The sequence below is a fragment of the Paracoccus broussonetiae genome (genome assembly GCF_031854425.1).
In the GTDB taxonomy this organism is placed as follows: domain Bacteria; phylum Pseudomonadota; class Alphaproteobacteria; order Rhodobacterales; family Rhodobacteraceae; genus Paracoccus; species Paracoccus broussonetiae.
Genome location: NZ_JAVRQI010000005.1, coordinates 164278 through 273789, shown reverse-complemented (window position 1 = coordinate 273789; position 109512 = coordinate 164278). Strand labels below are relative to the sequence as shown.

119 protein-coding genes, 1 tRNA gene, 1 other RNA gene and 1 pseudogene (2 of these 122 cut by a window edge) are annotated in these 109512 nt (G+C 63.6%); 49 read left to right on the top strand and 73 right to left on the bottom strand.

The genetic code is table 11. The features are described 5' to 3' along the window. Window positions 1-1113 carry the 3' portion of a polyhydroxyalkanoate depolymerase gene (gene phaZ / locus RM190_RS08810; protein WP_311759044.1) on the top strand. The gene continues 231 nt to the left of window position 1, outside the view, so the window shows 1113 of its 1344 coding nt (coding positions 232-1344); the start codon falls outside the window, past its left edge; its stop codon occupies window positions 1111-1113. A 21-nt stretch (window positions 1114-1134) separates the two neighbouring features. Here the strand turns inward: phaZ and RM190_RS08805 are convergent, their stop codons facing one another. The 4 genes from RM190_RS08805 to RM190_RS08790 form a co-directional block, all read right to left on the bottom strand. Beyond that, complete coding sequence (locus RM190_RS08805) at window positions 1135-1875, bottom strand: alpha/beta hydrolase (RefSeq protein WP_311759043.1); 741 nt, start codon at window positions 1873-1875, stop codon at window positions 1135-1137. 178 nt (window positions 1876-2053) lie between these two features. Beyond that, the gene (locus RM190_RS08800) at window positions 2054-3133 is read right to left on the bottom strand and encodes an ABC transporter ATP-binding protein (protein ID WP_311759042.1); all 1080 of its coding nucleotides are present in this window, start codon (window positions 3131-3133) and stop codon (window positions 2054-2056) included. Then, window positions 3130-5379: an ABC transporter permease gene (locus RM190_RS08795; protein WP_311759041.1), complete on the bottom strand. Its 2250-nt coding sequence runs from the start codon at window positions 5377-5379 to the stop codon at window positions 3130-3132. Before RM190_RS08795 ends, RM190_RS08800 begins: the two co-directional genes overlap by 4 nt. After that, window positions 5376-6401, bottom strand: a complete 1026-nt coding sequence (locus RM190_RS08790; protein WP_311759040.1) for an ABC transporter substrate-binding protein — start codon at window positions 6399-6401, stop codon at window positions 5376-5378. The genes RM190_RS08795 and RM190_RS08790 overlap by 4 nt, the downstream gene beginning before the upstream one ends. Before the next feature lie 53 nt (window positions 6402-6454). Here RM190_RS08790 and RM190_RS08785 point away from each other — a divergent pair, with 53 nt between their 5' ends. The 6 genes from RM190_RS08785 (at window position 6455) to RM190_RS08760 (ending at window position 13366) form a co-directional block, all read left to right on the top strand. Beyond that, complete coding sequence (locus tag RM190_RS08785) at window positions 6455-6694, top strand: hypothetical protein (protein ID WP_311759039.1); 240 nt, start codon at window positions 6455-6457, stop codon at window positions 6692-6694. A gap of 160 nt (window positions 6695-6854) precedes the next feature. Further along, window positions 6855-8801 carry a threonine--tRNA ligase gene (thrS, locus tag RM190_RS08780; protein ID WP_311759038.1) on the top strand — a complete coding sequence of 649 codons (1947 nt, stop codon included), beginning with the start codon at window positions 6855-6857 and terminating at the stop codon, window positions 8799-8801. A 230-nt stretch (window positions 8802-9031) separates the two neighbouring features. After that, window positions 9032-9238 (top strand): cold-shock protein, encoded by a 207-nt coding sequence (locus RM190_RS08775; protein WP_011747293.1) that lies wholly within the window; start codon window positions 9032-9034, stop codon window positions 9236-9238. Between the two features lie 157 nt (window positions 9239-9395). Then, a complete protein-coding gene (locus RM190_RS08770; protein WP_311759037.1) occupies window positions 9396-10259 on the top strand; it encodes an AMP-binding protein in 864 nt (287 codons plus the stop codon). 117 nt (window positions 10260-10376) lie between these two features. Continuing rightward, entirely contained in the window at window positions 10377-11015 is a 639-nt protein-coding gene (locus RM190_RS08765) for a DsbA family oxidoreductase (protein ID WP_311759036.1), read from the top strand. An 86-nt stretch (window positions 11016-11101) separates the two neighbouring features. Further along, a complete protein-coding gene (locus RM190_RS08760) occupies window positions 11102-13366 on the top strand; it encodes an adenosylcobalamin-dependent ribonucleoside-diphosphate reductase (protein ID WP_311759035.1) in 2265 nt (754 codons plus the stop codon). 4 nt (window positions 13367-13370) lie between these two features. Here the strand turns inward: RM190_RS08760 and RM190_RS08755 are convergent, their stop codons facing one another. From RM190_RS08755 to bioB, 7 genes are all read right to left on the bottom strand, one after another. Next, window positions 13371-14177 carry an alpha/beta hydrolase gene (locus RM190_RS08755; protein WP_311759034.1) on the bottom strand — a complete coding sequence of 269 codons (807 nt, stop codon included), beginning with the start codon at window positions 14175-14177 and terminating at the stop codon, window positions 13371-13373. Between the two features lie 27 nt (window positions 14178-14204). Next, window positions 14205-15077, bottom strand: coding sequence for an alpha/beta fold hydrolase (locus tag RM190_RS08750; RefSeq protein ID WP_311759033.1), 873 nt, complete (start codon window positions 15075-15077; stop codon window positions 14205-14207). 174 nt (window positions 15078-15251) lie between these two features. After that, a complete protein-coding gene (locus tag RM190_RS08745; protein WP_311759032.1) occupies window positions 15252-16235 on the bottom strand; it encodes a beta-ketoacyl-ACP synthase 3 in 984 nt (327 codons plus the stop codon). Next, on the bottom strand, window positions 16222-17475 hold the full coding sequence (locus RM190_RS08740; RefSeq protein ID WP_311759031.1) for an adenosylmethionine--8-amino-7-oxononanoate transaminase: 1254 nt from the start codon (window positions 17473-17475) through the stop codon (window positions 16222-16224). Before RM190_RS08740 ends, RM190_RS08745 begins: the two co-directional genes overlap by 14 nt. Beyond that, window positions 17472-18095, bottom strand: a complete 624-nt coding sequence (gene bioD, locus RM190_RS08735) for a dethiobiotin synthase (protein ID WP_311759030.1) — start codon at window positions 18093-18095, stop codon at window positions 17472-17474. Before bioD ends, RM190_RS08740 begins: the two co-directional genes overlap by 4 nt. Further along, the gene (locus tag RM190_RS08730; protein WP_311759029.1) at window positions 18092-19228 is read right to left on the bottom strand and encodes an aminotransferase class I/II-fold pyridoxal phosphate-dependent enzyme; all 1137 of its coding nucleotides are present in this window, start codon (window positions 19226-19228) and stop codon (window positions 18092-18094) included. The genes bioD and RM190_RS08730 overlap by 4 nt, the downstream gene beginning before the upstream one ends. Further along, complete coding sequence (gene bioB, locus RM190_RS08725; protein WP_311759028.1) at window positions 19225-20202, bottom strand: biotin synthase BioB; 978 nt, start codon at window positions 20200-20202, stop codon at window positions 19225-19227. Before bioB ends, RM190_RS08730 begins: the two co-directional genes overlap by 4 nt. Before the next feature lie 285 nt (window positions 20203-20487). Here bioB and RM190_RS08720 point away from each other — a divergent pair, with 285 nt between their 5' ends. From RM190_RS08720 to RM190_RS08710, 3 genes are read left to right on the top strand one after another with little or no spacing between them, the layout of a single operon-like run. After that, window positions 20488-20964 (top strand): helix-turn-helix domain-containing protein, encoded by a 477-nt coding sequence (locus RM190_RS08720; protein ID WP_311759027.1) that lies wholly within the window; start codon window positions 20488-20490, stop codon window positions 20962-20964. Beyond that, on the top strand, window positions 20961-21719 hold the full coding sequence (locus RM190_RS08715) for a class I SAM-dependent methyltransferase (RefSeq protein ID WP_311759026.1): 759 nt from the start codon (window positions 20961-20963) through the stop codon (window positions 21717-21719). The genes RM190_RS08720 and RM190_RS08715 overlap by 4 nt, the downstream gene beginning before the upstream one ends. Next, window positions 21716-22138 (top strand): thioesterase family protein, encoded by a 423-nt coding sequence (locus RM190_RS08710; protein ID WP_311759025.1) that lies wholly within the window; start codon window positions 21716-21718, stop codon window positions 22136-22138. Before RM190_RS08715 ends, RM190_RS08710 begins: the two co-directional genes overlap by 4 nt. Before the next feature lie 526 nt (window positions 22139-22664). On the opposite strand, the gene RM190_RS08705 is transcribed toward RM190_RS08710, so the two are convergent. After that, the gene (locus RM190_RS08705) at window positions 22665-23834 is read right to left on the bottom strand and encodes a sulfatase/phosphatase domain-containing protein (protein WP_311759024.1); all 1170 of its coding nucleotides are present in this window, start codon (window positions 23832-23834) and stop codon (window positions 22665-22667) included. Between the two features lie 196 nt (window positions 23835-24030). On the opposite strand from RM190_RS08705, the gene RM190_RS08700 reads away from it, so the two are divergent. Then, window positions 24031-24192, top strand: a complete 162-nt coding sequence (locus RM190_RS08700; RefSeq protein ID WP_155097027.1) for a hypothetical protein — start codon at window positions 24031-24033, stop codon at window positions 24190-24192. 549 nt (window positions 24193-24741) lie between these two features. After that, window positions 24742-25290, top strand: coding sequence for a hypothetical protein (locus RM190_RS08695; protein ID WP_311759023.1), 549 nt, complete (start codon window positions 24742-24744; stop codon window positions 25288-25290). 274 nt (window positions 25291-25564) lie between these two features. Here the strand turns inward: RM190_RS08695 and RM190_RS08690 are convergent, their stop codons facing one another. The 4 genes from RM190_RS08690 to RM190_RS08675 form a co-directional block, all read right to left on the bottom strand. After that, on the bottom strand, window positions 25565-25744 hold the full coding sequence (locus RM190_RS08690; RefSeq protein ID WP_311759022.1) for a hypothetical protein: 180 nt from the start codon (window positions 25742-25744) through the stop codon (window positions 25565-25567). 164 nt (window positions 25745-25908) lie between these two features. Next, the gene (locus tag RM190_RS08685; protein WP_311759021.1) at window positions 25909-26130 is read right to left on the bottom strand and encodes a DUF982 domain-containing protein; all 222 of its coding nucleotides are present in this window, start codon (window positions 26128-26130) and stop codon (window positions 25909-25911) included. Between the two features lie 26 nt (window positions 26131-26156). Then, window positions 26157-26777 carry an SOS response-associated peptidase gene (locus RM190_RS08680; protein WP_311759020.1) on the bottom strand — a complete coding sequence of 207 codons (621 nt, stop codon included), beginning with the start codon at window positions 26775-26777 and terminating at the stop codon, window positions 26157-26159. A gap of 4 nt (window positions 26778-26781) precedes the next feature. Further along, a complete protein-coding gene (locus RM190_RS08675) occupies window positions 26782-27057 on the bottom strand; it encodes a hypothetical protein (protein WP_311759019.1) in 276 nt (91 codons plus the stop codon). A gap of 177 nt (window positions 27058-27234) precedes the next feature. On the opposite strand from RM190_RS08675, the gene RM190_RS08670 reads away from it, so the two are divergent. The 4 genes from RM190_RS08670 (at window position 27235) to RM190_RS08655 (ending at window position 29694) form a co-directional block, all read left to right on the top strand. Further along, window positions 27235-27456, top strand: a complete 222-nt coding sequence (locus RM190_RS08670; protein ID WP_311759018.1) for a sigma factor — start codon at window positions 27235-27237, stop codon at window positions 27454-27456. A 94-nt stretch (window positions 27457-27550) separates the two neighbouring features. Continuing rightward, on the top strand, window positions 27551-28033 hold the full coding sequence (locus RM190_RS08665; protein WP_311759017.1) for a type II toxin-antitoxin system HicB family antitoxin: 483 nt from the start codon (window positions 27551-27553) through the stop codon (window positions 28031-28033). A gap of 48 nt (window positions 28034-28081) precedes the next feature. Further along, window positions 28082-28234 (top strand): hypothetical protein, encoded by a 153-nt coding sequence (locus RM190_RS08660; RefSeq protein WP_311759016.1) that lies wholly within the window; start codon window positions 28082-28084, stop codon window positions 28232-28234. Window positions 28235-28470: 236 nt separating this feature from the next. After that, entirely contained in the window at window positions 28471-29694 is a 1224-nt protein-coding gene (locus tag RM190_RS08655) for a Hint domain-containing protein (RefSeq protein WP_311759015.1), read from the top strand. Between the two features lie 137 nt (window positions 29695-29831). On the opposite strand, the pseudogene RM190_RS08650 reads toward RM190_RS08655, so the two are convergent. From RM190_RS08650 to RM190_RS08640, 3 genes and pseudogenes are all read right to left on the bottom strand, one after another. Then, a pseudogene (locus RM190_RS08650) lies at window positions 29832-30638 on the bottom strand (DNA adenine methylase). Window positions 30639-30793: 155 nt separating this feature from the next. Further along, on the bottom strand, window positions 30794-31261 hold the full coding sequence (locus RM190_RS08645) for a hypothetical protein (protein ID WP_311759014.1): 468 nt from the start codon (window positions 31259-31261) through the stop codon (window positions 30794-30796). Window positions 31262-31303: 42 nt separating this feature from the next. Continuing rightward, on the bottom strand, window positions 31304-32134 hold the full coding sequence (locus tag RM190_RS08640; protein WP_311759013.1) for an N-acetylmuramidase domain-containing protein: 831 nt from the start codon (window positions 32132-32134) through the stop codon (window positions 31304-31306). A gap of 438 nt (window positions 32135-32572) precedes the next feature. Between RM190_RS08640 and RM190_RS08635 the strand changes: the two genes are divergently transcribed. The 3 genes from RM190_RS08635 (at window position 32573) to RM190_RS08625 (ending at window position 33671) form a co-directional block, all read left to right on the top strand. Then, on the top strand, window positions 32573-32779 hold the full coding sequence (locus RM190_RS08635; RefSeq protein ID WP_311759012.1) for a cold-shock protein: 207 nt from the start codon (window positions 32573-32575) through the stop codon (window positions 32777-32779). Between the two features lie 52 nt (window positions 32780-32831). Beyond that, entirely contained in the window at window positions 32832-33035 is a 204-nt protein-coding gene (locus tag RM190_RS08630) for a hypothetical protein (RefSeq protein WP_311759011.1), read from the top strand. Window positions 33036-33479: 444 nt separating this feature from the next. Then, window positions 33480-33671 carry a hypothetical protein gene (locus RM190_RS08625; RefSeq protein WP_311759010.1) on the top strand — a complete coding sequence of 64 codons (192 nt, stop codon included), beginning with the start codon at window positions 33480-33482 and terminating at the stop codon, window positions 33669-33671. Window positions 33672-33833: 162 nt separating this feature from the next. Here RM190_RS08625 and RM190_RS08620 read toward each other — a convergent pair whose 3' ends face one another. The 7 genes from RM190_RS08620 to RM190_RS08590 are packed head-to-tail and all read right to left on the bottom strand — an operon-like array spanning window position 33834 to window position 42439. After that, window positions 33834-34436, bottom strand: coding sequence for a hypothetical protein (locus RM190_RS08620; protein WP_311759009.1), 603 nt, complete (start codon window positions 34434-34436; stop codon window positions 33834-33836). Continuing rightward, a complete protein-coding gene (locus tag RM190_RS08615; protein WP_311759008.1) occupies window positions 34433-34612 on the bottom strand; it encodes a hypothetical protein in 180 nt (59 codons plus the stop codon). The genes RM190_RS08620 and RM190_RS08615 overlap by 4 nt, the downstream gene beginning before the upstream one ends. Continuing rightward, window positions 34609-36816 (bottom strand): sulfatase-like hydrolase/transferase, encoded by a 2208-nt coding sequence (locus RM190_RS08610; protein WP_311759007.1) that lies wholly within the window; start codon window positions 36814-36816, stop codon window positions 34609-34611. Before RM190_RS08610 ends, RM190_RS08615 begins: the two co-directional genes overlap by 4 nt. Next, entirely contained in the window at window positions 36813-37556 is a 744-nt protein-coding gene (locus RM190_RS08605; protein ID WP_311759006.1) for a LamG-like jellyroll fold domain-containing protein, read from the bottom strand. The genes RM190_RS08610 and RM190_RS08605 overlap by 4 nt, the downstream gene beginning before the upstream one ends. Before the next feature lie 8 nt (window positions 37557-37564). Further along, on the bottom strand, window positions 37565-39796 hold the full coding sequence (locus tag RM190_RS08600; RefSeq protein ID WP_311759005.1) for a hypothetical protein: 2232 nt from the start codon (window positions 39794-39796) through the stop codon (window positions 37565-37567). Window positions 39797-39810: 14 nt separating this feature from the next. After that, window positions 39811-42051, bottom strand: a complete 2241-nt coding sequence (locus RM190_RS08595; RefSeq protein WP_311759004.1) for a phage tail protein — start codon at window positions 42049-42051, stop codon at window positions 39811-39813. Next, entirely contained in the window at window positions 42044-42439 is a 396-nt protein-coding gene (locus RM190_RS08590) for a DUF6950 family protein (RefSeq protein WP_311759003.1), read from the bottom strand. The genes RM190_RS08595 and RM190_RS08590 overlap by 8 nt, the downstream gene beginning before the upstream one ends. A 67-nt stretch (window positions 42440-42506) precedes the next feature. Here RM190_RS08590 and RM190_RS08585 point away from each other — a divergent pair, with 67 nt between their 5' ends. Beyond that, window positions 42507-42680 carry a hypothetical protein gene (locus tag RM190_RS08585; RefSeq protein WP_311759002.1) on the top strand — a complete coding sequence of 58 codons (174 nt, stop codon included), beginning with the start codon at window positions 42507-42509 and terminating at the stop codon, window positions 42678-42680. A gap of 5 nt (window positions 42681-42685) precedes the next feature. On the opposite strand, the gene RM190_RS08580 is transcribed toward RM190_RS08585, so the two are convergent. Genes RM190_RS08580 through RM190_RS08570 form a run of 3 tightly spaced genes read right to left on the bottom strand, consistent with a single transcriptional unit; the run spans window position 42686 to window position 46431 of the window. Further along, window positions 42686-43282: a hypothetical protein gene (locus tag RM190_RS08580; protein ID WP_311759001.1), complete on the bottom strand. Its 597-nt coding sequence runs from the start codon at window positions 43280-43282 to the stop codon at window positions 42686-42688. Further along, window positions 43273-44061 carry a hypothetical protein gene (locus RM190_RS08575; RefSeq protein WP_311759000.1) on the bottom strand — a complete coding sequence of 263 codons (789 nt, stop codon included), beginning with the start codon at window positions 44059-44061 and terminating at the stop codon, window positions 43273-43275. The genes RM190_RS08580 and RM190_RS08575 overlap by 10 nt, the downstream gene beginning before the upstream one ends. A 6-nt stretch (window positions 44062-44067) precedes the next feature. Then, the gene (locus tag RM190_RS08570) at window positions 44068-46431 is read right to left on the bottom strand and encodes a phage tail length tape measure family protein (RefSeq protein WP_311758999.1); all 2364 of its coding nucleotides are present in this window, start codon (window positions 46429-46431) and stop codon (window positions 44068-44070) included. Window positions 46432-46490: 59 nt separating this feature from the next. Between RM190_RS08570 and RM190_RS08565 the strand changes: the two genes are divergently transcribed. After that, complete coding sequence (locus tag RM190_RS08565; protein WP_311758998.1) at window positions 46491-46772, top strand: type II toxin-antitoxin system RelE/ParE family toxin; 282 nt, start codon at window positions 46491-46493, stop codon at window positions 46770-46772. An 11-nt stretch (window positions 46773-46783) separates the two neighbouring features. Further along, window positions 46784-47074: a HigA family addiction module antitoxin gene (locus tag RM190_RS08560; protein WP_311758997.1), complete on the top strand. Its 291-nt coding sequence runs from the start codon at window positions 46784-46786 to the stop codon at window positions 47072-47074. A gap of 12 nt (window positions 47075-47086) precedes the next feature. Here RM190_RS08560 and RM190_RS08555 read toward each other — a convergent pair whose 3' ends face one another. The 17 genes from RM190_RS08555 to RM190_RS08475 all read right to left on the bottom strand — a co-directional run bounded on the left by RM190_RS08555 (window position 47087) and on the right by RM190_RS08475 (window position 60912). Further along, the gene (locus RM190_RS08555) at window positions 47087-47281 is read right to left on the bottom strand and encodes a hypothetical protein (RefSeq protein ID WP_311758996.1); all 195 of its coding nucleotides are present in this window, start codon (window positions 47279-47281) and stop codon (window positions 47087-47089) included. 128 nt (window positions 47282-47409) lie between these two features. Then, entirely contained in the window at window positions 47410-47781 is a 372-nt protein-coding gene (locus RM190_RS08550) for a hypothetical protein (RefSeq protein ID WP_311758995.1), read from the bottom strand. A gap of 9 nt (window positions 47782-47790) precedes the next feature. Continuing rightward, entirely contained in the window at window positions 47791-48219 is a 429-nt protein-coding gene (locus RM190_RS08545) for a phage tail tube protein (RefSeq protein WP_311758994.1), read from the bottom strand. A 34-nt stretch (window positions 48220-48253) separates the two neighbouring features. Further along, window positions 48254-48691 carry a hypothetical protein gene (locus RM190_RS08540; protein ID WP_311758993.1) on the bottom strand — a complete coding sequence of 146 codons (438 nt, stop codon included), beginning with the start codon at window positions 48689-48691 and terminating at the stop codon, window positions 48254-48256. 9 nt (window positions 48692-48700) lie between these two features. Beyond that, entirely contained in the window at window positions 48701-49024 is a 324-nt protein-coding gene (locus RM190_RS08535) for a head-tail joining protein (RefSeq protein WP_311758992.1), read from the bottom strand. Then, entirely contained in the window at window positions 49024-49356 is a 333-nt protein-coding gene (locus RM190_RS08530; protein ID WP_311758991.1) for a DUF2190 family protein, read from the bottom strand. Before RM190_RS08530 ends, RM190_RS08535 begins: the two co-directional genes overlap by 1 nt. A gap of 73 nt (window positions 49357-49429) precedes the next feature. Further along, window positions 49430-51565, bottom strand: coding sequence for a Clp protease ClpP (locus RM190_RS08525; RefSeq protein WP_311758990.1), 2136 nt, complete (start codon window positions 51563-51565; stop codon window positions 49430-49432). Beyond that, complete coding sequence (locus tag RM190_RS08520) at window positions 51549-53015, bottom strand: phage portal protein (RefSeq protein ID WP_311758989.1); 1467 nt, start codon at window positions 53013-53015, stop codon at window positions 51549-51551. The genes RM190_RS08525 and RM190_RS08520 overlap by 17 nt, the downstream gene beginning before the upstream one ends. Next, a complete protein-coding gene (locus tag RM190_RS08515; RefSeq protein WP_311758988.1) occupies window positions 53015-53218 on the bottom strand; it encodes a phage head-tail joining protein in 204 nt (67 codons plus the stop codon). The genes RM190_RS08520 and RM190_RS08515 overlap by 1 nt, the downstream gene beginning before the upstream one ends. Window positions 53219-53221: 3 nt before the next feature. Then, window positions 53222-55390, bottom strand: coding sequence for a terminase gpA endonuclease subunit (locus RM190_RS08510; RefSeq protein WP_311758987.1), 2169 nt, complete (start codon window positions 55388-55390; stop codon window positions 53222-53224). A 2-nt stretch (window positions 55391-55392) separates the two neighbouring features. Then, entirely contained in the window at window positions 55393-56058 is a 666-nt protein-coding gene (locus tag RM190_RS08505; RefSeq protein WP_311758986.1) for a terminase small subunit, read from the bottom strand. A 131-nt stretch (window positions 56059-56189) separates the two neighbouring features. Beyond that, window positions 56190-56912 (bottom strand): hypothetical protein, encoded by a 723-nt coding sequence (locus RM190_RS08500; protein WP_311758985.1) that lies wholly within the window; start codon window positions 56910-56912, stop codon window positions 56190-56192. A gap of 723 nt (window positions 56913-57635) precedes the next feature. After that, window positions 57636-58274 (bottom strand): hypothetical protein, encoded by a 639-nt coding sequence (locus RM190_RS08495; RefSeq protein WP_311758984.1) that lies wholly within the window; start codon window positions 58272-58274, stop codon window positions 57636-57638. After that, a complete protein-coding gene (locus tag RM190_RS08490; RefSeq protein WP_311758983.1) occupies window positions 58271-58855 on the bottom strand; it encodes a hypothetical protein in 585 nt (194 codons plus the stop codon). The genes RM190_RS08495 and RM190_RS08490 overlap by 4 nt, the downstream gene beginning before the upstream one ends. 238 nt (window positions 58856-59093) lie before the next feature. Next, on the bottom strand, window positions 59094-59753 hold the full coding sequence (locus RM190_RS08485; RefSeq protein WP_311758982.1) for a DUF1376 domain-containing protein: 660 nt from the start codon (window positions 59751-59753) through the stop codon (window positions 59094-59096). Next, a complete protein-coding gene (locus RM190_RS08480; protein ID WP_311758981.1) occupies window positions 59750-60415 on the bottom strand; it encodes a hypothetical protein in 666 nt (221 codons plus the stop codon). Before RM190_RS08480 ends, RM190_RS08485 begins: the two co-directional genes overlap by 4 nt. Next, complete coding sequence (locus RM190_RS08475) at window positions 60412-60912, bottom strand: hypothetical protein (RefSeq protein WP_311758980.1); 501 nt, start codon at window positions 60910-60912, stop codon at window positions 60412-60414. Before RM190_RS08475 ends, RM190_RS08480 begins: the two co-directional genes overlap by 4 nt. A gap of 237 nt (window positions 60913-61149) precedes the next feature. Between RM190_RS08475 and RM190_RS08470 the strand changes: the two genes are divergently transcribed. Beyond that, entirely contained in the window at window positions 61150-61410 is a 261-nt protein-coding gene (locus RM190_RS08470) for a hypothetical protein (RefSeq protein WP_311758979.1), read from the top strand. A 48-nt stretch (window positions 61411-61458) separates the two neighbouring features. On the opposite strand, the gene RM190_RS08465 is transcribed toward RM190_RS08470, so the two are convergent. Together RM190_RS08465 and RM190_RS08460 are read right to left on the bottom strand one after the other, a co-directional pair. Continuing rightward, on the bottom strand, window positions 61459-61611 hold the full coding sequence (locus tag RM190_RS08465; RefSeq protein WP_311758978.1) for a hypothetical protein: 153 nt from the start codon (window positions 61609-61611) through the stop codon (window positions 61459-61461). Then, window positions 61611-61841 carry a hypothetical protein gene (locus tag RM190_RS08460; RefSeq protein ID WP_311758977.1) on the bottom strand — a complete coding sequence of 77 codons (231 nt, stop codon included), beginning with the start codon at window positions 61839-61841 and terminating at the stop codon, window positions 61611-61613. Before RM190_RS08460 ends, RM190_RS08465 begins: the two co-directional genes overlap by 1 nt. Before the next feature lie 424 nt (window positions 61842-62265). Between RM190_RS08460 and RM190_RS23395 the strand changes: the two genes are divergently transcribed. From RM190_RS23395 to RM190_RS08415, 10 genes are all read left to right on the top strand, one after another. Further along, window positions 62266-62607 carry a helix-turn-helix domain-containing protein gene (locus RM190_RS23395; RefSeq protein WP_390908146.1) on the top strand — a complete coding sequence of 114 codons (342 nt, stop codon included), beginning with the start codon at window positions 62266-62268 and terminating at the stop codon, window positions 62605-62607. A 216-nt stretch (window positions 62608-62823) separates the two neighbouring features. Beyond that, a complete protein-coding gene (locus RM190_RS08455) occupies window positions 62824-63138 on the top strand; it encodes a hypothetical protein (protein WP_311758976.1) in 315 nt (104 codons plus the stop codon). Beyond that, the gene (locus RM190_RS08450) at window positions 63138-63353 is read left to right on the top strand and encodes a hypothetical protein (RefSeq protein WP_311758975.1); all 216 of its coding nucleotides are present in this window, start codon (window positions 63138-63140) and stop codon (window positions 63351-63353) included. The genes RM190_RS08455 and RM190_RS08450 overlap by 1 nt, the downstream gene beginning before the upstream one ends. A gap of 236 nt (window positions 63354-63589) precedes the next feature. Further along, on the top strand, window positions 63590-63811 hold the full coding sequence (locus RM190_RS08445) for a hypothetical protein (RefSeq protein WP_311758974.1): 222 nt from the start codon (window positions 63590-63592) through the stop codon (window positions 63809-63811). Beyond that, on the top strand, window positions 63811-64005 hold the full coding sequence (locus RM190_RS08440; RefSeq protein ID WP_311758973.1) for a hypothetical protein: 195 nt from the start codon (window positions 63811-63813) through the stop codon (window positions 64003-64005). Before RM190_RS08445 ends, RM190_RS08440 begins: the two co-directional genes overlap by 1 nt. Before the next feature lie 146 nt (window positions 64006-64151). Next, on the top strand, window positions 64152-64499 hold the full coding sequence (locus tag RM190_RS08435; RefSeq protein WP_390908175.1) for a DUF2312 domain-containing protein: 348 nt from the start codon (window positions 64152-64154) through the stop codon (window positions 64497-64499). 2 nt (window positions 64500-64501) lie between these two features. Next, the gene (locus RM190_RS08430) at window positions 64502-64681 is read left to right on the top strand and encodes a hypothetical protein (protein ID WP_311758971.1); all 180 of its coding nucleotides are present in this window, start codon (window positions 64502-64504) and stop codon (window positions 64679-64681) included. Window positions 64682-64746: 65 nt separating this feature from the next. Then, window positions 64747-65136, top strand: a complete 390-nt coding sequence (locus RM190_RS08425; protein WP_311758970.1) for a dATP/dGTP pyrophosphohydrolase domain-containing protein — start codon at window positions 64747-64749, stop codon at window positions 65134-65136. Window positions 65137-65677: 541 nt separating this feature from the next. After that, a complete protein-coding gene (locus RM190_RS08420; RefSeq protein ID WP_311758969.1) occupies window positions 65678-66367 on the top strand; it encodes a hypothetical protein in 690 nt (229 codons plus the stop codon). A 187-nt stretch (window positions 66368-66554) separates the two neighbouring features. Further along, window positions 66555-67643 (top strand): tyrosine-type recombinase/integrase, encoded by a 1089-nt coding sequence (locus tag RM190_RS08415; protein ID WP_311758968.1) that lies wholly within the window; start codon window positions 66555-66557, stop codon window positions 67641-67643. Between the two features lie 8 nt (window positions 67644-67651). On the opposite strand, the gene RM190_RS08410 is transcribed toward RM190_RS08415, so the two are convergent. From RM190_RS08410 to RM190_RS08400, 3 genes are all read right to left on the bottom strand, one after another. Beyond that, window positions 67652-68428 carry a hypothetical protein gene (locus RM190_RS08410; protein ID WP_311758967.1) on the bottom strand — a complete coding sequence of 259 codons (777 nt, stop codon included), beginning with the start codon at window positions 68426-68428 and terminating at the stop codon, window positions 67652-67654. A gap of 9 nt (window positions 68429-68437) precedes the next feature. Next, window positions 68438-68911 carry a DUF488 domain-containing protein gene (locus RM190_RS08405; RefSeq protein ID WP_311758966.1) on the bottom strand — a complete coding sequence of 158 codons (474 nt, stop codon included), beginning with the start codon at window positions 68909-68911 and terminating at the stop codon, window positions 68438-68440. A gap of 179 nt (window positions 68912-69090) precedes the next feature. Next, window positions 69091-69174 (bottom strand) — tRNA-Tyr (locus RM190_RS08400). A gap of 163 nt (window positions 69175-69337) precedes the next feature. Between RM190_RS08400 and rlmB the strand changes: the two genes are divergently transcribed. The 3 genes from rlmB (at window position 69338) to RM190_RS08385 (ending at window position 71295) form a co-directional block, all read left to right on the top strand. After that, a complete protein-coding gene (rlmB, locus tag RM190_RS08395; protein WP_311758965.1) occupies window positions 69338-70135 on the top strand; it encodes a 23S rRNA (guanosine(2251)-2'-O)-methyltransferase RlmB in 798 nt (265 codons plus the stop codon). A gap of 107 nt (window positions 70136-70242) precedes the next feature. Next, a complete protein-coding gene (locus RM190_RS08390; protein ID WP_311758964.1) occupies window positions 70243-70656 on the top strand; it encodes a YHS domain-containing (seleno)protein in 414 nt (137 codons plus the stop codon). A gap of 186 nt (window positions 70657-70842) precedes the next feature. After that, window positions 70843-71295: a CoA-binding protein gene (locus RM190_RS08385; RefSeq protein ID WP_311758963.1), complete on the top strand. Its 453-nt coding sequence runs from the start codon at window positions 70843-70845 to the stop codon at window positions 71293-71295. 88 nt (window positions 71296-71383) lie between these two features. Here the strand turns inward: RM190_RS08385 and RM190_RS08380 are convergent, their stop codons facing one another. Then, window positions 71384-72403, bottom strand: a complete 1020-nt coding sequence (locus RM190_RS08380) for a ribose-phosphate pyrophosphokinase (protein ID WP_311758962.1) — start codon at window positions 72401-72403, stop codon at window positions 71384-71386. Between the two features lie 104 nt (window positions 72404-72507). Here RM190_RS08380 and RM190_RS08375 point away from each other — a divergent pair, with 104 nt between their 5' ends. Both RM190_RS08375 and RM190_RS08370 read left to right on the top strand, forming a co-directional pair. Beyond that, complete coding sequence (locus RM190_RS08375; RefSeq protein WP_311758961.1) at window positions 72508-73107, top strand: 2-hydroxychromene-2-carboxylate isomerase; 600 nt, start codon at window positions 72508-72510, stop codon at window positions 73105-73107. A 5-nt stretch (window positions 73108-73112) separates the two neighbouring features. Next, window positions 73113-73874: an alpha/beta fold hydrolase gene (locus tag RM190_RS08370; RefSeq protein WP_311758960.1), complete on the top strand. Its 762-nt coding sequence runs from the start codon at window positions 73113-73115 to the stop codon at window positions 73872-73874. Window positions 73875-73879: 5 nt separating this feature from the next. Here RM190_RS08370 and RM190_RS08365 read toward each other — a convergent pair whose 3' ends face one another. From RM190_RS08365 to RM190_RS08335, 7 genes are all read right to left on the bottom strand, one after another. Beyond that, window positions 73880-74230, bottom strand: coding sequence for an H-type lectin domain-containing protein (locus RM190_RS08365; RefSeq protein WP_311759061.1), 351 nt, complete (start codon window positions 74228-74230; stop codon window positions 73880-73882). Window positions 74231-74326: 96 nt separating this feature from the next. After that, window positions 74327-74773, bottom strand: coding sequence for a F0F1 ATP synthase subunit epsilon (locus tag RM190_RS08360; RefSeq protein WP_311758959.1), 447 nt, complete (start codon window positions 74771-74773; stop codon window positions 74327-74329). A gap of 9 nt (window positions 74774-74782) precedes the next feature. Next, complete coding sequence (gene atpD / locus RM190_RS08355) at window positions 74783-76207, bottom strand: F0F1 ATP synthase subunit beta (protein WP_311758958.1); 1425 nt, start codon at window positions 76205-76207, stop codon at window positions 74783-74785. A gap of 16 nt (window positions 76208-76223) precedes the next feature. Beyond that, window positions 76224-77099: a F0F1 ATP synthase subunit gamma gene (locus RM190_RS08350; protein ID WP_311758957.1), complete on the bottom strand. Its 876-nt coding sequence runs from the start codon at window positions 77097-77099 to the stop codon at window positions 76224-76226. 12 nt (window positions 77100-77111) lie between these two features. Next, a complete protein-coding gene (gene atpA / locus RM190_RS08345; RefSeq protein ID WP_311758956.1) occupies window positions 77112-78647 on the bottom strand; it encodes a F0F1 ATP synthase subunit alpha in 1536 nt (511 codons plus the stop codon). Beyond that, entirely contained in the window at window positions 78647-79204 is a 558-nt protein-coding gene (locus RM190_RS08340) for a F0F1 ATP synthase subunit delta (RefSeq protein WP_311758955.1), read from the bottom strand. Before RM190_RS08340 ends, atpA begins: the two co-directional genes overlap by 1 nt. A gap of 287 nt (window positions 79205-79491) precedes the next feature. After that, window positions 79492-80292, bottom strand: coding sequence for a class I SAM-dependent methyltransferase (locus tag RM190_RS08335; protein WP_311758954.1), 801 nt, complete (start codon window positions 80290-80292; stop codon window positions 79492-79494). 51 nt (window positions 80293-80343) lie between these two features. On the opposite strand from RM190_RS08335, the gene gloB reads away from it, so the two are divergent. Together gloB and clpA are read left to right on the top strand one after the other, a co-directional pair. Then, the gene (gene gloB / locus RM190_RS08330; protein WP_311758953.1) at window positions 80344-81090 is read left to right on the top strand and encodes a hydroxyacylglutathione hydrolase; all 747 of its coding nucleotides are present in this window, start codon (window positions 80344-80346) and stop codon (window positions 81088-81090) included. Window positions 81091-81353: 263 nt separating this feature from the next. Continuing rightward, the gene (gene clpA, locus RM190_RS08325; protein ID WP_311758952.1) at window positions 81354-83675 is read left to right on the top strand and encodes an ATP-dependent Clp protease ATP-binding subunit ClpA; all 2322 of its coding nucleotides are present in this window, start codon (window positions 81354-81356) and stop codon (window positions 83673-83675) included. Between the two features lie 148 nt (window positions 83676-83823). Here the strand turns inward: clpA and mfd are convergent, their stop codons facing one another. Both mfd and RM190_RS08315 read right to left on the bottom strand, forming a co-directional pair. Beyond that, window positions 83824-87279 carry a transcription-repair coupling factor gene (gene mfd / locus RM190_RS08320; RefSeq protein ID WP_311758951.1) on the bottom strand — a complete coding sequence of 1152 codons (3456 nt, stop codon included), beginning with the start codon at window positions 87277-87279 and terminating at the stop codon, window positions 83824-83826. Between the two features lie 44 nt (window positions 87280-87323). Beyond that, window positions 87324-87902 (bottom strand): hypothetical protein, encoded by a 579-nt coding sequence (locus RM190_RS08315; protein ID WP_311758950.1) that lies wholly within the window; start codon window positions 87900-87902, stop codon window positions 87324-87326. A gap of 164 nt (window positions 87903-88066) precedes the next feature. Between RM190_RS08315 and hemB the strand changes: the two genes are divergently transcribed. After that, on the top strand, window positions 88067-89065 hold the full coding sequence (gene hemB / locus RM190_RS08310) for a porphobilinogen synthase (RefSeq protein ID WP_311758949.1): 999 nt from the start codon (window positions 88067-88069) through the stop codon (window positions 89063-89065). 70 nt (window positions 89066-89135) lie between these two features. Next, window positions 89136-89708, top strand: coding sequence for a lipid-binding SYLF domain-containing protein (locus tag RM190_RS08305; protein ID WP_311758948.1), 573 nt, complete (start codon window positions 89136-89138; stop codon window positions 89706-89708). 72 nt (window positions 89709-89780) lie between these two features. Here RM190_RS08305 and RM190_RS08300 read toward each other — a convergent pair whose 3' ends face one another. Next, the gene (locus RM190_RS08300) at window positions 89781-90425 is read right to left on the bottom strand and encodes a lytic transglycosylase domain-containing protein (protein ID WP_311758947.1); all 645 of its coding nucleotides are present in this window, start codon (window positions 90423-90425) and stop codon (window positions 89781-89783) included. 242 nt (window positions 90426-90667) lie between these two features. Here RM190_RS08300 and ssb point away from each other — a divergent pair, with 242 nt between their 5' ends. Then, window positions 90668-91192: a single-stranded DNA-binding protein gene (ssb, locus tag RM190_RS08295; protein ID WP_311758946.1), complete on the top strand. Its 525-nt coding sequence runs from the start codon at window positions 90668-90670 to the stop codon at window positions 91190-91192. Window positions 91193-91344: 152 nt separating this feature from the next. Here the strand turns inward: ssb and rpmG are convergent, their stop codons facing one another. The 8 genes from rpmG to RM190_RS08255 form a co-directional block, all read right to left on the bottom strand. Next, a complete protein-coding gene (rpmG, locus tag RM190_RS08290; protein WP_311758945.1) occupies window positions 91345-91512 on the bottom strand; it encodes a 50S ribosomal protein L33 in 168 nt (55 codons plus the stop codon). Window positions 91513-91727: 215 nt separating this feature from the next. Continuing rightward, window positions 91728-92097, bottom strand: an RNA gene (rnpB, locus tag RM190_RS08285) — RNase P RNA component class A. Between the two features lie 58 nt (window positions 92098-92155). Then, window positions 92156-92932 (bottom strand): SpoIIAA family protein, encoded by a 777-nt coding sequence (locus tag RM190_RS08280; protein ID WP_311758944.1) that lies wholly within the window; start codon window positions 92930-92932, stop codon window positions 92156-92158. A gap of 54 nt (window positions 92933-92986) precedes the next feature. Continuing rightward, on the bottom strand, window positions 92987-95383 hold the full coding sequence (locus RM190_RS08275) for an ATP-dependent helicase (protein ID WP_311758943.1): 2397 nt from the start codon (window positions 95381-95383) through the stop codon (window positions 92987-92989). A 59-nt stretch (window positions 95384-95442) separates the two neighbouring features. After that, window positions 95443-96411, bottom strand: a complete 969-nt coding sequence (folE2, locus tag RM190_RS08270) for a GTP cyclohydrolase FolE2 (protein WP_311758942.1) — start codon at window positions 96409-96411, stop codon at window positions 95443-95445. 96 nt (window positions 96412-96507) lie between these two features. Further along, entirely contained in the window at window positions 96508-97680 is a 1173-nt protein-coding gene (metZ, locus tag RM190_RS08265; RefSeq protein WP_311758941.1) for an O-succinylhomoserine sulfhydrylase, read from the bottom strand. 64 nt (window positions 97681-97744) lie between these two features. Further along, the gene (locus RM190_RS08260; RefSeq protein WP_311758940.1) at window positions 97745-98350 is read right to left on the bottom strand and encodes an inner membrane-spanning protein YciB; all 606 of its coding nucleotides are present in this window, start codon (window positions 98348-98350) and stop codon (window positions 97745-97747) included. A gap of 92 nt (window positions 98351-98442) precedes the next feature. Then, window positions 98443-99564: a DUF1223 domain-containing protein gene (locus tag RM190_RS08255; protein WP_311758939.1), complete on the bottom strand. Its 1122-nt coding sequence runs from the start codon at window positions 99562-99564 to the stop codon at window positions 98443-98445. 254 nt (window positions 99565-99818) lie between these two features. Between RM190_RS08255 and acnA the strand changes: the two genes are divergently transcribed. Further along, complete coding sequence (gene acnA / locus RM190_RS08250; RefSeq protein ID WP_311758938.1) at window positions 99819-102590, top strand: aconitate hydratase AcnA; 2772 nt, start codon at window positions 99819-99821, stop codon at window positions 102588-102590. A 117-nt stretch (window positions 102591-102707) separates the two neighbouring features. Here acnA and RM190_RS08245 read toward each other — a convergent pair whose 3' ends face one another. Together RM190_RS08245 and rpsD are read right to left on the bottom strand one after the other, a co-directional pair. After that, a complete protein-coding gene (locus RM190_RS08245) occupies window positions 102708-103319 on the bottom strand; it encodes a hypothetical protein (protein WP_311758937.1) in 612 nt (203 codons plus the stop codon). Between the two features lie 171 nt (window positions 103320-103490). Next, window positions 103491-104111, bottom strand: coding sequence for a 30S ribosomal protein S4 (gene rpsD / locus RM190_RS08240; protein WP_311758936.1), 621 nt, complete (start codon window positions 104109-104111; stop codon window positions 103491-103493). Window positions 104112-104299: 188 nt separating this feature from the next. Here rpsD and RM190_RS08235 point away from each other — a divergent pair, with 188 nt between their 5' ends. The 5 genes from RM190_RS08235 (at window position 104300) to RM190_RS08215 (ending at window position 108181) form a co-directional block, all read left to right on the top strand. Further along, the gene (locus tag RM190_RS08235; protein ID WP_311758935.1) at window positions 104300-104671 is read left to right on the top strand and encodes a HesB/IscA family protein; all 372 of its coding nucleotides are present in this window, start codon (window positions 104300-104302) and stop codon (window positions 104669-104671) included. A gap of 114 nt (window positions 104672-104785) precedes the next feature. After that, entirely contained in the window at window positions 104786-105529 is a 744-nt protein-coding gene (gene tpiA, locus RM190_RS08230) for a triose-phosphate isomerase (RefSeq protein WP_311758934.1), read from the top strand. Window positions 105530-105660: 131 nt separating this feature from the next. Continuing rightward, complete coding sequence (locus RM190_RS08225) at window positions 105661-106710, top strand: methionine ABC transporter ATP-binding protein (protein WP_311758933.1); 1050 nt, start codon at window positions 105661-105663, stop codon at window positions 106708-106710. Beyond that, window positions 106700-107374, top strand: coding sequence for a methionine ABC transporter permease (locus RM190_RS08220; RefSeq protein ID WP_311758932.1), 675 nt, complete (start codon window positions 106700-106702; stop codon window positions 107372-107374). The genes RM190_RS08225 and RM190_RS08220 overlap by 11 nt, the downstream gene beginning before the upstream one ends. 24 nt (window positions 107375-107398) lie before the next feature. Beyond that, window positions 107399-108181: a MetQ/NlpA family ABC transporter substrate-binding protein gene (locus tag RM190_RS08215; protein ID WP_311758931.1), complete on the top strand. Its 783-nt coding sequence runs from the start codon at window positions 107399-107401 to the stop codon at window positions 108179-108181. An 89-nt stretch (window positions 108182-108270) separates the two neighbouring features. Here RM190_RS08215 and RM190_RS08210 read toward each other — a convergent pair whose 3' ends face one another. Then, on the bottom strand, window positions 108271-109512 hold the 3' portion of the coding sequence (locus RM190_RS08210) for an acetyl-CoA hydrolase/transferase family protein (protein WP_311759060.1). It continues 261 nt past the right edge of the window; the window shows 1242 of its 1503 coding nt (coding positions 262-1503); its start codon lies off the right edge, out of view; the stop codon is at window positions 108271-108273.

Below are 109512 nucleotides of genomic sequence, written 5' to 3'. Positions count from 1 at the left end.
GAGGACGGGCAGGATCACATCGTCTATGTCGAGCCGGTGCTGAAGCGCGATTTCGGCGACCTCGTCCATTTCCGCGTGGCGCGTCGAGACCCGATGCCCCGACGTGTGCTGCTTGTCGCACCGATGTCGGGCCATTACGCGACGCTTCTGCGCTCGACCGTCACCTCGCTCTTGCCCGATTGCGAGGTGTATGTCACCGACTGGCACAATGCCCGCGACATTCCCGTCAGCGCCGGCAAGTTCGATGTCGAGGATTACACCCAATATCTGGTGGATTTCCTGCGCCACCTTGGCCCCGGCACGAACATGATCGCGATCTGCCAGCCCGCGCCGCTGGCCCTGGCCGCGACCGCCCTGCTCGCAGCCGAGGATCCGGCACATCAGCCCCGCTCCCTGATCCTGATCGGCGGTCCCATCGATCCCGACGCCAAGGCGACCGAAGTGACCGATTTCGGCCACCGTATGACGATGGGCGAACTCGACCTCCTGTTGATCCAGCAGGTCGGCTTCAAGTATCGCGGCGCGGGACGCATGGTCTATCCGGGGCTTGCGCAGCTCAGTTCATTCATCGCGATGAATGCCGATACCCACGCCAATGCCTTCATCGACCAGATCTTCGCCGAAGCGCGGGGCGAGGCGTCGGACGGCGACCGCCACAACCGGTTCTATGACGAATACCTGGCCGTCATGGACATGACGGCCGAATTCTATCTCTCGACGGTGCAGCGCATCTTCAAGGAGAATCAGATCGCGCGGAATGAATTCACGGTGGGCGGCCGCAAGGTCGACATCAAGGCGATCCGCGATGTCGCGATCATGACGGTCGAGGGCGCGAATGACGACATCTCGGCCCCCGGCCAATGCGTCGCGGCGCTGGACCTGTGCAGCAGCGTCCCGCCCGAACGCAAGGTCCAGCACCTGGAGCCGAATGCCGGGCATTACGGCATCTTCGCCGGGAAAAGCTGGCGCTTGAACATCCGTCCGCTGGTGCTCGACTTCATCGACGAACATCTCAGCAGCGAGCCCCCGGCACGGCGTCGGCGCGGCGGCAGTCAGCCGGCGGATTGCGGGCGCGTCACCCCGAATGAGGAAGATGGCAAGCTTGCCATCTGACCGCAGGGCAAGGCGCGCGGCCTAGCGGGCGCGCGCCAGCACTTCCTGCACCGAATTGCCGATCAGATCCAGGCATTCAGGTGTCGAGAATCGATGATCGGCGCCCTTGACCAGAAGCAGCCGCATATCCGCGCCCGTGGCATGTGCCAGCAGATCCGTCGCCCAGTGAACCGGAACATCCTCGTCCGCGGTCCCTTGCAGGAATCGGGTGGGGAATGGCAACTCCAGCGGCTCGGCCAGCACCTGGTGGTTGCGTCCGTCCTCGATCAGGCGGCGCGTGATGACATAGGGATCGCCGTATTCACTGGGCCGAAGGATCTGCCCCTCGCGCAGCAGTTCCTCGCGCAGGGCCGGGGTGAATTCGGGCCAGAAGCCGCGTTCGGTGAAATCGGGTGCGGCGGCGATGGTCACCAGGCCCGCCACGCGCTCGGGCAAGGCGCGAGCCAGTAGCAGGCTGATCCAGCCGCCCATGCTCGATCCGACCAGAACCTGCGGCCCGGTGGTCAGGGAAAGGATCGCGCGCGCATCAGCCAGCCAGTCGCCGATGCAGCCATCCTCGAACGCGCCATCCGACGCGCCATGCCCGGAATAGTCGAATCGCAAAAAGGCTTGACCGTGAGTCCTCGCCCATTCCTCCAGCCACAGGGCTTTGGTTCCCTGCATGTCGGATCGAAAACCACCCAGAAACACCACGCCGGGGCCCTGCCCCTCGGCTCGGCAATAGGCCAGGCGGCCATGCGGACCATCCAGAAACTCTGTCATTCACCGTTTCCCAAATACCCTGCGGGGGAGTCGCGCGGCGCGCGACGGGGGCGCAAAGCCCCCCTCTCCCTAGCCACATTGACAACGCCCGGCAATCGCGCGGTCCCTTATGCACCGTCGCATGGACGCTGACTGATCCAGATCGCGGGTCGTTGCATCCTCTCAGGCATTCCAGCGTTCATGATTGCCCGATCAAGGCAATGCCACGCTGCAGATATGCCATGACGACCTCGCTGCCGGGACGCAGCGGGTCGGCCGTATCCCCTCTGTCCACCAGGAAAATCCGCCCAACAGGAGTTTCAACTTCGTATTCCGCATAATCGCCCAGATAGGCTGAACTTTGCACCTTGCCCGGCAGGACCTCGGCATCGGACGCCGTCCGGGCGGCGGAGATGGACAGGGCATTCGGACGCAGAGCCGCCTTTGCGGGACCGATGCGCGCAGGCGGGCCCGGCAGTTCTACCATCAACCCCCCAAGGCTGACGCGGTTCTTTCCGTCCTCGTACCCCAGCACCTCGCACGCGACGACATTCGCCTCGCCGATGAAATCCGCGATGAACTCCGATGCGGGGTGCTGGTAAAGTTCGCGCGGAGCGCCGTCCTGTGCAATCCGGCCCTGATTCATCACGATGATGCGGTCCGAAACCGCCAGTGCCTCGTCCTGATCGTGGGTCACATAGACGGCCGTGAAGCCCAGGCGCTGCTGAAGCTCGCGGATCTCGGTGCGCACACGGCGACGCAGACGCGCGTCGAGGTTGGAGAGCGGCTCGTCCAGAAGCAGGACTTGGGGCTTCAGGACCAGTGCGCGCGCCACGGCCACGCGCTGCTGCTGCCCCCCCGAAAGCTCGGACGGCAGCCGTCCTCCCAGACCCGCCAGACCCACCAGATCGAGTCCCGCTTTTGCGGCCTCTGCCACCTCTGCCCGCGCCATGCCACTGGATTCAAGCCCATAGGCCACGTTCTGCAGCACGCTCATATGCGGAAACAATGCATAGCTTTGAAACACCATTGTCACGTCGCGGCGGTTCGGCGGCAGCCTCGTCACGTCCTGACCGCCGATCAGGATGGTGCCCGATGTCGGTGTCTCCAATCCCGCCAGCATCCTCAGCGTCGTGGTCTTGCCGCAGCCCGATGGCCCCAGCAGTGTGACCAGTTCGCCCGCGTTGATCTTCAGATCCAGACCAGGAACCGCAACGAATGCGCCATAGGCTTTTGTCACGGCGCGGAATTCCACCGATCCCCGTTCGGTTGAGGTCATGTTGCGGTCTTTCTGGTTGTCGCACCGGACCGGCGCAGTCTGCGTTCACCCACCAGGAACTGGAACAGCCCGATGACGGTAAGCATCACAAGGATCAGTGCCGAGGAATAGGCGATCGCCACGCCGTAACGGCCATTCTCGACCAACCCGACGATATAGGCCGTCGCCATGTTGTACTTGGCCGAAACAAGAAAGATCACCGCCGAGATCGAGGTGACAGCCCGCACGAAGCTGTAGACCAGCGCAGCAAGGATGGCCGGGCGCAGCAGTGGCAGGATCACCCGGCGAAGCGTGCGGCCCGACCCCGCGCCAAGCGTCAGCGAGGCTTCATCAAGGCTGGCGTCGATCTGCGCCATGGCCGCCACGCCGCCACGCACCCCAACGGGCATGTTTCGGAACACAAAGCAGACGATCAGGATCAGCGCCGTGCCGGTCATCTGGATCGGCGGCAGGTTGAAGGCCATGATGTAGCTGACGCCGATGACCGTGCCCGGAATGGCAAAGCTCATCATCAGGGCGAATTCGAAAAGGCCCTTGCCGGGGAAGCGTTGCCGCGCGATCAGCCACCCCGTCAACAGCCCGACCGCAGCCGTAAGGGGCGCAGCCATCAGCGCGATCAGCATGGTCGTCCAGAAGCTGTTCCAGGCGACGCCGGTCCAGTGCAGGCCGTTGTTCCAGCTGATCCCGAGTGCCTCGGCATAGTGTTCCAGCGTCAGGGTATGGTCGAGCCCCCAAAGCTTCACGAAGCCGCCGAAAAGGATCATCGCATAGATGACAAGGGTAAACATGCTCCAGACCGCGACGATGATCGTGATGGGCCAGGAGATGCGGGCAGGAAGCCGGGCATGCGTGCCGCCGTCGCCCTTGCCGGTAACGGTGGCAAAGCTGCGGCCCGAAAGCCAAAGCCTTTGCGCCAGAAAGGCCGAAAGCGTGAAAAGCAGCAGCACGGCCGCCAGAACAGCCGCGCGCGACGGATCGTTCTGAGCGCCGACGACCGAGAAGAAGATTTCTGTTGAAAGCACGCCACCAGATCCGCCCAGCACCATCGGATTGCCGAAATCCGCCATGCTTTCGATGAAACCAATCAGGAACGCATTGGCCAGACCCGGCGCCATCAGCGGCAGCGACACTCGGCGAAAGGTGCGCCAGCGATCCGCGTGCAACGTCTGCGAGGCTTCCTCGATCGATGGGCTGACTCCCTCGACCACGCCGACCAGCACGAGGAACGAAACGGGCGTGAAGCTGAGAACCTGCGCCAGCCAGATCCCGGTCAGGCCATAAAGCCACCGCCCCAGTTCGAAACCGGTCATGGTTTGCACGAATTGCGTGATCGTGCCCGATCGGCCCAGCAGCATGATCAGTGCAAGGCCCACCACGAATGGCGGGGTGATGATCGGCAGGATCGACAGAAGCCGCAATGCCTTCTTGAAGGGGACGTTGGTGCGGGTGGCGACCAGCGCGAATGCAAGGCCAAGCGCCGTTGATGCCGTGGCTGTGCAGATGGCAAGGAAAAAGGTCCGCCACGCGACACCGCAATAGCCCCCTGCCAGACAGGACAAGCTCCAGATCTTTGGGTCGACAAGGTTGCGCGCCACTCCTTCCGCGGTGAACGAGCCGTCGAAATCCTGGAAGGCGCCGATGAAGATCGACAGGATCGGGTAAAAGACGAAGACCGCGACCAGAAGGATCAGAAGCGCAATGGCGGTCAGCACAAAGGCATCGCCCTTCAGCGTCCCCTTTTCTGCCAGTCCAAACGAGATCAGGCAGGTAAACGCGACCCCCAGCACGACCGCCCCCGCCCCGAAGGCCTGCTGGCCGGAGACTTCACCGAAGACCCGCTCCAGCAGATCCCAGTTCCATCCCCGTGTGCCGATGGCGAGCCCCTGGACCGTCAGCCAGCCCAACCCGACCCAGCCAAGCCAGATCATTGCCCGCCCCCGCGACGGCCCCGGCGAACGGGAAAAACGCAGGGCACCCGCGATCGCCAGCAGAAGAACGACTGGCCAAAGTTGCCATCGCCCCAGTGCGGCCTGCGCAGCGCCGGGCATCAACTCGGGACGGCTGAAAAGGTCGCCGATCCATTTGAAGCCAAAGAAGCCCGCACGCACCCGGTACCAGGGCAGCACCAGAATTGCGAAGGTCGCTGCGACAAGAAGCCAGTCCAGCCGCCTGTTGTCACGGTTCATCGCGGACCCGATCGCATGTGCAAGAGCGGCCTGATGCCGCTCTTGCGCAGTCATGGTCATTGACCGGCACGGCCGCCGATCTCGGAATCCCAGCGAGTCAGCAGCCGCTTGCGCTCATCGGCTGAACCGAACTTGGCGAAATCGTAGTCGATCAGCTTTATCTTTGACAGGTCGGGCACCTCCTTGGCGGTGGTCGCGGCCTTGTTCGACGGGATCTGGAACGACCCGGCCTCTGGCATCAGGTTCTGCGCCTCGGGCGTCAGCACCCATTCGTAAAAGGCCTTGGCCTCGTCAGGGTTCTGGGCCCCCTCGACCAGGGACATCGAACCGACCTCGAAGCCAGTGCCCTCGCAGGGGGCGATCGTCTTGATCGGGAAGCCTTCGACGGTCTGCGACACCGCGTCGTGCATGAAGACGATGCCCAGCCCCGTCTCGCCGCGCGCAGCCGCCTTCACGGGAGCGGAACCTGATTTCGTATATTGCGAGACATTCTTGTTGAGCGCCTTCAGATAGTCGAAGGCCTTGTCCTCGCCCATGATCTGCACCAGCGTCGCCAGCGCGGTATAGGCCGTGCCGGAGGAGTTCGGATCGGCGATCTGGATTTCGCCCTTCAGGCCGGGATCCAGCAAATCCGCCCAGCAGGCCGGTTCCTTCAAGCCCTTCTTGGCAAAGATGTCGGTGTTGTAGCCCCAGCCGAGCGCGCCGGTATAGACGCCCACGGTGCGATAGCCCGAAACCTCTGCCTGCTTGACCGCCCAGTCCTGCAACTGCGGCAGGCTGGGGGACTTGTATTCCGCGGTCAACTCGTCGGCCGCCGCCTGAAGATGGGGGTCACCGGTCCCGCCCCACCACAGATCGGTCTGCGGGTTGCGCGCCTCGGCCCGCAATTTGGCGTAGGTTTCGCCCGAGGACAGGCGGACCATGTTCACATTGATGTCCGAATGCCCGGCTTCGAAAGCACCGACAAGTTTTTCGCAGATGACCACATCCGCCGAGCAGATCAGGTTGAGTTCTGCCGCCTGAGCGACTGCAGGCGAAAGCGCGGCCGACCCCAGCAGGGCGGCCAGTATCTTGATTTTCATTTCTTTCCTCCCTATCCCTGTGAAGGGCAGCTTGCTCGCAAAGCTGTGCAATGATGTTTGCGACCATTGAAATGCGAGTCAATTACAAAAATCTGCATCAGAATTTTGTCACGACTGCGCAGGGCGCTATATTTGCAAGGCTGTGCATCAAGGGTTTGACGAACATGTCTCCCTTGCCCATGCAGGCGTCCGCGTCATGGAAGATCGTCACCGGCGGCACCATCGGGGCACGGTTCTGCGCGACCCGAGATTGCGGGATCAATGGCCCATGCGGCGATCAAAGCAAATATTGACTATACCATCCCAGCCAGCTGCGATAACAGACGCGTGGAAACAGGGCATATACCGTTGCGCGTCCCAACGTCGGTGACCAAACCGGATTTTTCCCGAGTTTTCAGTACATAACCCGCAACCGGGCGTTCCGTGGGCGCCAAACCGACGAGGAGGACACGCATGTCCCAGATTTCCTTGACCTTCCCCGATGGCAATTCGCGCGACTATCCCTCTGGCATCACCGCCGCCGAGGTCGCGGCCTCGATTGCCCCCAGCCTTGCCAAGAACGCGATTTCGGCCAGTCTCGACGGGGCGCATATCGACCTGCAATGGCCGATCGAGAAATCGGGCAAGATCGCGATCAACACGATGAAGGACAATGCGCCCGCGCTGGAACTGATCCGTCACGACCTTGCCCATATCATGGCGCGCGCCGTGCAGGAGCTGTGGCCGGACGTGAAGGTCACCATTGGCCCGGTCCGCGATCAGGGCTGGTTCTATGATTTCGACCGCGCCGAGCCCTTTACCCCCGACGACCTGGGCCAGATCGAGCAGCGGATGAAGCAGATCATCGCCGCCCGCGACCCGGTCCGCACCGAGGTCTGGGACCGCGCCCGCGCCATCGCGCATTACGAAGCCAAGGGCGAGCCCTTCAAGGTCGAGCTGATCAACCGCATCCCCGAGGGCGAGCCGCTGCGGATGTATTGGCACGGCGACTGGCAGGATCTTTGCCGCGGACCGCACCTGCAGAATACCGGCCAGGTTCCGGCCGATGCCTTCCGCCTGACCCATGTCGCGGGCGCCTATTGGTTGGGCGATGCCTCGCGCCCCATGCTGCAGCGCATCTATGGCGTCGCGTTCAAGAACCGCGACGACCTCAAGGCGCACCTGACCATGCTGGAGGAAGCCGCCAAGCGCGACCACCGCAAGCTGGGCAAGGAAATGGAACTGTTCCATTTCCAGGAGGAAGCGCCCGGCATGGTCTTCTGGCATCCGAACGGCTGGACGATCTATCGCGAGCTTGAGGCCTATATGCGCCGCCGCCTTATCCGCGCGGGCTATAAGGAGATCAAAACGCCGCAGGTCGTCGACCGCATCCTGTGGGAGAAGTCGGGCCACTGGGAAGCCTATCGCGAGAACATGTTCATCGTCGAGGTGGACGAAGAAGGCGCCAAGGAAAAGCGCGTCAACGCGCTGAAGCCGATGAACTGCCCCTGCCACGTCCAGGTCTATAACCAGGGCCTGAAGTCCTATCGCGACCTGCCTCTGCGTCTGGCGGAATTCGGTTCCTGCCACCGCTATGAATCCTCGGGTTCGATGCACGGCCTGATGCGGGTGCGTGGCTTCGTCCAGGATGACGCCCACATCTTCTGCACCGAGAACCAGATCGAGGCGGAATGCGCGGGCTTCATCAGCCTGCTCTCCTCGGTCTACAAGGATCTGGGCTTCGAGAAGTTCGACATCAAGCTGTCGACCCGACCCGATGTCCGCGTCGGCTCGGACGAGATCTGGGACAAGGCCGAGGCCGCCCTTTCGGGCGCCATCGAGCATCTCGGACTGCCCTATGAGGTCAATCCGGGCGACGGCGCCTTCTACGGCCCGAAGCTGGACTTCAAGCTGACCGACGCAATCGGCCGCGAATGGCAGTGCGGCACCTTCCAATGCGACTTCAACCTGCCCCAGCGCCTTGGCGCGGAATATGTGGGCGAGGATGGCCACAAGCACATGCCCGTCATGCTGCACCGCGCCGTATTGGGCAGCTTCGAGCGTTTCATCGGCATCCTGATCGAAAACTATTCGGGTAAAATGCCGCTTTGGCTCGCACCGCGTCAGATTGTCGTTGCCTCTATCGTCTCGGGCGCAGATGATTACGTCCATGAAGTCGTCGAGGCGCTGCGCGCCGCCGGTTTGCGCGCCGAAGCCGATACCCGCAATGAGAAGATCAACTACAAGGTGCGCGAGCATTCGCTCGGCAAAGTACCGGTCATCATGGCGATCGGATTGAAAGAGGTCGAGGAACGCAGCGTTTCTTTGCGCCGCCTCGACAAACAGGGTAGTGAGTCCTTGTCACTTGACGAAGCAGTCGGGTCTCTACGAACCGAAGCGACCCCACCGGATCTGCGCTGACAATCAGCAAGGATCAGCGACAAATTGCCAAGCCGGCCGTGCGTTCTGATTTCTTATCAGAGTGCTCGGCCTTTTATTGCTTGCGTTTTTTTGGGAATCGTTCATCCTCTCGGACGCGTGAGCACGACTTTCTACCGCCTCCCTTCACGGGGCAGCCGGACTTACGGGAAAGGGCTGCACGGCCCCGGCCAGCAATTACGCCCCGGGTGACTTGAAGGAGAGACGGTATTATGGCTACCGGCACCGTGAAATGGTTTAACGCCACCAAAGGCTATGGCTTCATCGCGCCCGACGACGGCGGCAAAGATGTGTTCGTGCACATCTCGGCTGTCGAGCGTGCGGGCCTGACGGGCCTCAACGACAACCAGAAGATCGCTTACGAACTGCAATCCGGCCGCGACGGCCGCAGCTCGGCTTCGGATCTGAAACTGCTCTGAGCAGCAGGTTGGCGAACAGGAAACGGCCCGTCTTGGACGGGCCGTTTCTTTTTGCGAAACCGGGCTCACGATATTCCGGACCTTGTGCAACTGCGTTTGTTTTTCTGATCACCGACAATTGGTTATCAGGCCGCGCATTGCGCGATTGGAAAATTGAATGAACCTTTCCGAAGAAATCCTTCGCGCGGGCGCTGGCCTGCCGGACCGGCTGGCGCTTTCGGCGCTTAGCCTGAGCCGGGCTGATCGCTGGTCGCATGCGCGCCTGCGCCGCGCGGGCCTTGGCGCGGCGACGGGCCTGACCGAAGCGGGATTGCGCCCAGGCGACCGGCTGCTGCTGCCGCTTGCGCAAGGACCGTATCTTGCCGTGGCCTTTCTGGGGGCAATTGCAGCGGGAATCCTGCCAGCCGCGTTGCCGCCCCGACCGGATCCGCGTGACCTTCGGGACGCGATTGCGGCGCTTGAACCGGCGATGATCTTGGCTGATGCCAGCCTGCCGGTGCCAAGGCAGCCCCCTTGCAGACTTGATCCCCGCGCGCTTGCCGGGTTCGAATCCCTGCCCGCTGCCGGGTTCGCCGACCGCGATGCAGAGGCGCCGGCCTATCTGGTGTTTTCCCAAGGCGCGCCGCTGGTCCGCCGCCACGGGTCTGCTGCCAGCCTCCCTCAAATCGCCCAGAACCTGGGCCTGTCCGGGCAGGACCGATTGCTGCACGTGATGGCGGCTGACGAAGCGCTGTCACCGGAGCTCGGCTTGCTCGCACCGCTGGCATCGGGGGCGACAGTTCTGATCCCCGCAGCGGGCCTTGCTTCGGCTCAATTGCCCCTGCTGGCGTCACGCCACGGGGCCAGCATCATCGCCGCCCCCGCCGCGATCCTGTCACAGATGCTGGCCACCGACTGGAAACCCTGGGCCAGCCTGCGGCTTGCTCTTGTCACGGATGAGGAGAGCCCGGCCCCCGCCCTTCGTGCGGCATGGTGTGGGCGAACGGGGGGCGAATTGCGGACGGCGCTGCGGATCGGATAATCGTCAGCCCGCACGCCCGGCCCTTGCGCGCCGCGCCCAACCGCGCGAATACCGGGAAGCCGCAATAGCGGTCCCGTATTACCAGCCTTGCCCAAAGGCCCATCGCAAGGATCGCTGATGACCGCCCAAGTTCGTCTCGACATTTTCGCCGACCCGGTCTGCCCCTGGTGCCTGATCGGCAAGGCCGAACTGGACCACGCGCTGGAAAGCCGCCCGGAACACCCCTTCGCGATCACCTGGCAGCCTTTCCGTCTTGATCCGCAGATGCCGGCCGCCGGCATGGATTATGTCGCCTACATGAAGATGAAATTCGGCGACGAAAAGGGCATCATCCAGGCGATGAAGCCGGTGATGGAAGCGTCCGAGCGGCTGGGCCTGTGGATCAACCCCTCGCTGATCGAACGCGTCCCGAACACGTTGAACGCCCATCGCCTGCTATACTGGGCCGGGCTTGAGGGAGTGCAGACCCCGGTCATGTCCGGCCTGATGCGTGCGCATTGGCGCGAAGGAAAGAACATCTCGAACCCCGACGTGCTCGTGGCCATCGGCGAAAGCGCGGGGATGAACGGCGAGGTGGTGCGCCGCCTTCTGGCCACGACCGAGGATCGCGACCAGGTCGCCGCGCGCGAAATCCACGCCCGCGAACGCGGCATCAGCTCGGTTCCGACCTTCGTCGTCGCCGACAGCCATGTCGTATCCGGCGCGCAGCCCGCCGCGCTGTGGATGCAGGTGATCGACGAGCTGATTGGGCCTTAATGCCGCAGGGGGCCCCCGGCCCTTTCCTGCATCCGATCCGGCGACTATGATCTCCCCTCAGCCGAAACCGTGCCGAGGACATCCCGATGAACCGTTTCGCCCCCCCGATCGCCGAGCAGATCTGGGACATGAAATATCGATTGAAGAACGCCGAGGGCCAGCCCCTTGACCTGACTGTCGAAGATGGCTGGCGCCGTGTCGCCCGCGACCTCGCCCGCGTCGAAAAGGATCCCGCCCAGTGGGAGGATCGATTCTACGCCGCGATGGAGGACTTCCGCTTCCTGCCTGCCGGCCGCATCCTTGCTGGCGCGGGCACCGGCCGCGACGTCACGCTGTTCAACTGTTTCGTCATGGGAACGATCCCCGACAGCATGGGCGGCATCTTCGACATGCTGAAGGAAGCCGCGCTGACCATGCAGCAGGGCGGCGGCATCGGCTATGACTTCTCGACGATCCGCCCGCGCGGGGCCGAGGTCAAGGGCGTGGCCGCCGATGCCTCGGGCCCGCTGAGCTTCATGGACGTCTGGGACGCGATGTGCCGGACGATCATGTCCGCAGGCAGCCGGCGCGGTGCGATGATGGCGACCATGCGCTGCGACCATCCCGACATCGAATCCTTCATCGAGGCCAAGCAGGACAGCGCGCGCCTGCGCATGTTCAACCTGTCCGTCCTGGTGACGGATCCCTTCATGCAGGCGGTGCAGGACGAAGGCGGATGGGACCTGCAATTCGGCGGCAAGGTCTATCACACCGTCAAGGCGCGGGATCTTTGGAACCGGATCATGCGGGCGACCTATGACTTCGCCGAGCCGGGCGTGATCTTCATCGATCGGATCAACCAGCAGAACAACCTGCATTACGCCGAGACGATCTCGGCAACCAACCCATGCGGCGAACAGCCCCTGCCCCCTTACGGCGCCTGCCTTCTGGGGTCCGTCAACCTTGCGCGGCTTGTCGACGCGCCCTTCACCCCCGACGCGCACATCGATGCCAAGGCGCTGGACGAACTGGTCCGCACCGCCATCCGCATGATGGACAACGTCATCGACGCTTCGAAATTCCCTTTGCCGCAGCAGGCGGAAGAGGCGCGTACCAAGCGTCGCCTTGGCCTTGGCGTCACCGGCCTTGCCGATGCGCTGCTGATGGTCGGCCTGCGTTACGGCGCGGGCGAAGCCGCCGACCAGACACGCGCCTGGATGAAGGCCATCGCACGCTCGGCCTATCTGGCCTCGGTGGATCTCGCCAGGGAAAAGGGGGCCTTCCCGCTTTTCGACGCCGACCAGTATCTGAAGTCCGGCTTCATGACGCGGATGGACGATGATGTCCGCGAAGCGGTCGCAAGCCACGGCATCCGCAATGCGCTGCTGACCTCGATCGCGCCCACCGGCACCATCTCGCTTTACGCAGGAAATGTCAGTTCGGGCATCGAGCCGGTCTTTGCCTTCACCTATATGCGCAAGGTCCTGCAAAAGGACGGCAGCCGCACCGAGGAAGAGGTCGTCGACTATGCCGTCCAGATGTGGCGCGATCTGAATGGCGACGCGCCCATGCCCGACTGGTTCGTGAACGCCCAGACGCTGGACCCGCAGGATCACGTTGCCATGCAGGCGGCGGCACAGGAATGGGTAGATTCCTCGATCTCCAAGACCATCAACTGCCCCGAGGATATTTCCTTCGAGGCGTTCAAGGACGTTTACCTTGCCGCCTGGGATCAAGGCTGCAAGGGGTGCACGACCTATCGCCCGAACGCGGTGACAGGCTCGGTCCTGTCGGTCAGCGAATCCACCGAGGCCGCCCCCGAGACGGATAGCGGCGCCGATGTCGTCTATCTGACCGAACCGCTTGACCGCCCGCCCGCGCTTGAGGGCGCGACCTACAAGCTGAAATTCCCCGGCAGCGAGCACGCGATCTATATCACGATCAACGACATCGTGCGGGCCGGGCACCGTCGTCCCTTCGAGGTGTTCATCAACTCGAAGAACATGGAGCATTATGCCTGGACCGTCGCGTTGACGCGGATGATCTCGGCCGTGTTCCGGCGGGGTGGCGATGTCAGCTTCGTGGTCGAGGAGTTGAAGGCCGTCTTCGATCCGCGCGGCGGCGCATGGATCGAGGGCCGCTATGTTCCCTCGATACTGGCGGCAATCGGGGGCGTCATTGAACGCCACCTGATCAGCACGGGCTTCATCGCTGGCGAAGGCATGGGACTGAAATCGGACCCGCAATCCGAAATCGTCGCGGTCGGGGAACGACCGCGCGGTCCCGCCTGCCCGTCCTGCGGACAATACGGCATGCGGATGATCGAAGGCTGCATGACGTGCCCGTCCTGCGGCCATTCGAAATGCGGCTAGCCCGTCAGGCGACCTGCGCGGCGGCCCTGGCGGTCGCCGCGCGGGCATTCGAGACGGCCCAGTTCAGGGCCGCATCCGCGACCTCTTCCCACCCCTCATCCAGGCACGTCCAGTGCGACCGGCCCGAAAAGATGCGCAGGTCCGTGCGCGAGGGCGCGCGCCTTTGCTTCTCGTAGATCGCGCGGGTCATCGAGGCATCGGCGATCAGGTCGAGCTCTCCTCCGATCATCAGCAAGGGCGGACGGACAGGATTGTCCCATCGGATCTTCATCGGCCGGACGACGCCGTTCCAATAGACGCGGCCGGGCGTCGGCACGATATAGCGGTCGTAAAGTGCGTCATGCTGTCCGGCCGGGGCCGTCTGCGCAAAGCGCGTGCGGAAGAAGTCCCGCGTCATCACCTTTGATTTGCGCCAGCTGAGCGGATCGAGAAAGACCGGCAGCGCCGAGCGCAGCGCATGGGGATGGATCGGCACGCCGGGTGTCGGCGCAGGATTGATCGACACCCCGCTGACCCCCAGCCCACGGTCCAGCAAATGCTGGACGATCACGCCGCCCAGCGAATGCCCGATCAGGATCGGAACCTCGGGCTGGTCGGCGATGATACGGGCATAGTGATCGACGATCTCGCGCTGTCCCAGCTGCGCCAGCGCCGGATCGGGCGCGCGCCGCAATTCGGCCGGGGGGCGATCGTCATGGGGCCAGTCCGGGGCAAGGACGCGATGGCCCGCCGCCTCGTAACGACGCTTGACCCCATCCCAGCTTACGGAATTGAGCCATGCGCCGTGGATCAGGATGATCGTTTTCGACATGTGGTGTTCCTGTCTGGCAGTGAATGCCTAGCGCGGCTTGGCGCGGTGGCGGATGAAGCTCGCGATCCATTCCGCCGCGAGTTCGGGAACCTCGTGCTGTGGCCCGTGTCCCATCTGCGGCAGGACCACCAGATGCAGGGACTTCCACGCCCTGCTCAGCGCGAACCAGTTCGGCGCGGGAAAGACGATTTCGTGATCGCCGCTGATGACAAGAATCGGGACTGTGCCTCGCGCCAGAAAATCACGATAGCCGCCCGGGTCTGGAAACGTATCGGGGGCCGCGCGATCCTTCAGAAGCCGAATATAGGTTTCGGGCGGAATTTCCGGGCTGCGATCGCCCCGACGGGCCGCGATGCGCTGGTGCGAGGCCTCGGCCGCAGCGCGGCTGGCGGCCGAGGCCGGTTCGAAGAACAGGATCGTCTCATCCGCAAGATCATTGACCGGTTTCAGCGCGGTCTCAAGAAAGATCGGCTCGGAAGGATGCTCGACCGGACCGGGGGGCGTGGTGCCGATCAGGACCAGATGTGACACGCGGTCGGGCACCATGCAGGTCGCCGCCTGCGCGGCCAGCCCGCCGATGGACCAGCCCGCCAGCGCGAAGGTATCGACGGCCAGCGCATCGGCAAGGTCGATCACGTCCCGCGCCATCGCCTCGGCCCGATAGCTTGCGTCTCCTCCCGATTGGCCAAGGCCGGAATAATCGAAGGTGATCACGCGAAAGCTGCGCGCGGGGTGGTCCAGGAAAGCGGGATCCCAACTGTCCAACACACCGCGAAAGCGCAGGCACAGGATCAGGGGTGGCCCGGACCCGATCTCGCGATAGGCAAGAGTGCGGCCATTGGTTGCAACGAAACGTGTGGGGGTGGCGCGGGCAGAAATCTTGTCGGCAAGAGCAGTCATGAACCCTCCTTCCCGTCAACGATGCGAGAGCAGAGCTGGCCCGGTCCCGCTATATATGTGCAAAAAGATCACGTATCGGCAAAGGTTTGTAAATACAGCACGAATGAGGTTCGGGCCGATTCAGGTTGCGGCCGGGGGCATTTGCCCGAAAGCTGGGCATTCGAGCCCCTCCCCCTAGCCTTGCCAGAGGGTAGCCCCCCAGATCGCACCCGCGCCGAAGGCCTGGATCAACATTGGTCCCGCTGGCAGGCCGCCGGCCTCGGCCACATGCCACGACATGGCAAGCGGAATGGTCGCGGCCGACGAGTTGCCGTGCCACTGCAGCGTGCCAAGCCGCAGGGTGTCGGAAAGCCCGGTGCGGTCTGCCACCTTGTCGAGGATGCGCGCATTGGCCTGGTGTGGCGCCCAGCAGCCCAGTTCCGCGGGAGAGACACCGCCCAGCGCCATCACCTCGCGCGCGGATTGCGCCATCGCCTCGACCGCCATGGAAAACACCGCGCGGCCATCGGGCATCTGCATCCCCAGCCCCTCCGGCGCATCCGGGGCAAAGGGCAGACGGCTGCCGCCGCGCGGGATCCGGATCGCATCGTAATGCGCCCCGTCCGATTGCAGGCGGGTCGCGCGCGGTCCCTGCCCCGGCGCACCCGGCTCCAGAAGCACCGCACCCGCCGCATCCGCGAACAGGATCCGGGTCGAGACATCGGCGGGATCGATCCTGCGCGACAGCAGGTTCGCCGCGATGACCAGCACGGGCTGGCCGCTTAGCCGCACATGTCCCGCGCCAAGGATCAGCGCGTGCACGAAGCCCGCACAGGCCCCGGCCAGATCGACCGCCCCGCATCCCAGCCCAAGGCGATGCGCGACCAGCGGCGCGGTCGGCGGCAGCAGGTGATCGGGGGTCGATGTCGCGAGCAGCAGCAGCCCGACCCTGTCCGGCGCGCATCCCGCCTGCCGCAGCGCCATCGCACCCGCGGGAACGGCCAGATCGCTCAGCGCCTGGTCCGGGGCAGCATAATGGCGTGCCCGGATCCCACTGCGCGCCGCGATCCAGCCCGGGGGTAGATCCATCTCGGCCTCGATCTCGGCGTTCTCGACGCAGCGCGTGGGCAGGTAGTGGCCAAAGCCAGCCATGCGAACGCCGGGATCAGCCGAAGACATCTGCGGCCTCGATCATCGCGTCATGACAGGCGCGCAGTTCCGCCCCGGTGCTGCAATAGGGTGGCAGCAGATAGACCGTGCGCCCCAGCGGCCGGATCAGCAAGTCGCGCTCGGCGAAGAAGCGCATCAGTGCGGGGCCGGTATCGGCCATGTAATCCGCGCCCCCCGCCCCGATCTCGGCGGCAAGGATCGTGCCCATGCACCGGACGGAGGTCAGGCCGGGATACCCCTCCAGCCGTATCGCGCCTTCGGCCTGTTCTGCCGCCACAGCGTCGATCCGCGCCTGCACGGGCTCTTCTCGCCATATCTGAAGGTTGGCACAGGCGGCGGCGCAGGCGATGGGGTTCGCGGTATAGGACGAGGAATGGAAGAATGTCCGGCTTCGGTCCGTCGACCAATGCGACTGGAAGATCTCCTCGCGGCACAGCGTCACCGCCAGCGGCAGATGCCCCCCCGTGATCCCTTTCGAAAGACACAGGATGTCCGGCGCGACGCACGCGTGATCGCATGCGAGGAAGCGGCCGGTCCTGCCCCAGCCGGTCATCACCTCGTCTGCAATCAGCAAGACTCCGTGGCGCGCGCAGATTGCCGCCATCTCGGCAAGGATCGCGGGCTGGTAAAACCGCATTCCGCCCGCCCCCAGCACCAACGGCTCGATCAACAGCGCCGCCGTGGTGGGATCGCGAGCAAAGCGTTCAAGACTGTCCAGAGTCGCCTGCTCCGCGCCCGGCTCGGGGAACGGAATCCGGTCGACCCCGAACAGCAGCGGTTCATAGGGCTGGGTGAAGCTGCCCCTTTCGCCCGCCGACATCGTCCCGACGGTATCGCCGTGATAGCTGCCCTGCATCACCACGACGCGGTGGCGCGGGCTGCCCAGATGCCGGAAATGGCCCAATGCCATCTTCAGCGCCACCTCGACCGAGGTCGAACCGCTGTCGCTGAAAAAGACGCGGCTCAGCCCCGCAGGCACCATCTTCAAAAGCCCATCAGCGAATTCGCGGGCGGGTTCATGGGTGTGACCGGCAAAGATCACCTGATCCAGACGCCCGGCCTGATCCCGGATCGCCTGAACGATGCGTGGATGGCAATGGCCATGGGTCACTACCCACCATGACGAGATCGCGTCAAAGACCTGCCGCCCGTCCCCATCCAGAAGCCAGGCGCCCTCGGCCGAAACCACCGGGCGCATCGCGGGAAACAGCGCGTGCTGCGTGAAGGGATGCCAGATCGGAGAGGTCATGCCCCCTCCACGCGAAAGGCGTCCGCGGGGAACCCGGCATCAAAGGCGTGGGTCAGGCGCTCGGGGCTGACCTGACCCATCCAGTCCAGCCGGCCAAGGCGGCGCACCTGTCCCATCCGTTCGATCGTGGCTTCAACTTCGGGTTCGGGCGCACCAACAAAGGCGATGCCGTGGACCGGAACCCCCGCACGGCGCAGGGCGGCAAGGGACAGAAGGCTGTGGTTGATCGTGCCAAGTGCGGTGCGCGCGCACAGGATAACCGGCAAGCCCCAGGTCGCGAAAAGGTCAAGGAAGGTCCGCTTGGCGTCCAGCGGCACCATCAATCCGCCCGCCCCCTCGATCACCAGGGGACGGATCGGGGGCGGATCAATCGTGCGAATATCGATTGTCACCCCCTCATGTGCGGCGGCGATATGGGGCGAGGCCGGCAGACGCAGCCGCCATGCCTCGGGCAGGACGGGACGGCCCGACAATTCCGCGACGATTTCGCTGTCGGTCTGCTCGTCCAGCCCGGACTGCACGGGTTTCCAGTAATGCCCGCCAAGACGCGCGGTCAGCCCGGCCGAGAACATGGTCTTTCCGATGCCGGTATCGGTCCCGGTTACGACGAAAGCCGTCATCCGATGTCTCCTTTTGCCGCAAGTTGCCCCAGCAGATCGAACAGCAGGTCGATCTGGCCATCCTCGGGGTTCATGGTAATGGACAGCCGCAGCCGCTCGGCCCCCTTGGGGACCGTCGGCGCGCGGATGGCCCTGATGTCGAAGCCCTGCCCCGCCAGCATCTCCGAGGCCGCAAGGCTGCGGGCATCGCCCGGCACGGGTACCGGCTGGATGTGACTGCCGCTGGGGGCAAGGCCGATCTGCCGTGCGCGGACAGCAATGCGATCGACCCGCGCCTGCAATGCCCGCCGCCGTGTCGCGTCCTGCGCAAGATGGGCCAGCACGCCGCGCAGGATCTGGGCCAGCAGCGGCGATGGCGCGGTGGAATAGATAAAGCTGCGGGCGCGATTCACCAGAACCGAGATCAGCGCCGGCGCCGCACAGACAAAGGCGCCCTGCACGGCAAGCGCCTTGCCGCAGCCATGCATCAGGACGATGCGCTCTTGCACCGCCAGACCCGCCGCGATGCCGCGCCCGCCGGGACCTAGGACGCCGGTTGCATGGGCCTCGTCCACGATCAGGAAGGCATCCTCTGCCTCGGCCAGTGCCGCCAGCGCCGCGACGGGAGCAAGGTCGCCGTCCATGGAATAAAGGCTCTCGACCGCGATCCAGACACGGCCCATGCCGCCATCGCGCCGCCAATCGCGCAGCACCTGTCGCAGGCTCTCCAAATCGTTATGCGCAAAGGCCCGGCTTTCGGCACGGCCAAGCCGGATGCCGTCGCGCGAACTGGCGTGCAGCAAGGCGTCGTGGAGAACCAGGTCGCGGGCCTGCGGCAGGGCCGAAAAGATGGCCAGATTGGCCGCGAAGCCGGAACCGAAATAAAGCGCGCCGCCGGTTCCGAAGAAAGCCGCAGCCTCTGCCTCAAGCGCTACCAGGGGATCGTGATTGCCCCGCAGCAGCCGCGCCGCACCAGAGCCGACCGGAATACCGCTTTGCAGAGCCGCGTTTGCCAGTTCCCCCAGCAGGGGCGACATGCGCAGGCCAAGATAGTCGTTCGAGGCGAAATCGATCCCCTGAACGGGGCGCAATTCGCGCAGACGCTGGCGCTGCGCAAGGCTGTCGAGCAGACCCTGATGCGCCGAAAGCGTCATTCCGCGGCTTCCGGCAGATCCTCGGGGCGGATGCCCAGCCGGTCGAAAAGCTGCCGGTCGCGATCCTCGGCCGGGTTCGCGGCGGTCAGAAGCGTATCCCCCATGAAGATCGAATTTGCCCCGGCCATGAAGCAAAGGGCCTGCATCTCGTCGCTCATTGCGGTGCGGCCCGCGGAAAGGCGGACATAGCTTTGGGGCATCAGGATGCGGGCCAATGCGGTCGTGCGCACGAAATCCAGCGGGTCGATCGGCGCTGCCGCCTCAAGCGGCGTTCCGGGCATGGGGATCAGCATGTTGATCGGGACGCTTTCGGGATGAACGGGCAGATTGGCCAGGGCCAACAGCATGTCCACACGGTCGCCCGCCGCCTCGCCAAGACCCAGGATTCCGCCCGAGCAGACCTTGATCCCCGCCTCTCGGACACGCGCAAGGGTCTGGAGACGGTCGGCAAAGCTGCGGGTGCTGACGACCTGCGGGTAGAAGCCTTCCGAGGTGTCGATATTGTGGTTGTAGTAATCCAGCCCTGCCTGCTTCAACTCATGCACCTGGTGATCCGACAGCATCCCCAGCGTCATGCAGGTTTCCATCCCCAGCGCGCGCACGCCCTGGATCATCGCCACAAGCGCCGGCAGGTCGCGATCCTTCGGCTCACGCCAGGCGGCACCCATGCAATAGCGGGTGGCCCCGGCGTCCCGTGCGCGCCGCGCCTCGGTCAGGACGCGCTCGACCTCCATCAGCTTCGAGGCGCTCAGCGTCGCGCCGTTGCGGGCGGACTGGCTGCAATAACCGCAATCCTCGGGGCAGCCGCCGGTCTTGACGGACAGCAGGCGGCTGACCTGCACCCGGTTCGGTTCAAAATTCGCACGATGAACCGTCTGCGCCTGCAGCAGCAGGTCCGTGAACGGCTGACGATAGATCTGCGTCGCTTCATCACGGGTCCAGTCATGGCGTGTCGCGCCAGAGTCTTCGGGCATCCCGACCTCCGATTTCCAGATAATTCCTGTTCTGGAGGATGTTTGCTAACTTCATCATAGATTTTTGCAAGAATTAATTTCTGTATCTCAATCTATTATCTATACTTATGCCGGGATGAAGCGGCTCACCCTCCTATGACGCGCACAGCCTTCGGAACTGATGAATCCGCCGATCTCGCGCGATCGCAGCCGCCAGCCGGCATAACGAATGCTTTCAACAGCCCATTCGCCCCAAGCACGGGTGCCACTCTTGTTTTTGCATTAGTGCTAATGTAAACCCCGCCCATGGAAACCATGCATCCGCCCGGACTGGGTGAGCTTCTTCGATATGTCGGCGAGTTGGTCGATGCTGGCGCCGCGCAGCGATATCGTGAACTTGGCTTGCCCTATCGCCCCCGCTACACGCCGATTCTGCGCGCATTGATGGCGGGATATGCCACGGTGACGGAAATCGTCGCACACAGCCGCCTGACCCAAGGCGCCGTCAGTCAGACCGTCGCACTGATGGTCACAGACGGGCTTCTTGCTCGCGAAGGGGTCGAGGACGGCCGCAAAAGCGCCTTGCGCGTGACCGAACGCGGCAGCGCGATGCTGGGCATCCTTCAGAACCATTGGCAGGACACCTTCGCCGCGATCGAGGCGCTGGAAGCCGAGACGGGCCACCCCCTGCGACTAGCCCTTGAAGACGCAGCTGATGCGCTGGAACGCACCGGCTTTGCGGCGAGACTGCGGCTGGCGGCACAGGAAAGGAAACAAACATGACCAAGACTTCGAACCGGACCAACTGGTTCGACCAGGGCGGGCGCAGCTATGCCCTGTTCCGGCCGGAATATCCGCCGGAGCTGGCGGCCCGGCTGGCGGAGCTTACCCCCGGTCACGGGCGGGCACTGGATGTAGGCTGTGGAACCGGTCAATTGACCGTGCAACTGGCCGAGCATTTCGACGAGGTGATCGGACTGGACCCCAGCGCCGAACAGGTGGAAAACGCCACGAGGCACCCGCGCGTCACCTATCTTCGCTCCGCCGCCGAGGACATCCCGCTGGGTGACCACGGGGCCGACCTGATCGCAGCCGCGCAGGCCGCACATTGGTTCGACCGCCCCGCATTCTATGCCCAAGCGCGCCGCCTTGCCGTCCCGGATGCGATCATCGCCCTGATCAGCTATGGCGTCCTGCATCTTGACGACAACGCCCTGAACGACCGGTTTACAAAGTTCTACCGCGACGAGATCGGCCCGTTCTGGCCAGCAGAGCGCAAGCTGGTCGACGGCGGCTACGCCGATATCGAGTTCCCGTTCGACGAACTGCCTGCCCCCACCCTTGCCATCCAACGAGATTGGGAACTGGGTGAGTTCCTGGGCTATATCTCGACCTGGTCCGCCGTGCGCCGCGCCGTCGATGCGGGACAGGACGGCATCCTGACCGACTTCGTCCGGGATCTTTCCGACCTTTGGGGTGACGACCGGCACGCGCATCGCGTCACCTGGCCCATCAACATGCGGATAGGACGGATATGAGCACCCCCGCCCCTGGCCCGCTTCACCGCGAGACCATGCGAGTTGAGGCGCGCCACACAGTCCCCGCCATTGCGCCCGACTGGCCCGGCTTTGCCGACATGCCCCCGGTCCTCGCCACCGCGATCATGGTGGGCTTCATGGAGCAGACCTGCATCACAGCGCTTCGCCCATACCTGCAGGCAGGGCAGCATACCGTCGGAACCCGCGTGGACATGAGCCATGTCGCCGCAACTCCGGTCGGAATGCGGATCACGGCAGAAGTCGAACTTACCTCGGTTCAAGGACGGACGTTGACGTTCCGGGTATCCTGCCATGACGATGCTGGCCTGATCGGCGAAGGGATCCACAACCGTGCCATCATTGATGTCGAACGGTTCCTGGCCCGCGTCGCAAGCAAGCAGGGTGAAGCAGCAACCTAGCCGGCAAGCATTGAAATCGCGCGATCGCAGCACCCGTCGCGCAGCCATAACGCATTGTTTCCTTGGGATTCATGCGCCGCACGATCTGGGCGTTCATCCACCATCTTCAACATCATGTCATATTGGGAAATGGTGGGCGACCCTGGAACACCCGCACCATAAGAACAGCACAGTATTTGCTGACCGAAGTGTCCCGCAAAATTACACTGCGGGACACCCTCCCCGTAAGCGCGCCGAATCCTCAGGCTGTACGACGGCACAGATTGAGAAGGGCCGATCCCCTCCCGGACCGACACTCTGAAGGTGATGAATCACTCGATGCCCTTCCTCAGTCAGGAAAGCATGCGCTTGACCTGGCCCTCCGCCCTGCTATCGAAATGGTCGAGGCGCGCCGTTCACCTGTAGCTATGCGGACAATGCAGCCATTCGATACACACGCGATCAGCTTGTTCGCTCTGTTTCACGCCGGCGCGCGACGTGACAGCGAACCGGGCGCTCAAACAAATGTCGAGCGCCCGAGGCAATCTTACTTCTTCAGATCCACGACCACTTCTTCAAGCTCGCCCTGGAAGTCGAAGGGCGCCTTGTAGTCCGTGGAGAGGGCGGTGCCGGTATCCATCCCGACGTCCTGGTTCTCGGACAGCGAATACTTGAACGGGGTCGTCTGCTCGATGGCACCCGAGCCGGCTGGCTGGCCGTCGATGGACAGCGTGATGGTGCCGTTCTTGCCCATCTCTTTACCGCCCTCATAGGCGAAGTCCATCTTCACCTCGTGTTCCCCGGCGGGCAGCGCCGCGTCGCTTTCGAACGAATAGACCGCGACGTCGATGTAGTTATGCGCGGCCTTCAGCTTGCCATCCTTGAGATAGAAGGCCCAGCCGCCGGTATTGCCGCCTTGGGTGAAGATCATGCCATTGGCATTCTCCTCGACCTTGACCTTGGCGGTGACGCTGAAGGACTTGTTCTTCAGGTCCGGGGCCGAGGATTCCGGCAGGCCGGCCAGCACACCTTTATAGGTGAAGTTGTCACGCCCGCCTGCAAGGTTCGGCTTGCCGGTGCCTTCGGCGCTGAAGCGCTCTGCCCCGCGCCAGTCAAGCGGCAGCGCCTTGTTCTTGGAGGCCTCGGCCCACCACAGCGCCTTCAACTCTTCCAGCTTCTCGGGGTTTTCGGCCGCGATGTCCTTGGACTGGGTGAAGTCCTCGTCGAGGTTGTAAAGCTCCCATTTGGCCTTCGTCGGGTCGAACTCACCGCGAACCGGGTCCCAAGGCTCGAAAGCCAGCGATGCCGCCCACCAGCCTTTGTCATACATTCCGCGGTTCACGAACATCTCGAAATACTGGCTGGTGCGGACCTCGGGGGCCTTGGCATCATCCAGCACGCTGAGGAAGCTTTTGCCTTGGATCGGGGTCTGGGCCGTGCCGTTCACGCTGCGCGGCTCGGGGACGTTGGCGGCGGCTAGAATGGTCGGCGCGATTTCGATGACATGCAGGAACTGGGTCCGCGTTTCGCCCGTAGCTTTGAGCTTGGCGGGCCATTTCACGATCAACGGGTTGCGCACGCCGCCGAGATGGCTTGCGACCTGCTTGGTCCATTGGAAGGGGGAATCCACCGCCCAAGCCCAACCCGCCGGGAAGTGGTTGAAGTGCAGCTCGGTGCCGATCTCGTCGATGCGGTCGATCATATCCTCAGCCTTCATCAGATAGGCGTTGACACCTTTGGCAAACACAGGAAGGTCTTTTGCGGCTGTCACGAACGACGGGATCTCACTTTCTTCCGGGCGTTAACTAGGCGCTACGCGATTGCGCCGCGCCGCCCGATGTAATTTGGAGCCGAAGGCCCCAGTTTACGTGTATCCCCCGGTATGTTCCGGCAGTGTAATGGAGGACCCGACAATGGGTGCCGACCAAGAACATAAGAAGCCAGTCCAACAGGAAAACCCCCCGCAGCAAACGCAGGAGGCGCCCGACATGCCTCAGCGCGGCGACGGAGAGAAAAGCAATCAAATCGAGCGGCCCGGCGAGCATGAAAAGCAGCAGCGCGACCAGCGCGGCTGACGTCGTCGAGCAAAGGCTGATCGCTCCCAGTTCCTGCGGGCGATCAGACACTACATTTCTTCAAATGACGCAGCGAGGTTCGGGCGACCCGTCCGCACCTATGCGCTGAATGAATCACTCACAGGACAAGGCGGGGAGGTAGCGACCTCGCCGCTTTTTCAGTCTTTCCCCTGAAGGAAACAAAATGAGGCAAGACATAGAACTCATGAACTGTCTCAGTGGGATACGTGAAACCTATGCCTCGCCACCATGGCGTCTGGAGGGCGTTTCCGCACATGCACGGGGAAGCCTTGTTAGACTTGTGCATGTGAATGGCGAGCAGACTGCCATTCCGGTTCTTCTTCAAGCCGACCACGTTCTGCCGATGTTTGCGGCCTGGTCAACTGATTAGCGACGGTTCCGCTCAATCTGGGGCTATCGCAATCATCCAACTCTCGGACTTTTTTGGGAGATCGATACCAACGGTCTGCTCTGGCAGCATCGTCCCAGACACCGCACATCAGCAATGCCGGCTATGTCCTTTCGTCCGGCAACAGGGAGGTACATTTAATGGATTCCGAAAATATCAGCGACATCGTCGAGAAACGCATTCTCCTGCGGGACAAGGCGCGAGTAAGCGAGCGACGAAAAACAGGCGGGGCCGAATATGACATGCTGGTTCGCGCCACGAACGGTATGGACGATCCGGCCACCAACGAGGCATGGGCGACAAGCAATCGGGGCCATGGCGGGCAGCCGCCGCATGGGGACGGGCAGACGGGTGGTATAGGTGCGAATCGTGAGAGTGAGTTCAACGATCGAATGGACGCCCTCGCACTACGTGTGAGCGAATTGGAACTGCAGTCGTTGGAAAACGCAGAAAGCTCCGACCTTGGCGGCAGTGAACGTGGCTTGAAGGATGCCCTTGCGTGGCTCGAGCGCGTGACTCCGGTTGTTCGTCGGCTTTACTGGGCGGTCAAGGAAGCGGCTCCTCAATTCGAAGGACCGGACAGAACGGCGCTCGATCAGGCCGTAGGCGCGCTTGACGCATGGCAATCCGCCCATTCACGGCTGCACGAGACGATTGCCGAAACAAAAGCGCGCGAGTTGGACCCGTAAGCATCTGTCGAGGAATGAGACAGGTGGGAGAGGATCTGAATTAATCAGCCTGCGTGGGGCGGATTGCCCCCAGCGAGTAGACGCGCTAGCCCAGATGCGACTTTGTTTGCGTTGAGAGTTTGGCGCGCCGGTGGCGGCGTCCGAGCTAGGTTGGCTTGGCGGTTAAAGTCTCGCTGCACGGCGTCTGAACGGCGGCTTCTACCTATGCCGCAGGGCAGCATTTGTCACGGTCGACTGACCGGTCAGGGCTCTGAACGACCAGTCTAACTGTGCCTCAGCACGGTTCTCCGAGAAGTTCCAGCGCCGGGAACTGCTCGAAGAACTCGGCCGCAAGGCTGGGATGCATGAGGTAGACCGCCATGACATCCCGGATCCCGGCCATACCCGCACCATGGATTGCGTAACCGTCCTGACCGGCGTGGTGCGACAGCCACGCATGCATGTCGTCCAGCATCTTCCCGAAACCCGAACCCGGGACATAGATGAGAAGGCGCACGGGAAAGGATCGCTCACTGCGCTTGCCTGTGGAACTTGATCGCCTGCTCATGAGGTACTGCCGCCAAATCGCTTATTCAGGAAGAAGGCGATCAGAATAGGCGTCACGGCGACAAACCCGTTTCAAGCCACGCCTCTTACGAACACCCCTGCGGCCTCCAGCGCTTCGATGAAGGCATTTCGCGCATCCTCGGGATCAATTTCCCCCTTGGTCAACCGCAGCACTGCTAAGGCGGCGGTCTGGAATGTCGGTTCTTCTGGTTGGCAATGCCTCATCAGTGCCATCCCCATCCCTAAAGCATCGTTGACAATGCGGAAGTTGCCCACAGTCTCCTCATAGCTCACGGGGCGGATGGTCCGAGGATCACCCATCATACGCCCTCCAGCTGCAGCGCGCCGTCTGGAAGAGGGCGCTGAAGGTGCTTCGCAATCTCCCACGGCGCGTACATCCAGGCTTCCCATTCGCCTGGCGTCCGCAGGATCACCGGCATGGCTTTAGGGTGGATGACCCCAACTTCGACATTGGGCTGGCAGGTCAGGAAGCCGAACAGATCATCAGTCGTTTCGCCGTCTTTGACCTTGCGGATGCTGGTCCAACCGCGGGTCTCAATGCCCGCGAAGAACATCGGGCCGTCGTTCACCGGCGCAAACCAGACTGGCCGCTTGTCAGCGCCGGGCTCGCTGAAGCGGTCGACCGACACCAGGCAGCGGTGCTCTGGCCCCAGCCAGCGCCGCCAGTGCGGGCTGGCGACGTTGCGGATGTTTGTCACCCCGCTGTCCCGGCCGCTCTTGCTGTGGAACTGCGGCGGGCTTGGCATGCCCCAGCGCGCCTTGACGAGATCCCAGCCCTCACCCTCGCCATGCCGGATGATCGGCGCCAGACGATCGGGATAGATATCCCCCGGCTCCAGGTTCACTGCACGATCCGAAAGGCGCGAGAACAGCCGGCGCATCAATTCCTGAGGGGTGCTGCTGTGGTAGAGGTTGCACATGCGGTCAGGTCTTTTCGTTTTGCCAGATCCATTTCGTAATCTGACGAACCGGGCGCCGGACGGTCAAGCCTTCGGCCAGTTCCCCCGCGCTCGGCAGGCTCCATTGGATGTCGAGATATTCCGAGGTCTTACACTGGCCGCACTTGAAGGGAGGAAGGTGGGCCTGATGATACGGCCCGACCACCTTCATCAGGTCCGTCGCCCAGTACCGCGCCGTGCGCTTGCACATCGTGCATCGGACCGTGAGCAACATCCCTTTCTCCGCCTGCTGATAGAGCATGGGGTTACGGAAGGGGTTCGAGGAAAAACGTTTCGGGGGCATGGGCGAGCAGTGAGAACAATACGAGAACACACTAGACCGACGAGGAAAGAGAGTCGATGCCGAGCGATGGGAACCCGGACCACAATTCTGCGTTTTCCGGCCGTCAGCGCGTCGGAGGTATGGGAGGGTTGCCCGATGGACGAGAGTGTATTGGCGTGCGTGCCCGGACTGCTGAAGCACGCGAGGGGGTTTCAGCTTGACGAGGAAAGAGCCGAGGACCTCGTCGCGACAACATTAACCTGGGCAATCGATCATGTGGATCAGTTTGATCCTCGGTTCGGCATTGAGAACTGGCTCGTCTTCATCACTGACATGTTGGCTTGTGAAGTTCTGGGCAAACCAACGCCTGCTCCCTGAATGGCTGCTCCTGTGATTGGTCTGCTATCTCGCCTTTTGGCGCGCATCGCGCACATTTGCAGCATGACAAGCAATGCTGTGGAAAGGTGCAGCCATGAAATATCCGCTCTCTATCGTTAAGGAAGGCGACGGCACGATTACCGTAACCTGTCCCGACTTTGACGAAATCAGGGCGACCGCCGACACCTTCGAGCAGGCTTTGGCGTGTGTGGAACTTGCCGTCGCGGATATCATAGCTGAACGCCTTCAGGCCTTCGCGGATATCCCAGTGCCCACGAAGGCGAATGGGCCATGCGCACTTGTTCCCTTGGCACTGGACATCAAAGTTCAACTTCTTTGGACACTGAAACAAGCTGGGCTGACCCGCGCCGATCTGGCGAGACTGACGGGATGGCCGCGTACCAAGGTCGACCGTCTGTTCTATCCCCACCACCAAGCCAAGCTTGCGCATTTCGAGGATGCCTTTGCGGCTCTGAACAAGACCGTAATATTGCGGCTGGAGTCTGTCCCGCAGTTCCGCCCTCAAGCCACGGAAGAGCTTTTGCCCCCAACCTTGCGCGGGCGGTCGAAATCCTGACCGTTTTGCGGTATCTTGCTGGGACCGTCCAACTCAAAGGAGGGTGTCATGTCGGGCACTGAAAAGGCAATCCGCTCGGGCGAAGAACCGGTTCAAGTTGAGGCTCCACCGGTAGCCGACCTCAGCGACGAAGAGGTCGAGGCGGTGTTCGAAGATCTGGTTGCGCAGATCGACGCAGAGCAACAGACGTCTGAAACCTGAATGGCCCCGAATCGGCGTGAGCGAGGGGGATAAGCGCCCCTCTGATGCGCAATAATCCGCCACACAAATCCCACACACCTTTCTATAGAAGGTGGCATTTTTGGTGGACTCGGCAACTTTTAGTTGCCGATCTGCCCGTTGTTACGACAGACTAACAATGTCGTGAAGCGGATTTTCGCCGAATCGATAGCCCTCGTTTGCGCCGCAATTTGCGTGCCTTTCTGAAAGGACTTCCCATGCCCTACTACACTGAAATCCCCGACGGAGTTATCACCGTCGGCGCCGATCTCGGCATTGCGCTTGTCGATGACACACAACTGCTCAATGCGTTCGGCACCTCTCAGGAGTTCAGCCAGTACGATGTCGATGCCAACGGCGCGACGACCCTCTCCAATGGCGACAACGTGTCTCTTGTAGATGCAGATGGCACATCGCTGACGGGAGCGGGAACCTATGTCGGTTCCGCGACTTTTGCCACTGCCGCTACCACTGTAGGCATCAGCGGACTTGCATCTATCGGCCTCCAAGTGAACGAGTTGGAAGGCTCGATCATGGAAGCCAATGGTACCTACTATTTTATTAGCGATGAGCCAGTAGACGATGGGCATATCAACGTCACCGCGAGCATAACGGTTGCTGGCTTTCCGGTCAGCGTGACGGGTCCGATTTCCGATATCACAGACCTTCTCGCCGACGCTGTTGCAGACCTTCCGTTGGGTGTTGGGACGGTTGCATCTGGACTCATTCGAGGCGCGGAGGGGTTGATCCAGACCACCGCAAACGCTGTGGCCACCACACTGGACAACGACACCACTGATGATCTGGCACTAAGCGACGCAGAGGTTTTCTGTTTCGTAGCGGGGACCATGATCGAAACTCGCAACGGGCAGATCGCGGTGGAGAACCTCAGGGTCGGAGATGAGGTGCTGACGCGTGACCGGGGATTCCAAGAGATCCGCTGGATCGGTTCCGTTAAAATTCCCGCCGCAACTCTCACTCGGCAGCCCAAGCTGCGTCCTATCCGGATCAAAGCCGGTGCAATCGGTGCCGACATGCCGTCATCGGACCTTTTGGTTTCGCCCCAGCACCGGATCTTCGTACGCTCGAAGATTGCGGTGAAGATGTTCGGAGCCTTGGAGGTCCTGGTTCCAGCCAAGCAGCTTCTGCAGCTCGAAGGCGTCGATTATGCCGAAGATCTCGAAACAGTGGAGTACTTCCATTTCCTGTTCGACCAGCACGAGATTGTCATGTCGAATGGTGCCGCTACGGAGAGCCTGTTCACCGGTCCTCAAGCACTGAAAGCCGTTGGGCACGCCGGGCGGGCCGAGCTCCTTGCTCTCTTCCCCCAGCTAGCCGACCCAGAGTTTTCCCCTGAACCAGTCCGCGCCATTGCATCCGGCCGTCAATCACGAAGGCTTGCGATCCGTCACACTGACAAGCATCGGGCACTCGTTTCCTGACGAGCTTTCCGGGCCTCGGGCATCTGTAAGTGACTGGGTGCTGACATGATGGTGTGCGGTGTCTCGGATCGCCCAAGGAGGCTCGCCTGAAACGCAAAAAGGCCCCCGCCTCGAGATGACCGAGGCGGGGGCAATGTTTAGAGGAGCCGGGCGATCTGTTCGCGATTGCTGATCAGCAGCTCCTGCGCGGCTGTTCCACCGGCCGAGCTGACCGTATAGGTCAACCTGACCTCTTCGAACTGGAAGCCATGGAAGGTCTCGCGGATCTCGGCGGTGTCGTTGATGCTCATCACGAACCCGCCACGAATTGCGGCCAGGCGCTCGGACATCTCATGGAAGTCGGCACGGGCGAACATGCCTTTGCCATAGTCCGTCTCTCCCCCGAAATACGGAGGGTCGAGATAGAAGAGCGTCTCCGGGCTGTCGTAGCGTTCGATCAGCTCGCGCCAGTCCAGGCATTCCAGCACGACGCCATCGAGCCGTTCGCGCGCTTCTTCAAGGATGACCTCAAGACGCGCCATCGAGAAGCGCGGTCCCGAGGTCGGCGAGATGCCGAAAACCCCGTTGACCTTGCCGCCGAAGGACAGGCGCTGCAGGTAGAGAAAACGAGCCGCGCGCTCCAGGTCGGTCAGGGTGCGCGGATCCGTTACCCGCAACCGGTCGAACTCCTTGCGGCTGGAGATCTGGAACTTCATCACCTCCATGAATTGCGGCTAATGCCGCTGCAGGATTCGGAAGAGATTAATGATCTCGCCGTTCAGATCATTGGCGACCTCCAGGCGCGGCTTGAAACGCCGGCGCAGGAAGACTCCGCCCATGCCGACGAAAGGCTCGGCATAGGTGCGGTGATCCAGCGCCTCAATCCTCTGGATGATGCGGCCGTGCAACTGCTTTTTGCCGCCGAGCCAAGGGGCGATCGGCGCGGCAGGTTTAACTTGCTCCAAGATATGATTCTCACTTACGCGGCCCCTGCCCTCGCGAGGGGTGCAGGCGACCATAAGTGTGCTTTGGTCGGGGCGGCTCTCACTCCAATGGTTGCCGCTTGGATCGGGCTGTTAGCGCAGGCCGATCCCCTGCCGCACGCGGCAGGACGTTCTATCTAGCGATCGAGCGGCAGGTTGCGGTTGATCGCTTCCCCGATCTTCTTTCCTGCGTCAAATGCCGACTTGCCGTTCTCGACCATCTCGATGATTTGGCCTTCTTTCTTCGGGTCGAGGGTATAGGGGCGCGGTATCGCGCCGCTGAAGGTGCCGCGCTGCTGGGCGAAGATGATCAGATAGAGGGGATAGAGCGTGCGCATGAAGCTCGCGATCTGCTCTCCGGTCCAATCCAGCCCGACCTGCTGCGCGATCGCGGCGACCGCATTGGCAACCGGCTCGCTGCCCTCCCCCGTCAGATGCGTGAAAGCCAGATCCACGGTGGTCAGCGCCGTCGGCACGATCCCCAGCCAGAAGCTACGGGTCTTGGCGATCCAGATCGGCACGATGGTCTTGATCGAATCCATGTTCGAAGTCCTCTTTCGATTTTTGAAGGATGGCCCGCGCCCGCTGTCGCGCCGCGTCGTCATCGACCACGCACGGCAAGACCGGTGACAGGACTGGCGGGAAGATCAGGCGTTGAGCGCGGCCCATGTCTTGGGACCGATAATCCCGTCGGCCACGAGCCCCCGGGATTTCTGGAAAGCGATCACGGCCTTGTAAGTGGCCTGGCCAAAGATCCCGTCGACGCCATTGGGATCGACGCCGAGAAGCAGCAGCCGTTCCTGTGCCGCGCGCACGGCCGCGTTGCGGCTGCCCAGGCCGATCTTCGGATAGACGGGGGCCAGCGTGTCCGGGATCGCCTGCCAGCGCTTGTAGGCGGCCTCCAGGCGGGTGTGATAGCCGTTGGCGGCATAGCCCGCGCCGTTGTAGCCGCGCGCGAAGCCGGACCAATCATGTCGGCGCAAGTCATCGTCCAGCGCCTCGGAGCTGATGAAGCTCACCATCGCCTCGAGGCCCGCAACCTCGCGCTCGCAGAACGCGGCGACCATGTCCCCGGCCGAGGCGTAACCGGCGGCCTTGTGATTGAAGCCCATGATCTGGCCGAGGCCCCAGCTGGCAGATTTCAGCGCTGCGGCAGCATCGATCCTGATGGCTGTGGCCAAGCGAGGATAGCTGTCCGCCGGATAGGCGCCCGCGCGCCATTTCGGATAGGCCAGCCCCTGGGCTTCCGCCACGGTGCGCTTTGACCCCTGCCCCAGCTCGCGATAGAACACATGCGGCTCGAACAGCATCTTTGGCCGGCCCTCCCTGTCGAATCCGCCGGCCGAGGTCTCGACCTCGATCACGGCGCGGATTTCGTCTTCGCCGACGCCGATCACCCGGCCGACACGGGCCACGTCGATATCGGTGAGCGGCCTTGCGGCGCCCTTGAACCCGGCTGGGTACATGCGGTTCTCCAATGAAAAAGGCCCGCTCAAGGGCGGGCCGAGAGGTGGTGGAACTTTGCGATCAGATTCTTAGTTGTGCGCCAGTCGCGGCCGGGGCCTCCCTTATCCGGCCACGATCAGGCCGGGTGCGGGGGTAGGCACCCCACCCGGCCGCTCAAACATTGGTCGTAACAGATCTGAAGACGCGCTACAGTTGCATGGACGCGAGTAGTCAGCGCCGTCGACGTTGCCCCAGTCAGCCATGCCTCGCCGGGAGTTTTTTGACAGTCCGCCGCACAAATCTATCTGCCTTGCACAGCATCCTTTGCTTTTTCGTCTTTTTCCCGATAGCTAGAAGACGCAACGTTTCAATATGCGCACTCTGTTTCCTCGATGGCTTCAGTCTGCTGTGTTCTGACCGAGCCAAGGCTGCCGCGTTTTGCGGGTAGCCCTCATGAAGGGAAGAGCACGATGGCCGCTGGCACCGTGAAATGGTTTAACCCCGCCAAGGGATTTGGCTTCATTGCCCCCGAAAGCGGCGGAAATGATGTATTCCTGCACATCTCCACGGTCGAGCGGGCTGGCCTCCAGAGCCTTGCCGACGGTCAGGCTGTAACTTTCGATCTCGAACGGACCCGGGACGGACGTCAGGCTGCAACTAACCTGGCCTTGGCTTGAGACAGCAAAATCGCGTCGATTTGCCATCCTCGCCAATAACAGCGAGGCACAAATGACCAAAGCCAAGGACCTGTTTAGCAACCCACTCGTGCCGCTCACACCTTGGGAACGTACGAAGACCGAAGCTCTGCAAATCCTCGACGATGCAACAGATCGCCGACAGGAACTGACCGCGTCTCTCAAAGAGGCCCGGTTGGCACGTGAAGCCGAAAACCCAAAGAACCGTGCAGACAACAAGCCGAAAAAGAAACCCTGATTGCTACCGGGGGATGGTGGTGGCGACTAATCGTCGCCACCGTCCGAAAAGGTTAGCCCTCGCGACAGGGCCTCGTAGCTGCAAGCCCGCCAAAGGTGAGGCGCTATCTTTCGGGCGTTAACAGTGCGCTGCGAGATAGTTGCGGAAGGAGGGCTGCATTCCAGGTGCGGAACCCCCACCTTCAGATCATCTGCGTGGCGCGCGAAGCGCGCAAGAACTGAGGCTTGGAACCAAAGTTTATAGCCTATCTGCGCCCGATCGGGCTACCCGTGTCGAGCGTAGTATTTCCGGGGAAGATGCAACAAGGCGGGACAAAGTTTTGCCCGCTGGTATGCAGGCTTCAAACCAGCCGGAAGGCGAGGCGGCGGGGTCAAGATCCCGTCGCCCCTGCCCATCAACGCAGAGGGATATGATTTGCCAAAAAGGGTTGTTCTTACTGATGCAATGAGCGGCATCACCGAATTCTTCGACCATCCACCTTGGCGTCTTGCTCTCATCAGTACCTATCCTCGATGGAGCATCGTCAAGCTGATCCACGACGACGGAACGCAGCTCATCATCCCGACCCGAGCTTCAAGAGCGGCACTCGACTTGAGATTTGACATCTGGCGGATGAACGACTCGGATTACTTATAAGATCTCCGTTTAGGTCAAGAGCCAGCTTGAATCTGGCCGGGCCATGTACAATCCGCAAGTTCGGCGAATCCGGGCTTCAGGCAGAGAAGAAAATACGGCTGAGCGCCACCCCGATAAATCAATCAAAGTGACGGGGCCGCGGCCGTGGCCGCAAAACCTCCATCACGGACCTGGCCGCGGCAGCAGCGAATAGGTGACCACGTCGGTGCGGTCGAAAACGCGCCGACCGTCACAGTCATATTCCAGCGCGACGAAGAGCTCGATCCGGCCGGGTCTCAGGGTATCCGGCGGCACCAGCTTGATGCGCAGCCGGGCAGTTTCCTCACCGATCTGGCGGGACGGCATCACAGCCGAGCCCGGTGTGGTGACGCCACCCGCCTCGGTAAACAGGCTCTGCCCGCCGATCAGGACGCATTTCGCGCCGAGCTCGGTCCGCTCCAGGACCAGGTTCAGGATCACGGCCTCGCCGACATGGACCGGTTCGGTGACATAGCTGAGACCAGGCGTCTGTCGGATAACGCGATTGTCGCCGGTGGCGTCGGTCAAATCCGTGCGCAATGCCGCGACCTCTTGCTGCAGGGCGGCCAGAACGCGCGGACTGTCCCAGATCAGCTGCATCGTCGCCCAGAATGGCGTGAAGATCGCCAGCAGGATGGCCCCGACGACCCAGAATGCGATCCCGGTCAGCCAGATCCAGAGGCGATCGAGAAAGAACTGGCGCGTGGGCACCAGGCGCGGGCCCTTGCTCTCTATGGTCTGGGTCATCGATCGGCGTCTCCTTCCGCGCCCGGACTGTGCAACGGGCATCCCTTGACCAGCCAGTCCGGCCAGCGCTCGTTGTCGACCGCCTCGCCGTCCCGGACCGTGCAGCTGCAGCCATGCTGGATGGCGATCCATTCGCCCGGGGCGACCTCGCGGCCGCTTTCATCGCGAAACGTCATGCGACCGATGCCCCCGTGATGCGGGCCACGACGGTGGCCCGGGTTGCGGCAAGGCAGACGATGCGCTCCAGCGCGGCGGTGACTTCGACCGTCGCGCCGACCTGGGTGACGGTGACGGGCTGGATCCCCGCCCAGTCCGAGAGGTCGATCGTGTCGGTCGAGGTCAGGTCGGTGATGGTCTGCAGCTGGCCGGTGCGCATGATCCGGAAGATGTCGGCATCGCTTCCGCCGGTCAGGCGATGCGAGCCGCCGGTGACGATCAGCAGGTCGTTGCCGGTCCCGCCGAGCAGCGTGTCATTGCCCGCACCCGCGATCAGGGTGTCGTTGCCGGACCCGCCATCGAGCGAGTCATCGCCCGCGCCGCCGTCGAGATAATCGTTGCCGGCATAGCCCATCAGGGTGTCGTTGCCGGCGCCGCCATAAAGCGTGTCATGCGGCTGTTCCCAGTTGGCTCCATCGCTGCCGCCGATCCAGTCATTGCCGCGCCCGCCATAGGCCAGCACCCGGCCGCCCAGAGAGGCGCTTCTGGAATTGGCGACACCGGTCAGGATGTCGTCGCCGTCGCCCAGCTCGACCACGCGGTTCTTTCCGGCGCTGAGGACAATGACGTTGCTGTCGGCATTGCCGAGGATCGACATGCCCTCGGAATTGTCGGTGAGGTTCAGGAAGCCGACGCCGGTCGGCATGGTGATCCGCTGCTGCGCCACCCCGCGCCAGGGCGTGGCGGCCTGGTACATGCGCAGGTAGTTGGGCGTCCGCGCCATCTCCTCGACATCGCCCATCAGGAAGATGCTGTTGGTGATGGCCTTTGCCGGCGGCTCCCAGCCGAGAAAGGAGGTGAAGGGCGTGCCGGGCCGCAGGATCGCGCCATCCGTCACCAGGTCCAGGCCCCATTCGCGGCAGGTCTCATAGAGCATATCCCGATACTGCAGGAAGAGCGGATTGGTCGGGTCCCTCAGCGCGATGTTGTCCTTCAACCACGGGTCGGTCATGACGTTGTAGAACTCGAAGCTCTCGTCCTGGTAGACCGAGACCCGCCACGGCCCGATGGCGCCGGAGGCAGAGCCGTAGTTGAAGCTCGGGACCATCCGCTCGGGCATGGGGTGGCCCTCGCAGAAGGGCTTCAGGGAGACGCCGCGGTAATGCGACGGCAGATCGACGCCGAGGATGTCGCAGACGGTCTTGCCGATATCGATCAGCGACACCGGGTCCCAGACCTCGCGCGCGACCGTCTGGCCGGGCAGCGAGACCATGAAGGGGGCGTTGCAGGATTCCTCCCAAAGCGTGAACTTGTGCCAGCGGTCCTTGTCGCCCAGGTGATAGCCGTGATCCGACCAGCAGGTGATCAGGGTGTCATCGTTGAAGGGGCTGGCTTCCAGCGCATCGAGGACGACGCCCAGCTTCTCGTCGGCCCAGACGACGGCAGCGATGTAATTGCGCACCGAGCGCCGCCAATAGTCGATTTCCTCGGGCGTCCAGGTGCCGGGGCTGGGCGTGCCGATCTGCTGGCCCATGCCGACGAAGTCGCGCGGGAAGGGCAGCAGGTCCCAGGCCAGCGGCCAGTCGGCCGGCATGATGATGTCGCCCAAGTCCAGGCTTTCGTAGATCCGGGTCGGCGCGTACCAGGGGTTATGCGGATGGTGGAAGCCGCATTCCCAATGCCAGGGCCCGTCCGCCGGATCGCGCGAGAGCAGGAATGCCGCGGTGCCGTCCGAGACCATGGCGTCGTAATATCGGTCTTCCTGGTCGTCCCAGCTCTTGCCATACATCCCGCCCCATTCGACACCCTCGCCGGATGGGTTCCAGATCACCGTGAAGGGCGGGCTGTCATAGAGCGCGGCATAGACCGAGGCCGGCTGTGGCACATAGCCGTGGAAGATCTTGCCGATGGTGCCCATCCAGTAGCCGGCGCGGCGCAGGTGATAGGTCCAGAGATGCTCGGGCTTGACCCAGTCGCCCACCGGATCGAGGTTGAAGACCCCGGTCTCATAGGGCGAGAATCCCGACATGATCGAGGCCCGCGACGGATTACAAATCGGGATGGTCGCCGAGGCGCGCCGGAAATTGGTCGAGCGCGCCTCCAGCCGGGCGAGGTTCGGCAAGGCCACCTCGATCCCGAAGGGCGAATGCCCCCATTTCCCCGCCTGGATGAAGTCCTTGTACTGGAACAGGTCATCGAAGGCGATCATCAGGTGATTGGTCATGCCGCGTAGCCCGTGAGGTTGTAGTCGTTCCAGGCCGACATCAGCACCGGCATGGAGCGCACATCGCCGGCCACGATCGCGAGGTCGCTGATATTGCCATTCGCGAATTGCTGGCTGGCACTGCCCTGCCCCACCATCAGCGTCAGGTTGGCATCGGCCTTGGGCGTCAGGCCGGAGACCGCGGTCGCGACATCGAAGGCGCCGCCATTCAGGCTCAGGGCAAAGGTGGCGTTGCTGAGATCGATCACCGCCGCCATGAAACCCCATTCCGAGACCGGTGCCGCGGCACCGAGATCGGTCGAGGTCGCGTTGAGCGCCAGCGACTTGTAGTTGGTCGAACGGCGCGGCATCCCCCAGATCACCGAGGCATCCGAGGCCCAGGTCAGCGACCAGGCTTCACCCGCAATGGTCGAGGTCCAGAAGTTCATCAGCACCGAGATGACATTGCCCGGGTTCGGGATGCTGGCGTTGAACTTGCCGGCATTGGCGGGCGCGGAGGTGAAGGCTGGCACCTGGAAGTTGCCGCGTGGCGTCCAGGTGACGTTGTCGTCATAGGCGTCCAGCGGCACGCTGCCCTTGCGGGCCGGGATGCGCCAGCGATTGTTGGCGGGGTTCCGGAACGCCTTTTTCTGGACCAGGGTCCAGGCGTGCTTCACTGTCGCATCGGCCTTCAGGATCGAGGTGAAATGCCGGACATCGGTGACCGGGCGGTCGATGATCGTGTTCAGATATTGGGTCATGATGATCCTCAGTTGACGGTGACGCGGCCCGATCGGGCAAAACGGTAGAGGGTCTGGCCGGGAACCGCGGCCGAGGGCTGCGACCAGCTGTCGGTGATGCTGCCGCGGTTCGCGGGCTTGCCGTCGCCGGGATCGCCGCTGCGCCCGAAGGCATAGTTGAGCGTGACCGCCCCGGCCGGCGCTGCGGCCAGCGTGATCGTGGCATAGCCGCCCGACACCGTGACGCCGGTGATCGCGGGCGGGCTCGATCCGGTCAGGGTAAAGCCGTGATTGGCCGGATCGCGGATCACCAGAGGCGACAGCGTGGCGAAGCGTGCGGTGATGGTGCTGTCCGACAGCGTGGCTTCCTCCAGCGAGGGACAGAACCATTCCCGCGCCAGTGCCAGCTCGGCGATCGCCAGGGCCTCGATCTCGCGCACCATCAAGAGCGCGGCGGGCGTCAGGCTGGCCGGGGATCCGGCGATCAGCTCGAAAGGATAGAGCGGCGTCGGGACGATGAAGCCGAGCGAGAAGAAGTCCCAGTCGAGCCGCCCTTCCGCGAGGATGACTTCCGAGGTGCCATCGGTGCGGGTGCCGAAGCCCTGGTTGACCATCGGCCGTGGCAAGGCGGCCTGCCGTGTGACCTCGACCGCCTCCAGCCGCAAGCCATTCGCGACCAGCCCGTAATGCTCGCGCGCGGTCGCCTGCAGCGTGCCCGGCGCGCCATCGAGGAGATCGAGCTTGATCCAGCCAACCAACAGGTCCTTGCCCCAGCTGGCTGCGGCATCGACCGCCGCCTGCAGGCGCGCCATCAGCTGCACCCGGCGCGGCGCGCCCGCCAGCACATCCGTCTCGACGGTCGAGCCGATCACCTCGGCGATCGGGAACATCAGCGCGCGCGCCTCAAAGGCATCGCGCTGCCGGGTCAGGATCGCGCTGGCGAGCCCGGAGGCCGAGGTCTGGGTGTCCTGCGGCTCCAGCTCCTCGTCGAAGACATGCCAGCGGTGATCCTCGATCGAGGAGGCTGCGCCAGTATCGCCGCCACCGATGGCGAGGACGGCGATCGCGAGCTTCTGGGTATCGGCAAAGAAGCGGCCGCCGCGCTTTTCCATGCCGAGCGACCGGCCCGGTGCGACGATGGTGGTGAACTTGACGACGCCATCGCTGTCGATCACCGCGCCGAAGGCATCGCCGGAGAAGCCCGGATCGACGAACTCGACCGAGCCGCCGCCGGTGCCGCCGCCGGATTGACCGGCCGGGTAGGAAGACTGGTCGCGCATGTCGATGCCGCGCAGGATCCGGCCCGAGCGATCGAATTCCAACCCGATGATCCAGTCGCCCGGCCAGCCCGAGACGTCGAGCGCCAGGCTGTAATCCGAGCCGTCGCGGACATCATGGCCGAAGACCACGACGCCGCGCGCATCCACCACCTCCTCGCTGATCCAGTCGCCCGGCCAGCCACTGCTGCGCGGGGTGACGATGCCGCCCAGCAGACGCCCGAGCCTGTCATAGGCCAGCGCCACGCCATTGAGGCCCAAGGCCAGAACCTCGCCCTCATCGCCCGGCCAACCGTCATTCAGCACCCGGTCGCGGATCTGGTCACCCTCGCCCGCGCGCAGCAGCTCGGAATAGACCCCGGCGAAGACATCGTCCGCAGTGAAGGTGCCGCGGGTCTGGCCGTTCGACCTGGTCACCAGCGCCTTGCCGTTGCTGCCCTCGGCCAGCACGATACCATCGCCCGGCCAGGACTGTTCGGTCGAGGACAGGACGGAATCGGCCATGTTCTGCGCGACCAGCAGGATCAGGTCGCGCAGGCCGAAGATGTCATCGAGACCGAGGGCGCCGATGATCCGGATCTCGCGCGGCGTGGTGTTCTGGATCAGGCCGAGATAGCGATTGCCGCCGACGACCTCACCGGCGGCAAAGCTGCTGCCGTTTGCCCGCTTCAGGACGAATCCTTCGGTGCCGATGGTGGCAACCGGATCGGGGCCGGTATTGGTGACCGGCCATTGCAAGCGCACCGGGGTGCCGACCGAGGTCGTGACATGCGATTGCGTCGGATCGATCGTGAAGCTCGCCGCCTGGGCCGTCCCGCCTGCGACCAGCACCGGGACGAGGGTATCGCCCCGATTGCTGCTATTCTCGATCATCGTCAGCAGCGCCTGCAGCACGGCGTTCAGCGCTGCCTCGAACGAATCCTCGTTCGCATACTGGTTCGGCGCCGCCCCGGCGATGGGCAGGTTGAAGATCGGTGCAGGCATCTGGGCCCTCTGGTCTAGGGGTTGGTTGTCGCGCTGCCGCCCGGGGAGAAGTCCGAGAGGTTGCCCCATTCATCGCGAGCGCGGGCGTAGTAATAGCGGGTGGTTGCCGCCGCGAGGCCGGTATCGGCATGGCTGACCGAGACCGAGGCACCGGCCTGGCGGGTGGTGAGCAGCGTCGCCACCAGCGGGTTGTCGACATCGCTGCCATAGATGAGGATGGCCCGCGCACGCTGGTCGTCGGCCTGTGTCGCGACGATGTTGATCCGGCTGGAACTGACGGCATTGGCCTCGGGCGCCGGCGGGCGCTGGACGACCACGGCGGGACCGGTCGCGGTGATCGTGTCCGAATAGATCCAGTCCGATGTCCCGAAGGTGCCGACCGTGCGCACCCGGATGCGATAGTTCTGGCCGGTCTCCGGCCAGGGCACCAGCGCGACGAAGACGCCATCCTCGTCCCCGGCGCTGCGGCTCAGCGTGCCGCCGGATTGCCAGGCATTCACCGTGAGCCCGAGCGCTTCCACCGAAGGCCCGCGCCATTCCCATTCATAGCCGCGGGCGGAGGCCGAGGCGGATTCCGTCCAGGCACTGAGCACCCCCGGCACGGTGGTATTGCCCGAGGCGCGCGCTGCCGCCGTGCCGGTGACGATCGAGGGTTTCGGCGGCGGCTGCACCCGGCCGGTCGAGGCGACGAAATCGCCCTGCAGCATGTCCCGTTCCTCGGTCGTCGGATCCCAACTGGTGATCTCGTCCGAGGTCTCGGTCAACACCGCCGGCAGGCGGATGGTGATCGACTCGTCATCGTTGATGCCCGCGGCCGGGGCGATGCTTTCGACCTCGTACTTGCCGTCCCAGGCCCCGAAGGGGCTGCCGAGGTTGACCCGGCAGATCGAGCCGGCGACCAGGTCGAAGCAATCCGGAAACAGCTCCCCGCTCACCTGGCGCTGCATGCGCGAGCGCCAGCCCATGATCTTGCAGATCCGCTGCGCCTGGCGGTGGTCGGTGACGAAGTCGAGATCGAAGGTCAGCCGCTTGGCCACGCCGCCATCCGCGGCCTGTGCGCCGGGGATGACATAGACCGGGGTCTCGGCGCTTTCATAGGCGCGGTCTGGGGCCGGGAAGCGCGCGACCGCCTCGGTGTAGAGATCATCCGAGCTTTTCCAGCGGGTCAGGTTCAGCGGCTGGCCGGTGGTGACTTCGGTGATTGTCTTCGCGCTCAGGCGGAACACCGTCGGGATCAGCGCCAGCCGGCCACCGACGCGCACGAGGCGCGAGGCCCCGGCATCGAGGAGCGGCTGCAGCTGGTCCTCGATCTCGGTGCCATCGGTAAAGGTGAGGATGCCGTCGCAACGATAGCGCTGGATCGTACCCCCGGCCTTGACCCCGACCAGTTCCTCGGCCACGTCGGCCCCCCAGGAAAAGGTGTCGATCCTCAGGAAGGTATCGGGATAGGGCCGCACCGGGTTGCGGCGCAGCGCATCGAGGATGATCAGGCTCTGGTTGCGGCTGAACCTGGTCTCGCCGTCGCGCGGATCATAGACCAAGGACCAGTTGCCATCGACATTCAGCTCGGGCGGCGTGGCTGGCCAGCGTTGCTGACGCGCCTCATCGCCGCCGCAATGCATGATCGCCCAAAGCACGGTGCGCCCGCGCCAGGCATCATTGGCGCTGAAATGCCCGCCGCTGCCCGACACGATATCGGCCGGCGGCGCGGTCTGGCTGCCGGTCCCGATCCAGTAGCGGACATAGGTCTCGCGGCCGGCGATCTCGACCTCGTCCGAGAAGAAGACGTCATTCGTTCCCCAGGCGCCACCACCGGCGGTGAAGTCATGTTCATTGCCGGATTTCTGGACCGCTCGCTTGTCGAGATAGACGGTGATGGGACCCGCGCTCGGGCGGCTGTTCAGCAGGTAGCAGATATAGAGCAGCTTGCCGCGCACCTTCCAGCCGACCGGCGTGCCCGGTGCCCAGGTCTTGCCATAGACGTAGCGATAGGCCGGCAGCGAGGTCGGCCGCGCCAGTTCCCCGCGCACGGCTTCCTGGCGGGGCTTTTGCTGCCTGAGTTTCGCCACGACCATGCTGAGCCCGGCCGAGGCCGCCATCGAGACGATGCCCGCGACCACGCCATAGGCGAAGGACCCGGCTGCCGCCGCGCCGAAGATCGCGCTCGCGACCCAGGCGCCGATGGGGGCTGCGCCGGCGGGATCGGGCAGGGCAAAGCCGAGGAGCGCGGTGGTGATCAACAGCAGTTTACGCATGCCAGCCCTTCTCGGCGGATCGCAGGATCGCGAATCCGGCCATGGATTTCCCGGCCCAGATGCCGGGCGCGATGCAGATCAGAAGCGAGCCCGGCCCGCGCCCCATGTCGCCGAGGGCCAGCCCGCCCACGGCATGGCCGGGAAGCAGCGCCGCGCGCGCGGCCAGATCGTCGGCGAGGGCGCCAAGCCCGCCATGCCGGGCCAGCATCCGCTTAGCGCCAAATGCCCCTCGATAGCCCCGGACCGGCGCCATCGGATCGAAGCCCCAGAGCCCGGCGAAGACCGTGCAGGCGGCGCTGCAACAATCGCATGGCCCCCATTCGAAGGGGCGCGACATCACCCGCTCGACCTCGGCCATGACCTCCGGGGTTGAAACCGCTCTCGACATGACCGCTGATTCTCCGCCAACACTGGATGGATCGCGCTCCCCGTGAAAATAAGAGATGGATCTCAACATGGCGGCGAAGCGCTCTACGGTGAAACCCAGCGAGGCTGCCGAGCATCTCGAGAGAGCGAAACACATCCTTGCAACCATTAAGCAGGATGAGGGAACGCCTGACCGTGAGAAGCTTCGCGAAGTCCTCAAGGAAATCCTCGCCGGCATCCAGGCCATGACTTCGAAGAGCTAGGCCCATTATGGCTCGGGCCAAAGCGTCTTCTGCGCCTCGGCCTGCGCCAGGATCAGGTGGCGGCCGGCGGTGTCGCCGGGATAATTGCGCAGCTGGTCCTCATGGCTATGCGCGATCGCGGCCATGGTCCGATAGGACGGGCCGGTGGTCATGGTGACGCGCAGCCCGTACATGAGCGTCGTCGCGCCATCCTCCAACTCGACCTCTTCCGGCGACATGCCCATGGCGTCGGCGATGCCGGCGGCAATCTCGACCGCCCCGAGCAGGGTGTTGCCGCCCCGTTCGGTCACCGCACCGAGATAGGCGCGACAGACCGCGCCCTTGATCGCGGTATTCGAATAGGTCTCAAGCTCCGGAAAGTCCGAGACCAGCGTCGCGGTGAACTCGGTCGGTACGCCCCCGAAGGTCTCCTCGGGCATTTCCAGGCGTCCGAACTTGCCGACCCCGGTCCAGGTCTGCACGCCCCAGGTGATGTCGCCGAGATTGCTGTGCGCGCGGAGCGGCGCGCCGGGCCAGTCGAGATAGAAGAGAACCACCGGGAAGAAATACGGCCCGCTGATCGCCGAGAGCAGCGCCGCGGGCGTGTTGCGGATCAGGTCCATATGCCGGGGAACTCCTGGAAACCGCCGACCTCGTCGGCAAAGACCTCGCGGAAGGTCCAGGTATAGGTCCAGTCGCCGCTGACCGGCTGCAGGGCCCGCGGCATGCCGCCCTCGACCCGGAACACCGCCTCGTCCTGCCCGGCCAGCGCCACCCGACCGCCCTGGATGCCGGGGCTGATGTCGAGTTTCAGGGTGACGACACCATCCGCATTGGTCCGGGCCGGGCGCAGCAAACGGCAGACCGCATAGATGGACGCGTCCGAGCGGTTATAGACCCGGATAAAATCCCCCGGCCGCCCGACCAGCGTGTTCGCAGGCAGGCTGCCACCCGCCGCCCCGACCGTCAGAAGCGGCCGACCGCCGCTGGTGTCGAGCTGCCCGATCAGCGGGCGGCCGGTGAACCAGTAGAGCGGATCTCCCGCGGCGGTCCGCCAGGCCAGCGGATCGCCAGCCGCCGTCCGCCAGCGCAATTCGTCGCTGGTCCCGATGACACCCCGGCGATCGAGCTCGTCGAGCCACCAGTTGATCGGTGTCGATTGCAGGCGGACGGCATGGATGCCGCCTTCCAGCAGGTCCTTCAGCATCTCGCAATAGCCCGCGCCCATGCGGCCATTGGCCAGCGCCGAGACCTGCAGCACCGCCATGCGGCGGCGCCGTTGCGATGCCTGCATCTGGTCGCGCCCGGTCAGGAGCGAGCGCAGCCGGGCGGTGGGCATCACCGATGTCCACTCGCCCCCGATCGCGCCGACGGGCGGCCAGGGATAGACCTTGATCGGCATGAGCCCCTACCAGTTCTTGGTTTTCTTGTTCATGGCGCTGACGACCTGGACCGAGCGCTGGACGCTTCCGGCCTGCGCCTGGACGATGCGGGCCTGCACACTCGCCATGATCTTGCCGTCATCGCTCAGCGTCAGCTCGGAGGCCTCCATGGCGATGCCGAGTGCCCCACCCTGCCCCCGGGTCAGGTCCTGGACCCGTTCGCGGGGATGCATCATGGCGAGGAAGCCACCCTTGCCATCGAGGCCGCCCGAGCGGGGACCATCCGGGGTGTCGCCCCCGCCGTCGAAGGACATGAGCCCGCCCACGGTCGAGATCAGCGACGAGCCCCAGCTGGTGGCGCCGAGAACCCCAAGCGCGCCCTTGGCGAATTGCACCTTGGCAATCTCGGCCAGCAGGTTCGCGATCGCGTCTTTTGCGGCGTCGGCCCCTTCGAGCACCGAGCCGAAGAGACCGCGGAAGGCATCCTGGCCGCGATCGGTCGCGTCGCGCAGGCTTTCCAGCTTTTCCTCGGCATCGACATAGGCCTCGGCCATGTCGGTAATGCCCTTGCGGACCTCGGGCGTGATCTCGACCCCCGCCTTCTGTGCCGCGGTCAGAAGCTTCTGCTCCTCCTCGATCACCGAGAGCGCATGTTCCCAATCCCCGCCCGCCGCCGTCACTTGCGCAATGGCCTCGGCCTGGCGCTGATAGGCGGCGGTCTCGCCCTGCATATCGGCGACGCTGCGCTGGTATTCGTTCTGCCGTTCCCGCCCGCCCCGACCACCGCGCCGCCCCCGCTTCCCACCGGACCGGCGCGAGCTGCGACGGGCTTCCGTGGTCAGGTCGCGCCATGCGTCCTGCTGCCCGGCATCGATGTCGACCTGGTCGAGATGGCCCTGCAACTCGGCATCCGACATCCCGAAATACTCCGAACCGAAGGTATCGCGACCGTTCAAGATCTCCTGCTTGCGGCCGGCGATCTCGCCGGCGCGGCGGGCATCGAGCGCATTGCCCCCGGCATCGCGCACCGCCCTCGCGGCGTTGATCCTGGCATTCATCACCATGCCGCCGCCAATCGCCGAGATCAGCGAATAGGCGCCCTGCAGCTCGGCATTGACCTGCGCCATGGCATCGGCCCAGGCCAGCGTCTGGCTTTCATTGTCATGGAGCGCAGCCAGGGCATCATAAAGCGCGTCCTTCTGCGCATCGGTGATGTTCAGCCCCTCGATCGCGGCGGCCTGCTTCTCGAACTCGGCGTCCAGCTCGGCCTGGCGCACCTGCAGCGATTCCTTGCCATGTTCGGCAATCAGCTGGTTCATGGCGAGCTGGCTTTCCAGCGTCGCCAGCAATTCCTCGGCCTTGGCCGCGTCCGCGGCGCGAATGGCCGCTCGCTTGGCCTCGCCCTCCAGCAAGGCCTGCTGCAGCGGGACCATCTTCTCGTTGATGGCGTTCAGCGCGCCCTCGTCCGCGCCCGCCTTCTTCAGCGCATTGAGCTGGGCAGTATAATCATCGAGGCGCTGGCGCAGCCCGACCAGGTAGTCGTCGAGGCCGCCTTCCGGGATCGGCTGGGCGACATAGCGGTTGATCTCGCGCATGGCATTGCCGAGCTTCTCGGCCAAAGCGAGGTTTTCCTGGCTGATCCCGCCATAGCCGAAGAGCGTGTCGCTCCAGCTCGACTTGAAGCCGAGGTTGCCGGCCGCCTCGGCGAGGTTCGAGGATTCGATCCGGCCGGCGCCGGAGATGCCGCGCTCGCCGAAGGCATCGAAGCCCATATCGCTATAGGCCTTCGACAGGATGCCGGAGATCGAGGAGCGGGTCTTTTCCGCCTCGATCGTCATGATGCGACGTGCAATCTCGGCACCCTTCTGGGCCTCGTCGCCGTATTTCTTCTCGGCGTCGCCGGTATAGAGCAGCGACAAGCTCAGCGCATCGTTATAGCTCGACATGCTGTCCTTCAGCGCCTCGAAGGCGTCCCTGGTCTTGCCTGCCTCTTCCTGCGCCGGCATCAGCCATTGGATCGCCGCCGCGCCGAAACCAATGACCCCGATGGTGGCGAGCGAGACCGGGTTCAGCATGCCGACGAAGGCCGAACCGAGCGCCCGCAGCGCCCCGACCCCGCCTCCCATCTGGGTCAGCACCTGGCTGATCTGAGTGCCCTGCTGCAGCGCCAGTTGCAGCGGGCTTTGCCCGGCCGCCAGCATGACGCCGATATCGTTGAACTGCGACACCAGGTTGGCATTGGCACCGGCTGCCGAGCGCAGGTCGCGGCTGGCCGTCGCCGCGCTGTCCTTCAGACCCTTGATCTCTGTCTTGACCTTGCCCGCCCCAGCCGCGAAGGCGCCGGTGTCGAGGCTGAGCGTCGCCTTCAGGTTGCCGACATTCGCGGTCATCGCCTTGATCCCTTCTGCGCCTCTTGACGAATGTCTCACGCGGCGATACGTATCACATAATGATACAGAGCACCCAAGGCACCCTGATCGAACAAGTCTTGGCCGGGCGACCCGGCAAGGGATTTCCCGCCAACCTCTTCAAGGTCGCAGTGCGCAAGGTCGCGATGCTGCATGCGGCACGGTTGCTGGACGATCTTCGGGCGCCGCCCGCAAATCGCCTCGAAGTCCTGAAGGGTGACAGGGCCGGTCAGCATTCGATCAGGATTAACGACCAATGGCGCATCTGTTTCACCTGGACCGAGAACGGTCCGAGTGACGTCGAAATCGTGGACTACCACTGAAAGGAGCCGCCATGACCACGCTGCAAGTGCCGGTTCATCCCGGCGAAATCCTGAAACACGAATTCCTGGACGAGATGGGGATCAGCGCCGGCAAACTGGCGCGGCATATCCACGTGCCGCGCACCCGCATCGAGCGCCTGGTCAAGGAAGAAACCGCCATGACCGTGGATACGGCCCAACGCCTGGCCAAGGCCTTCGGCACCTCGGTCGAGTTCTGGATGAACCTTCAGCTGAACTACGACCTCATCACCAACCAGCCGGATCCCGAAGTGGCCGGAATCCAGCCGCTGGCTGCGGCCTGAAATCCAAGCTGCCTATCCGACAGCCGGAGGCAACGCGCCCCATGACGCGGCCAGGGCGCGCAGGGCCACTTCCAGCTGCTCGGCGGTTTGCGGGGTCGAGCGCTCCGCCTCGACCTCAACCGGAAAGAACTCGTCATAGCGGGGCAGCTTGCCGGCCATGGCCGCCCCGACCAGGGCGGCAGTGTTCCAGGCCGTGCGGTTGCGCATGGTCATTTCCAGGCGCAACCGCTCCAGAGCGGCATGGATCTCGATCGCATAGAGGCGCGGCGTCAGCCCCCAGAACCTCTCCCCGGCGTAACCCGCCTTCAGGAAGTTCCGGTAGAGCTGCGCCAGGGTTACGTCTTCGCCCGCCGCCTCCGCGGACGCCTCGCCTTTCCCGGTTTTGCCTTTGGCGCGGGTGTATCGCCCTCGACCGGCATCGCCGCGCCAAGCGCCTGCAGAAGCATGTCCGGGTTGGCGTCGATGATCTCTTCGGCGAGTTCGATCGTCATCCCGGGATCATGGGCCTTGAGCCCGCCATAGAAAAGCGCGCGGATGTCGCGCGCGCTGACCAGGCCGGCATTGACGCCCCCCTGCGCCAAGAGCCGCAGCAGGGTGAAGCCGTTCTTGCCGGTCTCCGCCTCATAGGTGCAAATCGCGGCGAAGTTGATGGTCATGGCATGGACCTGGCCCTTGTGGGTCAGGCGCACCTCTCCGTTCAGGTTCATGGCCCCTCCTTACGGCGCCGGCGTGACGGTCGCGAGCACCGGCTTGCCGGATGGCTTGATCGTGACCTGCGCGGTCAGCTTGCCCTCGGGCGAGACCTCGCCCGGCGTGTAATTGGTGACGATGCCGGTGAACTGCATCGCCAGCGTCCCGGACGGGAAGATGACCTGGAAATCGCCCTTGCCCGCATCGAAGGCGGTCAGCAGCGGGTCCGAGATCGCCGGGATCCAGTTGATGGTGAAGGTGCAGTCCGAGGCGGTCTTCAGCCCGGCGATGAACTCGGCCCAGCCCTCGGGGCTTTGCAGATGCGTGGCATCGACCGTGTTCCGGGTCCAGCCCGGCAGCGTGATGTTGGTGACCTCGGCGGTGTCGGAATAGGTCGAACCATTCTTGATCCCGAACTTGGATCCGAGGCCGATCTGGGCGGCGGTCGCAGGCATGATCTGCCCTCCTGATGATGATCGATGGGGGCCGTCACCCCTCGGGGGTGATCGGCAGGGTTGCGGGCGGCAGCCACTGGGTCACGCGAAAGCTCATCACCAGGGTGCCGACATTGCGCATGCCGTCGGTATTGGTGACGACGGTGGTCTCGTCGAGGAAACAGGCCCGGTCCGGACGCCGCAGCGTCGCGATGACCAGCGCCTCGATCACCTCGCTGTCCTGGTCGAGCACATCCTCGACCTCGTCAGCGCCGGCGCGGCGCAGCGCGACCTGCAGCAGGGTCCGGCGCGCGGTGCTGGTCATGCTGTCCTGTTCGCAGCGATCCTGCGGCGTCAGCACGCCGAAGACCGGCAGCGTGTCGTGATCGATGGCGCCCGACCAGACCCGCAGGACGGTGCAACCCGCGAAATGGGCGTGCGCCTGCAGCGCGTCGCGGACCGCGGTCCGGCATTCGGTGCGGAAATGTGCCATGCCGTTCCCTCAGCTGCCGACGATCTGCAACTCGCAGATCAGGAAGGCATCCGCTGCCGGCGAGCCGTTCGGATGCACGACCATGATCTGGAAGGTCCGACCGTCCGGGACGGTGATGCGGTCGCCGCGCCGGGTTTCCGGCGCCAGATCGCGCCCGACCCGCCAGGTCGGCGCATCGATGCGGACGATCTGGCCGTCCGCACCCTCGACCTCGATCGGGCTTTCGCGAAAGATCGACTGGATCTGGCGCGAGAATCCAGTCGCAGGGACATAGCCCACCGTCCCGCCCAGGATGCCAGAGAGGATGCCGGTCATCCCGTCGAAGATCGACATCAGCGGATGACGCCGTCGAGCAGCACGATCCCGGTCGCCGACGGGCTCGCCGCCACCTCCACTGCGGCGCCGATCAGCTTGTTGCCGCTGGCAGTGGTCGTGACGACCTTGCCGGTATCGTCCCAATAGACCTTGGCGCCGGCCGTCCAGGCCTGGGCCGAGGTTTTCGGCAGCTCGAAGACGCCACGGCGCACGAGAATGACCGCTTCGCCGATCCCGGCGTCGCCCTGGGCAACCCCAAAGATGTCGCCGACCAGCACACCCGCACCGCTGGTGACAGCGGCGGCCATTGCCAAGGTGATGTGCTCACCCGGCTGGATCCAGTTTTTCATGATCTTCTCTCCATGAAAGGGAAACGACGAAGGGCGGCCTAAGCCGCCCTTTCATCAGGAAATTGACCGGAGCTCAGGCGCCGTTGTTCTTGAAGGATCCGCGATACTCGACCGCGGCGGCGCCGAAGATATGGCGCGCGTTCATGGTCACCGCGTCTGGGTTCATGCCCTCGATCGTCTGGACGGTCGGCGCATTGTAGCCTTCGAGATAAGCATGCGCGATCGGCGGGAGGTCGCTGGAGATCAGATACCAGGCGGTGTCCGAGCCACCCGCAGCCGCCCCCAGGTTCGGCACCACGCTGGGCGCGAGGGTCGACTTGTAGGGATTGACGTTGCCGTCCACCGCGGGGGTCACTGCCGTGGCGAATTGCAGCGCCACCAGCTCAAGTGCCGGGGGGACGATCAGCCGGTCGGGCTCGACCTGCATGAAATCGTCCTTGTCCTTCGTGCCGAAAGCGCGCTGTTCCCACATCGCCTTGCGCGCCGCCGCGACCGAGACCGCCGAGATCGCCGCTGCCGCACCGCCGGAAGCCAGGTTGCTGTGGCTGGCGTGAAACAGTGCGGTATTGTCGGATTTCAGCGCGGCGTTCGCGCGGATCAACGCCCAGACCATGGAGTTTTCCATGCTGCGCGCCGCCATGGCGAATTCCATGGGAATGCGCTGGAAGGCACCCATGTCATCGTTCACGACCGCCTCGAAGGTCAGCTTGATCGTGCGCCCGCGGCGTTCGACCTTCAGGCCCTCGGCCTCATCCGCCAGAACCGCCGACTGGTATTCGCCATTCTCGGCCACCGGCTTCAACGAGAAATCACCGCCGAAGCGAACCGAATGCAGCTCGCGGAAGTCGGTCGCGGTCAGCGGCGCGCCCGTCACCAGTTGCCAGGTGGCGGCGCGGCGCTGATAGGCTGCCTGAAGGGTGCGGTTCATCACCTCGGTGGTGACATATGCGAAGTCGCTGACCCCGAAGGCACCGCCCATCATGGTGGTCGACCGCATGCCGCGGCGGATGGTATCGGGGTCATTGAAGCCGCGCGAGGGTCCCGCAAGCTCCATGGCGAGGTGGCGGATGCGCATGCCGCGGAACTGCTGGGCCGGGCCCTCGGCCTGTCCCATCATCGCGCCGATCATGCCCTCCAGCTGGGTTTCTGTATCGTCGCGTGTGATCGTGGCGCGCTGGCCGACGGTGCGCCCGGCAGGTTCGGCAGCGGCCATGGTGGCCATGAAGCGCGAACCCGCGACCTCGGCCGACACGCCCTCATCGACCAGCGCATCGACATCGGCCTGCATCAGGCGGCCCGAGGAGACGAAGGGCGCGGCCATCTCGCGAATGGCACGGGTCCGGGCGCGCTCACCGGCCAGGACGTCGGCGGTGCTCGGCTGCTGCATGGTCGAGGGCGAGGGTGCGGGGGGTGTTACCGCGGGAGCCTGCATGGTGGCCGGGGCATCCGCCTGCGGCGCGTCGGTCGGGGTCTCGTTGGCCATCGCGGCCTCCTTTTGCTGATTGCCGCGCGCAGCGGCGGGGGATTGGTCGGGCCGCGCGGCCCGATCCGTTGCCGGTTTCTGTTTCGCGGCACTGATGCGTTCCATCAGCACGCGGTTGGCACCCATAAAGGCGGCGCGGGCGGCCTCGAGGGTCGCCGATGCAGGGGGTGCCGATGTAGCATCATCCGCCAGACCATCGGCAAAGCCCTCGGCAATGGCCGCATCGGGGCCATACCAGGTCTCGGCCTTCATGATCTTCCGGGCCTCTTCTGGGGTCTTGCCCGAGGCTGCGGCATAGACGGAGGCATAGGTCGAGGCGGTGACCTCGAGTCCTTCCAGATGACGGCGGCCTTCATCCACTGTCCCGAAGATTGCCCCGGACGGATCGTGGATCATGATATGCGAGCCAGCTGACAGGAGCCGCTCAGCCCCTGCCATGAGGATCATCGAAGCCGCCGAGGCCGCCACGCCCTCGACGATGATGCGACAGCCGCCGGCATGGCCGGCGAGCATGGCGCGGATCTGCTCGCCTGCATTCACATGACCGCCCAGCGAATTGATGCGGACAGTAATCCGCCCCGCGCCAAGCTGTGCCAGTGCGCTGCGAACCATCGACGGGCTGAAGAACACGTCCTCGTCCCACATCCAGCTCATCCAGGAATCGTCGATGACGTTCCCGGACAGGATCAACTCATCGTTCGAGATCAGGTCAGCCCCTGTCCGCATCTGGCTTATCCTCTGTGTCCGTGGGTTCGGCGGCGTTCGCTTTCGACTCTTGCTCGGCGGGCGGCTTCAGACCCGCGGCGGCATCGGCCTGCTGATCTGCCAGACGTTCTTCCCGAATTCGGTCCGGATCGCGGCCCAACTCGCGCTGCACGCCCTGCCGGCTGTTCAGCCCGGCATCGACCTCTTCGATCATTGCGGGGATTTCCTTGGTCGGATCGACGAGGATGCGGCGCGGCGGCGTCCAGTCGATGGTGAAGTCGATGCCGCGATGCCCGACCAGCGCCAATCCCTCACGGAACCAGCGCTCCATCCCGGCACCGAACTGGGCGATCATCAACCCGCGCTGCCACATGCGGACCAACCGATCCATTTCGTTGCGGCCCAGTCGGCCGGATGAAAAGTTCGTGCGGCGAAGATCCCCGGTCAAAGCCTCATAGGTGATCCCCAGTCCCGCGGCGATGGTCCGGAGCCCGGTTTCCATGAACTCGCCATAGCCCTCGACCGTGGGTGGATTGGTCGATACCGGCTCCGCGCCCTCGGGCAGTTCCACGATGGCGCCGGGTTCCAGCGCCTCGAGCCCAGCCCCTGCCTTCGTGCTCCGGGTCGAACCGACTGCCCATTTCAGCATGATTGCCAGCAGCGCCGACATCCGCTGCTTGAGGATCTGCGCCTCCTGGTAATCGGAGAGCTCGCCCAGCGTCATCATGACGGGCGCGAGCCACGGCACCCCACGCAGCTGGCCCGGTCGTTCGAAGCGACGAATATGGATCACATCCGACCAATGCACCCGCGTCGATTCCTGCGGCTTGCTATGACGGATCGCACCCGGATGTTCCGGCAGGAAATGGTAGGCCTCGACCGCACCGGTCGGACCATATTCCACCCCCTCAAAGACGAGGTTATCGCCGTGGCTCTGGATTGCCATGTCGAGGCAATCCGCCTCAAGCAGTTCGACCTGGTAGGGCAGCGCAAGATTGCCCTGAAACCGTGGCGAGCGCATGCGCCGCCGCAGCAGCACCTCGCCATCGGTAAAGACGGTCGACATGCAGATCTGCTGCATCTCGAAGAGATCGTATTCACCCAGGGTATCGATGTCGTTCGACAGCAGGTGCCGCTTCAGAAGCTCTTCGACAGTCGCCTTCGCGTTCGCGCTGGACGACCGGATCGAGGGGGCGATGCCCTCGCCCACGACGTTCGCGACCACGACGTCCCGCGCCCGCGCCGCGTAGGCGCGGTTGCGCATCATGTCGCGGCTGAGCTGTCTGAGCCGAGCGCGCGAGCCGAAGGCTGCGGCATCGGCCGCGGTGGCCGGCGCCTTCCAGCCATAGGTTCGCCGACCGCGCGAGGCCGCGTCGTAGTTCATGACGATGGCGGTCTGCGCACGCGCCGTGGCCCGTCGCAGTCCGGCCGCCGGGCTGAAGAGCCCGACAGCCCGATCGAGAATGTTCATCAGAAGCCTCGCGTGGTCCGGGGATAGCTGACACCGAAGGCAGGACCGCGCGCACCGGCGAGTTCCGCCTCGATCATTGCCAGCGTGGCGCGCATATCGGCGAGCGAGCGGAACTTGACCCGCTCGCCGGCGACCTCGACCTCGGCCGCACCCTTGGCGATCGAGGCCCGCAGGCGATCGGCATCAGCCTGTGTATAAGACATGGCTCAGCGCCTCCTGAGGAAATTGATCTTGCGCGGGATTTCTGGGGTCGGAACATCGCGTGCGCTTTCCGCATCGTTGGGCCGCGCCAGCGGTACCGCGTTCAGATTGGTCAAACCTGCTACGCACCATTCGGGTGGGGCCTCCCAGTTCACCCGGTTCAGCCCCTTGTGCTCTGCCATCGCCAGGCCCTGCACCGAATGGTCGAGGCTCTCGTTGCGCAGCACGCCCTTCTTCAGCTCCCAGCCCTTTTCGCCGCGGATCTCCGCGAGGTGTTCGGCCAGATGCTCCGCGCCCATCCATTGCGGAATATGCTGGGCGCCGACCGGGGTATCGGTTCGCCCGAGCGCCGCGATCACCGAATCCTTCAGCCGGTCCACCGCCATGTTCAGAAGCTTGATGCCCCTGCCCTTGCCCCCGCCCGACGACCGCTCCGGCGCTTCGTGCCAGACCCGATCCCGCTGGTTGAAGCCACCGCGACCGATCGAGAGAAAGAACTTGCCACCCTGCCCTTCGCGGTTCTGCTTGCGCCAGAATTTCTCGGCATTGTCCGACCAGCCCTTCGGACCGTTGAAGTCGATGACCACCGCGAGCGGCTTCAAACCCCGGTCCGTGCCATCCACTGGAAAGACCAGATCGGCCAGCTCCGCGAGCACATCCGCATCCTGGGCATAGCGCCCCGGATCGACAGCGCGGTATTTGCCGTCGTCGCCCTTGGCGTTGGGTGCGTGATCCGGCGGCTGATGGATGGCATATCGGTCGATTGCCACCCGCTGGCCGTCCTCGCCCCAGGCCATGACCATGACTTCGAAGCGGTTGCCCTGCACGTCCACCTGGACGGTAATGAAACGCGCCCAGCTGGGCGCGATGCGCTTGGGCAGAGAAAGCGCATGCTGCTGCAGCATTTCCAGCGTCAGCGCGTCTTCATCATCATCCTTTGGACGCTGATACGGAACGCCGATTTCGGTGTAATGCACCCCGGCGAAGTCCAGATCGTCGCCGGAAATCTCGAAGGCGCGCCGGGCCGTCTCGTAGCGCTCGACCAGCCCGGACCAGGACGAGAATGCGGCGGCTGCGCCATTGAAGGCGTAGCTCGCAAAAGGCGTGTTGCGCACCAGCGGATCGTCGATCCGGACAAGGCGGCGCTGACCTGTCTCTTCGTCAACCTCGCGGCCTTCATGCAGCCAGCCCCCATGATGGGACATGGCGCGCCGGTTCATCTCGGGCTTGTGACGGTGCGACAGGACCGAACCACAATGCGGGCAGACCATGACCGCCATGTCGCCCGCTTCGCCCGGATCGAGATCCCGGTCGTAATCGAGCCGCGCGAAGCTCGGCTCGTAAAGCCCGTCGCAATCCATGCATTGCCAGTACCAGCGCCCCCTCGTCCCCTCGTTGTAGAGGTTGACGATGCCGCCGGTCGTGGCAGGGAGGAGATGCGGTTCCAGCGCGCTCGCCGGTCGCATCATCATCTCGTCCACCGGGAATGCCGGGGTGCTTTCGGCAAAGACGCAACCCCGGCTCAGGAATGTCCGGATCCGCTGCAGCGCCATACCCCAGGGCGAAGCCTCCGGGGCATCCTTTGGGCCCAATCGCTGCGGCATGTGATCATAGTCGGTCAGGAGCACCATGCGCTGCGACCGCGACGAAAGCTGGTTCGGGACCGGATAGCCGATGCCGAGGCGCATTCCCTTGAACCGCTTGCGGCTGAAGGTGCTGTCCTCGCGGGCCTTGCCGAGACGTTCCGCCAGCAGCGGGCTGTTCAGGATGGCCGGATCCAGCTTCTCCTCGACCCAAGCGTCCGCATCGGTCTTGGTCATATGGATCAGCTGTACCGGTCCCGGGGCACAGGTGATCGCATGCGCCGCCACCGACAGGAGCATCTGCGACTTGCCCGACTGCGAGGGACCGACGAAGATCACGCCTTTGAAGCGGCGCGATTGTGAGATGTCCTGCGGTTCGACGGTATAGGGCGCGACATTCCGATCGTAGCCGCCCCAGCGCCCGGCAATGGGAACGCGCAAGGATCGCTCCGCGGCATCTGTCACCGATACCCGGCTGGGCGGGTCGAGAAGCGGCAGGGCGTCCGCGACCAGTTCTTCGGGCGTCAGGAACGGAGGCAGCGGTGGAATGCGACTGACCTGCCCCATCCCGCGATCGAGCATCATCACCATGATCAGAGATCCATTTCCGATTGCCGGCCCGAGATCGCGACGACCGAACCGGCGCGCGAAACCCGCTCCTCGATCAGCCGCTTGGCCTCGCCGCGCACCTGGTCGCAATAGTCCTCAAGCTGGGCCACCTGCGTCGCAGTCAGGCCGAAGTTCATTTCCGCGAAGTCCGGCAGGCTATCCATCGCGGTGCCGAACGCGACCAACATGTCCTCGGTCAAAGCGCGGACGCGGTCGGCGCGCAGCAGATCGCCACGCTGCTCGGCAACCCGGTTGCGATGGTACTCCGCTTCGGAAAGCTTGCGCAGCTCGTCGGCAGAAAGGTGCCCCTCCTCTTCCGCCTGATCCTCGTCGAGGTTGCGAAACGCGAGGGCCGCCTGCGAGGCCAGCTCGTCGGCGCGCAGCTTCGTCGCCCTGGTCCGGTCGTCGCGATCCTGTCGCCAGGCCCAGCAATGCAACAGCCGGAACTCATAGGCGACGCCGTTCTGGCCGCTGGACATGACCGGCATGCCCTTGTTCACCCAATCGGTGACGGCGTTGACCGACACCCGGAACGCAGCGGCGAGCTGGACCCGGTTCAAAGGCGTGCCGTCATCCTCGACGCCATCGGGTAGCGGATAGCGTGCAAGATCGAGCACGCTCCCGTCCGAGAGCGTGAGAAGTTCTGACATGACAATCCCAACATGAACAACAGCAACCGCAACAGCAGTAAGCCGTTGACATTGCTGCCATGAATTTAACGGGGCCCGAATTACCCCCGTGCATGATCCTTGCCGGAAGGACCCGAGGCCGATCGGGCAGGCTATCCTCGCCCGCTGGCCCGGGCAGCGCGCGCCTCGATCTGGCGACGAAGATGATCGGGCAGCCTCAGCCGGAACACTTCGTCGGCACCGTCATAGAAGCCGAGCCGCTGTTCGTAATGCGGTGCGGTCCGGGTGAAGCGCAGCACCTGGTAAATGACGCCGTCTGGATCCCGCTTCCATATCCCGGCAGGCAGGCGGCTGTCCCGGCTCGGGACGAAGAAGCCCGCCCGCTTCCGGTTCCGCTTGCGCGACGCCTTGGTCGTGTTAGCCGTGCTGTCCCGCTGCGCCTGCACCGCCGACAAGGCTTGCGTCCGTTCCCCTCTTGCCCAGTTGCCATAGGCATCGAGCTGGGCAAAGGGCGCGGGTGCGACCCCGGCAATGATGCCGTCATAGGCCAGCCGGACGTCGAGCAGCTGCTCCAGCCCGGTGCGCGGACGCAGGCCGCCGCTTTCCTGCACCTTCAAATAATCGCGCCTGGCTTGGCGCGGCATCTCGAACACCGCGGCCTCAAGCCGTTCGGTATGGGCCTTTCGCATTCCGAAGGCGTTCCGGGTGAAACTGGTCGGACGATCGAAGACCGTGTCGACCCGCCCCCGGATATGGCCCAGCACATCCGCAGCAGTCAGGTCGAGCGCATCCTTGGCCGCCCATTTGACCTTGTGGGCCGAGAGCTGGGACAGGCTGTCCTGCAGGTCGCGGTCATCCAGCGCGAGGGTGAACATCATAAATGCCTTTGGAACATTCGCGGAGACACCAAGGTTTTGACGCATTCAAGCCAGATGGAGGAAAACCATGGACCGGCCCAAAGAGGACGAACAACGCGTACCCGGCCAGCCGCCGCGGGACGAAGGTACTTACCCTGCGGGAATGGAGGAAGAGCGTTCGGACCCCGATGAAACGACAAACCGCCCAATCGATCGACGGGACAACGCTCGAATTGACGACCCGACCACATCTCGGCCACGACCCGACATCGACAACAATGCCCCCGATGAAGAAACCAACGACCCCACGCAGTAGCCGCGCCCCGTATCTCAGCAAGATACTCCGAAAAAGATCAAGGCTCGCTTGTAACACTGCCATTCGCGCCGGGGTCGCCACCATTTCCTCGGGCGTCGTCTGGAGCCTGGACGCTTAGCGGATCGGCTTCCTCCACTTCATCATGCCATATCAGACGGCCGAAAAAGAAGACCACAACAATCGCCGCCAGGATTGACACCACGGCGACCCCTGCGCGAGCAAGCCGCCGCGGGCTGGGCCTTTTGTCATCAGAGTGTTTCATGATTGGCTCCAATCCATTCTGGCTTGGAACCCGGTGCCCCTGCGCATGTTCCAGTCCATTTGGACAGGGAGAGCGCCGGAATAGAATTGGAAAACGCCCGCAAGGGTTTCCCCTCCGGGCGCACGTGTGGTGACGGCAGAATGTCAAGGAAGCCAGGGGGAAGTCAACAGCTATTCCACGGCGCAAGTTCAGGAAGCCCATCCACAATCCGGATGGATGTGAATCGGACCCAGGACAGATCATAAAGCAGGTAGGTCAGCGCCCCGTGCCAAGCGAGGTATTCGCGCCTGCGTTGGCCGAGCACTGTCGCCGAACCGGTGAGGCTCACCGGGCAGATTTCTGGCCGATAGGTCTTCATCCGGCTCCGGCTATCGCGAAACGTCACTTCCTTCAATTTTCGTGTCGCCCACCACCACTCCCCCGCGTCGGTCATCTCCCATCCGCAAGGCACGATGCGACGCCGCTCATCCACTCGCCAGTCCGGCGCGCTGCGCGACCTCGCCCATTCGGCGATCTTCGACGCCATTTGCCGGCCACCATATTCAATGGGAAGCCGCGCGACCAATGCAGCAACGATCTGGGCGTCATCATGTGGCTCGCTGGAGCCGCCGCCATCGATGCGGCATCCGAGTTCATGTTGACGCTGCAGGATCCAGATCGCATCAACACCCCCCCGATCGAACTCATGCGCGCCGGTTTCATCGAAATCGATCCGCGCATGTTCAACGGCAAAGGCCCATTCCAGAGCTTGCTGGATGGTCATCTCGCGCAGCCTTGAGGGCACCGGCCAGATCGCGGTCATTGTACTGTCCCTTCCTGCCCAGCCTGGATCGCAGCGATTTCCGCCATGGCACGTTGCCAGTTCCGCAGCCACGCTGCCTCGGCGTCCGTGGCCATGCCGGCCGCCATGTTTTCTTCGATGATCAACCGGCGGCGATCGTTCTTGACCGCCTCCTCGCGCAGCTGCTTTTCCTTCCAGCCGCCCTCGACGAACGGTGGCGGCCCGTAGCGCACAACTTCCTGATACATCTCAAAGGCCCAACCCTGCGCCAGCGCCCGGCGGCCCAGTGCGGATTTCATCATGCTGCGCGGATAGGGCGAGGTTTCCGGCGGCGGCGGGCAAGCTGTGATGGCGACGTTGCGCACATGAGCTTCGCTGGGCCATTCGCCATTCGTGGCCAATGCCGCGATGTGATCGCGCAACCCGTATAGCTGCTCATCACTCAGATAGCCGAGCCAGCCGCGTAGCCGCGTCAGCATCGCGTCATGTCCTTCCGGGCTAAGGCGCCTGCCCTTGCCGTCCTTCCCGCGCTTCAGCCCCGCCAGAGGTTCCAGCAGCAAGGCATCAACCCGAGCTTCCGCTTCCGCCTTTGTCCCTGTCATCGCCATATCCCCGTTTTCTCAGCTTGCCGACTTATCCACAGGCGCGACCCTTGCCGCCCGTAAGGAATTTCATGTCCTTGTCGTTGTCGGTGTGATGTTCTGTCCTGTAGGGCAATTACAGTTCAGGGCCTGAAATCATGCTGAAATCCGACTGAAATTAACTGTAATCATTACAGTAAATAACGGTCACATTTCAGCGTATTACAGTTACTTACAGTTCATCACGCCGACCACTGCCTCAGATACCTTCGCCGTTCATCGCAACGACCTTCGGCGTTCCGAGAACCGTTTCCATCGCCACCCTCACATTCTCGGAGGTGACATAGAGATCGCTGTCCCTGATCCAGCTCGCGATCTGCTCGACCGCATAATCGTTGCCCGCGATACGCCCGTGCTTGGCCTCGCGGAGCTTGGAGCGAACGCGGGATTTCATCGTCGCCCAGGCCGCGACTTCGCGCCCACGTTCCCGCCCGCGTTTGCGCCTAAACTGCTCCTCCGCGATTTCCGCGATCAGGGGATGCGCCAGGCGTGGCCCCTCGCCGGGCGGCGCGTCGTCGATATGCACCGCGCGCCAGCCGTAAAGCGCCCCATCCCGGGCCTCGCGCCAGCCGTCGACGTCAGCTCCGAACCTCGCCAGCTGAGCCAGCTCGATATCATCATCCGGCAAGGTTCCAGCCGGGTTCTGCTTCAGGCTTGCGGACCAGAGCAGCAGCGCGGTGCCAATATCCTGGCGCCTGCCCTCGTAAATGGCCGAGGCTACGAAGCGCGAGGACAGCAGCCGCTCGACATAAAGCGGCATCCAGTCGAAGCTCTGCAGCCGGTCCCCGTAACGCAATGGATAGGCCCAGAAATCGCCAAGGACGGCATCTCGGGCGGGCGCGGTATCGTAAACGCTCAAAGCAAGCCTCCGGTCGCGGCAGGAATGACATCTGCCGGGTAATCGCTCTTGCGCTCCAGCCGCTTGCGGCAGGGCGGAATCCAGTGAAAGCGGGTGTGGTCAGCCTGCGCGCCGCGGCGCCAGACGAGCCAGCTATAGGCGGTGGCCGTGCTGCCCTTTTCGGACAACCTGCCCCGATGCATAACCACGCGCTCGGTGAACTGCAGGATGTCGCTGGGTGGGAAGGCGCGGAACAGGTCGCGGTAACGTCCGGCACCTTCGAGGAAAGCCGATCGGACAATGGCGGCGACACCGTCCCGCGATGTTGCCAGGGCGCGTTGGATGAACTGTTCCGCAAGGCGGAAAGGCGGGTTCATGAATGTCCAATGCACCGCCGAAGGCAGCGGCCCGAACAGGTAATCGCGCAGCGGGAAGCCGGCGCCATAGTCATGGATATCGGCCGCATCGACTTCTCCGAAAAACTCTCGCAGCGGCGCGACCATGTGGCCGCGATTGGCGCATGGCTCTCGCACGATCATAGAGCTGAGGGGCGTCAGGACCGTCTGCGCTGCCAGCCATTCACAGAGCGCCCGCGTCGCCCAAGGCGGTGTCGGGAAGTCATCAAGACTGTCATGCGGCTCGGATCGCTGTTGCATGACGGCGGCGCTACGGTTCTGGCTCATGCAAAGGCTTTCCCGGCGCGCGCATCCGCTTCCATCAGCTTTGCCAGTAGGTATTCGGAGTATTTCGGTGTGACGCCCTTGCGCAGCGAGCGATAAAGATGCGTCCGCCCTACGCCCAGATATCGGATAGCTGCCTCGATCGAAGCGAACTGGCGGCCATGGATCATGCAGGGCCGGACATTGTTCAGCACGATCCGCTTGGGCGCGCTGTGGCCTAACCCGGCGCGGTCGCCGGTTCCGAAGGTGCGCAACTGGTGACTTATCGTGGCCGGCGCGACCCCAAGATCCGCCGCCGCCATCGAGATGGAGGGATAGAGCTTGCCCCGGACGGTGACAGGCACGCAGACCGTCGCGTCGGGACGGTGCTGGACTTTGCCAGCCCGGTGCCGCTTGCGCCATTCGCGTTGCCGCGCGACTTCTGCCGCCCGGCAACCATCGCAGCGGCATTTGTATCGCTGGTAGCCGTTGGCGGTGCCGTGCGGGATGTCGGGGCTCATGCCCCGCCCCCGATGACCTGACCGAAGCCCAAGACCGCTGATGCAACCAACCGATGTAGCGAAGTCTTGCTCACCGACGCGTCGGCCCGGACGCGCGTTAGAAAAATGATTGCGGGAGAAAAATGATGTGGGCAGCGTTCCAGAAGAGACCCCTGAAAGGCCGCACACATGCCACCCGAGCTTGAGACCCAGCTACTTACTCGTCTGCAATCCCATGAACTCCTACTTGCGGCAGTCATGCGGACGATGCTGAAAGGGTGGCCGGAAGAAGACGTCAGTGATGCCATTTCGCAAATCCTTGACGAATTCTTGAAACTGGAACTTCCCCCAAGCGCCCACACCGATGCGGGCACCATTCAAGCCATCTTTGCGCGCCATGCCCTTGCCGAGGGCATGCTTCGCCAGACACTGTGGCACCTGAAGCCCACCAATTGGGACGAGGAAGCACCTGACGGCGCCCAATCACAGGACTGGGTATATGCTGGAGTGAGGCATTAAGAGCGTCATGCCCAATCCTCGTGAACGAACGCGCGGCTGGCTTCTCGATCACTGCTTCCGCGCCCCCTTGATCTTGTTGAAAAACTTTTCCGACTGCAATTTGAACCAATCGGCCTCGGCGGCTGACTGTTCTGCCAGCCGCATGGCCCGGCGATGACGGGCCGCGTAAAAGCGCTGCGCGATGCGCCACCAGACCCGCATTACTGCACCTCCGGATCGATGACCTGGAACACAGCCTCGGCGCCGACAAGGGCGATCACCTTCAGCACATAGCGGAAATGGGGGGCGTTCTCACGCCGCAGCCAGTTGCGCACCGTGCGTGGCGTCACCGGGCGGCTGTCCGAGGTCAGGACATCCGCTGCCAATTCCGCCAGTTCGTTTTCGGACCGCGCCTCGGGAAAGGCCCGCCATAGCAGACCGGCAAACCACATGCGCTCCGCCTCCTCGCCACCGCATTTTCGGAAAGACATTTCAGACTGCCCTGTGCTGTTGTTTCCTCGTGCAGAAGGACGATCACCAGAACGGAGAGAGGACGCGGGATGATGAAGGGTCATGCCGCGTCCTCGGGAGTTTCGGAGCGACGAAGCCGCTCTCGCTCAATCGCAGTGCGAACCTTGGTCACCGTCTCCGGCCAAACCCTTTTTCCATCGCGCAGTCGTTCATGAAATCTGCCGCCTTGCCCAGACAACCTACCGAGCGTGCTCACAGAAATCCCGAGCTCCGCAGCGGCGGATTCCATTTCGAAAAGGAGGGAATGCGTGTCGGTCATGAAACCATGGATAGTGTGATATTTCACACCTATCAAGGTGAAACTTCACATTCGCATGTGATACGTCACACAGCTATTCAAGGCTCATGGATGTGAACCAAACCTTCCGATTTCGACTAGAAGCCGAAATGAAGGCGCAAGGCCTCAATCCGGCTAGCCTCTCTGTTCGTGCGGAGATGAACCGGCGGGCGGTTCAGGACTTGCTAGAGGGGCGCGCCCAAAGCCCAAAGCTTTCCACGGCTTACGCATTGGCAAAGGCCCTTTCTGTGAGCTTGGACGTATTGACGGGAGACGCGCCGCAAAAGGCTATTGCTCCAAAGCTGCTCGAGCTTCTGTCGCAATACGATCTAGCCGAGCAAGAGCGACTTGCAGAGGCAATCTTGCGCCTTCCTCGGGTGCCGGGGCCAGGGCAATCAGCGCCAACATAAGTTGGAACTCGCTTGCGCCCCTCACCTTGCCCAGATCCCCCATCACCCCTCCGACTCACAGGAACATTACTAGAACACTAGGCAAGCTTTCGCCGACCCATCAACCCGAAGAAGAGCGCCAGCCATACGATCAAAGTACTATCCGCGCCCAGACGACACCGCACTGTTCTGATATCTATCTGAAATAAAATATAAAAATGAGATGGAAGGCCAAGCATGCTGAGGACGATCTTATTCATCACCGGGTTCGGCATGACGCTCGGGGCCTTCGCGAGCTTCCATCGCATCGAAGATCCGTTCTCGGGCGACGGCCCCGCGAAAGCCTTCACCTCCCTGTTCTGGTTCATCCTTGGGACGGCCATCGCCGTTTGGGCCGCCCGCCACGTTCTGACCACAATCGCGCGGATTGGGGCGTCCTGGTTCCAAGTCGAAGATGGCAACGACTTCGTGACGCTTTGGCTGAAATGCAAGAAGGCCGAACTGCGCGCCCGCACAAGCGAGGCCTTGGAAAAAGCCAAAGAGCCGAAGTGATGGACGAAGGCGGCGAGGATCCAGAACAGATCGAAATCGCCGCGCGTGTGGTGATCGGTTTGCTGCGGCTCCAAACGGTGCAGAAGGGGGTAATTCCTCTCACTGAACTCCCCCATTACCTCAGAATGGCAGCCGCCGAGCGGGAAAAGCACGGCGACTTCGGCGCGGCCAGAATGCTGAGCGACTGGGCGGATATACTGGGAGATTGGGCTTAAGTATAAGCGCTTACTCACCATTCATCTCTAGAGTGCTCACTTTTTTTGGGGGATGATCATGCGTCGCAGTGAGGCACAGGCAGTTTCGCGCTACCGCCCACCCGCCGGCAGGATAGCAGGGGCGAATCGCGGGGTCATTCTCAATGTGTGATATTTCACATCATTAACCTTGACCGTGTGATACTTCACACGTATCAAGTACCCATCGGCATCCCGCCGAATGGGAGATCGCACGGATGGATGACCACTATCCCCACATCAGGACCTTCCAGTCCCAGGTGAAGCGGCCCGAGGACAGGATGAGCGGCGTGGCGTCGGTGATTTGTGTCATCGCGGGCACGTTCCTCGCCATTGGCCTGTTCATCGGCTGGCTGGTCTTTGCCCCGCAGGCCATGGCCGCGCCCGCTTGCGGTTCCGTTGAAGCCTGCATGGTGCAGGCGGAAGGCGGAGGCCTGTGATGGCGGGCACGCGTTTCCACGAAACCAAGGGCGGCGTGATCGTAGACAAATTCACCGGTTCGACCGTGGCAACTGTCGCGATTGCCGAGCTGGATACCGCCACTGCTCTGCGGATCACGAACCTTGTCATCGACGCGCTGCACCGCGAGTTCGGTCCCGCGCACCTGGTGAACGTGGTGCCAGACCGGGGCTGACTGATTTCCGCAGGACACAAGTCCTGCCACCGAGATGGGTGCCGTAAGCCTGCACCCCGACTGGCTGGCCGCTGCCGCTCCTCCCTCCACCATCGACAGCGGCCAGCCTTTTTCCAACAGTGCCCTGATGAGGAGCTGAAATGAACATGCCCGTGGATCAGGCCGCTATCGGCGCGGCGATGAAAGATGCCGACAAGAAGCGCCGGAAGGCACCGCCGATGAAGGAAACGCAAAAGGATCGCGCTGTGTCTGATCAGGCATATGGCGTTGCAGCGAGTGAGCTGCGCCAGTTCATCGAGCAGTTCGAGCAGCTTGAGGTCGAGAAGGCTGAGGTGGTCACGCAGCAGAAGGAGTTGATGGCCGAGGCTAAGGCCCGCGGCTACGTTACCAAGATCATGCGCAAGATCATCGCACTGCGAAAGCGCGACAAAGACGACATCGCCGAGGAAGAGGCCATCCTCGAAATGTACAAAGCCGCGATGGGGATGGCCTGACGATGGCCGAGATGCAAACCCAGACCGAACGGATCTATGTCGAGGTCCAGGGCAGCTTCGACACCAGAGAACAAGCCGCCCGGCTTCTTGACGGGGTCGCTGAGCGCCTACGGGCCGGGGATTGGCAAGCATCCAACCCGGTCGGCGCTGATCCCTACGTCACGATCACCAGCACGGATTGACCCTTCCGGTGCCCGGCGCCGTGCGCGCCGGCATCCAGAGAGGTCACCACGCGAAAGCCACAGCCATGAACCGCCTTAGCACCCCACCCGCTGCCGATCTCGCCCAGCTGCGCGCTGAGCACGCCGCATGGTCGCAGGCCCAATTCGGCGACGTCTCCGCAGTCGGTCCCGCCAAGCACCTGTCGAAGGAGGCTCTGGAGGTGGCCGCAGCACCGTGCGACCCAATCGAGCATGCCGATTGCTGGATGCTGCTGTGGGACATGCAGCGTCGTGCTGGTATCAGCGACGAGCAGCTGGCCCAAGCCATCCGCGAGAAGCTGGCGGTCAACAAGGCCAGGGCGTGGGGCAAGACGCGCGAGGGCGAGGCGATCGAACATGCGCACACTACCTCGCCCGCCGTAGGGATACCGCTGTTTGAAGGCCATGCGCCGGCAGAGGCAGCACGTCATGGATAATAGGAAAGTTCTATCGTCCCGGCACAGCTTCCCACATTTCGACGTCGATTTCCTCCGATCTTCCGCCCCGTGTTGGTGGATGATTGACAGCAAACACAGAGCGAACCGTAGCCACCATTGCTTTCATCCCCTGATTGGCGATGTCGGTGATGGTCTCAGTTGGGTAGACGAATCCATCGGCCTTGCGCGTGACGATGTAACGGTAGGTCGTAACCACCCTGCAAATCCAATCCGGTTGATTCTTCGTTTGACTATCGCGCGTAGCTCTATGGCTTGTCTAATGACTTATGGTTCGGCCCCGCGCGCGCTGGAGGCTCACCATGGCTGACCAGCCTTGTCTCTTTCCGCACGCCACACCAGCACAGACTCCTTACCGCCTTGGATGGCTCAGGGCACCTTGTGACCTGGTCTTCTGGGAATGGACGGAAGGGCCGCCCTGCCTTCATCCGTTCCGGTGGACCTGCTGGCGCGGCATCAAGCGGGCGAACCCATCCAAGATTAATATCGGGAAGATCACGCGGATCTCAAAGGAGCAGGACAAATGACCTCGCTCCGCGTCCTCATCGCCTGCGAAACCTCGGGCGTTATGCGACGGGCCTTCGCCGCGCGCGGCCACGATGTGTGGTCCTGCGACCTTCTGGCGGCCGAGGATGGCAGCAACCGTCATATCCGCGGTGACGTGCGGGATCTGCTGAATGACGGATGGGATCTGCTCGCGGTCATGCATCCGCCCTGCACCCGGCTTTGCCGGTCCGGTCGCCGCTGGATGTCCGGTCCGGGCAAGTGGACACCGCCAAAGCAGCTGCCCAAGGGCCGCAGCTGGGACAGCATGAAGGCAGAGTTCGAGGAAGGGGTCGCGCTGTTCACCGCCTGCTGGCGCGCGCCGATCAAGCGAGTCGCAATCGAGAACCCGGAAATGAATGACCTGGCGCGCGATCGCATGCCCGAGGATCTGCCCGCTCCCCAGATGGTCCAACCGTTCTGGTTCGGCGAACCGGCCTACAAGAACACCGGTTTCTATCTGCGCGGCCTGCCTCAGCTGACACCAACGGACATGCTGGCGGAGCCAGAGCGGGGCAGCGACGATTGGAAGGCGTGGAATGCCGTCCACCGCGCACCGCCCGGACCGGATCGCTGGAAGATACGCAGCAGAACATTCGAGGGGGTCGCGGACGCCGCTGCCGACCAATGGGGCGGACACGCCATGGAAGCGATCAGGAGGGCAGCGTAATGGGGGCACCCGCAGCGAGTCAGGCCGCAATTCAACGCGCCTTGGAAGCCGCGAAATCCTGCGGTCTGAATGTGACAGGCTTTTCCGTTTCCAAGGACGGCACCGTCCAGGTGACAACTATGACAGCGCCGGTGGACAGCGAACCCGGCAAGGTGCAACCTCTTCGGCCTAAACAGTGGGCCAAGAGGTGAGCGATTTGCGAGTTGATTTTCCGGGCCTGCTGATTGAGCGGCATCGTAACGGAACCATGCGTTACCGTGTGCGGGTCGAGGGCAACAAGGCGCGCAGGATCGCGATCCCCGTAACCCCCGAGGATCCCGGGTTTGCCAACTACTACTACGCCGCCCGAGCTGGCGAACAGTGGCAACCACCACGCGAGCGCAATGCCGAACGATCACTGGACTGGCTCTGCCAGCGGTACCTGGATTTTCTCAGCAAGATGGTCGAGGCCGGTCAGATGTCGCCGGCCACACTGAAGCAGCGACGCAGCGTCCTGGGTCGGTTCTGCGACCATACGGACGACGACGGAGATCGATACGGTGCATCGGACATGGATGCCCCCACCAGCGCGCTGGTCGCCATCAGAGATGCTTGGGCCGCCCACCCGGGCGCGGCCGACAATCTCATCAAGTCAGTACGCGCTGTTTACAGATGGGCAATGGAGCGCGGCGAGATCGCGCACAATCCGGCCGCCGGGATCTCGGTGATTAACACTGCCCCCAAGGGCGGAGCGGTGCCATGGACACCGAACGACCTCAAGAAGTTCAAGAAGGCCCACCCCGCAGGAACCACCGCCCATCTATGGCTCACTCTCCAGGCTTTCACCGCTTGCCGTATCGGGGATGCAATCTGGATCGGGCGCGACCAGGAAGTCGCCCGAGCTGGTCAGACCTGGCTGGAGTGGCAACCGCGGAAGAAGGGATCGGCATTCGTGTCCATTCCAATGCTGCAGCCGTTTTACGATGCAACGCGCGCTGCAAAGGTCGTGGGACCTTCCTACCTTTTGAGCGAGAAGGGCAAGCCATTCTCCAGCAGCGAGGCCCTGCGGGTCCGAGTTCAGAGATGGTGTGATGCGGCCGGATTGCCTGGCCGATCATCCCATGGCGTCAGGAAGGCCGTGGCCGAGATGATGGCTGAAGCTGGATGCAGCCAGCATCAGATCATGGCGGTGATGGCACACACCCAAGCGAAGACATCAGAGGTCTATACGAAGGGCGCTGAGAGGCGAATCCTTGCGGCTGATGGCGTGCGTGCGCTGGCTTCTCTGGATTGGTAACACCGACCTCAAAGTAGGAACGGTTGCGTGCCTACTGGTACCTGCAAAACCCCGGACAGCAACCACTTCTTGAACATTTTCACTCGATGCGTACCCATCGCAAACACCAAGCCGCTCGCCGGCATTTCTTCGCCCCACTGCGCACGCATCTTTCGAAGCGCCTCCTCCTCCCCATAGAGTTCGCGCCACTTGAAAAAGGTCCGCTCAGTCTCCCAGTCGATGCAAGAGTGAGTCCGGCGCTTCCCCCCGTGGTCGAAGGTGTATTTGAAGGATACGGGGGGCGAAGTCGCGGGGATCATAGACTTTGCAAACATGTCGCCCTGGTTGATGAGTTGCGACCTTCGCCGGTTCGATTTGTCCAACTCCGCCGACGTCATTCTCGGAGTATGAAATCTCACGTTGTCTGGCCTTATCAGCGCGAGAGATCGACCATTATTTAACTCATCCTCAAGAGAGGAAATCAAAGACCTCTCAACCAGTCCAAACCGCTCCCGCTGCTTCACGTTCCCGACTACGGCGAGTGTCAACGGATCAATTCTCTTGCTCTCGACCCGATCATCGTCCTGTGGGCGGCGCCAACGAACTCGGACAATATCCCAACGGTAAAATTGCCTGCTCTTATCGAGGTCGCGGAAGGCAACTGGATATAGTCGATGCCACCTGCCATTAAGATCGACACCCGCTACGCACACGGTTTCACCGTGCTTCCGCCCCATCTCGGGAGCAGCTTTAATCAGCACTACGACGTCGATTTCCTGTTCGTGGGAAGTAACCGAGCGCGCCATGTTTAAAGGTCAGACCGATACTTTCAGATGCTCGATTTTACCATTGGTAAGCGCCGCCAGTTGCTCTGCGACAATTGTTCTATGGCAGCACGTGTGATCGCGCTCGAAGCATGTGAGGCAAATGCGAAGCCCCCCGATATCTTCGGCCAAGCTTGCCAGCGCCTCCTGCGCTTGTTCAGATTTCATGTGCCCGGAGAAGATCTCGACAAATCGATCATGCTCCCCGGCGCGAGCTGCATCCCTTCCCGGCTTAGGATCGCCGAGTGCCTGGACATGGATGTAGCGGATACCCGCGGCCTCGACCGCCTCGGCAAGCGCACGCTTTGAGAAGCCCTTCTTTCTCGAGATGGGCCTCTCCCTAACGTCAACGAGCACTTGGACCGAGGCATCTTTCAGGCATTCGACATAAGCATGCACATCTGTCTTTTCGTATCCTACAGTATGGATGGTCGTGCCGAGATCATTGCGCCAGTGATGATTCATCTGCTCAGGCCTCTCATTTTTTCAAAGCTTCTATTGTGGGACCAGTTCTTGCAAGCAATTGCTGGCGCCCGGCAAATTATTGCGGGACACCTATCTTGCAACTGATTGATTTCTATAAGGCCCTGTGCGCCCCTTGCGGGACACATCCACCATTGAAATCATTGTATAATTTTTGGAAATGGTGGGCGACCCTGGAATCGAACCAGGCATGGGTCTCCCCGGCGGAGTTACAGTCCGCTGCCGCACCTTGCAGCACGTCGCCCGCCGAACGCCTCGGCGTGGGGGGTGATTACCCATAGGGGGCGGGGGCGTCAAGCGCTGAAACGGGGAAAAATCATCCTGCCGGCAAGAACTGTGCAGGACCCAGCGAAAGGTTGCATTTGTCGGCGATTTCTGCGCTACCACTAACGCAAGCAAGGAAGCGTCATGGCCGAGAAACCGCAGAAAACGAAGAAGCCCACCTGGGTAATCGACAAGGAACGTGCGCGCCGTGCCGCTGCCGCCGAAACCGTCTGGCTGTTCGGCCTGCACGCGGTCCGCGACGCGCTGGCCAACCCCGCCCGTGAAAAGCTGCGCCTTGTCGTGACCCAGAACGCGCTGGACCGGCTGGGACCCCTGCCCGATGGGATCGAACCAGAGATCGCGGATGCGCGCAGCTTCGACAAGACCGTGCCCCTTCCCCCAGAAAGCGTCCATCAGGGGGCCGCGCTTGAGGTGAAGCCCCTGAAATGGGGCAACCTGGCAGATCTGGCGCTTTCAGGTCCGGGCAGGCCGCTGCTGGTTGCGCTGGACCGCGTGACCGATCCGCATAACGTCGGCGCGATCCTGCGCTCGGCCGAAGTGTTTGGCGCGCGCGCGGTCATCGCGCCATCGCGCCACAGCGCGCCTGAAACCGGCGCATTGGCCAAGACCGCCTCGGGCGCGCTGGAGCGACAGCCCTATCTGCGGGTGGGGAACCTTGCAGACGCACTGATCGAATTGAAAGAGATGGGCTATCTGGTCCTTGGGCTTGACGGCACCGGAGAAGAGAGCCTGCCCGACGCGCTGGCCACCCTGTCCGGCCGCGCCCTCTGCCTGGTCCTTGGGGCCGAGGGGCCCGGCCTGCGCGAACGCACGCGTGAGACCTGCGACAAGATCCTGCGCATTCCCTTTGCTGCGGATTTCGGATCGCTCAACGTCTCGAACGCGGCGGCAGTCGGGCTGTACGCGGCCTCACGCATCTGAGGCTAGGAATCACAACGCGGATAGCTGTGCCCCACGCAGGTTGAGATTCGGGCGGGGATTTGTCAGATCAATAGCATATCCCCATTCGCATTGCCCTCCTCACTGCCATGATTCGAACTATCGCCCTGCTTCTGTCCCTGACCTTCGCGAGCCATGCCGCGCAGGCGCAGGATTGGGCATTGGACGGCATGGATCCCGTTTCCTATAGCCGTGAGGGCGCGGCGATCCCGGGACGCTCGGACATCGTGACCATGTGGCGCGGCAAGTCCTGGCATTTTGCGACCGAGGACAACCGCACCGCATTCGAGGCCAATCCCCGTGCATTCGCGCCGGGATTGGGCGGGCTTTGCGTCGTGGCTTTGTCCGAGGGTCGGTCCGAGCCGGGTAACCCGCGCTATTTCGCCGTGATCGGCCAGCGGACCTATCTTTTGCGGTCTGAAGCGGCGCGAAGGCGCCTTCTGGCCGATCCGCAGCACGTGCTGATGCAGGCCAAGGCGGTCTGGGCGCGCCTTCATCCGTAAATTTTTCACAAAATGGTGAAGCCTGTGGAACTTTCGGGCCACAGTGCGCATTTATTTGGGGAACATGGGCACGGAACGCTCATGTTCAGATCACTGTCCCTCGTTCCGCGACTTGCGCCCGGCCAGATACACTGGACCGGGCGCTTTTTCCATGCCACTTTAGTTTGAGATCTGGGGGAGGATCACATGCAGTATGCCATACTTCGCGACATCGGCGTTTCGCCGATGGACGATGACATTGCACGAATCGCCCGCGAAACACGTTGTATCGCCATGGTCGGTCTGTCGCCGAACGAGTTGCGCCCCGCTTGGGGCGTGGCACGGTTTCTGAAGTCCCAAGGGTACCGAGTGATTCCCGTAAATCCGTTTCATGCAGGCACCGAGATCCTGGATGAGCCCGTCTTTGGCAGCCTTGCGCAGATTCCCGCCGATATTCGCGTCGATATGGTGGATATTTTCCGGCGGGCCGAGGCCATCCCCTCGATCGTCGATGAGGCGCTTGCCCATCTGCGTGATGTGCGGACGATCTGGATGCAACTTGGCATCTTTCACGAGCCCGCCGCGCAGCGCGCGCGCGCCCGCGGCCTGACTGTGATCGAGGATCGCTGTCCGAAAATCGAGTTCCCGCGCTTCCTGTAACGGGATCTTCCTGCAACGGAAAAGCCCCGGCTGCCATCTGGCCGCCGGGGCTTTCGGACGTGGATGGGCCACGCCGCGACACCGTCTGTCAGAAGCCGGTATAAAGACCTTCGTAGATCGGACCGAGCGTATCGACCTCGAAGAGCGAACTGACCGAAGTGCCGTTCCAGATGTTCAGGATGGCCTGCGCGAACATCGGTGCGGTCGGCACGATGCGGATGTTGCTGGCCGAACGGACCTTGTCGCCCGGCTCGATCGAGTCGGTAATGACCAGCGATTTCATCACGGATTTCTGCACACGCTCGACCGCGGGGCCGGACAGCACGCCGTGCGTGATATAGGCATGAACCTCGACCGCGCCATGCTCGGTCAGGACTTGCGCCGCCTTGCACAGCGTCCCGGCCGTGTCGCAAATGTCGTCGACGATGATGCAGGTCTTGCCCGTCACGTCACCGATCACGGTCATCTCGGCAATTTCGCCCGGCTTTTCACGACGCTTGTCAACGATGGCCAGGGGCGCGCCGATCCGCTGCGCCAGTTCGCGCGCACGCGCGACGCCGCCGACGTCGGGGGAAATCACCATCAGGTCCGACAGGCGGTCCTTGAAATGGTGCTTGATGTCCAGCGCAAAGACAGGAGCGGCGTAAAGGTTGTCCACCGGGATATCGAAAAAGCCCTGGATCTGTGCGGCGTGCAGGTCCAGCGTCAGGACCCGGTCGACGCCCGCCTCGGTCAGCAGGTTCGCGACCAGCTTGGCGCTGATCGGCGTGCGCGCCTTGGCGCGGCGGTCCTGCCGGGCATAGCCGAAATAGGGGATCACCGCCGTGATGCGCGACGCCGACGAACGCTTCAGCGCATCCGTCATGATCAGCAGTTCCATCAGGTTGTCGTTCGCGGGATTCGAAGTCGACTGGATGATGAACATGTCCTCGCCACGGACGTTCTCATAGACCTCGACGAAGATTTCCTGGTCGTTGAAACGTTCGACGCGCGCCTCGATCGGAGCGACGTTCATGCCGCGATGCATCGACATGCGCCGGGCAATGGCATTGGCCAGCGGCCGGTTGGCATTGCCCGCAATAAGCTTGGGTTCGGTCATGGCCGGCATGGCTTGCTCCGTCTATCAGAATTGGCTGGATTATTGCTGGATTCGTGCGATTGCACACCGCTTATCACCGGGTTAGCTTGCCCGCAAACCCCGGAGGCCCGCTTATGGCGCATATCGACTATTACTTTGGGACACAAAGCCCCTGGACCTATCTTGCCGGTGCCCGGCTTGAGGAAATCGCCGCACGGCACGGGGCCGAGATCACGTACAAACCCGTCGACCTGCTTCAGCTTTTCGACCGGACCGGCGGCGTTCGTCCGGCGAACCGCCATCCTTCGCGGCTGGAGTATCGCGATCAGGAATTGCGGCGCTGGTCCGACCTGTTGGGACTGCCCCTGAACATGCGACCCGCCTTCTGGCCGGTAAATGCCGCTCCTTCGGCCTATGCCGTGATCGCGGCACAAAAGGCTGGCGGAGGGGATCTGGCCGGGCTGGTGCAAAGCTTTGTCCGCGCCGTCTGGGCCGAACAGCTGGACATCGCCGATGATGAGGTCATCCGCGCCAAACTGTCTGGCGCGGGCTTTGATCCGGGTCTCGTCAACAGCGGGCTTTTCATCGGCGCACAGGTCTATGAGCGCAATCTTGAGGAAGCAGTCGAAGCCGGTGTCTTCGGCGCTCCCTTCTATATCGTGCGCGAAAGCAATGAACGTTTCTGGGGACAGGACAGGCTCGACTTCCTGGACCGGCACCTCGCCGCGCTGTGATCGACATGAGCCCAAGAACATGGCCGGGCAACCAGGATCGCCCGGCGCTGGCGCTGCATTGCATGATGGGCAATGCCAGCTATTGGCGCCCCATCGCCGCGCAGCTTCAGGATCTGGTGCAGATAACTGCGCCCGACATGCCCGGCCACGGCGCCAGTCCCGACTGGGATGGCGGCCCACCAGACTTTCACACCACCGTCACCCGGCAGGCAGCGGCGCTGATCACGCGTCCGCTGGACCTGATCGGGCACAGCATCGGCGCGACGGTCGCCCTGCGTATCGCGGTCGCAGCACCCGAGGCCGTGCGCAGCCTGACACTGATCGAACCGGTTCTTTTCGCAGCCTCGCCCGATCCCGACGATACCGAGGAATTGCAGGAAATCAGCGAGATGGCGCAAAATGGTGCGCCCGAGGATGCGGCGCGGCGGTTTCTTACGATATGGGGTGGTCTCGATTGGGACATGCAGACCACGGCTGCTCGCAAGCGATTGGCGCGGCAGATGGCAATGGTCGTTTCCGGCAATGACACCCTGCTGCATGACAGCGCCAATATACTGCGGCCAGACGGGCTGGAATCAATCGACGCACCGGTGATGCTGATCATGGGGCAGGATTCGCCGAACTCGATTCCCTCGATCGCCCAGGCCTTGGCATCGCGTCTTCAGGATGTCGGCCGGGCCGTGGTTCAGGACGCCTCGCACATGCTGCCGATCACGCATCCGACCCAGACGGCCGAGTTGATCCGGCTGAACCTTGAGCGCGCCTGAAAGACCTAGTCGTCCTCAAAATCGTCATTGTGGCGCAACGGCCCGATCGCCATCCAGCTGGCCCGGACACGGGCAACGCGGGTGTCGCCCCAGGTGCGAAACTCGATCTGGAAACCGTCGCGGCTGACCTCGGCCGCGCGCAGGTCGGCGCGCTGGTTCGCATTGGCGCCGATGTCCCACATTACCATCGACACCTGCACGCTCGGCGGTTCGACAAAGGGTTCGCTAAAGCGAACCTCGCGGCGTTCCAGTCGCGGCCCCTCGCCCGTCCACATCGCGCTGCCGTCTTCGAATGCCGAGAACATGTCCACGACACCGCTGGCCACACCGACCGCGAAGTGATCGAATCGCCGCAAAACCGTTACCTCCGGTGCATATTTCAACGCTGCCTTCAAAACTAGTAAAGCCCCGGAACCTCCGGGGCTTACTGTTGTCTGGCATCGCAGCGCCGCTTAGTGCAGGAAGTTCGACTTTTCCGGGTCCAGACCGATATGGGTGCCAAGGGCCTCCATGTCCGCAAGCAGCTTGACGGCTGCTGCGACGATCTCTTCTCCCGTGCTCGAACGCTCCTTCGCGACCTTCACCTGACGCTGGGCCTGAGCCATCATCTCGTTGAAGATCTCTTGCGTCATTTCGGCGCGCGGATGGCCACGCTCGGCCAGAAGGGTGACGGATTCGTTGTTGATCTCGGCGAAGCCGCCGGTCACCGCGAATTCCGTCTCCGACCCGTCAGCCTTGACCACGGTCACAAGACCGGGCCGCAGGTTGACGATGGCCGGCGCATGGCCGGGCATCGCCGTCAGGTCGCCATCGGCGCCGGGCAGGCGCACCTCGCGCACGGGAACGGAAAGCAGGTTCCGTTCCGGCGAGACGAGGTCGAACTGCATCGTGTCGGCCATGTTGCCCCCTTACGCCGCGTCAGCGGCGAGACGCTGAGCCTTGGCTTTCACTTCCTCGATGCCACCGACCATGTAGAAGGCGGCTTCCGGCAGGTGATCGTACTCGCCATTGACCACAGCCTTGAACGACTTGATCGTGTCTTCCAGCGGAACCTGGACGCCGTCCGAGCCGGTGAAGACTTTCGCAACGTCGAAGGGCTGGGACAGGAAGCGCTGGATCTTCCGGGCGCGGGTCACCGTCAGTTTGTCTTCTTCCGACAGTTCGTCCATGCCAAGGATGGCGATGATGTCCTGCAGCGACTTGTACTTCTGCAGGATACCCTGAACCGAACGCGCGACGTTGTAGTGATCTTCACCGACAACCGCCGGATCAAGGATCCGCGAGTTCGAGTCGAGCGGATCGACGGCCGGGTAGATCCCCAGTTCCGAGATCGCGCGCGACAGAACGGTCGTGGCGTCAAGGTGGGCGAAGGTCGTGGCCGGAGCCGGGTCGGTCAAGTCATCGGCCGGGACGTAGACGGCCTGGATCGAGGTGATCGAGCCCTTCTTGGTCGAGGTGATGCGTTCCTGCATCGCGCCCATGTCGGTGGCCAGCGTCGGCTGGTAGCCCACGGCGGACGGGATACGGCCCAGCAGCGCCGACACTTCCGAACCAGCTTGGGTGAAGCGGAAGATGTTGTCGACGAAGAACAGAACGTCGGTGCCCGAGGCATCGCGGAACTGTTCGGCCAGCGTCAGACCGGTCAGCGCGACGCGCATACGGGCTCCCGGCGGCTCGTTCATCTGGCCGTAGACCAGCGCCACTTTCGATTCCGGCAGATTGTCCGGAACGATAACGCCCGATTCGACCATCTCGTGATACAGGTCGTTGCCTTCACGGGTCCGTTCGCCAACGCCCGCGAACACCGAGTAGCCCGAGTGCACTTTCGCGATGTTGTTGATCAGTTCCATGATCAGAACGGTCTTGCCCACGCCTGCGCCGCCGAACAGGCCGATCTTGCCGCCCTTGGAATAGGGTGCCAGCAGGTCGATGACCTTGATGCCGGTGACCAGGATTTCCGAAGCCGTCGCCTGCGAGGCGAAGTCCGGAGCCGGCTGGTGGATCGCACGCTTGTCGGTGACGGTCAGCGGCGCACCTTCGTCGACGGGCTCGCCCACGACGTTCAGGATGCGGCCCAGCGTCACGTCGCCCACCGGAACCATGATCGGCTCGCCCAGGTCGGTGACCGGCAGACCACGGACCAGACCTTCGGTCGCGTCCATGGCGATGGTGCGGACGGTGTTTTCGCCCAGATGCTGCGCGACTTCCAGAACCAGGCGCTTGCCGTTGTTCTCGGTCTCAAGAGCGTTCAGAATCGCGGGAAGTTGGCCGTCGAACTGTACGTCCACGACGGCGCCGATCACCTGCGTGATTTTTCCTTTGGCCTCTGCCATGCTATACCCCTACGTGTCAGAGCGCCTCGGCGCCCGAGATGATTTCAATCAGTTCCTTGGTGATCGCAGCCTGACGCGAGCGGTTATACTCGGTGGTCAGGCGGTCGATCATGTCGCCCGCGTTGCGCGTAGCGTTGTCCATGGCGCTCATCCGCGCGCCCTGTTCGGACGCCGCATTCTCCAGCAGCGCCGCGAAGACCTGCGTTGCCACCGAACGGGGCAACAGGTCGGTCAGGATCGCGTTTTCGTCCGGCTCATAGTCGTAGAGCGCCGAGGCACCGGCCTCGGCCGTCTCGTCGAGAACGGCGGGGATGATCTGCCGGGCAGTCGGAATCTGGCTGATGACGGATTCGAACCGGTTGTAGAACAGCGTGGCCACGTCGAACTGGCCCGCGTCGAAGCGTTCCAGGATCTCGTCGGTGATGCCGCGCGCATTGTCATAGCCAATGCGTTTGACTTCGCTCAGATCGACGTGATGGACGAACAGGTCGCCGAAATCACGTTTCAGCTGCTCGCGGCCCTTCTTGCCCACGGTCAGGATGGTCACCTCTTTGCCCTGCGAGCGAAGCTCGGCAAGGTGCTGACGGGCAAGCTTGACGATGGACGAGTTGAACCCGCCCGCAAGCCCGCGCTCCGAGGTCATCACCACCAGCAGGTGACGGCGATCGTCGCCGCTTCCCGCCAGCAGGCGCGGCGCCGCGTCCGAGCCGGCCGCCGAAGCGGTCAACCCGGCCATGACAGCAGCCATCCGATCAGCATAGGGCCGCGCGGCTTCCGCAGCTTCCTGCGCACGGCGCAGTTTCGCGGCGGCGACCATTTGCATCGCCTTGGTGATCTTGCGCGTGTTCTTAACGCTGCCGATCCGGTTCTTTAGATCCTTGAGGCTGGGCATCTATCCCTCCCCTCAGGCGTAGGTCTTGGCGTAACCGTCCAGCGCTGCCTTGATCGATGCTTCCAGCTCGCCCGCGATCTTGCGGTCGTTCCGGGTCATGTCATCAAGCAGATCGGCTTTCTGGTTGCGCAGATACTGGATCAGGCCCTGCTCCCACTTGGTCACGTCCTTGACCGGAATGGCATCGATATAGCCTTTGGTACCGGCATAGATGACGATCACGATCTCGGCGTTGGTCAGCGGCGAGTATTGCGGCTGCTTCATCAGCTCGGTCAGGCGCGCACCGCGGTTCAGCAGCTTCTGCGTGGCGGCATCCAGGTCCGAGCCGAACTGCGCGAAGGCAGCCATTTCGCGATACTGGGCCAGTTCCAGCTTGACCGGGCCGGCAACGGATTTCATCGCCTTGGTCTGGGCGGCCGAGCCGACGCGCGACACCGACAGACCGGTGTTAACGGCCGGGCGGATGCCCTGGAAGAACAGTTCCGTTTCCAGGAAGATCTGGCCGTCGGTGATCGAGATCACGTTGGTTGGGATATAGGCCGACACGTCGCCTGCCTGGGTTTCGATGATCGGCAGGGCCGTCAGCGAACCGGCGCCGTTGTCTTCGTTCAGCTTGGCCGAACGCTCCAGCAGGCGCGAGTGCAGATAGAAGACGTCGCCCGGATAGGCTTCGCGTCCCGGCGGACGGCGCAGCAGCAGCGACATCTGGCGATAGGCAACGGCCTGCTTGGACAGGTCATCATAGATGATCAGGGCGTCCATGCCGTCGTCGCGGAAATATTCGCCCATGGCGGTCGCCGAATAGGGCGCCAGGTACTGCATCGGAGCCGGGTCCGAAGCGGTCGCGGCGACGACGGTCGTATAGGCCATCGCACCGGTTTCTTCCAGTTTCTTCACCAGCTGCGCGACGGTCGAACGCTTCTGACCCACGGCGACGTAGATGCAGTGCAGCGTCTTCATGCCATCGGCTTCGCGGCCGTTGTAGTTCTGCTGGTTCAGGATCGTGTCGAGCGCGATCGCGGTCTTGCCGGTCTGGCGGTCGCCGATGATCAGCTCGCGCTGGCCGCGGCCGACGGGGATCATGGCGTCAACCGATTTCAGGCCGGTCGCCATCGGTTCGTGAACCGATTTGCGCGGCATGATGCCGGGGGCCTTCACGTCGGCAATGCGGCGCTCGACGTTTTCCAGCGGGCCCTTGCCGTCGATCGGGTTGCCGAGCGCGTCGACGACGCGTCCCAGCATACCCTTGCCGGCGGGAACTTCCACGATGGCGCCGGTACGTTTGACGGTGTCGCCTTCCTTGATCGAACGGTCGTCGCCGAAGATCACGATGCCGACGTTGTCGGTTTCAAGGTTCAGCACCATGCCGCGGATGCCGCCCGGGAATTCGACCATCTCGCCAGCCTGGACCTTGTCCAGGCCATAGACGCGGGCGATACCGTCACCGACGGACAGCACCTGCCCGACCTCGGCCACCTCGGCGTCCTGACCGAAATTCTTGATCTGATCCTTGAGGATGGCCGAGATTTCGGCTGCCTGGATTCCCATTATCCGACCTCTTTCATAGCATTCTGGAGGGAGGCGAGCTTCGAGCGGATCGAGCTGTCGATCATCTGCGAGCCCAGTTTGACGATCATGCCGCCGATGAGGCTCTCATCGACGCGCGTGTTCAGCTTGACTTTCTTGCCCGATTTGCTGGCGAGGGTCTCGGCCAGGCGGGTCTTCTGGTCCTTGGTCAGCTCCTGCGCGCTGACGACATCGGCGGTGACTTCGCCCTTGGCTTCGGCGATCAGGCCGCGCAGCTTGGCGATGAATTGGGGCAACGTGAACAACCGGCGGTTCCGGGCCAGCAGGCGCAGCGTGTTCGCCAGCTCGACCGACAGCCCCATGCGTTCGGCCAATGCGGAAATCGCGGCCTCCTGCGCGTTGCGGTCGTAAAGCGGCGAGACGGTCAGGTCACGAAGATCCGCGCTTTCACCATAGGCGGCAGCCAGGTCGTCGACTTGCGTGGACAGGGCATCAAGACCCGAATCCTTCACCAGTTCGAAAAGGGCCTGTGCATAACGCCCGGCGATATCAGCGGAAATCGAAGCGGAATTGGCCACGGTCATCCTTCCGGTTTGCGCAAGCTCCGCTGGCGGGCCGGTCAGTGGAACCGGTCTGTCACGGAGCGCAGGTCAAGAGGAACTCCAAGCCGTGCCCGACCGAACGTTCCCGAAAATCTGCCGCGTCCTTAGCAGGTGATTTCTTGTGCCGCAACCGCATTGCACACGGAAAAGCGAGCGTTTCCGCCCTTAGTTCGATGACGCCGCGTGGTATGGAAGAACGGTGGCGCTAACGCCACGCGACGATCCGCCGACACTTACCATTCCGAGAGGAAGTTTGCCGAAATTCAACCGTCGCGGGAAAGCTGTCCCTTGCCTTCGCGGACGTGTTTTCCGCGCCCGGTGGCGGGCTTCGGACGGGCGATGCCTTCCAGCACATCCAGCGGGCTTGGAACGCTGACGCGTCTCGTCTTGCCGATGGGGGCCTGCACCTGCTTGCTGAACTCGGCCAGGGTCACGCCCGCCACCAGCATCTGGCTGATGCGCAGTCCGGTTCGCTCCCACATCTGTGCGCTGCGCAGCCAGAAGCGCCGGTCCGAGGGCGGGATGTAAAGCGCGGCCCCCGTCGCCTCGGTGACGAATCCCGCGCTGCGCGCCAGCGCTTCCAGCTGTCCGGCGGTGTAGCTTCTTCCGAAGCCGAACGGCGTCGCATCCGAACGCGCCCACAGCCCGGCCCGATTGGTGGCCATGACCAGCATTCTGCCGCCGGGACCGAGGACGCGCGACGCCTCGGCCAGCAGCGCCTGCGGGTTGTCGCCGGATTCCAGCGCATGAAGCAGCACCAGGCGATCGACGCTGCCCGTATCCAGCGGCCACGCGGTCTCTTCGCACAGGACCGAGCAGTTCGGCAGGCCGGGCGGCCAGGCCATCACCCCTTGCGGCCCCGGCATCAGGCTGATGACCCGACGCGCGCGGCCCCGATAGGGTCGCAGCAGTGGCGCGGCAAAGCCGTATCCTGCCACGGTCATGCCCGCGGATTGGTCGGGCGGCCAGGATTGCGTCAGCCGGTCGCGCAGCACCTTTTGCACCACGCGCCCCAGCGCCCGGCTGTAGTAGAACTTTCGCAGCTCGATCACGTCCTGATGCATTGCGCCTCTCGTTCCGTCGGGCCAGACTGCTGCAAAGTAAAGGAATTGCCAATGCCGCTGGAACTGGTTCCCGTCCGCTGCCTGACCGACAACTATGCCTGGCTTCTTCATGGAAACGGGCAGACCGCACTGATCGACGCGCCCGAGGCCACGCCGATCCTGGCCGAATTGCAAGCGCGCGGCTGGACGCTTAACCTGATCGCGCTGACCCATCATCATGCAGATCACATCCAGGCCGTCCCCGAGATCGTGGCAGCGACCGGGGCAAAGGTCATGGGAAATCCCGCGGATGCCGCCCGTCTGCCCCGCCTGGACCTGCAGGCCGCGGTCGGCGCCAGCGTCGAGATCTGCGGCGAAGCCGCCGAAGTGATCGATGTTTCCGGCCATACGATCGGCCATGTCGCCTTTCACCTGCCCCAGTCCGGCATGGCCTTCACGGCAGACAGCCTGATGGCACTGGGCTGCGGCCGCCTGTTTGAGGGATCGGCCGAAATGATGTGGGAAAGCCTGTCTCGGCTGAACGCCCTGCCCGGCCAGACGCTCATCTGTTCGGGGCATGACTATTGCCGCGGTAACGGCGCGTTCGCGCTTTCCGTCGATTCCGGGAATGATGCATTGCGGCAACGCCTGGACGACACAACTGCGGGTCGCCGCCCCTGCGCACCTGCGACGCTGGATGACGAACGCGCGACCAATCCCTTTCTGCGCCCGCGCGAATTGCGGGACGGGCTGGGCATGACAGGCGCATCGGATGCCGATGTTTTTGCAAGACTTCGCACGATGAAGGACACGTTCTGACCCGGTCCTTGCGGCATACCAGAAGCATTGCAGCAGGTGCGGCGCCCCATGTTGCCCCTGTCCACCCCGGTTGCGGATGCTTGAAAAGCCAGCACCCGAACATCACATCCTATTCAACCGCCGGAGTTTCGGCATGAGCGGATGCAGATACCGCTTGAATTGCGCGAAATTCCACCAAATTCTAACCTTATGGTGACAGTCTGGTCAGGTGGACCGCCAGATTTGGTGGCCCAAACCGCCAGCAGACTGACAGGAGCTGAACCGTGCCGTCCTTTTCGAACACGCTGGAACAGGCCATTCATTCCGCGCTGGCATTGGCCAATGAGCATCGGCATGAACTGGCGACACTCGAACATCTTTTGCTGGCGCTGACCGACGAACCCGATGCCGTGAAGGTCATGCGGGCATGCAACGTCGACCTGGACGAATTGCGGCGGATGCTGGTGGAATTCATCGAAGATGATCTTTCGACCCTCATCACCGATGTCGAAGGGTCGGAGGCCGTCCCGACCGCCGCATTCCAGCGGGTGATCCAGCGCGCCGCGATCCATGTCCAGTCCTCGGGCCGGACCGAGGTGACGGGCGCCAATGTGCTGGTCGCGATCTTTGCCGAACGCGAATCCAATGCCGCATTCTTTCTCCAAGAACTGGACATGACCCGTTACGACGCGGTCAACTTCATCGCGCATGGCGTGGCGAAGAATCCGTCATTCTCGGAAAGCCGTCCCGTTCAGGGGGCCGATCAGCCGGGCGAGCAGGCCCAGGCGGAGCAAGCGCCGGCCAAGGACGAATCCGCGCTGGCGAAATACTGCGTCAACCTGAACAAGAAAGCCTCGCGCGGGGATGTTGACCCGCTGATCGGCCGCGCGGACGAGGTGGAGCGCTGCATCCAGGTTCTGTGCCGCAGGCGCAAGAACAACCCGCTTCTGGTGGGCGATCCCGGCGTGGGCAAGACCGCCATCGCCGAGGGGTTGGCGCTGAAGATCACGCGGGGCGAGACCCCCGACGTGCTGGCCGGTTCGACCATCTTCTCGCTCGACATGGGCGCGCTTCTGGCCGGAACCCGCTATCGCGGCGACTTTGAGGAACGGCTGAAAGCCGTTGTGAAAGAGCTTGAAGATCACCCCGACGCCATTCTTTTCATTGACGAGATCCACACCGTCATCGGCGCCGGCGCGACCTCTGGCGGGGCGATGGACGCCTCGAACCTGCTGAAACCGGCGCTGTCGGGCGGCAAGCTGCGCTGCATGGGTTCGACCACCTACAAAGAATTCCGTCAGCATTTCGACAAGGATCGCGCGCTGTCCCGCCGCTTCCAGAAGATCGACGTGAACGAGCCGAACGTGCCCGACACGATCAAGATCCTGATGGGACTGAAACCCAGCTTCGAAAAGCATCACGACCTGCGCTATACCAACGACGCGATCAAGACCGCGGTTGAGCTTTCGGCGCGCTACATCCATGACCGCAAGCTGCCCGACAAGGCGATCGACGTGATCGACGAAGCAGGCGCGGCGCAGCATCTGATCTCGGAGAGCAAGCGCCGCAAGACCATCGGCCCGAAAGAGATCGAGGCGGTGGTCGCCAAGATCGCGCGCATTCCTCCGAAGAACGTGTCCAAGGACGATGCGGCGGTGCTGCGGGACATGGAGGCCACCCTGAAGCGCCTGGTCTTCGGGCAGGATGCCGCGATCGAGGCGCTGTCCTCGTCGATCAAGCTGGCGCGGGCGGGACTGCGCGAGCCTGAAAAGCCGATCGGGAACTACCTCTTCGCGGGTCCCACCGGCGTCGGCAAGACCGAGGTGGCCAAGCAGCTCGCCTCGACCCTGGGCGTCGAGTTGCTGCGTTTCGACATGTCGGAATACATGGAGAAACACGCGGTCAGTCGCCTGATCGGCGCGCCTCCGGGTTATGTCGGCTTCGACCAGGGCGGGCTTCTGACCGATGGCGTGGACCAGCATCCGCATTGTGTGCTGCTGCTGGACGAAATCGAAAAGGCGCATCCGGATGTCTTCAACATCCTGCTGCAGGTCATGGACCACGGAAAACTGACCGACCATAACGGTCGCCAGGTCGATTTCCGCAACGTGATCCTGATCATGACTTCGAACGCGGGCGCCGCAGACCAGGCCAGGGCCGCTTTCGGCTTCGGCCGCGAACGCCGCGAGGGTGAGGATACCGCCGCGATCGAGCGGACCTTCACCCCCGAATTCCGCAACCGTCTGGATGCGGTCATCAGCTTCGCGCCCCTTTCGCGCGAAGTGATCGTCCAGGTTGTCGAAAAATTCGTGCTGCAACTGGAAGCCCAACTGATCGACCGTGGCGTCCATATCGAACTGACCTCCGAGGCTGCCCATTGGCTGGCCGAAAAGGGCTATGACGACAAGATGGGCGCGCGTCCGCTGGGCCGCGTGATCCAGGAAACGATCAAGAAGCCGCTGGCCGAGGAACTGCTGTTCGGTCGCCTGACCAAAGGCGGCGTCGTCCGGGTCCGGATCGAGGATGACAAACCCGTCTTCGACATCACCGGTCCCGAGGCGCCCCGGATCAGCAATTCCAAACCCCCGCTGCTGACGGCGGACTGACCGTCAGACCAGAACCAGAAAGGGCGGCGCGAAAGCGCCGCCCTTTTTCTCATTCCGGGATCACCCGCAAAGCTGCCCGCTCCGATCCCTTCACTGTTTCGAAAATACCCCGGGGGTCCGGGGGCAACGCCCCCGGCGCAAGGCGCAGTCAGCCCCGCGCCTTCCCTTCCTTGATCTTCGCCGCCAGATCCTTGGCCACCCCAAAGGCGCCCTTGATGCGGTCCGCGTCGCTCGGCCAGTCGCGCAGAACAACGATCTTGTTGTCGGTGACTTTCGCCTGTCCGCGCTGGTCGTGAATGAACTCGACAAGCCCGGCGGGATTGGGGAAGCGGTCGCCGTGGAACTGGATCGTCACGCCCTTGGGGCCGGCGTCCAGCTTGGAGATATTGGCCCGCTTTGCCATCGCCTTGATGCGGATCACCAAAAGCAGCGTGTTCACCTCGCGCGGCAGCGGGCCGAAGCGGTCGATCAGCTCGGCTGCGAAACCCTCCAGCTCGACCTTGGTGGTCAGCTCGGCCAGTCGACGATACAGCCCCAGCCGAACGTCCAGATCGGGGATATAGCTTTCCGGGATCGTCACCGGCACGCCAAGATTCAGCTGCGGCGCCCATTCGTCCTCGGGCGTGCCCTCGATCTCGCCGGATTTCAGCTTGGCGATCGTCTCTTCCAGCATCTGCTGGTAAAGCTCGAAGCCGACTTCCTTGATATGGCCCGACTGCTCTTCCCCCAGAAGGTTCCCTGCCCCGCGCAGATCCAGATCCTGCGAGGCAAGGTTGAAGCCCGCGCCAAGGCTGTCGATCGAGCCAAGGAATTTCAGCCGCCGCATCGCCTGTGGCGTCAGGGGCACCCGCGGTTTCGTCGTCAGATAGCAATAGGCCCGGATCTTGGACCGCCCCACCCGGCCACGGATCTGGTAAAGCTGGGCAAGGCCGAACATGTCGGCGCGCCAGACCACCATCGTGTTCGCGGTGGGAATATCCAACCCGGATTCCACGATACTCGTTGCCAGAAGCACGTCCGCGCCGCGGTCGTAAAAGCCATTCATCCGCGTGTCGAGATCGCCCGCGGCAAGCTGGCCGTGGGCCACGATATAGCTGACCTCGGGGACATGTTCCTTCAGCCAGTCCTCGACCTCAGGCAAGTCCGTCAGACGCGGGACGACGAAGAAGCTTTGCCCCCCGCGATACTTTTCGCGCAGCAACGCCTCGCGGATGGTCACGCTGTCGAATTCGCTGACATAGGTGCGGATCGCAAGGCGGTCGACGGGGGGTGTCCCGATGATCGACAGGTCGCGCACCCCGGTCAGCGACAATTGCAGCGTTCGCGGAATCGGCGTCGCGGTCAGGGTCAGGACGTGGATGTCGCTGCGCAGTTCCTTCAGCCGTTCTTTGTGGGCCACGCCGAAATGCTGCTCTTCGTCGACGATCAGCAGGCCAAGGTTCTTGAACCGCACCTGCTTGGCCAACACGGCATGGGTGCCGACGACGATGTCGACCGTGCCTTCGGCAAGTCCCTTGCGGGTCTCGGACGCGTCCTTGGTCGAGACAAAGCGCGACAGCGGCCGCACATTGATCGCGGTGCCGCGGAAGCGTTCGGCAAAGGTGCGGAAATGCTGACGCGCCAGCAGGGTCGTCGGCGCAACGACCGCGACCTGATACCCCTGCGAGGCCGCGACGAAGGCCGCGCGCATCGCAACCTCGGTCTTGCCGAATCCAACATCCCCCACGACCAGACGGTCCATCGGCCGACCTGCGGCGAGATCTTCGGCGACATCGACAATGGCGCTGGCCTGATCCTCGGTCTCGGCATAGGGAAAGCGCGCGGCGAAGCTTTCGATCTCGTGATGCTCGGGTTCCAGGACCGGGGCGGGACGCAGCAGCCGTTCCGCCGCGACGCGCATCAGCTTGTCGGCGATCAGCTTGATGCGTTCCTTGAGCCGGGCCTTGCGCGCCTGCCAGGCTCCGCCGCCCAGCTTGTCGAGCAGCCCCTCTTCATGTCCATAGCGGGTCAGAAGCTCGATATTCTCGACCGGTAGATACAAACGGTCGCCGCCGGCATATTCCAGCGCCACGCAATCGTGCGGAATCCCAAGCGCCATCACCGTCTCAAGCCCGGTATAGCGGCCGATGCCATGCTCGACATGGACGACAAGGTCGCCGGGCGACAGCGTCTGGGTGTCACGCAGGAAATTCTCGGCACGCCGTCGCTTCTTCGCACCGCGGATCAGCCGGTCGCCCAGAACATCCTGTTCAGAGATGACCGCCAGCGGCCCGGTCGCCTGCCCGTCGGAAACGAAACCCTCGTCCAGCGGCCAGACCGCCAGACCCAGCGCACCCGGCTGGTCTGGCAGGTCGCGCAAATGTGCGATGGGCTTGGCACCGATGATCCCTTCATCCGCGATCAGCCCGGCCAACCGCTCGCGTGCGCCTTCCGAAAAGCTGGCGATGACGACCCGGCGCTGTGCCTGAAGACTTCGAATATGTTCGGCCAAGGCCTTGAACAGGTTTCCCTTCTCAGCTTGCCGCTCGGGTGCGAAATTGCGGCCCGCACGCCCGCCCGCGTCCAGCACACCCGGTCCGGGCGGCTGCGGCAGGACCGACAACTTCAGCATCCGGTGGCTTGCGAGCCAGCCTTTCCACTCGACCTCGTCGGGGAACATGGCCGAGGGCGGAACCGGGCGATAGACGGCATCCGTCCCGCCTTTGCGCTTCAGCGCCTCGTGTCGGGCGTCAAACTGCTCTCCGATCGTGTGCCAGCGCGCGTCGCGCACCTGCTCAAGATGGTCATCCGAGATGATCGAAGCGCCCGGCAGATAGTCGAACAGGCTTTCCAGCCGCTCGTGGAACCAGGGCAGCCAATGTTCCATCCCGGCCATCTTGCGGCCGGCACTGACCCCTTCGTAAAGCGGGTCATTGGCCCCACCGCCATATTCGGCGCGATAGTTTTGGCGGAAACGGGTGATCGCGGCCTCGTCCAGGATCACCTCGGACATCGGCGCCAGTTCCACCCGGTCAAGCTTTTCGATGGACCGCTGCGTCTCGGCGTCAAAGCGGCGGGCGCTTTCCAGCACATCGCCGAACATGTCCAGCCGGATCGGCCCGGCTTCGCCGGGCGGAAAGATGTCGATGATCCCGCCGCGAACCGCGAAATCCCCCGGCTCGGTCACGGTCGGCGACTGCGAAAAGCCCATCCGCGCCAGATAGGCGCGCAGCCCGCCTTCGTCCATCCGGTCGCCGACAGCCGCTGAAAAGCTGGCCTCGCGCAGCGCCTCGCGCGGGGGGACGCGCTGCATGGCGGCGTTCAGCGTCGTCAGCAGCACGAAAGGCCCCCGGATCGCGCCATGCGCCAGGGCGGTCAGGATCGCCATGCGCGCCGCCATCACATCGGGTGCGGGCGAAACGCGGTCATAGGGTGTGGTGTCCCAGGCCGGAAACTCCAGCACGACGGTATCGGGGGCATAAAAGGCCAGCGCCGACCGCATCGCGGCCATGCGGCGGTCGTCCCGCGCCAGGTGGATGACGCTCTCTCCGCGCGCCAGTTCCCGCAGCAGCAGCGCCGCGTCTAGCCCTTCGGGGGCTCCGGATAGGATCAGGTGATCGGCCATGGCTCGTCAGGTAAAGTGGCTGCAGTCGAAGTCAAGTCGGGTTCCTAGAAACCGAAGGGATGCTGGATCAGCCAGATCGCCCCCCGATAGGCGGTAAGAGCGACGGCGATGATCGACAGGACCGTGATGATGCGGCGATGCGCCCGCATCAACCCGGCAGCTTGCCGCGCTGCGTCGTTGATGGGCAGCGCCCCCGTCTCGGCCGCCGCGACAATCGCGCCAACGCGACGCGCCAGCCGCAGTTCGACCGGGTAAAGCAGGATGAAGGGCAATGTCAGCAGAACCAGCGCCTGCGCCATTTCCAGCCCATAGACGAAGCCCAGCAGGAACAGCGCGCTTTGTCCAAACGCGGCGACGCCCAGCAGGACCGTTCCTTCGGCCTTTGGCAATTGCCAGCGCGGCAGGCCAAGCGAGAGCCAGTCAAGCAGCAGCAGAGCGGCGGGGTCGTCTGCACCCTGTTTCGGGATCCGGCGCGCGGCGGCCACCACCTCGAACGGGACCCCCAGCACGCGGCGCCCCGCCAGCGTCCAGCACAATGTCAGCAGAAGCCAGAACCAGATCGACCCGAAGGATCTGCTGTCGAGGATGGCCAGAATGCCTTGGGTCAAGGTCAACTCGTTCATTGAAGCGTTGCAGGGAACCTAACCGCGGGACATGCGAAGGAAAACCTTGATCTTTCGCGACGGGGCGGCCGGGGTTGCGTCGCTGCAACTGACGGTGCAGTTTCGTGCCAGATCCGCGCCGCGCGGGGCCGCGTCCCCGCCGCCCAGTCAGGAAGAAGGCCATCATGTCCCCCAACCCGATCATCGCTCCGTTTCCGGCCACACGCCTGCGCCGCCTGCGCCGCACCCCTGCCCTGCGCGCCCTGACGACCGAGGTGAACCTGACACCTTCGAACCTGATCTGGCCGATCTTCGTCACCGAACTGGCGGATGGCGCGGGCGAGATCCCCTCGATGCCGGGGGTCGAGCGGTTGACGCTGGACGGGGCGAAGCGCGTGGCTGAAACCGCGATGCGCCTGAACATCCCTGCGGTCTGCATCTTTCCCCATTCAGACCCCGACCTTAAGACCGAAAGCTGCGAGCGCGCCTGGGATCCCGACAATATCGGCAACCGCGCGATCCGCGCGATCAAGGAAGTCGCGCCCGAGCTTGCCGTGATGACCGATATCGCGCTGGATCCCTATAACGCGAATGGCCATGACGGGCTGGTGCGGGACGGCGTGATCCTGAACGACGAGACGGTCGAGGCGCTTGGCCGCATGGCATTGGTGCAGGCCGAATCCGGTGCGGACATCCTTGGCCCCTCGGACATGATGGACGGCCGAATCGGCGCGCTTCGCCAGCTTCTGGAGACGAACGGCCACAAGGACGTGGCGATCCTGTCCTATGCGGCGAAGTATGCCAGCGGCTTCTATGGCCCCTTCCGGGACGCGGTCGGCGCCTCGGGCCGGCTGGTCGGGGACAAGAAGACCTACCAGATCAATCCTGCCAACAAGGAAGAGGCGATGCGTTGCGTCGCCCGCGATCTGGCCGAGGGTGCGGATATGGTCATGGTCAAGCCGGGCATGCCCTATCTGGACATCTGCCGGATGGTGAAGGACCGCTTTGCCGCGCCGACCTATGCCTATCAGGTCAGCGGCGAATACGCGATGATCGAAGGCGCGATCCGCAATGGCTGGCTGGGGCGTGGGGTGGTGATGGAAAGCCTGCTGGCCTTCCGCCGGGCCGGCTGCGACGGGATTCTGACCTATTACGCCCCGCAGGTGGCCGAAGCGCTGGCATGACGGGGCGAAAATCCCTATCATCGCCGGTCAAAGCGCGGAACCAACCGCCGGACAAAGGGATAAGGGAAAGATGAAATTCTCCAATGGGTTGAACAGGCGGCATCTGCTTCTGGCGGGCGCCGCGATGGGGCTGGCGGCCTGCACGAACGCGGTCGGCCAGAACGCCTCGGCCCGGTTGGATGCAAGGGTGGACGCGACCCGCGCCTATCTGCTGCAGAACTATCCCGGCGTCGGCCCGATGATCGAGAACGCCAAGGGCGTTCTTTACATGCCGCTGATGACCGAAGCGGGATTCGGGGTCGGTGGCGCCTATGGTCAGGGCGCGCTTCGCATCAACAACGCGACCGTGGATTACTATTCAGCGACGCAAGCCAGTGTCGGCTTCCAGCTGGGCGCACAGCAATATGCCCATGTCCTGATCTTCCAGACGGATGCGGCGCTGTCCGACTTCCGCCGCGCGCCGGGCTGGGTGGCAGAGGCCGATGCTTACTACGCGCTTCCCACGCGCGGACTGGCACTGGGGACCGACACTATCACGGCCCAGCAGCCGGTGGTCGCGATGATCTTCGGCCAGTCCGGGCTGATGGCCGGCGCGTCGATCGCGGGCACGAAATACAGCCGCGTCATCCCCTCGACCTTCTAAGGCTGAACACCAAGGCAAGGAATCGAAAAGGCCGCGGCACTGCCGCGGCCTTTTCGCAAGACGGAGGCCGGATCAGCCGCCGTGAATGATGCGGACATAGTTCTTGGTCTCGCGATAGGGTGGGACACCCCCGTATTTCGCAACCGCCGCCGGACCCGCGTTATAGGCCGCCAGCGCCAGCTGCCAGCTGCCAAAGGTATTGTACATCATCCGCAGATAACGCGCGCCGCCTTCCAGGTTCTGCAACGGATCGCTGGGATTGACGCCCAGCTTGGCCGCCGTGCCCGGCATCAGCTGTGCAAGACCCTGCGCGCCCTTGTGCGACCGGGCCGAGGGGTTCCAGCCGGATTCCTGCTGCACAAGGCGCAGGAACAGATCCTCGGGCACGCCATGCTTGCGGGCCATCGCCTTGGCGTGGGGCAGATACTGGCTGCGACGATTTCCGCTGTAGGCCGGGATGACGCCCGGAAGATTCAGGTCGACCACGCTTTTGGTCGAGGCGCTGCCAGGCCGCAACCGCGAGGATTGTTGATATTGGCCAGCCAGACGGCTGTCCATCAGGCGGGTCTGGCGTTCGAACTGGGCAATGCGGGACTTGCCGCTTTTCTGCAGACGCAATCCATCGGCCATGGCCGGGGCCGCAAGGCCGCATCCCACGACGACCGCCAGGGCCACACGTGTCAGGTAGCGCAGCCGAGCGCGTTCAGGTGAAACCATCTCTCGTCCCTCATGCCGACATGTTTTTTGCGCAGCAGTATAGCGCAGCGGCCCGGCTTTGCCGCAAGTCCTTTAGTTCTGCCACCACGGCCGAACAGGCTTCGGCGGATTCTCGCCACAGTCTTCACCCCGATCCCCAGCCTGGCAAGCAGATTCCCAAGGGCCAAGCCCCTTGCCGCGACGGGCCCCAAGGCGTTACATCAGCCGACAAAGAAACATGCTAGAAGACAAAGGACGTTCACATGGCAGGCAGCGTGAACAAGGTGATCCTGATTGGCAACCTGGGTCAAGACCCTGAAATCCGCACCTTCCCCAGCGGGGGCAAGGTCGCCAATCTGCGCATCGCCACCTCGGAGACCTGGAAGGACCGCAATACCGGCGAGCGTCGTGAGCGGACCGAATGGCATACCGTCGCGATCTATTCCGAACCGCTGGTCCGCGTGGCCGAGCAGTTCCTGAAGAAAGGCGCCAAGGTCTATATCGAGGGTCAGCTTGAGACCCGCAAATGGCAGGACCAAAGCGGTCAGGACCGTTACTCGACCGAAGTGGCGCTTCGCCCCTTCCGCAGCGAGCTGACCATGCTGGACGGTCGTGGCGGCTCGGGCGGGGGCGGTCGCGACGACAGCTATGGCGGCGGAGGCGGCTATGACGGCGGCTCGTCGTCGGGCGGCTCGTCCGGTGGCGGCTATTCCTCGGGCGGTGGTCGCGGCGGCTCGTCGTCGGGCGGCGGTCAGCGTCCGGATTTCGATGACGAAATCCCGTTCTGAGCCATCCCCGCGGATGCAAACGACATGGGCGCCCTCGGGCGCCCTTTTCCCTGACACGGCAAGGTCGCGCGACAGGCGCCAACCTGAAATGAAAAGAACCGCGCCCCGGTCAGGGCGCGGTTCTTTCGCATGATCATTCGGATCGGCAGATCTTACTTGATCTTGCCTTCCTTGTACTCGACGTGCTTGCGCACAACCGGGTCGTACTTGTTGACCGCCATCTTCTCGGTCATCGTGCGGGCGTTCTTCTTGGTCACGTAGAAGTGCCCCGTCCCGGCCGAGGAGTTCAGGCGGATCTTGATCGTCGTCGGCTTCGCCATTTGTTTCGCTCCTGCTGCGGGGCAAAACGCGTAGTGCAAACCCCGTGGAATCTCTTGGAGCCCGCCTTTTACTCGCAGGACGCCCGAAGTCAACCGGGAATCAGGGATAATCAGGCCGCTTCTGGGGGAAATCCCGCTTTGGGCGGGCAGATGCGCCACGTCGTCGCGTCACCAACCTGATGGGACGCGCGATCCGTGATTCGCTGTGGGCCATGACGCGCGGATGGCCTGTAAGCCGGATTTTGTTCCGGGGTTGCCCCCTTCGATGACCATTCCTCTGGCCCCGCCATTACTGACGGGATCTAGCTGCCAACCCGGACCTGCTGGGGCGAAAGCAGCCCTGTCTTGCGACACGCGGTCCCTATTCGGCATTGCTCCCGGTGGGGCTTGCCTTGCCGGTCCTGTTGCCAGTCCCGCGGTGGGCTCTTACCCCACCGTTTCACCCTTACCCATGCAAGCATGGGCGGTCTGTTCTCTGTGGCGCTTTCCCTAGGGTTACCCCCGCCGGGCGTTACCCGGCACCGTGCCTTCATGGAGTCCGGACTTTCCTCGACGATTGCTCGCCGCGGTCATCCGGCCATCCGCGCAAGGGGCAGATAAGCCGCGCCGCGCGGGCGGTCAAGCGGGCGCGTCGCCATGGGCCTCAGGCATCGGTTCCGGGCTTTCCTGCCGCCGGGGCGCCGTCGCCGCTGATCCAGGCCTTGGCGGCATCTTGCGCCGCAAGCGGAAAGACCGCGACCTCGCCGGGCATCAATGGCGCGAACAGCTTCAGCGAGCGGGTGATCCAGCCGATATCGGTCACCACCGCCACGCGTTCGAAGCTGCGCCAATGGGTGACGCCCAGCCGCGCATCGTCCCACAGCGCGCCCGCGCTGTAGCCCTCGAAATCCGGGCCGATCACCATCAGCAGCCGCAGCTTGCCCAGCTTTGACTTCTCTTGCACCAGCGGGATCAGTTTGTCTTCGTAATCGCCCGACGTGACCTCGCCCGAGGCACGGATCGCGATGACGTTGTCGGGATAGCCATCAAGCAGCTGATACCCTTCTGGCGCGGTTTCGGGCGATCCGGCCCAGGAGATGGCCTGTTCCTGTTCGCGAAGGTCGAACTGGCGCAGCCGCGCGCGTACAAAGACATTGGCGATGCCGGGAACATGGGACAAACCCATCACATCGGTCACGACTGCGACCCGCGGCAGCACGGCGGATTGCTTGCGCACCAGGTCGAAATGGGCGCGCAGCGCGGCCAGCCCCTCCCAATGCGGCAAACCCTTCAGGAACACGACCAGCCCCGGCAAGCGGCCGCGTTCCCGGACATAGGCTTCGATCTCCTGCCCGAGCTTCTCGAAATCGGCAGCGGACAGGCTGCCTTCGGGCCGCGCCAGAACCACGTTGCGGGCAGTATCGACCTCGATATTCAGCATTGCGGAACCTCCTCCTAAAGGCAGGTCACAACGCGCGAACGGGCTTCCCGGTTCTCAGAAAGGCACGTCGTCCAGCCTGCCCCCGGCCTCGGACGCAGGCTGGACATAGCCCGCCTTGATGGTCTTGAAGCCGGTCGGGAATTCGACGGTCAGCGTATCCTCGGCAATCCCCATGATCGTGCCATTGCCGAACTTCTGGTGGAACACGCGATCCCCGACCGCGTATTTCGCCGCAGGCTCGGCATCGATGGTGATCGGGGTGCGATGCACGGGCTGGGCACGTTCAGCCCCGCGCTGCTGCATCCGCTTCCAGCCCGGAGAGTTGTAGACATCAGCATGGGCCGCGCGATCATGCATCGAGGATTGCGCAAAGGGCTGCGCCGCCGCGCCATAGCCACCGCCGTAAAGCCCTGGTGGCGTCAGCACCTCGACATGATCCTCGGGCAGTTCGTCGATGAAGCGGGATGGCATGCTGGATTGCCACTGGCCGTACATGCGGCGGTTCCCGGCAAAGCTGATCGTGACCAGCGCCTCGCCGCGGGTGATCCCGACATAGGCAAGGCGGCGCTCCTCCTCCAGCCCTTTCATGCCGCTTTCGTCCATGCTGCGCTGGCTGGGGAACAGGCCGTCTTCCCAACCCGGCAGGAAGACGATCGGGTATTCCAGCCCCTTGGCAGCGTGAAGCGTCATGATGCTGACCTCCTCGGCCTGTTCGCCCTTGTCATTGTCCATGACCAGCGCCACATGCTCGAGGAAACCTTGAAGGTTTTCAAATTCTTCCAGCGCCTTTATCAACTCTTTCAAGTTTTCCAGGCGGCCGGGCGCGTCGGGCGATTTCTCGTTCTGCCACATCGCGGTATAGCCGGATTCGTCCAGGATCCGCTCGGCCAGTTCGACATGGCTGACGCGATCGTCCAGCGCATCCGCGTGCCAGCGGCCCATGCCTTCCAGAAAGACGCGCAGCGCGGCGGCGCCCTTGCCGGTAAGCGCGCCGGTCGCGACAGCAGAGGCCGCACCCTCCAGCAGCGACAGGCCGCGTGAGCGCGCCTCGCGCTGAATGGTCTCAATACCCACTTTGCCCAGGCCCCGCTTCGGCACGTTCACGATCCGCTCGAATGCCAGATCGTCGGCGGGGGAAACCACCAGCCGGAAATAGGCCATCGCGTCCCGAATTTCCTGCCGTTCATAGAAGCGCGGACCGCCGATGACCCGGTAAGGCAGGCCGATGGCCATGAACCGGTCCTCGAACGCCCGCATCTGGTGCGAGGCACGCACAAGGATCGCGATGTCGTTCAGACTGCGCCGGCCGATTGCGTGGCGGTGCCCGCCCTGAAAGGCCTCGATCTCTTCTCCGATCCAGCGCGCCTCGGCCTCGCCGTCCCAATGGCCGATCAGGCGGACGGGCTCACCCCCGTCAGCATCCGTCCACAGCGTCTTGCCAAGCCGTCCCTTGTTCGCCGCGATCAGACCCGAGGCTGCCGCCAGGATATGCGGGGTCGAGCGATAGTTCTGCTCAAGCCGGATGACCTTGGCGCCGGGGAAATCCGTCTCGAACCGCAGGATGTTGCCGACTTCGGCCCCGCGCCAGCCATAGATCGACTGGTCGTCATCGCCGACGCAGCAGATGTTGCGATGCGCGCGGGCCAACAGCCGCAGCCACATGTACTGCGCGACGTTAGTGTCCTGGTATTCGTCGACAAGGATATAGCGGAACCGGTCCTGCCACTGCTTCAGCACGTCAGGATGCGCCTGAAAGATCGAGACGCAATGCATCAACAGGTCGCCGAAATCGACGGCGTTCAGCTCCAGCAGGCGGCGCTGATAGGCCGCGTACAGCCTGCCGCCCCAGCCGTCAAAGGCCCGCTCATCGCCCCTGGGCAGGTTCACGGGGGTCAGGCAGCGGTTCTTCCAGCCGTCGATGATCCCGGCCAACTGGCGAGCGGGCCAGCGTTTCTCGTCGATATTCTCGGCCGCGATCAGCTGTTTCAGCAACCGGATCTGGTCGTCGGTATCCAGGATGGTGAAGCTGGGCTTCAGGTGCAGCGTCGCGTCGCCCACCAGTTCAGCATGGCGGCGCAGGATCTTGACGCTGATCGAGTGGAAGGTGCCCAGCCAGGGCATGCCTTCGACCATCTCGCCCAGAAGACGGCCGATGCGGTTCTTCATCTCGCGCGCGGCCTTGTTGGTAAAGGTCACCGCCAGGATCTGGCCGGGCCGTGCCTTGCCCAGCGTCAGCAGATGCGCGATGCGGGTCGTCAGGGCGCGGGTCTTGCCCGTCCCTGCCCCGGCCAGCAGCAGGACGGGGCCGTCCAGCGCCTCGACCGCTTCACGCTGCGCGGTGTTCAGGCCGTCCAGATAGGGCGCCGGACGCGCGCCCAAGGCGCGCTGCGACAGGGGCACGGGGGACGAAGCCGCCGCCTGAAAGGCATCTGTGTCGTCGAATTCGCTCATGGTGCAAACATAGCCCCTGCCGTCGCATGGGGAAAGCCCATGTTCACGGGTTGTTCCAATCAGGCGCGCAGACCCGCAAAAATCGCCGGGTCAAGGCTGGCCTGGGCGAAAGTCTCGCCCCGGCTCAGCATGCTGACCGCGTCATGGGAGTGCAGCGATTCCTGATGGCTGGCGACAACGCGGAAATCGCCGATCCGGGGATCGGCCATCAGTCCGCCGGCGAATGCGCGCACCGCATCCTCGACAAAGATCGGGTTCGCCGCATTCAGTTCGGCAAAGGCCTGCTCGTCCTCGCGCTTGACCATGACCTGCGTCTCGGTCGGCACGGCACGGCGACACAGGTCCACCATATCTTCGAACCACATGATGTGCTCGCCCTCAAGCACCGCCGAAATCCGCGCGATCGAGCGTTGGGAATGCGGCGTGGCAAGCTGGCCGCGCATCTGCCGGGCATGTTCGGACAGTTCCAGCGAACAGGGGCAGGTCGAGCTGTAGACATAGTCGAAATGCATGATCCGCAGCCGCGCGCCCGCGCGTTCCGCCAGTTCCAGCGCGATGTCGTAATATTGCCAGCCGCTCAGCCCCGAGCGCAGCGAGTCCACGCGAACGGGGAAGCTGAACCGCATCTGGATGCGGGCGTCCAGGCTGTCCAGGTCCGACTTGTAGTCGTCCAGCGCCGCCTCAAGCACGCCCATCGAGAATTGCGCATCCGCATGGGCATAGAAGGACCGCATGATGCGGCTCATGTTGATGCCCTTGCGGTCGGCCTCAAGACTGACAGTGCCGGTGACCGAGGTCTCCAGCGTGATCTCGCCCCCTTCGCGCGTCATGTAGCGGATCGGCAGGCGGAAATTCGAAATCCCGACATGCTGGATCGGTGCGCGGGCACCGACGATCAGGCTGGCCGGACCGTTCTGCAGGTCGGGCAGGCTGTCCTTGTAATGCGCATCGACACGGAAATCCGAAGGATACTCCCGTGAAAGCGCGGGATAGGCGCGCTCGGTGGCGATCGGGCGGGACTCGGTCATCGGGCATCTCCCTCGGCAATCGGGAACAATCTGGGGGCTGAAGCCGGAAATTCAAAGGGGCGCCGCCCACATCCACTGACGGGGCGGCATCCAATCTCAGGCCAACGCCTGCCGGAAATCCTCGATGAGGTCGCCGGCATCCTCAAGCCCGATGGACAGGCGCAGCAGGCCAGGGGTGATCCCCAGTTGCAGGCGCGTCTCTTCGGACAGGCGCTGGTGGGTCGTCGTGGTCGGATGGGTGACGATGGACTTGGCGTCACCCAGGTTGTTCGAGATCTGAAAGATCCGCATCCGGTTCATGGCCTTGAATGCCGCGTCCTTGCTGCCAAGGTCAACCGCGACCATGGTCCCACCCGCACCCATCTGGCGCATGGCCAGATCGTGCTGGGCATGGCTGGCAAGGCCCGGGTAGATGACGCGGGGCAGCTTCAGATCATCTTCCATCGCGGTCGCGAATTTCATCGCGCTGTCGGTCTGGGCACGGACCCGCAGGTCCATGGTCGTCAGGCCGTTCAGCATGTTCCACGCATTGAAGGGGCTGATCGCGCCGCCGGTATGCTTCAGATAGGGCTCGGCCACCTCGCGCACGAAATGGCGGCTGCCGCAGATGACGCCGCCAAGGCAGCGACCCGACCCATCGATATGCTTGGTCGCGGAATAGACGACCACATCCGCGCCCTGTTCGATTGCGCGCGAGTAGACAGGGGTCGAAAAGACGTTGTCGGCGATGACCAGCGCGCCGACGGCATGGGCCAGTTGGGCAACGGCAGTGACGTCGATCACCTCAAGCGTGGGGTTCGACACCGTCTCGAAGAACACCGCCTTGGTGTCGGGACGGATCGCGGCGCGCCACTGCTCGATATCGGTGCCGTCGACATAGCTGATCTCGACTCCGAAGCGGGCCAGCAGGTCCAGCACATACAGGCACGAACCAAACAGCGCACGGGACGACACGATGTGATCGCCGGGCTTCACGAAGCCCATCAGGGCGCCGTTCACCGCCGCCATGCCGCTGGCGGTCGCGAATGCGTCCTCGGCCCCCTCGATATTGGCGATCCGATCCTCGAACATGCGCGAGGTCGGGTTGCCGTAGCGGGCATAGATGAATTCGTCCGGACCGGAGTTGATGAAGCGGGCCTCGGCCTGCTCGGCGCTGTCGTATGAGAAGCCCTGAGTCATGAACAGAGCCTCGGCCATCTCGCCATACTGGCTGCGACGGATGCCGTGATGGACGGCGCGCGTGCGCGGATGCAAAGGCTTGTCGGACATGGGCGGTCTCCTGTGCGTGGAAGGTCCGGTTACTCCTGCCCGGCCAATGGCGCAAGGGGCAGAGCTATTCGCCGTCCTTCGGCAGGGCGTGGCGTTCGAACAGGCGGGCGTTCAGGACAAAGAAGACGACCATGATCGCAGGCAGGCCGAAGGTCTTGAAGTTCACCCACGCGGTTTCCGACATTCCGCGCCACACGATCTCGTTCGCGACGGCAAGGGCCAGGAACAGCGCTGCCAGTCGCCAGGTCAGGATGCGCCAGCCCTCGTCCTGCATCGGCAGCGCCTCGGACATCACCAGTTGCAGCCAGTTCTTGCGCAGCAGCAGGCTTAGGCCAAGAAGCCCGGCGAACAGCAGATAGATCATCGTCGGCTTCATCTTGAAGAATTTCGGATCGTTCAGCCAGACCGACAGCCCGCCGAAGACGATGACCAGAACCAGGGTTGCGATCTGCATGGGCGAAATCCGCCCGCTGAGGCGCCACAGCACCAGCGTGCTGAGAACCAGCACCGGGATGAAGACCAGCGTGGCAATGATGAAGCCACCATATTCGGTCCCGCCCAGCATGACGGTCTTGTCCCGCATCCGCATGAACAGGACGAAAAAGACGATCAGCGGGCCGATCTCCAGCGCGGGCTTCAGCAGGGGATGGATCTTGCGGGGTTCGGACATTCGGGCCTCAACGGGGTCTGTCTGGATGGGGGCGGCATCACCCGCCCTGTCTTTTGACGCGCGGGGACGCGAGGGACAAGCGCGAAGCGGCCCTAGTCCAGCCGGATCGCAGCCAGGATCGCGCCCGAGGGCCTCGGCTCGCGCCCGCCGCTAAGCTGCTGGGCCAGGATGGCGTGCCGCGTGTCGGCGGGAAAGCTTTCGCCCGACGGGAGGCCCGCCTTGACGTTCAGGCGCAACGGCGCCCGCCCGTCCCAATCGGCGATCCGCTCGACCCCCAGGACGACATTGCGATAAGTCACGGTCAGGCCACGGTTCTCACCCGCCTTGATCTTGACCTCGCGCTTGGGCGCATAGCGCACCAGCATGATCGCGACGGCGCTGGGGATCTGGACGCGCGGGGTCAACTCGATCTGGAAGCCTTCCTGTTCGGGGCGCGACGTCACCGCAATCGGAGCCGGCCGCGCCATCTGGGCATCAAGCAGCGTCATCAACTCGGCCGGGCGGACGGCGATCAGGGTGTCGGTCCCGCCCACGATCAGTTGCGGCGTATAAATTGCACGCTCGCCCCAGGAATGGGCGTAGGCCTGCTGACGGCGGGTGAATTCCGGGCGGGCAAATTCATCCGCCCAGCCCAGATAATCCCAGTAATCGACATGCCAGGACAGTGCCAGGATATCGGTGCGGTCGGCCAGATCGGCCAGCATGTCATCGGCGGGCGGGCAGGACGAGCATCCCTGCGACGTGAAAAGCTCGACCACGACGGGCGGATGATCGATCGGGCCGAACTGGCGGTTGCGCATCTGGGCGGTCCGCCGCTCGGCAAAGGCCGATACCATCGGGCTGTCGTCGAACAGCCCGACATCAGGCCCCGCCAGCAGGTCGGCATCGATTCCCGGCGCGCCCTCGGGCGCCTCGATCAGGCCGATATTGCCTCCGCCGCCTTCGTCATGACCACCAGGATCCATCCCGGCACCCGGTGCCGAAGGGGCCGAGCGGGAAAACCCCTCGCCCATGCCGCCGCCGGTGGCGCTGTCCATGCCGCCATCCGTCGCAGAGGCATCCGCGCCGCCGGAACCCCCATCCTGGGCCAATGCGCCCTGGGCAAACGTCATCGTGACCGCGACCGCGATCGACGCCCACAGGGGGACCAGCCCCCTGCAGCGCAGCCGTCTTTGACCCTGCCGCGCGCAAGTATCCGCCAAGCGTGACGCCATTTCCTGAAAATTTCCCGCCAACATTGCAGCATGACTACCGCCACAGGGCCACCTGTCACAAATCAATGCTTTGTTAGCCGCGTGCGTCAGGCTTGTGATCGTTGCGCCAAACCCACATCTTGCAGCCGCGGCAAAATTACAGCATACAATTGCATACAACGGCGACCTGACCCTCTTGATCCCATCGGGGAAAACGGGCAAATGCCTGCCAGACCGCCATTCAGCCACCTTTTTCAAGGATAGGGAGCCGAGTCATGCCCATCGAAACTGGAACCGACACCGCGCGGACGCGCCGACAGCTTGAGGTCGCGGGCCAAAGCGTCGCCTATTACTCGATCGACGCCGCGACCGAAGCGGGCCTGGGCGATTTCTCGAAGCTGCCTGCCTCGCTGAAAGTCGTGCTGGAAAACCTGCTGCGCTTCGAAGATGGCGGCCGCACGGTCAGCGTGGACGACATCAAGGCATTCGCCGAATGGGCGACCCTTGGTGGCCAGAACCCGCGCGAGATCGCGTATCGCCCCGCACGCGTGCTGATGCAGGACTTCACCGGCGTTCCCGCCGTGGTCGATCTGGCCGCGATGCGCGACGGCATCAAGGCCCTGGGCGGCAACGCACAGAAAATCAACCCGCTGAACCCCGTTGACCTGGTCATCGACCACTCGGTCATGATCGACGAATTCGGCACCCCCCGCGCCTTCCAGAAGAACGTCGAGCTGGAATATGAGCGTAACATGGAGCGTTACACGTTCCTGAAATGGGGCCAGAACGCGTTCAACAACTTCCGCGTGGTTCCGCCGGGCACCGGCATCTGCCACCAGGTGAACCTGGAATACCTGGCCCAGACCGTCTGGACCGACAAGGACCAGAACGGCCAGGAAGTCGCCTATCCCGACACGCTGGTCGGCACCGACAGCCACACGACGATGGTCAACGGCCTTGCGGTCCTTGGCTGGGGCGTCGGCGGGATCGAGGCCGAGGCCGCGATGCTGGGCCAACCGATCTCGATGCTGATCCCCGAAGTCGTGGGCTTCAAGATCACGGGCGCGCTGACGGAAGGCGTGACCGCCACCGACCTCGTGCTGAAGGTCGTCCAGATGCTGCGCAAGCATGGCGTCGTCGGCAAATTCGTCGAATTCTACGGCGAAGGCCTCGACAACATGCCGCTGGCGGATCGCGCCACCATCGCCAACATGGCCCCGGAATATGGCGCAACCTGCGGCTTCTTCCCGATCGACAACGAAACCCTGCGCTATCTGCGCCAGACCGGCCGCGAGGAATCGCGTATCGCCCTGGTTGAGGCCTATGCCAAGTCGAACGGCTTCTGGCGCACGGCGGACTATGCGCCCGTCTATTCCTCGACACTGGAACTGGATCAGGCTTCGGTCGTTCCGGCCATCTCGGGTCCGAAACGCCCGCAGGACCACGTTCCGTTGACCGACTCGGCCTTCGAGTTCCGCAAGTATATCTGCGGCACCCGCAAGCTGCCCGAGCCGACCGCCAATGGCGAGAAGCGCTGGAACGCCGAAGGCGGCGCCCCTGCCCCGTCGGACCTGCCCGGCCATCACGAAGGCTATAACGAGGGCGCAGTCGAAGGTCAGGATTACAAACTGCATGACGGCTCGGTCGTGATCGCCTCGATCACCTCCTGCACCAACACCTCTAACCCCTATGTGCTGATGGCCGCAGGTCTTGTCGCCCGCAAGGCGCGCGCCCTTGGCCTGACCCGCAAGCCTTGGGTCAAGACCTCGCTGGCCCCCGGCTCGCAGGTCGTCGAGGAATACCTGAAGGCCGCAAACCTGCAGGAAGATCTGGACGCGCTCGGCTTCAACCTGGTCGGCTTCGGCTGCACCACCTGCATCGGGAACTCTGGCCCGCTGCAACCGGAAATCTCGAAGTCGATCAACGAGAACGACCTGGTCGCGGTTTCGGTCCTGTCGGGCAACCGCAACTTCGAGGGCCGCATCTCGCCCGACGTCCGCGCGAACTACCTGGCCTCGCCGCCGCTGGTCGTGGCCTATGCCATCGCAGGCGACATGAACATCGACCTGACCACGGAACCGCTGGCCCATACCGCGGACGGCAAACCCGTCTTCCTGAAGGACATCTGGCCGACCTCGAAAGAGGTTTCGGACCTGGTCGACACCATCGTCACGCGCGAGATGTTCCAGTCGAAATACGCCGATGTCTTCAAGGGCGACGAACGCTGGCAGGCCGTCAAGGTCACCGACAGCGAGACCTATGACTGGCCGGCGGCATCGACCTACATCCAGAACCCGCCCTATTTCCAAGGCATGGGTGCGGAAAAAGGCGCGATCCACAACATCCACGGCGCGCGCGTTCTGGCGCTGCTGGGTGACATGATCACGACCGACCACATCTCGCCGGCCGGTTCCTTCAAGCCGACGACCCCGGCAGGCGTCTACCTGACCGAGCGTCAGGTCGCGCCGAAGGACTTCAACAGCTATGGTTCGCGCCGCGGCAACCACGAAGTCATGATGCGTGGCACCTTCGCCAACATCCGCATCAAGAACGAGATGCTGGACGGCGTCGAGGGTGGCTATTCGACCGGCCCCGACGGCAAGCAGACCTCGATCTATGACGCCGCGATGGCCTATAAGGATGCGGGCATTCCGCTGATCGTCGTGGGTGGGATCGAATACGGCGCCGGTTCGTCGCGCGACTGGGCGGCCAAGGGCACCAACCTGCTGGGCGTCAAGGCCGTGATCGCGGAAAGCTTTGAGCGTATCCACCGTTCGAACCTGGTCGGCATGGGCGTCATCCCGTTCGAGTTCACCGGCGGCGACAACCGCAAGACGCTGGGCCTGAAGGGCACCGAAGTCATCTCGATCGACGGCCTCGAAGGCGACTTCAAGCCGCTTTCGCTGGTCCCGGCGACGATCAAATATGCCGACGGCACCGAAAAGGTGATCCAGCTGAAAGCTCGCGTCGATACCGAAGTCGAGATCGAATACCTCGAAAACGGTGGCGTGCTGCATTACGTGCTGCGCAACCTCGCCAAAGCCTGATCTGCCGCATAGCCAAATTCAGGGCCGTCCCTTCGGGGGCGGCCTTTTCGTTTTCGGCATCGTTGCACGGGTATTTGGAAAACGGTGAACCCTGAAGGTTCGGGGCCTGCTTCTCGGCTATTCGTCGGCGCAATACCACATGGTTCCGCCCGCCGCCGCCGTACCCACCACCAGCGAGCCGACCGCGACCGGAGAGGCCGCAACCCCCATCGCCGCGGCGCCCGCCGCCTGCATGGTCCCGACCACCGTACCCGAGGTGGCGGCCAGGATCGCGGCCCCCGGCCTTTGCGTCACGGCATCAAAGCCCGCGACGGCCAGTTCATTCGCATTGCGCATGGTCGCGGACCGCGCACCGTTCACCTTCTCGCAGAAGGTCTTGCGGCAGACCGCATTGCCCTTGCGCACGCCGACCTGCGCGCCGACATAAGTGTCGCCCGCCTTGTCCCACAGCAGGCAATAGCTGCCGTCGTCTTCCATCTCGTTGCGGCGTAGGATCTCGCGAAGGGTGACATAACCCGGGCAGCTGATCCGCCCCCAGCCCGACAGGTTCTTTTCCAGCGAGCCGACATTCTCGCGAAACTGCGCGTCGCGGACATAGTTGACCTCGGTCGCCTCGCCCATGATCGAGGTCTCGCAGGTCCACAGTCGCTCATCCGGCGCTGGCTTCTCTTGTGCTGCCGCCGGCAGCGTCATCATCACCGAAAGCAGAACCGCAAAAGACCGCAGCATCATCATCCCCACTCGTCGAATCCGGCCCGAAAATCCGCAAAGACGGCAAAGGATGCAACCGTGCTGCAGGGGTCTTCCGCGCAATGTGATGCACGAGCCCCCTGCAACGGCACCACAAACGAAAAGGCCGCCCCCGAAGGGACGGCCCTGAAACCCGCAATCCTGAAAGGATCAGTTTTTCGCGTAGAATTCGACGACCAGGTTCGGTTCCATCACGACGGCATAGGGCACGTCGCCAAGGGCCGGGGTGCGGACGAAGTTCGCGGTCATCTTGTTGTGGTCGACTTCCAGATAGTCCGGAACGTCACGCTCGGTCAGGGCGACGGCTTCCAGCACGATGGCCAGTTGGCGCGAACGCTCGCGGATCGAGACGACATCGCCTTCCTTGACGCGGTAGGACGCGATGTTGACGCGCTGGCCGTTCACTTCCACGTGGCCGTGGTTCACGAACTGGCGGGCGGCGAAGATCGTCGGAACGAACTTGGCGCGATAGACGACGGCGTCCAGGCGGCGCTCCAGCAGGCCGATCAGGTTCTCGCCGGTGTCGCCCTTGACGCGCTCGGCTTCCGAATAGATGCGGCGGAATTGCTTCTCGGTCAGGTCGCCGTAGTAGCCTTTCAGCTTCTGCTTGGCGCGCAGCTGGGTACCGAAGTCCGACAGCTTGCCCTTGCGGCGCTGGCCGTGCTGGCCCGGGCCGTATTCGCGCTTGTTCAGCGGCGACTTGGCGCGGCCCCAGATGTTTTCGCCCATGCGGCGGTCGATTTTGTACTTGGCAGCGGTGCGTTTGGTCATCGCTGATCTCCTTCTTTTGCGTTGTCGAAGGGCGTTGTCCTCTGGCCGAGGCCTGACAGGGTTCCCCTTGCGGGGTCCACCAACACCAATGAAGCGGCGCTTATAGCCGCGATGCCGCCAGTGTCAAGCACCCCTTGAGCGGCGGGCCTGTTCGACCTAAATGAAAGGCAGCGAACAAGGAAGATGCGATGTTCTCGATCCCCGGAAAGTCCCCTGTTACCATCACCGAAGCGGCCGAGCGCCAGATTGCCCGGCTGATGACCGCGAAATCCGCAAGCGGGCTGCGCATCGGCCTGAAGAAGGGTGGTTGCGCGGGAATGGAATACACGATGGAACTGGCCGAGACCGCCCAGCCCGGGGATGAAGTCGTGGAACAGGGCGCCGCCCGCGTGCTGATTGCCCCCACCGCGCAGATGTTCCTGTTCGGGACCGAGATTGATTACGAAACCAGCCTGTTGGAATCCGGTTTCAAGTTTCGCAATCCGAACGTGACCGACAGCTGCGGCTGCGGCGAATCCGTCAGCTTCGGCCCGATCGAAGGCACCCGCGCGCAGCTTTGATCGCGCCTTCGGAAATTTCTTGCCACCGTTAGCGCACACATCCCCCGCGCGGCTTGATCGCGCGGTTCGGCTTGCCTAATCCCCTGTCGGAACAGATGAAAATGGGAGAGGGTGATGGCCCCGCGCAAGCTTGCAGCCGGCAATTGGAAGATGAACGGAACCCTGGCCGCCCTGGCCGAGATCGACCGGCTTCTGGCCGACCAGCCGGCACCGGGCTGTGATGTCCTGGTCTGCCCCCCTGCGACGCTGATCCATGCCCTGACCGCCCGGGCATCGGGCAGGATTGATGTCGGTGGACAGGATTGCCACGCAAACGCCTCGGGCGCCCATACGGGCGACATTTCGGCGGCGCAATTGCTGGACGCGGGTGCAAGTCACGTCATCCTTGGCCATTCCGAACGCCGTGCCGATCACGGAGAAACCGACGCACAGGTCCGCGCCAAGGCTGAAGCGGCGCACAAGGCGGGTCTTGTCGCGGTGATCTGCGTCGGCGAGACCGAGGCGCAGCGCGATGCGGGCCAGACGCTCAACCTGATCGCGTCCCAGCTTGCGGGCTCGATCCCCGAAGGCGCGACCGCCGCCAATACGGTCATCGCCTATGAGCCGGTCTGGGCGATCGGAACCGGGCGCACCCCGACCACCGACCAGATCGCCGAGGTTCACGCGCTGATGCGCGACCGCCTGTCCGCGCGCTTTGCAGACGGCGCGGAAATGGCGCTGCTTTACGGCGGCTCGGTCAAGCCCGGTAACGCGGCCGAAATCTTCTCGATCGCGCATGTGAACGGCGCGCTTGTCGGCGGCGCCAGCCTCAAGGCCAGTGACTTCGGCCCCATTGTCGCCGCACTTTCCGCCGCGTAATTTGCAGGAAAAGAACCTCGTTCTCTCCGTCACTGCGCGGGGGGAACGGCATTTCCGTTTTGCGGGGTCCATGCCCCTTGCAAAGACGCCCATCCCGCGCATAGGTCAGCCCTGACACTCAGGACGGACCCATGGCAGAGCCAGCAATCTCATTTCAGGACGTGACGCGCCGCTATCCGCAGAAAGGCGGCGCGGGTGATGTCGTGGCCCTGCAGGATATTTCGCTCGACGTGCCCGCGGGCGCGATCACCGGGATCATCGGCCGCTCGGGCGCGGGCAAGTCCACGCTGCTGCGGATGGTCAACGGGCTGGAGCGCCCCTCATCGGGGCAGGTCATCGTCGCGGGCCATGACGTCGGCGCGGCCTCGGACGGGTCGCTGCGTGCGATCCGGCGCGAGGTCGGCATGATCTTCCAGCACTTCAACCTGCTTTCGTCACGGACGGTGGCAGAGAACATCGCCCTGCCGCTGGAAATCGCGGGAGAGGACCGCCACCGCATCGCCCCCCGCGTCGACGAACTGATCGACCGGGTCGGACTGGGCGCGCAGCGCAATCGCTATCCGGCGGAACTGTCGGGCGGCCAGAAGCAGCGCGTCGGCATCGCCCGCGCTTTGGCAACCGGCCCGCGCGTGCTGCTGTCGGACGAGGCGACCTCGGCCCTTGACCCCGACACCACTCGGCAGGTGCTTGACCTTCTGCGCGACATCAACCGCGATCTTGGCCTGACCATCCTGCTGATCACCCACGAAATGGCCGTGGTGCGTGACATCTGCAGCCATGTCGCCGTGATCGAGGCCGGGCGCATCGTCGAGGCGGGCGAGACCTATGCCGTTTTCTCGCGCCCGACCCACCCGACGACCCGCTCGTTCCTGCAGGGCGTCACGGGGGTCGCGGTGCCGCAATTCGTGGCGGGCCAACTGCGCCCCGCCCCGCAGGCCCCGGACGCCGAGGCGGTGCTGCACATCACCTTCACCGGCCGGCATGCCACCGACCCGATGCTGGCGCGGCTGACGGCCGAGCGCGGCGTCAGCGTGAACATCCTTGCCGGCGCGATCGAGGAAATCGGGGCCCAGCCCTTCGGTAGCCTGATCGTCGGCATCCCGGCAGGCAGGCTGGAGGAATCCCGCCGCTTCCTTGAAGAACACGGGCTGGTGACGGAGGTGCTCGGCTATGTCGGCTAACCTGATCCCGATCCTTTGGGAATCGACCTTGCAGACGCTGTACATGGTCTTCATGTCGACGCTTCTGGGCACGATCATCGGCGCGCCGCTGGGGATCTTCCTCGCCACGTCGCGCCGGGGCGAGCTGCTGTCCGCGCCGGTCGCGAACACCGTTCTCGGCCTGGTGGTGAACGCCGCCCGCTCGACCCCCTTCATCATTTTGGTCGTCGCGATCATCCCCTTCACGCGGCTGGTCGCGGGCACGTCGATCGGGACGACAGCGGCCATCGTGCCCCTGACCATCGCAAGCGCACCCTTCATCGCCCGCCTGATCGAAACTGCCATCCGCGAGGTCGATGCCGGCCTGATCGAGGCCGCGCGCGCCATGGGCGCGACGCCGGGCCAGATCGTGCGCAAGGTTCTGGTCCCCGAAGCGATGCCCGGCATCATCCTGGGCCTCACGCTCGCCGTGGTCAGCCTGATCGGCTATTCCGCCATGGTCGGTGCCGTCGGCGGCGAGGGCCTGGGCGATCTTGGCATTCGCTACGGATACCAGCGCTTCATGCCCGAGGTGATGCTGGCCGTGGTCGTCATCCTGATCCTGCTCGTCCAGCTTGTCCAAAGCTGCGGGGAATGGATCGCCTCCCGCTTCGACAAACGCGCCCCCCGCAACCGGGGCCGGTAACCTTCCAACCCGAAAGGACAATCCATGCGTAAACTTCGCATTGTCGCCCTCGCCTCGTCGCTCGCGCTGATCGCGGGCATGGCCTCGGCCGAAGACATCAAGGTCGGCGTCTCGGTCGGCGAACATGCCGAGATCATGGAGCAGGTCGCCAAGGTGGCCAAGGAGAAGGGCCTGAACATCGACATCGTCGAGTTCACCGACTATGTCGTCCCGAACCAGGCGCTGAACGACGGCGACCTGCAGGCGAACAGCTTCCAGCACCAGCCCTATCTTGACCAGCAGATCAAGGACCGCGGCTTCGACCTGGTCTCGATCGGCAAGACCATCACCACCCCGATGGGCGTCTATTCGCAAAAACTGAAATCGCTGGACGAACTGCCCGAAGGCGGCAAGGTCGCGCTGCCGAACGACCCGACCAATGGCGGCCGCGCGCTGCTGCTTCTGCAGGAAAAGGGCCTGATCAAGCTGGCCGAGGGCACCGGCCTGACCCCGACCCCGCTGGACGTGACCGAGAACGCGAAGAACCTCAAGTTCCTGGAACTCGACGCCGCGCAACTTCCGCGCGCGCTGGCCGATGCAGACATCGCGGTCATCAACACCAACTACGCGCTGGAAGCCGGCCTGAACCCCGAGAAGGACGCGATCGCGATCGAGGCGGCCGAAAGCCCCTATGCGAACATCATCGTCGTGCGCAGCGCTGACAAGGATGCTGACTGGGCCAAGACGCTGGTCGAGTCCTATCACTCGCCCGAGGTCAAGAAATACATCGAGGACAAGTATACCGGCGCGGTCATTCCCGCCTGGTGATCTTCACCGTTTCGAAAATACCCATTTCGGAACCTTGCCACGATCGAGCGCCCCGCCATTGATGCGGGGCGTTTCGTCTTTCCGGCCCCTCACTCGGGCTTCATCGTGCCGGTGCGACGCAACCGGTCATGCCAGCTCAGCGCTTCTTCCAGCAGATGCGGGGTGTGGCCGCCGCGAACCAGGGCGCGGGTGAAATAATCCTCCAGCCCGTCGCGCCAGTCCGGGTCCACGCAATTCGCCATGATGACGCGGGCACGTTCCCGTGGCGCCAGTCCGCGCAGGTCGGCCAGGCCCTGCTCTGTCACCAGGATGTCGACGTCATGCTCGGTATGGTCCACATGGCTGACCATCGGCACGACCGAGGAGATCCGCCCGTTCTTGGCGATGGATTTGGTGACAAAGACCGACAGAAAGGCATTGCGCGCGAAATCCCCCGACCCGCCGATCCCGTTCATCATGTTGCTGCCCATCACATGGGTCGAGTTGACGTTGCCATAGATGTCGAATTCCAGCGCGGTGTTGATGCAGATCAGGCCCAGCCTGCGCACGACCTCGGGGTGGTTCGAAATCTCCTGCGGGCGCAGCACAAGCTTGGGCTTGTAGTCCTGGAACCTCTCCATCACCTGGCGGTATTTCGGGGCCGACAACGTGATCGACGAGCCCGAGGCAAATATCATCTTGCCCGCGTCCATCAGGTCGAAGGTCGAATCCTGAAGCACCTCGGAATACATCGTCAGGTCGTGGAAGGGGCTGTCGATGAAGCCGTGCAGGACGGCGTTCGCAATGGTTCCGATCCCGGCCTGCAGGGGATGCAGATGGCTGGGCAAGCGGGAATGCGCGACCTCGTTCTTCAGAAATTCGGTCAGGTGGCCGGCGATGGCCTGCGTCCCCTCGTCGGGATCGGACACGTTCGCCGCGCTGTCCAGCTTGGTCGATACGACAATCGCCGCGATGCGTTCGGGCGGAACCGGGATGAAGGGAAAGCCCACGCGACTTTCCGGCGTCACGACCGGGATCGGCGTCCGGCTGGGGCGATAGGTCGGGATATAGATGTCATGCAGCCCCTCCAGTTGCTCGGACTGGTTCAGGTTGATCTCGACAATCACCTTTTCGGCCAGAAGCGCGAAACTGGCCGAGTTCCCGACCGAAGTGGTGGGAATGATCCCGCCGCTCTCGGTGATCGCCGCCGCCTCGATGATGGCGATGTCGACGGGCGGCAACTGGCAGGTGCGCAGCTGTTCGACCGTCTCGCTGAGATGCTGATCGATATACATGACCTCGCCCGCATTGATCGCGCGGCGCAGCGAGGGATCGGACATGAAGGGGATGCG

Excerpts from the sequence above, each read along its gene's own strand:
- RM190_RS08805 (WP_311759043.1), bottom strand. The coding sequence starts at position 1,875 with ATGACAGAGTTTCTGGATGGTCCGCATGGCCGCCTGGCCTATTGCCGA.
- RM190_RS08800 (WP_311759042.1), bottom strand. The coding sequence starts at position 3,133 with ATGACCTCAACCGAACGGGGATCGGTGGAATTCCGCGCCGTGACAAAA.
- RM190_RS08795 (WP_311759041.1), bottom strand. The coding sequence starts at position 5,379 with ATGACCATGACTGCGCAAGAGCGGCATCAGGCCGCTCTTGCACATGCG.
- RM190_RS08790 (WP_311759040.1), bottom strand. The coding sequence starts at position 6,401 with ATGAAAATCAAGATACTGGCCGCCCTGCTGGGGTCGGCCGCGCTTTCG.
- RM190_RS08785 (WP_311759039.1), top strand. The coding sequence starts at position 6,455 with ATGTTTGCGACCATTGAAATGCGAGTCAATTACAAAAATCTGCATCAG.
- thrS (WP_311759038.1), top strand. The coding sequence starts at position 6,855 with ATGTCCCAGATTTCCTTGACCTTCCCCGATGGCAATTCGCGCGACTAT.
- RM190_RS08775 (WP_011747293.1), top strand. The coding sequence starts at position 9,032 with ATGGCTACCGGCACCGTGAAATGGTTTAACGCCACCAAAGGCTATGGC.
- RM190_RS08770 (WP_311759037.1), top strand. The coding sequence starts at position 9,396 with ATGAACCTTTCCGAAGAAATCCTTCGCGCGGGCGCTGGCCTGCCGGAC.
- RM190_RS08765 (WP_311759036.1), top strand. The coding sequence starts at position 10,377 with ATGACCGCCCAAGTTCGTCTCGACATTTTCGCCGACCCGGTCTGCCCC.
- RM190_RS08760 (WP_311759035.1), top strand. The coding sequence starts at position 11,102 with ATGAACCGTTTCGCCCCCCCGATCGCCGAGCAGATCTGGGACATGAAA.
- RM190_RS08755 (WP_311759034.1), bottom strand. The coding sequence starts at position 14,177 with ATGTCGAAAACGATCATCCTGATCCACGGCGCATGGCTCAATTCCGTA.
- RM190_RS08750 (WP_311759033.1), bottom strand. The coding sequence starts at position 15,077 with ATGACTGCTCTTGCCGACAAGATTTCTGCCCGCGCCACCCCCACACGT.
- RM190_RS08745 (WP_311759032.1), bottom strand. The coding sequence starts at position 16,235 with ATGTCTTCGGCTGATCCCGGCGTTCGCATGGCTGGCTTTGGCCACTAC.
- RM190_RS08740 (WP_311759031.1), bottom strand. The coding sequence starts at position 17,475 with ATGACCTCTCCGATCTGGCATCCCTTCACGCAGCACGCGCTGTTTCCC.
- bioD (WP_311759030.1), bottom strand. The coding sequence starts at position 18,095 with ATGACGGCTTTCGTCGTAACCGGGACCGATACCGGCATCGGAAAGACC.
- RM190_RS08730 (WP_311759029.1), bottom strand. The coding sequence starts at position 19,228 with ATGACGCTTTCGGCGCATCAGGGTCTGCTCGACAGCCTTGCGCAGCGC.
- bioB (WP_311759028.1), bottom strand. The coding sequence starts at position 20,202 with ATGCCCGAAGACTCTGGCGCGACACGCCATGACTGGACCCGTGATGAA.
- RM190_RS08720 (WP_311759027.1), top strand. The coding sequence starts at position 20,488 with ATGGAAACCATGCATCCGCCCGGACTGGGTGAGCTTCTTCGATATGTC.
- RM190_RS08715 (WP_311759026.1), top strand. The coding sequence starts at position 20,961 with ATGACCAAGACTTCGAACCGGACCAACTGGTTCGACCAGGGCGGGCGC.
- RM190_RS08710 (WP_311759025.1), top strand. The coding sequence starts at position 21,716 with ATGAGCACCCCCGCCCCTGGCCCGCTTCACCGCGAGACCATGCGAGTT.
- RM190_RS08705 (WP_311759024.1), bottom strand. The coding sequence starts at position 23,834 with ATGAAGGCTGAGGATATGATCGACCGCATCGACGAGATCGGCACCGAG.
- RM190_RS08700 (WP_155097027.1), top strand. The coding sequence starts at position 24,031 with ATGGGTGCCGACCAAGAACATAAGAAGCCAGTCCAACAGGAAAACCCC.
- RM190_RS08695 (WP_311759023.1), top strand. The coding sequence starts at position 24,742 with ATGGATTCCGAAAATATCAGCGACATCGTCGAGAAACGCATTCTCCTG.
- RM190_RS08690 (WP_311759022.1), bottom strand. The coding sequence starts at position 25,744 with ATGCTGGACGACATGCATGCGTGGCTGTCGCACCACGCCGGTCAGGAC.
- RM190_RS08680 (WP_311759020.1), bottom strand. The coding sequence starts at position 26,777 with ATGTGCAACCTCTACCACAGCAGCACCCCTCAGGAATTGATGCGCCGG.
- RM190_RS08675 (WP_311759019.1), bottom strand. The coding sequence starts at position 27,057 with ATGCTCTATCAGCAGGCGGAGAAAGGGATGTTGCTCACGGTCCGATGC.
- RM190_RS08670 (WP_311759018.1), top strand. The coding sequence starts at position 27,235 with ATGGACGAGAGTGTATTGGCGTGCGTGCCCGGACTGCTGAAGCACGCG.
- RM190_RS08665 (WP_311759017.1), top strand. The coding sequence starts at position 27,551 with ATGAAATATCCGCTCTCTATCGTTAAGGAAGGCGACGGCACGATTACC.
- RM190_RS08660 (WP_311759016.1), top strand. The coding sequence starts at position 28,082 with ATGTCGGGCACTGAAAAGGCAATCCGCTCGGGCGAAGAACCGGTTCAA.
- RM190_RS08655 (WP_311759015.1), top strand. The coding sequence starts at position 28,471 with ATGCCCTACTACACTGAAATCCCCGACGGAGTTATCACCGTCGGCGCC.
- RM190_RS08645 (WP_311759014.1), bottom strand. The coding sequence starts at position 31,261 with ATGACGACGCGGCGCGACAGCGGGCGCGGGCCATCCTTCAAAAATCGA.
- RM190_RS08635 (WP_311759012.1), top strand. The coding sequence starts at position 32,573 with ATGGCCGCTGGCACCGTGAAATGGTTTAACCCCGCCAAGGGATTTGGC.
- RM190_RS08630 (WP_311759011.1), top strand. The coding sequence starts at position 32,832 with ATGACCAAAGCCAAGGACCTGTTTAGCAACCCACTCGTGCCGCTCACA.
- RM190_RS08625 (WP_311759010.1), top strand. The coding sequence starts at position 33,480 with ATGAGCGGCATCACCGAATTCTTCGACCATCCACCTTGGCGTCTTGCT.
- RM190_RS08620 (WP_311759009.1), bottom strand. The coding sequence starts at position 34,436 with ATGACCCAGACCATAGAGAGCAAGGGCCCGCGCCTGGTGCCCACGCGC.
- RM190_RS08615 (WP_311759008.1), bottom strand. The coding sequence starts at position 34,612 with ATGACGTTTCGCGATGAAAGCGGCCGCGAGGTCGCCCCGGGCGAATGG.
- RM190_RS08610 (WP_311759007.1), bottom strand. The coding sequence starts at position 36,816 with ATGACCAATCACCTGATGATCGCCTTCGATGACCTGTTCCAGTACAAG.
- RM190_RS08605 (WP_311759006.1), bottom strand. The coding sequence starts at position 37,556 with ATGACCCAATATCTGAACACGATCATCGACCGCCCGGTCACCGATGTC.
- RM190_RS08600 (WP_311759005.1), bottom strand. The coding sequence starts at position 39,796 with ATGCCTGCACCGATCTTCAACCTGCCCATCGCCGGGGCGGCGCCGAAC.
- RM190_RS08595 (WP_311759004.1), bottom strand. The coding sequence starts at position 42,051 with ATGCGTAAACTGCTGTTGATCACCACCGCGCTCCTCGGCTTTGCCCTG.
- RM190_RS08590 (WP_311759003.1), bottom strand. The coding sequence starts at position 42,439 with ATGTCGAGAGCGGTTTCAACCCCGGAGGTCATGGCCGAGGTCGAGCGG.
- RM190_RS08585 (WP_311759002.1), top strand. The coding sequence starts at position 42,507 with ATGGCGGCGAAGCGCTCTACGGTGAAACCCAGCGAGGCTGCCGAGCAT.
- RM190_RS08580 (WP_311759001.1), bottom strand. The coding sequence starts at position 43,282 with ATGGACCTGATCCGCAACACGCCCGCGGCGCTGCTCTCGGCGATCAGC.
- RM190_RS08575 (WP_311759000.1), bottom strand. The coding sequence starts at position 44,061 with ATGCCGATCAAGGTCTATCCCTGGCCGCCCGTCGGCGCGATCGGGGGC.
- RM190_RS08570 (WP_311758999.1), bottom strand. The coding sequence starts at position 46,431 with ATGACCGCGAATGTCGGCAACCTGAAGGCGACGCTCAGCCTCGACACC.
- RM190_RS08565 (WP_311758998.1), top strand. The coding sequence starts at position 46,491 with ATGATACAGAGCACCCAAGGCACCCTGATCGAACAAGTCTTGGCCGGG.
- RM190_RS08560 (WP_311758997.1), top strand. The coding sequence starts at position 46,784 with ATGACCACGCTGCAAGTGCCGGTTCATCCCGGCGAAATCCTGAAACAC.
- RM190_RS08555 (WP_311758996.1), bottom strand. The coding sequence starts at position 47,281 with ATGCGCAACCGCACGGCCTGGAACACTGCCGCCCTGGTCGGGGCGGCC.
- RM190_RS08550 (WP_311758995.1), bottom strand. The coding sequence starts at position 47,781 with ATGAACCTGAACGGAGAGGTGCGCCTGACCCACAAGGGCCAGGTCCAT.
- RM190_RS08545 (WP_311758994.1), bottom strand. The coding sequence starts at position 48,219 with ATGCCTGCGACCGCCGCCCAGATCGGCCTCGGATCCAAGTTCGGGATC.
- RM190_RS08540 (WP_311758993.1), bottom strand. The coding sequence starts at position 48,691 with ATGGCACATTTCCGCACCGAATGCCGGACCGCGGTCCGCGACGCGCTG.
- RM190_RS08535 (WP_311758992.1), bottom strand. The coding sequence starts at position 49,024 with ATGTCGATCTTCGACGGGATGACCGGCATCCTCTCTGGCATCCTGGGC.
- RM190_RS08530 (WP_311758991.1), bottom strand. The coding sequence starts at position 49,356 with ATGAAAAACTGGATCCAGCCGGGTGAGCACATCACCTTGGCAATGGCC.
- RM190_RS08525 (WP_311758990.1), bottom strand. The coding sequence starts at position 51,565 with ATGCGGACAGGGGCTGACCTGATCTCGAACGATGAGTTGATCCTGTCC.
- RM190_RS08520 (WP_311758989.1), bottom strand. The coding sequence starts at position 53,015 with ATGAACATTCTCGATCGGGCTGTCGGGCTCTTCAGCCCGGCGGCCGGA.
- RM190_RS08515 (WP_311758988.1), bottom strand. The coding sequence starts at position 53,218 with ATGTCTTATACACAGGCTGATGCCGATCGCCTGCGGGCCTCGATCGCC.
- RM190_RS08510 (WP_311758987.1), bottom strand. The coding sequence starts at position 55,390 with ATGGTGATGATGCTCGATCGCGGGATGGGGCAGGTCAGTCGCATTCCA.
- RM190_RS08505 (WP_311758986.1), bottom strand. The coding sequence starts at position 56,058 with ATGTCAGAACTTCTCACGCTCTCGGACGGGAGCGTGCTCGATCTTGCA.
- RM190_RS08500 (WP_311758985.1), bottom strand. The coding sequence starts at position 56,912 with ATGTTCACCCTCGCGCTGGATGACCGCGACCTGCAGGACAGCCTGTCC.
- RM190_RS08495 (WP_311758984.1), bottom strand. The coding sequence starts at position 58,274 with ATGACCGCGATCTGGCCGGTGCCCTCAAGGCTGCGCGAGATGACCATC.
- RM190_RS08490 (WP_311758983.1), bottom strand. The coding sequence starts at position 58,855 with ATGACAGGGACAAAGGCGGAAGCGGAAGCTCGGGTTGATGCCTTGCTG.
- RM190_RS08480 (WP_311758981.1), bottom strand. The coding sequence starts at position 60,415 with ATGAGCCAGAACCGTAGCGCCGCCGTCATGCAACAGCGATCCGAGCCG.
- RM190_RS08475 (WP_311758980.1), bottom strand. The coding sequence starts at position 60,912 with ATGAGCCCCGACATCCCGCACGGCACCGCCAACGGCTACCAGCGATAC.
- RM190_RS08470 (WP_311758979.1), top strand. The coding sequence starts at position 61,150 with ATGCGGACGATGCTGAAAGGGTGGCCGGAAGAAGACGTCAGTGATGCC.
- RM190_RS08465 (WP_311758978.1), bottom strand. The coding sequence starts at position 61,611 with ATGCGGGTCTGGTGGCGCATCGCGCAGCGCTTTTACGCGGCCCGTCAT.
- RM190_RS08460 (WP_311758977.1), bottom strand. The coding sequence starts at position 61,841 with ATGTGGTTTGCCGGTCTGCTATGGCGGGCCTTTCCCGAGGCGCGGTCC.
- RM190_RS23395 (WP_390908146.1), top strand. The coding sequence starts at position 62,266 with ATGGATGTGAACCAAACCTTCCGATTTCGACTAGAAGCCGAAATGAAG.
- RM190_RS08455 (WP_311758976.1), top strand. The coding sequence starts at position 62,824 with ATGCTGAGGACGATCTTATTCATCACCGGGTTCGGCATGACGCTCGGG.
- RM190_RS08450 (WP_311758975.1), top strand. The coding sequence starts at position 63,138 with ATGGACGAAGGCGGCGAGGATCCAGAACAGATCGAAATCGCCGCGCGT.
- RM190_RS08445 (WP_311758974.1), top strand. The coding sequence starts at position 63,590 with ATGGATGACCACTATCCCCACATCAGGACCTTCCAGTCCCAGGTGAAG.
- RM190_RS08440 (WP_311758973.1), top strand. The coding sequence starts at position 63,811 with ATGGCGGGCACGCGTTTCCACGAAACCAAGGGCGGCGTGATCGTAGAC.
- RM190_RS08435 (WP_390908175.1), top strand. The coding sequence starts at position 64,152 with ATGCCCGTGGATCAGGCCGCTATCGGCGCGGCGATGAAAGATGCCGAC.
- RM190_RS08430 (WP_311758971.1), top strand. The coding sequence starts at position 64,502 with ATGGCCGAGATGCAAACCCAGACCGAACGGATCTATGTCGAGGTCCAG.
- RM190_RS08425 (WP_311758970.1), top strand. The coding sequence starts at position 64,747 with ATGAACCGCCTTAGCACCCCACCCGCTGCCGATCTCGCCCAGCTGCGC.
- RM190_RS08420 (WP_311758969.1), top strand. The coding sequence starts at position 65,678 with ATGACCTCGCTCCGCGTCCTCATCGCCTGCGAAACCTCGGGCGTTATG.
- RM190_RS08410 (WP_311758967.1), bottom strand. The coding sequence starts at position 68,428 with ATGGCGCGCTCGGTTACTTCCCACGAACAGGAAATCGACGTCGTAGTG.
- RM190_RS08405 (WP_311758966.1), bottom strand. The coding sequence starts at position 68,911 with ATGAATCATCACTGGCGCAATGATCTCGGCACGACCATCCATACTGTA.
- rlmB (WP_311758965.1), top strand. The coding sequence starts at position 69,338 with ATGGCCGAGAAACCGCAGAAAACGAAGAAGCCCACCTGGGTAATCGAC.
- RM190_RS08390 (WP_311758964.1), top strand. The coding sequence starts at position 70,243 with ATGATTCGAACTATCGCCCTGCTTCTGTCCCTGACCTTCGCGAGCCAT.
- RM190_RS08385 (WP_311758963.1), top strand. The coding sequence starts at position 70,843 with ATGCAGTATGCCATACTTCGCGACATCGGCGTTTCGCCGATGGACGAT.
- RM190_RS08380 (WP_311758962.1), bottom strand. The coding sequence starts at position 72,403 with ATGCCGGCCATGACCGAACCCAAGCTTATTGCGGGCAATGCCAACCGG.
- RM190_RS08375 (WP_311758961.1), top strand. The coding sequence starts at position 72,508 with ATGGCGCATATCGACTATTACTTTGGGACACAAAGCCCCTGGACCTAT.
- RM190_RS08370 (WP_311758960.1), top strand. The coding sequence starts at position 73,113 with ATGAGCCCAAGAACATGGCCGGGCAACCAGGATCGCCCGGCGCTGGCG.
- RM190_RS08360 (WP_311758959.1), bottom strand. The coding sequence starts at position 74,773 with ATGGCCGACACGATGCAGTTCGACCTCGTCTCGCCGGAACGGAACCTG.
- atpD (WP_311758958.1), bottom strand. The coding sequence starts at position 76,207 with ATGGCAGAGGCCAAAGGAAAAATCACGCAGGTGATCGGCGCCGTCGTG.
- RM190_RS08350 (WP_311758957.1), bottom strand. The coding sequence starts at position 77,099 with ATGCCCAGCCTCAAGGATCTAAAGAACCGGATCGGCAGCGTTAAGAAC.
- atpA (WP_311758956.1), bottom strand. The coding sequence starts at position 78,647 with ATGGGAATCCAGGCAGCCGAAATCTCGGCCATCCTCAAGGATCAGATC.
- RM190_RS08335 (WP_311758954.1), bottom strand. The coding sequence starts at position 80,292 with ATGCATCAGGACGTGATCGAGCTGCGAAAGTTCTACTACAGCCGGGCG.
- gloB (WP_311758953.1), top strand. The coding sequence starts at position 80,344 with ATGCCGCTGGAACTGGTTCCCGTCCGCTGCCTGACCGACAACTATGCC.
- mfd (WP_311758951.1), bottom strand. The coding sequence starts at position 87,279 with ATGGCCGATCACCTGATCCTATCCGGAGCCCCCGAAGGGCTAGACGCG.
- RM190_RS08315 (WP_311758950.1), bottom strand. The coding sequence starts at position 87,902 with ATGAACGAGTTGACCTTGACCCAAGGCATTCTGGCCATCCTCGACAGC.
- hemB (WP_311758949.1), top strand. The coding sequence starts at position 88,067 with ATGTCCCCCAACCCGATCATCGCTCCGTTTCCGGCCACACGCCTGCGC.
- RM190_RS08305 (WP_311758948.1), top strand. The coding sequence starts at position 89,136 with ATGAAATTCTCCAATGGGTTGAACAGGCGGCATCTGCTTCTGGCGGGC.
- RM190_RS08300 (WP_311758947.1), bottom strand. The coding sequence starts at position 90,425 with ATGGTTTCACCTGAACGCGCTCGGCTGCGCTACCTGACACGTGTGGCC.
- ssb (WP_311758946.1), top strand. The coding sequence starts at position 90,668 with ATGGCAGGCAGCGTGAACAAGGTGATCCTGATTGGCAACCTGGGTCAA.
- rpmG (WP_311758945.1), bottom strand. The coding sequence starts at position 91,512 with ATGGCGAAGCCGACGACGATCAAGATCCGCCTGAACTCCTCGGCCGGG.
- RM190_RS08280 (WP_311758944.1), bottom strand. The coding sequence starts at position 92,932 with ATGCTGAATATCGAGGTCGATACTGCCCGCAACGTGGTTCTGGCGCGG.
- RM190_RS08275 (WP_311758943.1), bottom strand. The coding sequence starts at position 95,383 with ATGAGCGAATTCGACGACACAGATGCCTTTCAGGCGGCGGCTTCGTCC.
- folE2 (WP_311758942.1), bottom strand. The coding sequence starts at position 96,411 with ATGACCGAGTCCCGCCCGATCGCCACCGAGCGCGCCTATCCCGCGCTT.
- metZ (WP_311758941.1), bottom strand. The coding sequence starts at position 97,680 with ATGTCCGACAAGCCTTTGCATCCGCGCACGCGCGCCGTCCATCACGGC.
- RM190_RS08260 (WP_311758940.1), bottom strand. The coding sequence starts at position 98,350 with ATGTCCGAACCCCGCAAGATCCATCCCCTGCTGAAGCCCGCGCTGGAG.
- RM190_RS08255 (WP_311758939.1), bottom strand. The coding sequence starts at position 99,564 with ATGGCGTCACGCTTGGCGGATACTTGCGCGCGGCAGGGTCAAAGACGG.
- acnA (WP_311758938.1), top strand. The coding sequence starts at position 99,819 with ATGCCCATCGAAACTGGAACCGACACCGCGCGGACGCGCCGACAGCTT.
- RM190_RS08245 (WP_311758937.1), bottom strand. The coding sequence starts at position 103,319 with ATGCTGCGGTCTTTTGCGGTTCTGCTTTCGGTGATGATGACGCTGCCG.
- rpsD (WP_311758936.1), bottom strand. The coding sequence starts at position 104,111 with ATGACCAAACGCACCGCTGCCAAGTACAAAATCGACCGCCGCATGGGC.
- RM190_RS08235 (WP_311758935.1), top strand. The coding sequence starts at position 104,300 with ATGTTCTCGATCCCCGGAAAGTCCCCTGTTACCATCACCGAAGCGGCC.
- tpiA (WP_311758934.1), top strand. The coding sequence starts at position 104,786 with ATGGCCCCGCGCAAGCTTGCAGCCGGCAATTGGAAGATGAACGGAACC.
- RM190_RS08225 (WP_311758933.1), top strand. The coding sequence starts at position 105,661 with ATGGCAGAGCCAGCAATCTCATTTCAGGACGTGACGCGCCGCTATCCG.
- RM190_RS08220 (WP_311758932.1), top strand. The coding sequence starts at position 106,700 with ATGTCGGCTAACCTGATCCCGATCCTTTGGGAATCGACCTTGCAGACG.
- RM190_RS08215 (WP_311758931.1), top strand. The coding sequence starts at position 107,399 with ATGCGTAAACTTCGCATTGTCGCCCTCGCCTCGTCGCTCGCGCTGATC.